We start from the raw sequence: 115,343 nt of genomic DNA on the forward strand, positions 1-115,343 counted from the left end.
CCTGCGGCACGAGACCCAGTATTCGCGGCTGTTCCGCTCCTGAGCCCGGCCCGCCCGGCTCGGCTTGGCACGGGACGTGGATGGCCGCGCCTCACAACCGCCGGGTCCCGGCCCGGCCCCACGCGTCCGGAGATGCAGATGACACCCACCTCCCATGGCCCCCTGCGCGTCGGCATCGGCGGGCCGGTCGGATCGGGCAAGACGGCGCTCATGGAGGCGCTCTGCAAGCGCTTTCGCGACGTCTACGATCTCTGCGCCATCACCAACGACATCTACACCAAGGAGGACGCCCGCCTCCTGATCGTGGCGGGAGCGCTCCCGGAGGAGCGCATCATGGGGGTCGAGACGGGAGGATGTCCGCACACCGCGATCCGGGAGGACTGCTCGCTGAACCTCGCCGCCATCGAACAGATGCGCCGGCGCTTTCCGAATCTGGACCTGATCCTCATCGAGTCGGGCGGCGACAACCTCGCCGCGACCTTCTCGCCCGAGCTCGCCGACATCACCGTCTACGTCATCGACGTGTCGGGCGGCGAGAAGATCCCCCGCAAGGGCGGCCCCGGCATCACGCGCTCGGACCTGCTGGTCATCAACAAGATCGACCTCGCTCCCTTCGTGGGCGCGGACCTCGCCGTCATGGACCGGGATTCCAAGCTGATGCGCCGGGATCGCCCCTATGCCTTCACCAATGTCCGTTCGGGCGAGGGCGTGGACGTCGTCGCCGAATTCATCGAGACCGCCGGCGGGCTGAAAGCCTAGCTCCGGCCCACCGCTTGCATCCCGCCCAGAAACGAATGCGCCCGCAGCCCTGCCTGGAGAACCTGATGTCGCCGATCCGTCTCGCCCCCCTCCTCGTCCTGGCCCTCGTCTCGCCGGCGCTGGCGCATACCGGCGCGCAGCCGCATGTCCACGGGCTGGCGGCGGGATTGTGGCACCCCGTCTCGGGGCTGGACCATCTCCTCGCCATGGCGGCGGTGGGCGTCTGGGCCGGCCTCGTCGGCGGCGCCGCGCGCTGGGCCTGGCCGCTGTCCTTCCTGGGCGCCATGGCGCTCGCGGCGGCGGCGTCCGCGTCAGGCCATGCGCCGCCCTGGACGGAGGCGGGCGTCGCCCTCTCGGTCGCGGTGCTGGGCGTCGCGGTCGCCTGGGGCGTCCGGGCGCCGGTCGCGGTCGGCGCTGCGCTCTGCGCGGCCCTGGCGGTGGCTCACGGCCAGGCGCATGGCGCCGAAACGCCTACGGATGCGGCAGGACTTGCCTTCGGTTTAGGCTTCATCGTCTCCACGGCCCTGCTGCACGCGGCGGGGATCGGCCTCGCGGCGTTGATGGTCCGGACGGCGCCCCTCGCGGGCCGCGCCATCGGCCTCGGGGTCGCCGCAGCCGGGGCGGCGCTGCTGGTCGGCTGAAGCAAGGCTTTCGTCCGTTTGGGGCCAGTCCGGGCCGCCGCGGCCGTTATGTTGCGTTGCAGGATGGCGCGCCTCGCGGTAGGTCGTGCCCGACCACGCGGCCGGAACCCTGAACGCCATGACCTCCGAGTCCCCCGTCCCCGCAGCCGCCGAGGCGCCCGACGCCTTCGTGCTGAAGCTCTCGTGCCCCAACCGGCCCGGCATCGTGGCCGCCGTCTCGACGCTGCTGTTCGAGGCGGGCTGCAACATCCTGGACGCGCAGCAATTCGACGACGTCGAGACCGGCCGCTTCTTCATGCGGGTCGTGTTCAACGCCGTCTCGGCCCGGCCCCAGGCGGCGGAGCTGCGGGCCGCGTTCCAGCCGGTAGGCGAGCGCTTCGGGATGGACTGGACGGTCCGGGCGCGCAATGAGCCCCGCAAGGTCATGCTGCTCGTCTCCAAGTTCGACCATTGCCTCGTCGACCTGCTCTACCGCTGGCGCAATGGCGAGTTGAACATGGACATCGCCGCGATCGTGTCCAACCATCCGCGCGAGACCTATGGGCGCCTCGATTTCGGCGACGCCCCGTTCCACTGCCTGCCCGTCACGCGGCAGACCAAGATGGAGCAGGAGGCGCAGCTCTGGGAGCTGGTGAAGAGCACCGGGACCGAGGTCGTCGTGCTCGCGCGCTACATGCAGGTCCTGTCGGACGGGCTGGCCGCCAAGCTGACGGGCCGCTGCATCAACATCCACCACTCGTTCCTGCCGGGCTTCAAGGGCGCGAAGCCCTATCACCAGGCGCATGAGCGCGGCGTGAAGCTGATCGGCGCGACGGCCCATTACGTCACGTCGGACCTCGACGAGGGTCCGATCATCGAGCAGGACGTGGAGCGCATCACCCATCGCGACACGCCGGAGGACCTGGTCCGCAAGGGCCGGGACATCGAGCGCCGCGTGCTGGCGCGGGCGCTGGCCGACCACCTCGACGACCGCGTGATCCTCAACGGCCGCAAGACGGTCGTGTTCACCGGCTGAGCGGGCTCACGGCGCCTTCTGGCACTCGACCGGCAGCACCGACGCCTTGGCGAAGGCGGCGATCCGCCCGGCCGTGAGCGGCTCCGCCGCCCCCGTGGGCGCGGCGGGAATCGCCTCGCCCAGGAAGCGCGCCACAGCGGCGGCGCTCACCATCGGCCAGCTCGTCTGGGGCGCCACGCCGGCGACGAGGCGCGGCTCGGGCGCGCTTCCGGCCACGAGGCCGACCACCTTGCCCTGGCGGTCGAACGCGGGGCTTCCCCCGGCGCCCTTTTGCAGCCCAGCGAACACTCTGAGCGTGGAGGCGTCGACCACCCGCGCCTGCGCCGGCATGACGAAGAGCTGCGGGTCGGGCGAGCCCGAATAGCCGAGGGCGACCAGCGAGGCGGCGTCCTCCGGCGGCGCGGCCGCGAGCGCCGCAGAGGCGGGCCGCAATCCCGGAACCTCGAGCAGCGCGAGGCCGGCGGCCTTGTCCTCCTTGACGACGCGGGCGGGCTTGCGGGCGACGCTCAGCGCCTGGCAGCCCTCCAGGCGCGCCGCGGTGACGAGGCGGCCAGTTCCCACCGCCACGGCGGATCCGGCCAGCGCAGGCGCGGCGACGGCCAGCGGACCCGCGGGCGCCGCAGCCTGCGGCGAGGCGGGCTGGGACGGAACGCCGGCCGTCGCCGGGGCGAGCGGCCTGGCGGGGGCCGCGGGGAAGGGCTCGAAGCTGTTGGCCACGGCGATGACGAGGCGGTCGAATTCGGGGCCGCCCGCGACCGGGTAGGTGAAGGTGAAGCCGCGCAGCCCCCCGGACCCGCTGGACACCCTTGTGTAGGTCTTGCGGCCGTCGAGATCCGCCGCGGTGACGAACCAGTCCGGCCGCAGCGCCTTGTAGGTCGTCCTGCGCCCAGGCCCGTCCGCCTTGTAGCGATCATAGAGGGCGGGGAGATCCGCCTCGCCGCCGGGCAGGCTGAAGGTCTCCAGCAGCATCGCGCCGTCGGCCGAGAGATAGCGCGTTCCGCCCTGGACCGGTTGCGACCTCTCGAGCCAGCGCTGCGGCACGCCGATGCGGACCCCGCTGCGGGGGTCGACGAGCCGGACGAAGCGCGCCGCTTGCCGCGCCCTGTCCGCGGCGGCCAGCAATTCGGCCCGGTCCCGGGCCTGCAGGACGCCGTCCGGCGCGGCCTTCTGGCGCTTCTGGAACGCGACGATGGCCCGGTAGGTCATCGGCCCGAACCCTCCCGCGCCCGCGCCGGAGAAATCGCCCGTCCAGATCAGGGCCTCCTGAATGGCCTTGCGATCCGCCTCGGGGAGCGGGTCGAAGGCGGCCTTCGCGGCCTCGTAGGCTGGATCCGGCCTGGCGGACGGCGCTGGCGCCGCCGGCGGGGTCTGGGCCGGCGCCGGCGTCCAGGGCGCGAGAACCGCGGCCAGAGCCAGGACCGCCGCGGGACCGGCGAAAAAGCGGGGACGATGCGGCATGCGACGAGGCTCCGGCGCGGCGGCTCCCGCCGCTACAATTCGTGATTGTATGTTGTTCCACATATTACGCACGCGTGGCGAGATGCTAGGCTGTAGCGCCACCGTCCGGAGAGAGCCCATGCGCGTCGTCATGCTTCACCTGGCCCGTGTGCTGGCCTTCTCCCTGGCGCTCTCGACCGTTGGGGCGGCCTGGGCCCAGAGCGCCAAGAGCTTCATCCGGGATGACCTGGCCAGCGAAGCGGTCCGGCTCGAGGAGCAGATCCGCAAGGACGGCGCCGCCGCCGCGCAAGGCAAGCAACCGGACCAGCTCCGGCGCGAGGCCGCAACCCTGCTGGGCCGGGGCGACGCCCGCCGCGCGCTCGGATTGCTCACGCAGGCGCTGGCGCTCGATCCGCGGGACGCGGCGTCGTGGCTGGCCTACGCCCGGGCGACGCTCGCGACCGACCCGAAGGACGCCAGCGAAAGGTGGCGCCTGACCGAGCGGGCGACCGCGTCGGCCTACATGGCCTATCAGCGCGCCGCCGCGCGGCCCGACGAAGCCGCGGCCCTCGCGGCGCTGGGCGAAGCCTATGGCGCGCGCGAGAGCTGGCGTTCCGCGCTCGACGCCTACCGGACCAGCCTGCAGATCGCCGACAACGCGAAGGTCCGGCCCGTCTATGAAGCCATGCGCGAGAAATACGGCTTCCGGATCCTGGACTACAAGGTGGACAGCGACTCGTCGGCGCCGCGCGTCTGCTTCCAGTTCTCCGAAGCGCTGGCGCGCGGGAAGGTCGACTTCACGCCCTTCGTGGCGGTGTCGGGCAGCGCCAACGCGGCCGTGACGGCGGACGGCCGGCAGCTTTGCGTCGACGGGCTGAAGCATGGCGAGCGCTACGCCGTCGTGCTGCGCCAGGGCCTGCCCTCCTCGGTGGAGGAGACGCTGCTGAAGTCGGCCGACTACGAGATCTATGTGCGGGACCGGTCGCCGCAGGTGCGCTTCACCGGCAAGAACTACGTCCTGCCGCGCGTCGGACAGGAAGGCGTGCCGGTCGTCTCGGTGAACACGTCCAAGGTGGCGGTCGCGATCTCCCGCATCGGAGACCGCAGCCTGCTGCCGACCGTCCGCTCCGAGGACTTTCTGTCGCAGATCGGCGGGACGCGGGCCAAACAGATCGCCGACGAGGAGGGCGTCAAGATCTGGAGCGGCACGCTCGACACCGCCATGGAGCTGAACCGCGACGTGGTCACGGCCTTCCCGGTCGCGGAGGCGGTCGGCAAGCTCGAGCCCGGCGTCTATGTGATGACGGCCAGGCCCGCAGGGGAGCGATCGGACTCCAACGACCAGGACGACTACGCGCTGCGCGCCACGCAGTGGTTCGTGGTGTCGGACCTCGGCCTGACCGCCTTCTCGGGCGAGGACGGGGTGCACGTGCTGGTGCGTTCGCTGGCCAGCGCCGAACCGCTCGGCGGGGTGGAGCTGCGCCTGGTGGCGCGCAACAACGAGATCCTGGCGACCCGGCCCACCGACGCATTCGGCCATGTCGCCTTCGACCCTGGCCTCGCGCGCGGCCAGGGCGGCCTGGCGCCGAGCCTGGTGGTCGCCACCGACTCCAAGGGCGACTACGGGTTCCTGGATCTCGGCCAGGCGGCCTTCGACCTCACCGACCGCGGCGTGAAGGGCCGCGTCGCCCCCAGGGCGCTCGACGCGATGCTGTACACCGAGCGCGGCGTCTACCGCTCGGGCGAGACCGTCAACGTCACCGCCCTGCTGCGCGACCTGAAGGGCGTCGCCATGCCGGGGCTGCCGCTCACGCTGGTGGCCAAGCGGCCGGACGGCGTCGAGTACAAGCGCGCCGTGGTCGAGGACCAGGGGCTGGGCGGGCGAGCCTTCTCGCTGCCCCTGCTCCCGGGCGCGGCGCGGGGATCCTGGCGGGTCCAGGCCTTTGCGGACCCCAAGGCGCCGGCGCTGGGCGAGGTCTCCTTCCTGGTGGAGGACTACGTCCCCGAGCGGATCGAGCTCGACCTGAAGCCGCGCCAGCCCAGCCTGCGCTCGGGCGAGCCGGCGCAGATCGACGTGGCGGCCCGCTATCTCTACGGCGCGCCCGGAGCCGAGCTGGACGTCACCGGCGAATACAGCATCCAGCCGCTGGAAGGGCCGGCGCTGCCGGGCCTCGACGGTTATGTGGTGGGCCTGCAGGACGAACCCTTCGAGAACGTCTCGGGCGAGATCGAGGACAAGGCCGTCACCGACGCGCGGGGGCGCGCCGCCGTGACGGTGGCGCTTCCCGACGTCGCCGCGCCGCGGCCCGTGCAGGCGCGGATCACCCTGCGGGTCGGCGAGACGGGCGGACGCGCGGTGGAGCGGTCCGTCACGCTGCCGATCCGCCCGAAGGGGCCGGTCCCGGCCGTCAAGAAGCTGTTCGGCGACCTCGCCGAGGGCGCGGCGGCGACCTTCGACGTCGTCATGGCCGGCCCGGACGGCCAGAGGCTGGCCCGCAAGGGCCTGCAATGGACCCTGCAGAAGGTCGAGCGCCGCTACCAGTGGTTCAACCAGGAGGGCCGCTGGAACTACGAGGCGGTCAAGTCCGCCCGCCGCATCGCGGACGGAGCCATCGACGTGGCGGCCGACCAGCCGGCGCGGCTCAGCATCCCGGTGCAGTGGGGCAGCTACCGGCTCGACCTGCGCGGCGGGGGCGAAGGCGGCGACACCAGCGTGACCTTCACGGTCGGGTGGTCGGGGGACGCCACCGCGGACACGCCCGACATGCTGGAGGTCTCGCTGGACAAGCCGGCCTACCGGGCGGGCGAGACCATGCGGCTCAAGCTGGCGCCGCGCTTCGCCGGCAAGGCCACGGTGGCGGTCGTCAGCGACAGCGTGCGCGAGCTGACCGTGGTCGACGTGAAGGCCGGCGAGAACGCCGTGGACGTCCCCGTGAAGGCGGACTGGGGCGCCGGGGCCTATGTGGTGGCCCTCGCGCACCGGCCGCTGGACGTCGCGGCCAAGCGCCTGCCCGGGCGCGCTCTGGGGGTGGCCTGGTTCGCCGTGGACCGGGACGCGCGCAGCATCGGGGTGTCGCTCGGCGCGCCCGAGAAGATGCGGCCCCGCCAGAAGCTGGAGCTGCCGATCAGGCTGGCAGGGCTGTCGGCCGGGGAGGAGGCCTATGTGACGGTCGCGGCCGTCGACGTCGGCATCCTCAACCTGACGCGCTACGAGGCGCCGCGGCCGTTCGACTTCTTCTTCGGCCAGCGCCAGATGGGGACCGAGATCCGGGACCTCTACGGGTTCCTGATCGACGGGATGCAGGGCGTCCGGGGCGCCATCCGGTCGGGCGGCGACAGCGCGGCCCTGTCGGGCGACGCCAGCCCGCCCACCCAGGAGCCGGTGTCGCGCTACTCGGGCGTGGTCAGGGTCGGGCCGGACGGCGAGGCGAAGGTGTCCTTCGACATCCCGGGGTTCAACGGGTCCGTCCGGGTGATGGCGGCGGCCTGGGCCAAGGGGCGGGTCGGGAGCGCCACCGCCGACGTGATCGTGCGCGATCCCGTGGTGGTCGCGGGCACGCTGCCGCGCTTCCTCAATCTCGGCGACCAGTCGCGCTTCTTCATGCAAATCGACAATGTGGAAGGGCCGGCCGGAGACTACACGATCGACCTCGACATCCGAGGTCCGCTGGCGATCCCGGCGGCGGCGACGCGCTCCGTGGTCAAGCTGGAGGCGAATGGCCGGACCAGCGTCGTGATCCCGGTCACGGCCACGGGCGTCGGCCCGGCGGGCGTCGACCTGCGGCTCACCGGGCCGGGGCTCGACGCCACGCAGAGCTTCGCCATCCGGGTTCAGCCCGGCGCCGGCGCGGTCTACAGGCGCATCGTCCGGCCGCTGCCCCCCGGAACGAGCCTCACGGTGTCGAACGACCTCGTGGCCGACTTCGTGCCCGGCACGGCGTCGGTCTCGCTGGCGGTCTCGCCGGCGGGGGCGATCGACGTCCCGGCGCTGCTGCAGGCCCTCGACCGCTATCCCTATGGCTGCTCCGAGCAGGTCGTCAGCCGGGCGATGCCGCTGCTCTATGTCAACAAGCTCGCCCGGGCCGAGGCCCTGGCCCTCGACGACAGGACCGACGACCGCATCCGCGACGCCATCGACCGCGTGCTGTCCCGCCAGGACGCCAACGGGGCGTTCGGCCTGTGGTCGGTCGGCGGATCCGAGGACGCCTGGCTCGACGCCTATGTGACGGACTTCCTCACCCGGGCGCGCGAGCGCGGATTCGCGGTGCCCCAGAAAGCCCTCGACATCGCGCTGGACCGGCTGCGCAACACGGTCGCCAACGCCTCCGAGGTGGAGCAGGGCAAGGGCCAGGAGCTCGCCTATGCGATCTATGTGCTGGCCCGCAACGGCCGGCCTGTGATGGGCGATCTTCGCTACCTCGCCGACACGAAGCTCAACGCCTTCGGGTCGCCGCTGGCGCGCGCCCAGGTGGCGGCCGCGCTGGCGCTGCTCGGCGACCGGGGACGCGCCCAGTCGGCCTTCACGTCGGCCGTCGACGCCATCCGGGGCCTCAGGGACGACCGGCTGTCGCGGCCGGACTACGGCACGCGGCTGCGCGACGGGGCCGGGATCCTGGCCCTCGCCGCCGAGGCGAGCCAGGGGCGCGACCTGCTGCAGCGCGCGAGCGCGGTGGTGGACGAGGCGCGCAGCGCCACGACCCATACGAGCACGCAGGAGAACGCCTGGATGGTGCTGGCGGCCGAGGGCCTCGCCAAGGACGCCGAAACGCTGCGCCTGACCGTGGACGGCGCGCCGCGCCCGGGCGCCCTGTTCCGCAATTGGAAAGGCGAGGCGCTCGAGGGGCGTCCCGTGACGGTGGCCAATGCGGGGCAGGTTCCGTCCCAGGCCGTGATCACGCTGTCGGGCGCGCCCTCCACGCCGGAGCCGGCCGCCAGCCAGGGCTACACGGTGGAGCGCAGCTACTACAAGCTCGACGGGACCAAGGTGGAGCCCGCCACGCTGCGGCAGAACGACAGGCTGGTGGTGGTGCTGAAGGTGACCGAGCCGGAGGCGAAATACGCCCGCCTCCTGCTGGTCGACATGCTGCCGGCCGGCCTGGAGATCGACAATCCGAAGCTCGTCGACGGCGACGCCCTGCAGGGCCTCTCCTGGCTGAAGCGGGACGTCGAGCCCGCAGCCTCCGAATACAGGGACGACCGCTTCGCGGCGGCGATCGACCGGTCGCCGGACCAGCTCGCGGTGTTCAGCCTCGCCTATATGGCACGGGCCGTCTCGCCCGGGCGCTTCGTGCATCCGCCCGCCACCGTCGAGGACATGTACCGCCCGGATCGTTTCGGCCGGACGGCCCATGGCTCCCTCGAGGTGACGGCGGCCCGGTGAGGAGCCGCGTGTGAGCGCGCCCGACGCGGCCGTGAGGAGAGGCCGGACGAGGCCGGGGCGGCTCCTCGTCCGGGGCGGGCTGGCGGCGCTCGCGGCGGCGGGTCTCGCCGCGCTGGCGCTCTGGGCCTATGTGGACCGCCTCGGGCCGCTGGACCTGTCCCATGTCGGGGATGGCTCCGTCACCGTGACGGACCGGGACGGGCGGCTTTTGCGCGCCTTCACGACCCCGGACGGCCGCTGGCGCCTGCCGACCCGGGTGGCGGAGGTCGATCCCCGCTTCATCACGCTCCTGACCGCCTACGAGGACCGGCGCTACCGCAGCCATGGCGGCCTCGACGGGCGCGCCTTCGCGAGGGCGGCGTGGCAGGCGGTCCGGCGCGGCCGCGTGGTGTCGGGCGGCTCCACGCTGACCATGCAGGTGGCGCGCCTGCTGGAGCCGCGGGAGGAGCGGACGCTTGCGGCCAAGCTGCGGCAGGCGGTGCGGGCCGTGCAGCTCGAGGCCCGCTTCAGCAAGGACCAGATCCTCGACCTCTACCTTTCGCTCGCCCCCTACGGGGGCAATCTGGAGGGCTTGCGGGCCGCCTCGCTCGGCTATTTCGGCAAGGAGCCGAAGCGGCTCACCACCGCGGAGGCGGCGCTGCTCGTCGCGCTGCCGCAGTCGCCCGAAACGCGGCGGCCGGACCGCTCGCCCGAGGCCGCCCGGGCGGCGCGCGACCGCGTCCTGGACCGCGCCGTGGCGCATGGGGCGCTGGGACGGGCGGAAGCCGCCCTGGCCCGCCAGGAGCCGTCCCCCACGGGCCGCCGAGCCGTTCCGCTGCTGGCCGCCCACGCCGCGGAAGCGGCCGTGCGGCTGGATCCGGCCAAGAGCATCCATCGCCTCACCCTCGACGCCCGGGCGCAGGCGGCTCTGGAGAGCCTCGCCAGGGAGCGCGCCGAGGCGCTCGGTCCGCGCCTGTCGGTGGCGATCCTGGCGGTCGACAACGCCACCGGCGAGGTCCGGGCCCATGTGGGAGCCGCCGACTACGGCTCCGCCGAGCGGGCGGGGGCGATCGACATGGCCAACGCCGTGCGGTCGCCGGGCTCGGCCCTCAAGCCCTTCATCTACGCGATGGCCTTCGAGGCCGGCCTCGCCCACCCGGAGACCATCCTGGACGACCGGCCGTCGCGCTTCGGGCTCTATGCGCCCGAGAATTTCGACCTCTCCTACCAGGGCTCGGTGACGGCCCGCCGGGCGTTGCAGCTGTCCCTCAACGTCCCGGCCGTGGAGCTCCTGTCCGATGTCGGGCCGGCCCGTTTCCTGGCGCGCCTGCGCGGGGCCGGGGCGGACCTGGTCGTGCCCAAGGAAGCGGCGCCGGGCCTCGCCGTGGGCCTCGGCGGACTCGGCGTCAGGCTCACCGACCTGGTGCGCCTCTATGTCGGGCTGGCGCGAGGCGGGCAGGCGCCCCCGCTCGCGTGGAACGCGGACCGGGCGCCGGCCTCGGACCCGGGGGGCCGCATCGCCGAGCCGGTCTCGTCCTGGTACGTGTACGACGTGCTGCGCGGGGCGCCGCCCCCGGCCAACGCCCCCGCCGGGCGGCTCGCCTTCAAGACGGGCACCTCCTATGGCTACCGCGACGCCTGGGCGGTCGGGTTCGACCGCCGCGTCACCATCGGGGTGTGGGTGGGCCGTCCCGACGGCGCAGCGGTGCCCGGCCTCATCGGCCGGCAGGTCGCGGCGCCGATCCTGTTCGACGCCTTTTCGCGGCTGGGCGGCGAACCCGAATCCATCCCGGCCCCGCGCGACGCCCTGATCACGACGAATCTGGGCCTGCCGCCGCCCCTGCGCCGGTTGCGCCGGGAGGCCTCTCGGCCGCTCCTCGCCGCCCAGGGCGCGCCGCTCAAGATCGCCTTCCCGCCGGATGGCGCGCGCGTCGATCTCGGCCTCGCGGCGGGCGCGGCGGCCGACGCGAGCCTCACCCTCAAGGCGATGGGCGGCACGCCGCCGCTGATCTGGCTGGTGAACGGCCGGCCCGTCGGGGAGCCCGACAGCCGACGGCAGGGCGCCTGGAAACCGGACGGCGCGGGGTTCGCCCGCGTCTCCGTCATGGACGCGGCGGGAGCCACCGACAGCGTCATGGTGCGGCTGGAATAGCCCGCTCAGGCCAGCCTGCGGACGACCTCGGCGGCGAGCGCCAGCGAAGCGGTCAGGCCGGGGCTTTCGATCCCGTACAGGTTGACCAGCCCGGGAACCCCGTGCTCGCCGGGTCCGTCGATGCGGAAATCCGGCGCGGGATCGTGCGGGCCGGCGATCTTGGGCCGGATGCCCGAATAGCCCGGCGCCAGCGCGTTCTCCGGCAGGCCGGGCCAGTATTTCCGGATGGCGGCGTCGAACCCTTCTCCCCGGGCGGGGTCGACCTCGTAGGAGATCTCGTCGATCCATTCGACGTCGGGCCCGAACCGCGCCTGCCCGCCGAGATCGATGGTGAGATGGACGCCGAGCCCGTGCGTGTGCGGCGCCGGATAGATGAGCCGGCTGAAGGGCGCGCGCCCGATCAGCACGAAATAGTTGCCCTTGGCGTAGAGGGTCTCGGGAACCTGGTCCGGCCGAAGCCCTTCGATCGCTCCGGCCACGCTGGACGCGTGCAGGCCGCCGCAATTGACCAGCGCTCCCGTCGTGATCCGCATCGGCTCGGCCCCGCCGGTCTCGACCACGATGGCGTTGCCGGTGGCGTCCGCGCGCAGGAACGGCGTGTGGAACGCGAAGGCGGCGCCCGCCTCCTCGGCGTCGCCCTGCAGGGCCAGCATATAGGCGTGGCTGTCGATGATGCCCGTGGAGGGCGACCAGAGCGCCCCGACGCAGGACAGCGCGGGCTCCATGGCGAGCGCCGCCCCGGCCGTGATCATCGTCAGGTCGTCGCAGCCATTCGCCTCGCCCTTGCGCCGGATGGCGTCGACGGCGGCGAGCTCCACCTCGTCGGTGGCGACGACCAGCTTGCCGCAGCGCCGGTGCGGAACGTGGTGGCTCTCGCAGAAGGCGTAGAGCAGCGCCTTGCCCTCGACGCAGAAGCGGGCCTTCAGGCTGCCGGTCGGGTAGTACAGCCCGGCGTGGATCACCTCGCTGTTGCGCGAGGACGTCTCGGTCCCGACGCCCTCGGCCTGCTCCAGCACGATCACCGAGCGGCCGGACAGCGCCAGCTCCCGCGCGACCGCGAGGCCGACCACGCCGGCTCCGACCACGATGGCGTCGACGTCGCTCATCGGGCGGGCGCGCTCAAGACAGCTTGCCGGCGCGTGGATCGCGCCGGGCGACCCGCGACAGCAGGTATTCGATTTCGCCCTTGGCGGTGGCGCTGATCCCGGCGCCCGGCTTGCGCTGCGCGTCGGAGGCCAGCACGCCGCGGCGCTTCAGGACGTATTTGCGGACCGCGAGGCCGATGCCCGGCTGCTGCTCGTAGCGCACCAGCGGCAGATGCGCGTCGAACATGTCGTGCGCCGCGTCGCGCTCGCCCGCCGCCGAGAGGCGGACCACGTCGACCAGCATCTCCGGGAAGGCGTAGCCGGTCATCGCGCCGTCGACGCCGCGCTCCATTTCGAAGTCGAGGAACAGGCCGCCATTGCCGGTGAGGATGGAGACCCGCCGCAGCGTCCCCTCCTGCTCGAACCGGCGCAGGGTGGAGATCTTCTCCAGGCCGGGCCAGTCCTCGTGCTTCAGCATCACGCAGGACGGGTTGTCCATGATGATCCGCTGGATGACCTTCGGCGTCATCACCACCGTCAGGGTGAGCGGATAGTCCTGGATGCAGAACGGGATGTCCGTCCCGATCGCCTCGACGGCCTGCGCGTAGTAGCCGACGATCTGGTCGTCCGTGCGCAGGGAGGGAGGCGGCGCGATCATGACGCCCCCGGCGCCCGCGTCCATGACGGCGCGCGCCAGCGACCGCATGGCGGCGAAGCCGGGGGCGGAGACGCCGACCAGCACCGGAAGGCCCTGGGCCCGCCGGATGCACCGGGTCGCGAAGGCCAGCGCCTCGGCCTGGTCGAGCTTGGGCGCCTCGCCCATGATGCCCAGGATCGTCATCCCGGTGGCCCCGATCTCCCGGTACCAGTCCACCATGCGGTCGGTCGACGCGAGGTCGATCTCGCCCGCGTCCGTGAAGGGGGTCGGGGCGATGGGGTAAACGCCCTTGGCGTGAATGCCGAACATGGAGCTCTCCGGGCCGCTCTTCGTCTTGCGCGCCCCAGCCTCTAAGCCGCACGGGGCGGCGCGGCAAGGCCGCCCGGCGCAGGGCGGCTCCTCGCGCGCCGCGTCAGGAGCGGCCCACCATGGTTTCGGGCCGGACGAGTTCGTCGAATTCGCGTTCGTCCACGAGCCCCAGCCGGAGCGCCTCCTCGCGGAGGGTGGTTCCGTTCTGGTGCGCCGTCTTGGCCACCTTGGCGGCGGCGTCGTAGCCGATCTTCGGCGCCAGGGCCGTCACCAGCATCAGGGAGCGGCGCATCAGGTCGTCGATGCGGGCGGTGTCAGCCGCGACGCCGTCCACGCAATGCTGGCGGAAGCTGTCACAGGCGTCGGCCAGCAGCCGCACGGATTGCAGCACGGCGTCGATGATCACCGGCTTATAGACGTTGAGTTCGAAATGCCCCTGGCTGCCCGCCACCGTGACGGTGGTCTGGTTGCCGAACACGCGGGCGCACACCATCGTCATCGCCTCGCACTGGGTCGGGTTGACCTTGCCGGGCATGATCGAGGAGCCGGGCTCGTTCTCCGGCAGGATCAGCTCCCCGAGGCCCGAGCGCGGGCCGGACCCCAGGAAGCGGATGTCGTTGGCGACCTTGAACAGCCCCGCCGCCAGCGCGTTCAGCGCGCCATGCACGTAGACCAGCGCATCATTGCTGGCGAGCGCCTCGAACTTGTTCGGCGCGCTGGTGAAGGGCAGGCCGGTCAGCTCCGCGATCTTCGCCGCGATGGCCTCGGCGAATTGCGGATGGGCGTTCAGCCCCGTCCCCACCGCGGTGCCGCCCTGGGCCAGCGGATAGAGATCGGGCAGGGCCCGCTCGATGCGCTCGCGGCCGAGCCGGACCTGCGCGGCGTAGCCGGAAAACTCCTGCCCGAGGGTCAGCGGCGTCGCGTCCTGGGTGTGGGTGCGGCCGATCTTGACGATCGAGGCGAACTCCAGGGTCTTGGCGTCGAGCGACGCCTGCAGCCGTTCCAGCGCGGGGAGGAGCCGGCCGTGGATCTCGCGCGCCGCCGCGACATGCATGGCGGTCGGGAAGGTGTCGTTGGAGGACTGCCCCCGATTGACGTGGTCGTTGGGATGGACGGGCGTCTTGCCGCCGCGCGTTCCGGCGAGCGCCTCGTTGGCGCGCCCGGCCAGGACCTCGTTGACGTTCATGTTGGTCTGCGTGCCCGAGCCGGTCTGCCAGACCGCCAGCGGAAACTCTCCCTCCATGCGCCCGGCCAGGGCCTCGTCGGCAGCGGCCGCGATGGCGTCCGCGATCCTCGGCTCGACTTCGCCGAGATCGCGATTGACCAGCGCCGCGGCCTTCTTGACCAACACGAGCGCGTCGATCAGGGGCGGCGGCATCTTCTCGACGCCGATGTCGAAATTCTGCCGGGAGCGCTGCGTCTGCGCGCCCCAATAATGGGCGGCGGGAACCTCGATGGGGCCGAAGCTGTCGGTTTCGATGCGGGTCTCGGCCATGTCATCCTCCTGGCGGGCGGCGCGCGGGCGCTCAGCTTCTGGCGCAAACGCGGCGGACGGAAGACGGTTTCGGCGCGCGCGGCCCGGCGGCCGGCCGGAGCGGCGCCCATCCGTTGTGCACGACAGCCCTCCACGACGGCACGGCCCTTGCCTCAGGTCCCCTTGAGACTAACGTGAGCCGCGACGGCGGCTCTCCACCGTCGCGAACCGGGAAGAGCCTCGTGTCCATCGTCGCCGCGCTCCATCACGTCACGCACTACGTCTATGATCGGGACGTGGCGATCGGCCCGCAGGTGATCCGCCTGCGCCCGGCCCCGCATTGCCGCACCCCCGTGAAGAGCTATTCCCTCAAGGTTTCGCCGGCCAACCACTTCGTCAACTGGCAGCAGGATCCGCACGGCAACTGGCTGGCCCGGTTCGTCTTCCCGGAGCCGGCGCGCGAGCTGAAGATCGAGGTCGACCTCGTGGCCGAGCTCGCCGTGGTCAACCCGTTCGACTTTTTCGTCGAGGACTTCGCGCAGACCTTCCCGTTCGCCTATCCGGCCGAGCTCGCGCATGAGCTGAAGCCCTATCTGGAGAGCGAGGAGGGCGGCCCCGCGCTCGACGCCTATGTGGCCGCCGTGCCGCGCCAGCCGACCGCGATCGTCGACTTCCTGGTGGGGCTGAACCAGCGCCTCCAGCAGGAGATCCAGTATCTGATCCGCATGGAGCCCGGCGTCCACACGCCGGACGAGACGCTGACGCTGCGCTCCGGCTCGTGCCGCGACACGAGCTGGCTGCTCGTCCAGGTGCTGCGGCGTCTCGGCCTCGCGGCGCGGTTCGTGTCGGGATACCTCATCCAGCTCAAGCATGACCTGAAGGCCCTGGACGGGCCGGCCGGCACCGACCACGACTTCACCGACCTTCACGCCTGGGCAGAGGTCTACATCCCCGGCGCGGGCTGGATCGGGCTCGACCCGACCTCGGGGCTGTTCTGCGGCGAGGGCCATCTGCCCCTGGCGGCGACCCCGCATTACCGCTCGGCCGCGCCGATCAGCGGCATGGTCGGCTTCGCCGAGGTCACCTTCGACTTCGCCATGGAGGTGACCCGCGTCGAGGAGGCGCCGCGCGTCACCCTGCCCTTCTCGGACGAGGCCTGGAAGGCGCTCGACGCCGTGGGCGAGCAGGTCGACCGCGACCTCGCCGCGCAGGACGTGCGCCTCACGATGGGCGGCGAGCCGACCTTCGTCTCCGTGGACGACTACGAGGCCGACGAGTGGAACACCGCCGCCGTCGGGCCCACCAAGCGCCAAAAGGCCGATGCGCTGGTGCGCCGGCTGCGCGAGCGCTTCGCCCCGGGCGGCTTCCTGCATCACGGGCAGGGCAAGTGGTATCCCGGAGAATCGCTGCCGCGCTGGACCTTCGCGCTCTACTGGCGCAAGGACGGCGAGCCGGTCTGGCGCGACCCGTCGCTGCTGGCGCTGGAGACGCCGGAGAAACCCCTCGTGGCCGAGGACGCCGAGCGCCTCGCGCGGGGCGTGGCGGACCGGCTGGGAGTCGGCGCCGAATTCGCCGTGCCGGCCTATGAGGACCCGGCGCACTGGATCCTGAAGGAGGCCGAACTCCCCGGCAACGTCGACCCGCTCGACTCCAAGCTCGACGACCCCGAGGCGCGGGCCCGGATCGCGCGCGTCTTCGAGCACGGCCTGGGCCGCGCCACCGGCTGGGCCCTGCCCATCCAGGCCTGGAACGCCCAGTCGGCCGACCGACGCTGGAAGACGGAACGCTGGAGGCTGCGCCGCGGCAAGCTGCTGCTGGTGCCGGGCGACTCGCCGGTGGGGTTCCGGCTTCCGCTCGGCGGGCTGCCGCACATCCCCAAGGCGTCCTACCCCTATGTGGTGCCGGCCGACCCGGGCGAGGACCGGCCGCCGCTGCCGCCGGCGGACGTCATCGCCGCGCATGTGCAGCCGCGGATCCACGCTCCGACCGCCGAGGGCGCGGCGACCCAGGAGGTCGTCGAGCAGGTCGCCGTCGAGGGCGCGGTCAGGACCGCCGTCGCCTTCGAGGTGCGCGACGGCATCCCGTATGTGTTCATGCCGCCCGTCGAGCGGCTGGAGGACTATCTCGAACTGATCGCCGCCGTGGAGGACACGGCCCGGGCGACCGGCCTGCAGGTCCGCATCGAGGGCTATGCGCCGCCCCAGGACCCCCGCATCAATGTGCTGAAGGTCACTCCCGACCCCGGCGTCATCGAGGTGAACGTGCAGCCCGCCGCCAGCTGGCGCGAGGCGGTCGACATCACCCAGGGCGTCTACGAGGAGGGCCGGCTCGCCCGGCTGGGAACCGACAAGTTCATGATCGACGGCCGCCACGCAGGCACCGGCGGCGGCAACCATGTGGTGATCGGCGGCGCGACGCCGCATGACAGCCCGTTCCTGCGTCGGCCGGACCTGCTCAAGAGCCTCGTCCTGTACTGGCAGCGCCACCCGGCGCTGTCCTACCTGTTTTCCGGCCTGTTCATCGGCCCGACCAGCCAGGCGCCGCGCGTCGACGAGGCGCGCCACGATTCGCTCTACGAACTCGAGATCGCGATGCGGATGGTCTCGGAGCCGGGCGGACCGCCGACGCCGCCCTGGCTCGTCGACCGCCTATTCCGCAACCTCCTGGTCGACGTCACCGGCAACACGCACCGCTCCGAGATCTGCATCGACAAGCTGTTCTCTCCGGACGGCCCCACGGGCCGGCTCGGACTGGTGGAGTTCCGCTCCTTCGAGATGCCGCCCGACGCCCGCATGAGCCTCGCGCAGCAGCTGCTGCTGCGGGCGCTCGTGGCCTGGTTCTGGCGCGAGCCGCAGCGCGGCGACCTCACCCGCTGGGGCACGGGCCTGCATGACCGGTTCATGCTGCCGCACGTGCTCTGGGGAGATTTCCTGGAGGTCGTGGCCGATCTCCGGCGGGCGGGCTACGACATCGACCCGGTCTGGTTCGAGGCGCAGCGCGAGTTCCGCTTCCCGTTCTGCGGGCGCATCGAGGCCGGCGGCGTCGACATGGAGATCCGCCAAGCGCTGGAGCCCTGGCACGTCATGGGCGAAACCGGCGCGATCGGCGGGACCGTGCGCTTCGTCGACTCGTCGGTCGAACGCCTGCAGGTGAAGGTGGAGGGCATGAACCCGGCCCGCCACGTCGTGTCGTGCAACGGCCGCCGCGTGCCGATGACCAGCACCGGAACGCCCGGCGAGGCGGTCGCGGGCGTCCGGTTCAAAGCCTGGAAGCCGGCCTCCGGCATGCATCCGACCATCCCGGTCCATGCGCCGCTCACCTTCGACCTCATCGACGCCTGGAACGGCCGCTCGCTGGGCGGCTGCGTCTACCACGTCGCCCATCCGGGCGGCCGCAGCTACGACACCTTCCCGGTCAACGCCTATGAGGCGGAGGCGCGCCGCCTCGCGCGGTTCGAGCCGTTCGGCCATACGCCGGGCCCGGTCGTCCCGCCGCGGGCCGAGCCGTCGACGGAGTTTCCGATGACGCTCGACCTTCGCCGCCCGCCGGGATGGGCCTGATGATCCAGGCGACCGGATCGGCCGGCGAGGACGACCGCGCCAGGGCCTCGGCCCTGGTGGGCGGCTACAAGCCGCTGCCGGGCATCCGCGACGAGTTCGTGGACGAGGCCGGCCGGCTCCGGCCGCATTGGGCGCCGGTGGTGGAGGGGCTGTCGGGGGATCCGGCCGAAGTGGACCGGGCCTTCGCGCTGGCGGACCGCCACCAGCGGGACTCCGGCGTCTATTACCGCGTCTATGACGCGGGCGAGAGCCGCGAGCGCTCCTGGCCGCTCAGCCATGTGCCGCTCGTCATCCCGGACGCCGAATGGTCGCAGATCGCGGCCGGGCTGGTGGAGCGGGCGGAGCTCCTCGACGCGGTGCTGGACGACGTCTACGGACCCGGCCGGCTCGCGGCCGACGGCGCCCTGCCGGCCGCGCTGGTGGCCGGAAGCCCCGATTTCCTGCGCCCGCTGGTGGGCTTGCCGACCCGCGGCCGGCGGCGCCTGCAGGTCTACGCCGCCGATCTCGGCCGCGGGCCGGACGGTCGCTGGTGGGTGCTGGGCGACCGCGCCCAGGCGCCCTCCGGCATGGGCTACGCGCTGGAGAACCGGATCGCGCTGTCGCGCGCCGCGCCGGACCTCTACGGCTCCATGAATGTCCGCCGGCTGGCGCCGTTCTTCCAGACCTGGCGCGGCGCGCTGGCCGAGCAGGCCGGACGCGAGGCGTCCCGCATCTGCCTGCTGACGCCCGGCGCGCTGAACGAGACCTATTTCGAGCACGCCTATCTGTCGCGCTATCTGGGCTTCCTGCTGGTGGAGGGGGGCGACCTCACCGTCCAGGACGGCTCCGTCTTCGTGCGCACCATCGCGGGCCTGAAGCGCGTCGACGTGCTGGTGCGGCGCCTGGACGCGGAGTTCGCCGACCCGATCGAGCTCGCCGGCTCCTCGCGGATCGGCCTTCCAGGCCTCGTCGAGGCCGTGCGCGCCGGCAAGGTCGTGCTCGCCAACCCGCTGGGCGCAGGCGTGCTGGAGACCCGGGCGCTGCTGGGCTTCCTGCCGTCGCTGGCCCGCACGATCCTTGGGCGCGATCTCAGCCTGCCGAACGTGGCGACCTGGTGGTGCGGCCAGCGGGCCGAGCGCGAGCATGTGCGGAGCCATCTCGAGGCGCTCGCCATCGCGCCGGCCTACGCCAGGGTCGCGGACTGGCCGTTCGGGGCCGAGCCCGTGCCGGGCGCCGACCTCGGCCGGGAGGACCGGGCGAGGTTGGAATCGATCCTGGAGCGCCGCGGCTTCGACGTGGTGGGGCAGGAGGTGGTTCGCCTCTCCACCATGCCGGTCTGGCGCGGCGGCAGGCTGGAGCCGCGCCCCTTCACGCTGCGCGCCTATGTGGTGTCCACCGCGAACGGGTGGGAGGTGATGCCCGGCGGGTTCTGTCGCGTCTCCGAGACGCAGGACGCCCGCGCCCTGTCGATGCAGCTCGGCGACCGATCGGCGGACGTCTGGATCACGTCGGAGGAGCCGGTCGAGCAGGTCACGCTCCTGCCCAGCCCCGACCGCGTCGCCATCAAGCGCGTGATCGGCTATCTGCCGAGCCGCGCCGCCGAGAACCTGTTCTGGCTGGGGCGCTATCTGGAGCGGGCCGAAGCGACGGTGCGCGTGGTGCGCTGCCTCGCGGGGCTGCTGGTGGAGAGCACGGAGAGCTCCGGCCCGGCCCGCGAGGCGGTGACGAGGCTGACCGAGCTGCTGGTCGCCTGGGGGGCGATGCGACCCCTCCCCGCGCACCAGAAAGGCGCCGCTCCGCTGGCTGTCGACGCCGCGCTGCGCAGCAAGGCGCGGTCCGGATCGGCGCTGAGCCTGCTGGGCGAGGCGCGGCGGACGGCCTCGGTGATCCGCGACCGCCTCTCGACCGACGCGGTGCGGGCCCTCGCCGACCTCGCCTCCCTGTTCGCGCATGGCGGCGAGGCCGTCAGCCAGGCGGAGGCGCTGGACCTCTGCGACCAGTCGCTGCGGATCATGGCGGCGTTTTCGGGCCTCGTTCAGGAGAACATGAACCGCCTCTCGGGCTGGCGCTTCCTGGAGATCGGCCGGCGCATCGAGCGCGGCGTGCTGACCGGGCGCTGCGTCCGCCGCCTGGCCGATGCGAGCGCCACCGCGCCCTGCCTGGACGCGCTGCTTGAGATCACCGACAGCCAGATCACCTATCGGGCCCGCTACCTCATGGGCGCCCTGCGGCTCCCGGTGGTCGATCTCGTGGCCCTGGACGACGGCAATCCGCGCGCGGTCGCGTTCCAGGTGGCGCGCATCCAGGATCATCTGGCGGCGCTGAGCAATCTGCCCACCCATGCGGCGCTGGACCTGCCGCAGAAGATCGTGCTCCAGATCGCGACCTCGCTGCGCGTCATCGACGTCGACGACCTCCAGATGGACGACGTGCTGGCGATCGAGAACCGCCTCATGGAGCTCTCGACCGAGATCTCCAGCCGTTTCTTCTCGCAAAGCCCGCTCGATCCCGAGGAGGAGGGGGCGTGATCTACGAAGTCACCCACACGACGACCTACGAATACGAGTCGCGGGTCTCCTTCGCCCGGTGCCAGCTGAACATCGAACCGGCCGACCGCCCCGGCCAGCGGGTGCTGTCGCACGCGCTGCACATCGTTCCGAAGCCGGTCGAGATGGACCGGCACCGCGACTTCTTCGGCAATTGGAGCACCAACGTCGCCTTCGCCGACCCGCATGACGAGCTCACCGTGCGGGCGGTGTCGCGCATCGAGGTCGACCCGCCGACCGCCCTCGCGCCGATGATGTCGGAGCCCTGGGAACAGGTTCGCGAGGCAGCGGCGGAGCACCCCGACCTCGGGCCGGACTCGCCGGTGCACGCGCTCTTCCCGTCCCGCTTCGCCCCGGTGTCGGCCGAGGTCACCGCCTACGGGGAGACGTCGTTCCCGCGGGGCCGCCCCGTCGTCGAGGCGGTCCGCGCCTTGATGGAGCGGATCTACGAGGACTTCGCCTACGACCCGAAGGCCACCGAGGTGTCCACGCCGGTCGCCGAGGTGCTCGTGGCCCGCCGGGGCGTGTGCCAGGACTTCGCCCATCTGATGATCGCCGCCCTGCGCGGGCTTGGCCTGCCGGCGCTCTATGTCAGCGGCTATCTGCGCACCATCCCTCCCCCCGGCGCAGAGAGGCTGGTGGGGGCGGACGCCACCCACGCCTGGGCCTCCGTCTGGTGCGGGTCCGGCGTCGGCTGGCTCGGCTTCGATCCGACCAACGCCGTGCTGGCCGGAGAGGACCATGTGGTGCTCGCCGTGGGCCGCGACTATGCGGACGTGGCGCCGGTCTCGGGCGTGGTGATGTCGGCGCAGGGCCACCGGCTGTCGGTGGAGGTCGACGTCGTGCCTCTGTGACGCGCTAAGCGTCCTGCACGGCCCGCGCGGGGGCCGCCGGGGCCGCCTGAGCCTGCACCAGCACGGGGCCGGCGTCGGCGAAACGGACGCCGGCCTCCCGCAGGGCCGATTCGATGCGGCGGTAGGCCTCCGAGCGCACCTCGAACTGGCGCCCCGGAGGGGTCTGCACCTTGCAGCGGAAGATCTTCACGCCGGGCTGGATGCGGTAGAGCTTCGCCTTGAGGGGCTCCACGATCACGCCGGCGAACTCGGGCTCCTCCAGCATCGCCTGGCCGATCTTCTTGACCATCTTGCGCACGAATTCGCTGTCGACGTCGATCGGCAGCGGAATCTCGAACTTGTCGATCACCCAGTCGCGCGAGTTGTTCTTGACCGAGCCGAGCACCCCGTAGGGAACGAAGTGCAGCGGCCCGTTCTGGTGGCGCAGCGCCACGGTGCGCAGCGTGATCCGCTCCACCGTGCCCTTCGCCGACCCGCCGCCCTCGATGTAGTCGCCGATGCGGAAGACGTCCTCCACGAGATAGAACACGCCGGAGAGGATGTCGCGCACGAGGGTCTGGGCCCCGAAGCCCACCGCGATGCCCACCACCCCGGCGCCGGCCAGCAGGGGCGTGATCTCGATCCCGAACACGGAGAGCGCCGACAGGACCAGCAGCGCCGCGATGGCGACGCCCGTCGCCTTGCGCAAGAGCGGCAGCAGCGTCACGAGGCGCGCCTGGGAGCCCGCCTCGGGGTCGCGCGAGACCGCCGCGATGCGGTCGAGCTTGCTGTCGATCGCCCCGCAGGTCGCAGCCCACGCCATGTCGGCCAGCAGCGCCAGGGCCAGCGCGCCCAGGATGCGGGAGGCCCAGACCCCGCCGACGCCGGTGGCCGCGTCCATGGAGAACAAGGGCGCGCCCCACACCCAGGCGCAGGCGCCCAGTCCGGCGACCGCGATGACGAAGCGGGCGAAGCGCAGCGTCAGGTCGCGCAGCACTGGCGATCGGGACGGCGGCGCCTCGTCCGGATCGGACGAGGTCCCGGCGTCGAGCGCGTCGAAGACGAACAGCACGCAGCGGCGCGCGACGGCTTCGGCCGCCGCCGTGAGGGTCAGGATCAGGAGCGTGGCCGCGGGCGCCTGGGCGTTGCCGGCCCAGAGCAGGCCGAAAAGACCGAGCCAGAGGACCGCCCAGAAGGTGCGCGGGACGGCGTGGAGCCGACGCCGCGCGCTGCCGGGCGGCGGAGCGGGCCGACGCTTTTCGGAAGCGCGGGCGGCCGCATAGACCAGCGCGGAGGCCAGGACCACGCCGGCGATCTGGATCGACGCCGCCAGGTGCACGGCGTCCGACAGTTCGACCAGGAGGTCAGGCGCGAAGAGCGCGGCCGACAACAGCGCTGCGATGATCGTGACGGCCAGCGTCGCCCGCCTGGCCCGGCGCGAGCCCATGCTGACGAGCCTCAGGCGCGGCGCGCCGGGCTGGAGGACGCCGAACGCCACGGCCCTGACCACCCGGACGGCGGTGACCATCACCGCCATGGTGACGACCGCGTCCTGCACGCCCGGGGGCCACGCGAAAGCCGCGGAGGCGGCCAGCAGCGCGAGCCCGAAGATGATCGCGCCCGCCAGCCTGAGCGCGGCGGTGCGCAGCGCCAGCTTTAGGGCGGCGGCGCGCGGGCCGGGCGCGGACGCCTCGGCGTCGCGCAGGGCCGGGACTGCGTAGGTCCAATACATCCACTCCAGCCCGCCCGCGATGATGAAGATCACCAGCCCGAAGGTGAAGGAGCGAACGCCGTCGCCGGTCTGCAGCGCGGCGCTCCACTCGGCCGCGAGTCGGCGCGCGTCGTCTCGCGCCAGCGCCGCATGGCGGACGCTCTCGGCGAGGCGGCCCTGGGCGGTTTCGAGCAGCGGGAACAGGATGGCGAGCAGGCCGCGATCCATCATGGCGGTGGACGGGCCCGCCCCGGCCCATGCGGGCGCGATCAGGCCCGCCGAGGCCGCCAGAACCGCAGGCGATCCGGCGCGCCTCATGCCGAGACCTCCGCCAGCGGCGGATGCGCCGGCCTGTGCGGGACGGCCACGTCGGCGTCCGGCCGGACGAGGCGCGTCACGGCGGCCTCCCCGGCCATGAGCCTCGCCCGGCAGGCGAGCCGGACGTCCGGTCCCGCGCCCTGCAGCACGCGCGCCTCGATGGCGTCCGCGGGGCTGAGATTCTCCGCCCCGGCGATCACCTGGACCCTGCAGGTCCCGCACCGTCCGCGCCCGGAGCACAGGCTCGCATGCGGGACGTCGCTCAGGCGGCTGATCTCCAGGATGGAGAGTCCGGCGCGGCCCACGCCGATCAGGTCGTCGTCATAGTCCACCCGCACGGTCGAGCCGCGGGCCCGCAGGATGCGGGCCAGCATCGTGGCGAGCGCGCCCAAGGCGAGGACCATGTAGACGCGCTGGATTGCGGCGTTCACGCCCATGAGCATGGGGAAGTTGGCGTTCAGCATGCTCCAGGCCTGCTCGACGCCGGTCCGAAAAGGGCCGTCCTGCGCCATGCGGGCGAGGATCTCCTTGCCGGCCTGCGCGAAGCCGAGCAGCGCCGCGATGGGCAGTCCGAAGAGGAGCGGGGTGACGAGCCGGTCCGCGCGGCTCCCCGAACGGGCCGCCAGCCACATGTGCAGGCCGATGGCGGCGTGGACCCAGACGACCAGCACGACAAAGAGCTGCTGGAAGGCGTTGACGGGGGTCAGCACCCAGAAGCCGGCCAGCATCACCGGGTAGCTGATCTCCAGATTCGGGATCACGGACCAGCTGACGCGGGCCACGACGACGTGCCCGGCCAGGAGCGGGACGACCGCCAGGCCCAGCGTCACCTGCACCCAGTCGGTCCGCCGGAAAGCGGCGCTGCGCCGCGCTGCGATCGAGGCGAGGCTCGTGGCGAGATGCACGATCCCCGCCGCCGCCAGCAGCAGCTCGCCCAGCCCGGTCTGCCACGGGGCGGCGAGCCAGGCTCGCCCGGCCTCCATGGCGTTGATGGAGACGAGGCCGAGCGCCAGATTGATCAGGTGCCCCGTCACGAACAGCATCAGCACGAGGCCGCTCACGAGGCGGCTGGTTCTGACCATCAGGGATGCCGGCATCAGGACTGTGGTTCCACGCGTGTCGGCGGAGCATGCGTGCAGCGTTCACGCTTGTCGAGCAGCGCGGCGACACATCCCGGTGAGCGCGTCGTGATCGGCCTATTGGCCGACCTTGCTCAGCACGTCCGCCTTGAGGAAGCGTTCGATGACCAGCATGAACAGCACGGAGGGGACGAGCAGGATCAGCGCCGTGATGGAGGCGATCTGGTAGTTGCCGCCCATGCTGGCGTTGTAGAGCAGCAGCGGAAGCGTGGTGACCTGCGGGACGCCGACGAAGAAGGTGCCGGTGAACTCGTCCAGCGATTCCAGGAAGACGAAGATGGCGCTGGCGATGATGCCGGGCGCGGCCAGGGGCAGCGTCACGGTGAGGAAGCTGCGCATCGGCCCGGCGCCCATGTTGCGCGCCGCCAGCTCCAGGTCGCGGTCCACGGCCGCGAAGGCCGCCGAGGCGATCCAGACGGAGTAGACGAGGGCGTGCGCGGCGTGGACGAGGACGACGCCCGTCACCGTGCCGGCGAGGCCGATCGAGTAGAAGATCCGGGCGACGTTGATGTAGATCGCCACCGAGGGGAAGGCCTGCGGCAGCAGGAAGGCGATCATGATCGCGGTGCGGAACGGCAGCCGCAGCCGCGCCAGCGCATAGCCGGCCGGCACGGAGATCGCCAGCGCGACCACCACCACGGCCAGCGCGATGCTGACGCTGGTCCCCAGCGACGCCATGGCGTCGCCGGTGGGGCGGAACACCACCTCCCAGTAGCGCGTCCCATAGGTGACGGGCAGCTTGAAGGGCGTGTACCAGCGCTCCGCCACGGACCACAGCGCCAGGTTCACGAGCGGGCCCGCGAGCCAGAACGCGAAGACGGCCAGCGCGGCGGCCTTCAGCAGGGCCCCGGCCGGGGCGCGCAGGCGCGCCAGGCCGGCTGTCGGGGCGTGGCCCGGAAGCGCCGGCTCGCGAAGGCCTCTCAGGTCCTGGGCCGTCATGCGGGCGCATCCTTGCGCACCGAGCGCCGCAGGTAGAACCAGGCCGCCAGCCCGGTGATGGCGTAGGAGATCACCCCCAGCGCGTTCGCCACCGGGTAGTCACCGTAGGCGTTGATCCTGAAGGCCATGTCGACCGTCACCATGGTGGGCTGGGAGCCAGACACCATCATCGGCACGGAAAGGACCGACATGGTGGTGACGAAGGAGAGCACCAGGGCCACCATCAGGGTGGGGAGCACCTGGGGCAGGATGATTTCGAAGAGCACCCGCAGGCGCGACGCGCCGAGGTTGCGGCCGGCCTCGATCGTGGCCCGGTCGAGGGACGCCATCGCGCCGGCGAGCAGCAGCGTGACGAAGGGCGCCTGCTTCCACACGAAGGTGATGACGATGCCGCGCCAGTCGAGCAGGCTCGCGGTCTGCGTCGCGTCGAGCAAGCCGAGCTCGACCAGCGTGTTGTTCATCAGCCCGTTCTTGGCCAGGAAGGTGCGCATGCACTGGCCCGCCACGATGAAGGGGATGAACAGCGGCCAGCGGTAGAGAGCCCGCAGGATCGACACCACCCAGGGCGTCTCGCCCAGGGTCAGAACGCCCGCGATCGCGATCGCGGCCAGCGCGGTGAGCGCGCCCGACAGGAGCACGATGAACACCGTGAACAGGATGTCGACCGAGTAGAGGTCGAACGCCTTGGCGAAGTGGGCGAGGCTCGGCTGGCCGTTCTGGCTGAAGGCCGCGACCAGCGAATAGCCGAGCGGATACAGGAACAGCGCCGCGACCAGCGCGAGCGCCGGCGCCACGAGCCCGAGGGCGAGAAGGCGGGATTCGGTCATGAGGCTCGCAGCGCGCGTCCCTTCTCCTCCCGGGAGAAGGCGGCCCGAAGGGCCGGATGAGGGGCTGAAGGGGGTCGGAAGGGGCTCGACGGCGCCGCCGACCGGGCCGGCGCCGGACCCTCGCCCGCCGGCATCGCCGACCCCTCCTCCCGGGGGGAGAAGGGGAGCGCCCATGTCGTCGCCGCGCTTTTCGCCATGACGGGCGAAGCCAGCCGATGGCTCAGTTCGCGACCTTCTTCTCGTAGCTTTCGAGGATGTCGTTGAAATAGGGCGCGATCGGGAAGGGCTTGCCCTTGCTGGCGAGGTCGGCCGGCGTGATGTCGGTGAAGAGCTTCTGCCAGTCCGCCTTGTCGAGCTTGCCCTCGAGATGCTGCGCGTCGATGCCCGGATACCAGTTGAACTTCTTCACGATGCCTTCGGCCTGCACCTCCGGGCTGGTCGCCAGCGCGATGAACTCCTCGGCGAGCTTCGCCTGCGCCGCCTTGGCGGGCACGGCGTAGTACATTGGCTGGCCGGGCATGCCGGGGGCGACGAGCTTCAGCTTCATGTTCGGCGGCAGCTTGCCGTCGTTCTGCCAGGTGTAGAACATGTCGACCCAGACAGGGCCCATGGCGATCTCGCCGCGGTTGAGCATGTCCAGCGTGCCGGCGTTGCCGGGCGTGATCACGACATTCTTGTTGAAGTCCTTCAGATCGGCGAGCGCCTTGTCCCATCCGGTCTTGGCGGCGGCGTCGTAGGGGCCCTTCATCAGCTTCTCGCTGTCCTGCCCGAAGGCGTAGACCCAGCCGGCCACGAAAGCGACGCCGGACATGCCGCCCTTGATGCCGTTGTAGCCGAACTGCTTGGGATGCTGCTTGGCCCAGGCGGCCAGCTCCGGGTAGCTGTTCGGCACGTCCTTGACCATGTCGGCGTTGTAGGCGATCGCGGTCTGCGAGTGGAACATCGGCATGACGTAGCCGGAGACGTCCGCTCCGAGCGAGTTCTCGGCCGTGTCGCGGGTGACCAGCGAGCCGGTCTTGATGTCGCCCCGGTACTTCATCAGCAGGGCGTCCTTGGCCATGTCGCCGGCCATCTTCTGGTGGATCACCACCACGTCGAAGTCCCAGGCCGGCGCGTTGGCGGCCTTCTGGGCGCTGAGCTTCTCGAAGATCTTCTGCGATCCGCTATCGCCCGGGCCGGTGCCGACCGCCACGACCTTCACGCCCGGGTGGGACTTCTCGAATTTCGGCCCCAGATAGTCCTTGATGTAGTCGACCATGTTCTGGTCGCCCGCGCTGGCCACGTTCAGGGTCTGCGCGGACGCTGGCGCGGCCAGCGCGGCCGAGACGGCGAAGGCCGACAGGGCTGGGATCAGGGCGTAGCGCATCGTGTGTCCTCCTGGGATGCCCGGGCTACGGCGTGGCCGCCGGGAAAATGTGAAGTCGGGAGAGCGGAAGGCAGACGCCCACGGGCGCGCCGAGTTCGTGGTATCCGGCGTCCTTGACGCTCAGGTGACGCCCGCCGGCGTCCACGCCGTAGCGGTAGTGGCCGCCCGGATAGGCGCGCGTCGCCACCACGCCCGGGAGCACGATGGCGGCCGCCGGGCAGTCCTGGCCGGGGGTCGCGTCCGCGGCCGTCAGGCTCGCGGCCTCCTCGCGGAAGAACGCCGTGACGGCGCCGGCCGCCGGGGCGGCGCCGTGCTCGCCCGACCACGGCGCGGGGCGGGCCATTCCGACCGCCTGCAGCCCCACGCCGCCGCCCGTCTGGGGCAGCACGTCGAACTCGATCCGGTTCTCGGCCCCCAGGAACGTCGCCACGAAGGGCGAGGCCGGGCGGTCATACACCTCCTCCGGCGTGCCCATCTGGGCGATGCGGCCCTGGTCCATGATGACGACGCGGTCCGCCATCGTCATGGCCTCCTCGCGGTCGTGGGTGACATGGATCGCCGCGAAGCCGAGGCGGTTCTGTAGCGCCTTGATCTCGTAGCGCAGCTGCAGGCGCACCTTGGCGTCCAGGTTGGAGAGCGGCTCGTCGAGCAGCAGCAGGGCCGGCTCGATCGCCAGCGCCCGGCCCAGCGCCACGCGCTGGCGCTGTCCGCCCGAAAGGTCGGTGACCTTGCGGTCCTCCAGTCCGGAGAGGTTCAGCATGGCGAGGAGGTCGCCCACGCGGCGGCGGATCTCGCCCCGCTCGACCCCGCGCAGGCGCAGTCCGTAGCCCATGTTGCCCAGCACCGTCATGTGCGGCCACAGCGCGTAGGACTGGAACACCATGGCGACGCCGCGCTTCTCGGGCGGCAGCCCCGCCACGTCCTTGCCGAACAGACGGATCGATCCCGAGAAGGCCTTCTGGAAGCCCGCGATGGTGCGCAGCAGGGTGGTCTTGCCACAGCCGGACGAGCCCAGGATGGCGATGAACTCGCCGGGCGCAGCCGTCAGGTCGACCCCATGAAGGATCTTCGTCGACCCATATCCCGCGGTCAGGCGCTCGACTTCGATCGCCGGCCGACCGTCTCCTCCCATGACGTTCTCCTTGGGCTGACGCCGGAGACGCTTATTGGTTGCAGACGACAGTGAAGCGACAAAACGAAGCGTTGGCTAGGGGGTGACGCCGCGGAAAGCGGGATTACAAATGAAAAGTCCCCTCCTCGGGAGAGGAGAGGACCAAACTGCGCGAGAAGAGCGTCGAAATTCAGCTCGGACGGGCGAGCTGCGCGCCCGGCCACACCTTGGTGGCCGCCCTGGCGTATTGCGGCGGCCGGGGAAGGTCGAATCCGAGCGCGTCGGCCGCGTGCCAGCCCCAGCGAGGATTGTCCAGGAAGGCGCGGGCGAGCGCGACCTGATCCGCCGCGCCGCTCTGGAGAATGTCCTCGGCCTGCTGCGGGGCCGCGATCATGCCCACCGCGCGGGTCACGATCCCGGTCCGCCGCCGGACCTCCTCGGCGAAATGGACCTGATAGCCGGGCCCGACCGGAATCCGCGCGGTCGAGACGTTGCCGCCCGACGACACGCAGGCGAAGACGAGGCCTTCGTCCTTCATCTCGGACGCCAGCGCCACTGCGTCGTCGATCGTGAGCCCGCCGTCGGTCCAGTCGGAGCCGGTGATGCGGGCGCCGAGCGCGACCGTGTCCGGGATGGCGGCCTTCACGGCGCGGGCGATGCGGTGGATGAAGGCGCGGCGCTTCTCGGGCGAGCCGCCCCACTCATCCGTCCGGGTGTTGGAGATCGGCGACTGGAACTCGTGCAGCAGGTAGCCATGGGCCCCGTGCAGTTCGATGGCGTCGAAGCCGAGCCGCACCGCCCGCCGGGCGGCCTGGACGAAGCCCGCCTCGATGCGGTCGAGGTCATGGGCGTCTGCGGCCTTCGGCACGTGCCAGCCCTCGGCGAACGGGATCGCGGACGGCCCCACGGTCTGCCAGGGGTCCTGGTCGGGCTTCAACGGCCCGCCGCCTTCCCACGGGCGCTGGACGGAGGCCTTGCGGCCCGCATGGGCGATCTGGATGCTGAACTTCGTCCCGGGCAGGGCCACGGCCCGCGCCGCCGCCAGGGCCCGCCCCATGGCGCGCTCGTTGGCGTCGGAGTAGAGGCCGAGATCGCCGTGGCTGATGCGGCCGTGCCGCTCGACGGCGGTCGCCTCGATGGTGACGAGGCCCGCGCCGGACATCGCGAGGTTCATCCAGTGCTGGATGTGCCAGTCGGTCGCCGATCCGTCGTCGGCGGTGTACTGGCACATCGGCGCGACGACGATGCGGTTCGGCGTTTCGACCGAGCCGAGGCGCAAGGGGGAAAAGAGCAGGGACATGCTTGGGAAACCCGGTTCAAGGACGGGGGAAGGGCGAAAGAATAGGTCGCCGGCGCGCTCCGGGAAGTCCCGGGAATTGCATGGCTGCAGCGCTCAAGGCCGCATGGCTCAAACCCAGACGCCGCGCTCCGTCCGGGAGCGCGCCTCATGGGCGATGTCGATGAGCGACAGGATCGTGAACAGCACCTGCGCGCCCGCATGGGCGGTGTTGCTGGTCGCGTCATATTGCGGCGCGACCTCGACGACGTCGCCGCCGACGATGTCCAAGCCCTTGAGGCCGCGCAGGACCTGGAGGGCCTCGCGCGGGGTGAGGCCGCCGACCTCGGGCGTGCCGGTGCCGGGCGCGAAAGCGGGGTCGAGGCTGTCGACGTCGAAGGACACGTAGGTCGGGCCGTCGCCCACCACCTCGCGGGCGCGGGCGATGGCGGCCTCCGCGCCCATGGCGGCGAACTCCTCGGCGTGGATCATGGTCATCCCCGACGCGGTGGAGAACTCCCACAGATATTCCGCCCCGCCGCGGATGCCGATCTGGATGACCCGATCGGGATCCAGCACCCCGTCCAGAACCGCCTGCCGGAACGGCCCGCCATGGTGGAACTTGGAGCCCTCATAGGGGCCGGACGTGTCCGCATGGGCGTCGATATGCACCATGCCGACCGGGCGCTTGCGCCCGACCGCCTTCAGGATCGACATGCTGATGGAGTGGTCGCCGCCCACCGAGAGCGGGATCACGCCGGCGTCGACGATGCGGGTGTAATAGGCCTCGATGTCCTCGTGGCAGCTTTCCAGGCTGTAGCGGCTGCGGAAGGGCACGTCGCCCACGTCCGCGACCCGCATCGTCGACAAGGGCGTGCGGCGCAGGACGTGCTCGAACGGCCCGATCCGCTCGATCGACCGCACCGCGCGCGGGCCCAAGCGGGCGCCGGCCCGGTTGGTGACGCCCAGATCCATCGGCACGCCCACGACGGCGACGTCGAGGTCGGCGAAGTTCTGCTCGGCGGCGTCCGGGCGAAAGGGCGCGCCCATGAAGGTCGCCGGGTCGGCGAAGGGCCATTTGCGCTTGTCGCCCTGGAACTGGCTGGCCGCCACCTTGGCGAATTCGGGATCGAAGATCTCCGATCCCCTCGCGGCGCCGAACCTGTCACGCAGCGCCTTCAGCTTCTCGTCATCCACGATGCAGTCCTCACACGGCGTCCCGCAGGCTGGACCCGGGGGGCGAAGCCTGTAGGAATGGCGGCGCGCGCGCAAGGCCGCGGCGAGGACGATGACGAATGGCTGCCCTGAATCCGAATCTGGTCGACACCGCCACTCCGCCGATCCCCGAGGCCCAGGGCTGGGCCCGGGCCTATGCGGGCGGACGCGGACCGCTGATCGACCTGTCGCAGGCGGTGCCGGGCTATCCGCCCCATCCGCAGATGCTGGCGCGGCTGTCGGAGGCCGCCGGCCGGGTCGCGGCGGCGGGCTACGGCTCCATTTTCGGCGACGCGGACCTGCGCGAGGCCTATGCGGCGCATGCGTCCTCGGTCTATGGCGCGACCATCCGGCCGGCCGAGACCGCCATCACGGCGGGCTGCAACCAGGCCTTCGTCATCGCCCTGATGGCGCTCGCCCGGGCCGGCGACGCGGTCCTGCTTCCCTCGCCCTGGTACTTCAACCACGAGATGACCTGCCGCATGCTGGGCGTGGAGGCGCGTCCCCTGCCCTGCGCGGCGGAGAACGGGTTCATCCCTGACCCGGATCTCGCCGAGAGCCTGATGGACGAGCGGGTGAAGGCGATCGTGCTGATCACCCCCAACAATCCGACCGGGGCGGTCTATCCGCCCGAGACGCTGGCGCGCTTCGCGGAGCTGTGCCGGCGCAAGGGGATCTGGCTCGTCGTCGACGAGACCTATCGCGACTTCCTGGACGCCGGCGGGCGGCCGCACGGCCTCTTCGGCGAAGCCGGCTGGGGCGACACGGTGATCGGCCTCTACAGCTTCTCCAAGTCCTACTGCATCCCCGGCCACCGGCTGGGCGCCGTGACGGCGGGCGAGGACGTGATCGCCCAGATCGGCAAGGTGCTGGATTGCGTGCAGATCTGCCCCGCCCGCGCCGGCCAGATGGCGCTCACCTGGGCGATCGGGGCGCTGGGCGACTGGCGCGAGCAGAACCGACGCGAGATCGGCGCGCGGGCGGCGGCCTTCCGCGCCGCCTTCGCGCAGGCGCCCGAATGGCGCATCGACTCGATTGGGGCCTATTTCGCCTATGTGGCGCATCCGTTCCGGGACGCGCCGGCCCCGGTCGTGGCTCGCAAGCTCGCCAGCGAACGCGGCGTGCTGGCGCTGCCGGGCGGCTATTTCGGCGCCGGCCAGGATGGGCACCTGCGCGTCGCCTTCGCCAACGCGGACCGGGACGCGATCGCCGGCCTTCCGGAGAGGCTGGCCGGCTTCGCGCTCTGACGGCCGTTGCAGCGCTCAGGCGGCCGACGCCGCCCGGGCCTGCTGGATCGCCTCCCACACCCGCTTGGGCGTGGCCGGCATGTTCATGTGCGGCACGCCGACCTCCGCGAGCGCGTCCGCGATGGCGTTCATCACCGACGGGAGCGCGCCGGCGCAGCCCGCCTCCCCGCAGCCCTTGGCGCCGAGCGGGTTGGTCTTGGCCAGCGTGGGCCGGCTTTCGAAGGAGAACTCCGGCATGTCGTCGGCCCGCGGCATGGCGTAGTCCATGAAGGACCCGGTCACGAGCTGGCCCTCGGCGTCATATTCGGTGAACTCCATCAGCGCCTGGCCGATGCCCTGCATGACGCCGCCATGGAGCTGGCCCTCGACCAGCAGCGGGTTCACCACCGTGCCGAAGTCGTTGACCATGCTGTAGCGCACGACCTTCGTGACGCCGGTGTCGGGGTCGATCTCGACCTCGGCGATGTGGCAGCCGTTCGGATAGGCCGACGGCGACAGCCTGTGCACGTGGTCGACGTCGAGCGTCGCCGGGACGTCGGGCGGCAGAGAAAGGCTCCCGTCCCGCAACTTGGCGGCCAGCTCCATGATCCCGACCCCGCGGTCGGTGCCCGCGATGGCGAAGCGGCCGTCGGCGAACTCGATGTCCTCGACCCCCGCCTCCAGCGCGTAGGACGCGATCAGGCGGCCCTTCTCGATGACCTTGTCGCCGGCTTCGGCGATCGCAGCGCCGGACGCCATGATGGACTTCGATCCGCCGGTGCCGCCGCCGGCGATCAGCCTGTCGCTATCGCCCTGCACCAGCCTGATCTTGTCGAAGGGCACGCCGAGCTTGTCGGTCAGCACCTGGGCGAAGGGGGTCCAGTGCCCCTGGCCGTAGTCCAGCGTTCCGGTCACGATCGTGACGGAGCCATCTGCCTCGAAATGGATCCCGCCCATCTCGTTCATGGGAGGCGCCGTCACCTCCAGGTAGCAGCCGATGCCGCGCCCGCGCAGCAGGCCCCTCTTGCGGCTCTCGCGCTTGCGCTGCGGGAAGCCCTTCCAGTCGGCGGCCTCGATGGCGCGGTCCAGCAGGGCGCTGAAGTCGCCCGAGTCGTAGACCGTGTCGACCGGGGTCTTGTAGGGCAGCTGGGACGGCTTGATCTGGTTGCGCTTGCGCAGGCTGATCGGGTCGATCCCCATCTCCCGGGCGGCCTGGTCGATCAGCCGCTCCATGAAATAGTTGCCCTCGGGCCGCCCCGCGCCGCGATAGGCGCTGATCGGAACCGTGTTGGTGAACATGCAGCGCGTGTCCACCTGGAACAGCGGCGTCGTGTAGGTCCCGATCCCGTTCTTGTGGATGTTCAGCGTCGACATTAGCGGCCCCACCGGCGACAGGTAGGCGCCCATGTTGCTGTGGCCGCTGATGCGCACGGCGAGGAACTTGCCCTTCTCGTCCAGCGCCAGTTCGGCGTGGACGTTCTGGTCACGCCCGTGGTGGTCCGAGACGAAGCTCTCGGAGCGCTGGTCGGTCCACTTCACCGGCTTCCCGAGCAGGCGCGCGGCGTGCAGCAGGCTCACATATTCGGGAAACACCGACGCCTTCATGCCGAAGGAGCCGCCGACATTGCCGGTGACGATGCGGACCTGCTTGGGGTCCACCTTCAGCACATTGGCGAGGTTGTTGCGAAAGCCGAACACGCCCTGGGTCGGAACGTGAAGGACGAAGCGCCCCTCGTCGAACTGCGCCACGGCGGCGCGGGGCTCGATGGGGTTCACCACCACGCGGTTGTTGGCGATGTCGAGCGTCGTCACGTGGGCGGCGGACGCGAAGGCGGCCGTTACCTTCTCGGCGTCGCCGAAATGGTAATCGAGGGCGCAGTTTCCGGGCGCCTCGTCGTAGAGCGTCGGCGCGCCGGGCTTGTCGGCCTCCTCGGGCGTCACGACCGCGGGCAGCACGTCGATGTCGAGCGCGACGGCTTCGGCCGCGTCCCGCGCCTGTTCGGCGGTCTCGGCGACCACGAAGGCCACCGGGTCGCCGACGAAGCGCACCTTGTCGACCGCCAGGGAGGGCCGGGCCGGCGTCACCATGGCCGAGCCGTCCCGCTGCTTCTGCGGCATGATGCATTTCAGCGTGTCGTAGCCGGCCGCCACCAGGTCTGCGCCGGTGTAGCCGGCGACCACGCCCGGCATGTCCAGGGCGGCGGAGAGGTCGATCCCGTTGATCACGCCATGCGCGTAGGGACTGCGCACGAAGGCCGCGTAGAGCTGGCCCGGCATGTTGACGTCGTCGGTGTAGCGGCCTTCGCCGCGCACCAGGACCGGATCCTCGTTGCGCGGCACGGGCTGGCCGATGCCGAATTTCATCAGGGAAAGGTCGCTCGGGTTCGTCGGCTTGTTCATGACGGTCGGGGGCTCGGGTGATGCGGGCTGGTCGGGAGTCTAGCGCGCAGCGCCGCGAAGGCGAGGGCCCGGCGGGCAGGGCTCCGCCGCGCACAGGTCATGGGGCGGCGCCGGCTACTCGGCCGCTTGGCCGGCGGCCTGCGCTTCGGCGGCCGTCTCGGCGGCGTCCACCGTCTTCAGGGCGTCGGGCGCCGGCATGGAGATGATGTTGTAGCCGGAGTCCACATAGTGGATTTCGCCGGTGACGCCCGCCGAGAGGTCGGACAGGAGATAGAGCGCCGATCCGCCGATCTCCTCGATCGACACCGTCCGCCGGAGCGGGGCGTGGCGCTTCTGGTAGTTGAACATCAGCCGCGCGTCGGTGATGCCGGCCCCGGCGAGCGTCCGCACCGGCCCGGGCGAGAGCGCGTTGACCCGGACGCCCTGCGGCCCGAAATCGCTCGCCAGATAGCGGACGCTGGCCTCGAGCGCCGCCTTGGCGACGCCCATGACGTTGTAGTTCGGCATGACCCGGGTGGAGCCCCCATAGGTCAGCGTGACGAGCGAGCCTCCGTTCGGCATCAGGGCCGCCGCCCGCTTGGCGATCTCCGTGAAGGAGAAGCAGGAGATCACCATGGTGCGCGAGAAGTTCTCGCGCGAGGTGTCGGCGTAGCGGCCCTTGAGCTCGTTCTTGTCGGAGAAGCCGATGGCGTGGACCACGAAGTCGATGGCGCCCCAGGCGTCCTTCAGGGCCGCGAAGGCGGCGTCCACCGAGGCGATGTCCTCCACGTCGCAGGGCAGCACCAGGGCCGGGCCGCGGCTCTTGTCCGGGTTCAGGCTCTCGGCCAGCGGGGCGACCCGCTTGCGCAGCGCCTCGCCCTGATAGGTGAAGGCCAGTTCCGCGCCGTGCTCGGCGAGCCTTTTGGCGATGCCCCACGCGATCGAGTGGTCGTTGGCGACGCCCATGATGAGGCCGCGCTTGCCGGACATGAACGAGGACATGCCGTTCTCCTGGTTCGGGGAAGGGCGCCTCAGGCGTCCGGATGCTTCATCACGATGGTGGCGTTGGTGCCGCCGAAACCGAAGGAGTTGGACAGGACCGTGCCGAGCTTGGCGTTGTCGATCCGCTTGCGGACGATGTTCATGTCCGCGAATTCGGGATCGAGCTCCTCGATGTTGGCGCTCTCGCAGATGAAGCCGTTGTTCATCATCAGGAGCGAGTAGATCGCCTCCTGCACGCCGGTAGCGCCCAGCGAGTGGCCGGTGAGCGACTTGGTGGCGGAGATCGGCGGGCACTTCTCGCCCGAGCCGAAGACCTGCCGGATGGCCTCGATCTCCTTCTGGTCGCCGACGGGCGTGGAGGTCGCGTGCGGGTTGATGTAGTCGATCGGGCCCTTCACGCCGGCCAGCGCCTGGCGCATGCAGCGGATCGCGCCCTCGCCCGACGGGGCGACCATGTCGTAGCCGTCCGAGGTGGCGCCGTAGCCGACGATCTCGGCGTAGATGCGCGCGCCGCGCGCCTTGGCGTGCTCCAGCTCCTCCAGCACCAGCACGCCCGCGCCGCCCGCGATGACGAAGCCGTCGCGGTTCTTGTCATAGGCGCGGGATGCGACCGCCGGGCGGTCGTTGTACTTGGTCGACATCGCCCCCATGGCGTCGAACAGCACCGAGAGCGTCCAGTCGAGCTCCTCGCAGCCGCCGGCGAACATGACGTCCTGCTTGCCGTACTGGATCATCTCATAGGCGTTGCCGATGCAGTGGTTCGACGTCGCGCAGGCCGACGAGATCGAATAGTTGACGCCCTTCAGCTTGAACCAGGTGGCGAGCGTGGCGGAGGCCGTCGACGACATCGCCTTGGGCACCGCGAAGGGGCCGATCCGCTTCGGGCCCTTGTCGCGGGCGATGTCGGCCGCCTCCACGATGGTGCGGGCGGACGGGCCGCCGGAGCCCATGATAATGCCGGTGCGCTCGTTGGAGACGTCGCTCTCCTCGAGGCCCGAGTCGCGGATCGCCTGGTCCATCGCGACGTGGTTCCAGGCCGTCCCGGTGGCGTGGAAGCGCATGGCGCGGCGGTCGACCAGCTCGGACGGGTCCAGCGTCGGCGCGCCGTGGACCTGGCAGCGGAAGCCGAGTTCGGCATATTTGTCGGCCCGGACGACGCCGGACTTGGCCTCGCGCAGCGATGCGAGGACCTCCTGGGTGGTGTTTCCGATCGATGAGACGATGCCCATGCCGGTCACGACGACGCGCTTCATGGTGTCGGCTCCTTCCCATGGCGCCCGGTGAGCTCGTCGAGCCCCGGGCGAAGATTCAAACGAGGATGAACGGGGCGGTATCCAGGGCGCCTCAGGCTCCGGCGGTCTTGAACAGCCCGACCCGCAGATCCTTGGCTTCATAGATGCGGCGGCCGTCGGCCTCCAGCCAGCCGTCGGCGACGCCCAGCACGAGCTTCGAGCGGAACACCCGCTTCAGGTCGACGCCGTAGACGACCTTCTTGACGCTCGGTAGGACCTGGTCGGAGAACTTCACCTCGCCGACCCCCAACGCGCGGCCGCGGCCTTCCGCGCCCAGCCATCCGAGAAAAAAGCCGGTGAGCTGCCACAGCGCGTCGAGGCCGAGGCAGCCCGGCATCACGGGATCGTCCTTGAAGTGGCACTGGAAGAACCAGAGATCGGGGCGAACCTCCAGCTCGGCGCGGATCAGGCCTTTTCCGTTCGGTCCGCCGGTTTCGCTGATCTCGGCGATCCGATCGAACATGAGCATCGGCGGAAGAGGAAGCTGGGCGTTGCCGGGCCCGAACATCTCGCCGCGTCCGCAGGCGAGAAGATCCTCGTATTCGTAGGTCGACCGCTGCTGCATGTCCCCGAGGGGCTCCGTTCCCGTCATGGAAGATGAGGCGTGGTCCTGCCGGACACGCCCGATTTCGCGGAAGTTGGTAGCACAGCGGATCGCGCATCGAAAGCCGCAAGAGGTCGAAGCGCCCCGGGCGGCGTCCCCGCATTTTCCCCGGGTTGCGGCGACGGTCCGCCGTTCTTATGATATGCAGGACCTTCACGATCACGGTTCGCGCGCACCTCATGACGGATTTCAGCCATTCCGCTCGTCGCCAGGGCATCCCTGCGCTCGGCTCCGCCGGCGCCAGGGCGGGCGCGCCCGCGGCTCAGGCGGGCGGGTGGTCGAACCAGAGCGGCTGCCCCTTCCACGACCTGCGCGGCAAGCTGAGGCAGGCGGGCCTGCGCCCGACGCGCCAGCGCGTGGGGCTGGGCTGGCTGCTCTTCGCCCGCGGCGACAGGCACGTCACCGCCGAGGTGCTGTTCGAGGAGGCCGCGAAGGCGCGCGTGCCGGTGTCGCTGGCCACCATCTACAACACGCTGCATCAGTTCACCCAGGCGGGGCTGCTGCGCGAGGTCGCGGTGGACGGAGCCAAGACCTATTTCGACACCAATGTCAGCAACCACCACCACTTCTTCGTCGAGGGCGAGAACACGCTGCACGACATCGAGGGGCACGAGGTGGAGGTCGCGTCCCTGCCGGAGCCGCCGCCCGGCATGGAGATCGCCCGCGTCGACGTGATCGTGCGGCTGCGCAAGAAGGGCTGAGCCCGCGGCCGGATCGCCGCGGCGGCTACTCCACCTTCTCGTTCGGATAGACGCCCCACAGCTTGTTTTGCGGCATCCAGCCGTCGAATCCCGGCCCGATGACCCGGCACCACTGGCCGTCGCAGGTCTTCAGCGTACCGAGCACGCCGGGCTGGAGCTGCGCGACGACGTCGCCCTTCAGGTTGGCCCGGTTGTAGAGCGCCAGCGGCCCCTGCTTCCACCAGGGCGCGACCAGGCCGGTGCGCCGGCCCGACAGCAGGCTGTGCAGCACCCATCCCTCCGCCCCGTCGGAGTCGCGGATGCGCCTCCAGGTCTCGAACTCGGCCGTGATCTCGACGGGCAGCCCGGCGCGCTGGAACACCCAGCTCGTGCGGTGGTCCTTGGACGGGCCCTCGCGCAGGTTCACCCGGTCCGACTTCAGGCTGACGAATCGCGGCACCGGGAGGCCGGACGCGGTTCCGGCGCTGGTGCCGTCCGCGGCCAGGATCGGCGACGGACCCCAGGCGCAGAAGAGGGCGGCGGCGACGGCCAGGGTGCGGGCGAGAAAGGGGGGCATCGGGCGCATGGAGACGGACCGCGGGTTCTAGATCTTTTGTCCCGGTGGACCGGGCGTTGTGTTTCCCCCGTCGCCTCGCTAGACAGGACTCGCCTGGACAAGACTTGGCCTGTGCGGCGCGCGGGGACCCTCCCGTTGTCCCCCGCGCATCGTTAACGCTTGGTGAATGCGCCCGCGCTTCGGGCCGAACCGCGGGGTGGGGGACCGCCGACAATGACCAAGAAGAAGCCGCTCGTCGTCGTGACCCGGAAGCTGCCCGACGTGGTCGAGACCCGGATGCGTGAGCTGTTCGACGCCAGGCTCAACGTCACGGACGCGCCCATGTCGGCGGCCGAGCTGGTCGAGGCGGTCAGGACCGCGGACGTCCTGGTTCCGACCGTCACCGACAAGATCGACGCGTCCCTGCTCGCGCAGGCAGGAGAAAACCTGCGGCTGATCGCCAATTTCGGCAACGGCGTCGACAATATTGACGTCCAGACGGCCCTGTCGCGCGGCATCACGGTCACCAACACGCCGGGCGTCCTCACCGAGGACACGGCGGACATGACCATGGCGCTGATCCTGGCCGTCGCGCGCCGCATCGCGGAGGGCGCCCGCGTCATCCCCGACGAGACCTGGAACGGCTGGTCGCCGACCTGGATGCTGGGCCACCGCATCACCGGCAAGCGCCTCGGCATCGTCGGGATGGGCCGCATCGGCCAGGCGCTGGCGCGGCGCGCCAAGGCGTTCGGCCTGCAGGTGCACTATCACAACCGTCGGCGCGTGGCCGCCGCGATCGAGGAAGCCCTGGAGGCGACCTACTGGGATTCGCTGGACCAGATGCTGGCCCGCATGGACGTGGTGTCGGTCAACTGCCCGCACACCCCCGCCACCTATCACCTCCTGTCGGCGCGCCGGCTGAAGCTGCTGAAGCGCGACGCCATCGTGGTCAATACGGCGCGCGGCGAGATCATCGACGAGAACGCCCTCACCCGGATGCTCGAGGCTGGCGAGATCGCCGGCGCGGGCCTGGACGTGTTCGAGCACGAACCCGCGATCTCGCCCAGGACCCTCAAGCTGGCGCGTCAGCACCGCGTCGTGGTGCTGCCCCATATGGGCTCGGCCACGATCGAGGGCCGCGTCGACATGGGCGAGAAGGTCATCGTCAACATCAAGACCTTCATGGACGGGCACCGCCCGCCGGACCGCGTCCTGCCCGCGATGCTCTGATCGGGCGCGGGCGGCGTCGCGCCGCCCGTCCCCTCGGTCCCGGGCTCAGAGACCCTCGAACAGCGCCGTCGACAGATACCGTTCCGCGAAGGACGGGATGATGATGACGATGTTCTTGCCCTTCGCCTCCGGCCGGGCCGCGATCTCGAGCGCCGCCGCCACGGCCGCGCCGGACGAGATGCCGACCGGGATCCCTTCGAGGCGGGCGAGATGCCGCGCGGTGTCGAAGGAGGTCTGGTTGCCGACCGTGATCACCTCGTCGATGATCGAGCGGTCCAGCACCTGCGGCACGAAACCGGCGCCGATGCCCTGGATCTTGTGCGGACCCGGCTGCCCGCCGGACAGGACCGGCGAGTCCTCAGGCTCCACCGCCACCACCTTGAGGGTGGGCCGGCGCGGCTTCAGCACCTGGCCGACGCCCGTGATGGTGCCGCCCGTGCCGACGCCCGAGACGAAGTAGTCCACCTCGCCATGGGTGTCGTTCCAGATCTCCTCCGCGGTCGTCCGGCGGTGGATCTCGGGATTGGCCGGGTTGGCGAATTGCTGGGGGATGACCGCGCCAGGCGTGGCCGCCTTCAGCTCCTCGGCCCGGGCGATCGCGCCCTTCATGCCGAGCGGCGCCGGCGTCAGCTCCAGCTGCGCGCCCAGGAGGGCCAGCATCTTGCGCCGCTCCACCGACATGGATTCCGGCATGACCAGAATGAGCTTGTAGCCCCGGGCCGCGGCCGTGAAGGCCAGGGCGATGCCGGTGTTGCCCGAGGTGGGTTCGATCAGGGTCGAACCGGGCTGGATCGCGCCGGACGCCTCCAGGGCGTCGATCATGCTGACGCCGATGCGGTCCTTCACGCTCGATATCGGGTTGAAGAACTCCAGCTTGGCCAGGAGATTGGCGCCGACGCCCTTTTCGCGCGCCAGCCGCTGCAGGCGGACGAGGGGCGTGTTGCCGATCGTGTCGGTGATCGAGTCATAGATCCGGCCGCGGCCGGGAGCGGCCTCGGACCCCTGCTGCGAGACATGCAGTGCTGCTGGATTGGCCATCATCGCTCTCCATCGAACCTGTAGTCACAGGATTAGACTTATCCACACGCTGCGTCGAGAATGAACTCTAATTCCAATCCTAGATCGTGAAATCGGCGGTCGCGGGCGTGTCCTTGAAGAGCCCGTCGGCGCGCCGGCACAGGTCGTCGACCGTGACGGCGTCCAGCTCCTTGAGGAACGCCTCGCCGGCGCGCTGCACCGTCGGGCCGATCACCTCGTCGACCAGGCGCGACTCCGGCGCGGGCGGCATGGAGTCCTCGCCCGTGGAGGCCATCGCGGCCCGGACGATGTCGCCCGCCGTGATGCGGCGGCGCTCGCGGGCGATCTCGTAGCCGCCGCGGGGGCCGCGCACCCCCTTCAGGATCCCCGCCCTGACGAGCGCCTGCAACATGGTCTCGAGATGGCGCGGCGGAAGATTGTGCCGAACGGCCAGCATCTTGGCCGCGACCGGAGAGGGCCGCGCATGCAGCGCGATGTCCACCACGGCCGCGATGGCCAACAGGCTTCGTCTCGACAACAGGATCATCCGTCAGCTCCTCCCTCGGGACGAGCGTCAGACACCCGTCGATCCGAATCCGCCCTGGCCGCGCCCGGTCTCGTCGAGCGCGCCCTCCTCCGCCAGCCGCACCCGCGTCACCGCGGCGACGACCAGCTGGGCGACGCGCATGCCCCGGGCGATCACGAACGGCGCAGGGCCGTGATTCACCAGGATGACGCCCACCTCGCCGCGATAGTCCGCGTCGATGGTGCCCGGCGCGTTCAGCACCGTCACGCCGTGCTTCAGGGCCAGCCCCGACCGGGGTCGGACCTGCCCTTCATGCCCATCAGGGAGGTGGAGCTTCAGGCCCGTCGGGACAAGAACCCATTTCCCGCTTTCCAACGTGATTTTTTCATTTTCGCCGATGGCGGCGAGCAAATCCAGCCCGGCGCTGTGCTCCGTCTCGTAGCGGGGCAGCGGCAGGCCCACGGCGTGCGGCAGCCGTTCGACGCCGACGCGCAGGCTTGCGGCGTCCGTTCCTACACCCATCCCCGGTCCTTCAGTTGCTCGGCGATGCGCTGCGCCAGGCGCTCGGCGACCGCCGTCTTGTCCAGGGTGGGCCAGGTCTCGACGCCCTCCCGGGTGATGATGGAGACCGTGTTGCGGTCGCCGCCCATCACGCCCGTCCCTCCCGCAGGCGTGCTGACGTCGTTGGCGACGATCCAGTCGCAGCCCTTGCGGGCCAGCTTGGCCTTGGCGTGATCGATCACCTTCTCGGTCTCCGCCGCAAAGCCGACGACCAGCACCGGCCGGCCCGATGTCCGCTTGGCGATCGTGGCCAGGATGTCGGGGTTCTCCACCAGCCCCAGGCTGGGCGGCCCGCCGGGCGTCTTCTTCAGCTTCTCGTCTCCGGCCCGCGCCACCCGCCAGTCCGCCACGGCGGCGCAGAACACGGCGGCGTCGACCGGCATCCGGGCCTCGACGGCGGCCAGCATCTCGGCCGCGGTCTCGACCTTCACCACGGCGACGCCGGGCGGATCGGCCAGCGCCACCGGGCCGGAGACCAGCGTCACCTCGGCGCCGAGTTCGGCCAGGGCGCGCGCGATGGCGTGGCCCTGCTTGCCGGACGACCGGTTGGCGATGTAGCGGACCGGGTCGATGGGCTCGTGCGTCGGGCCGGAGGTCACGAGCGCGCGGCGCCCGGCGAGGGGCTTGGGCTGGGAGGAGGCGGCTCCCTCCAGCAGGGCGGCGGCCGCGTCCGCGATCGCGTCGGGCTGCGCCATGCGGCCGAAGCCGAACTCCCCGCAGGCCATCTCGCCCTCGTCGGGGCCCACCACCGAGACGCCGTCCTCCCGCAGGATCGCCAGATTGCGCTTCGTGGCGGGATGCTCCCACATGCGGACATTCATGGCGGGCGCGATCAGCACCGCCTTGTCGGTCGCCAGCAGCGCCGTCGAGGCGAGGTCGGAGGCGAAGCCGTGCGCCATCTTGGCCATCAGGTCGGCCGTCGCCGGCGCGACCACCAGGAGGTCGGCGTCGCGCGACAGCTCGATATGGCCCATCTCGGCCTCGTCGGTGAGGGAGAACAGGTCCGTATAGGCCTTGTCGCCCGACAGGCTCGCCGCCGACAGCGGCGTCACGAATTCCTGGGCGGCCTTGGTCAGGATGCAGCGCACCGACGCGCCGCGCTTGCGCAGGACGCGGATCAGCTCGAGGGCCCTGTAGGCCGCGATGCCGCCGCCGACGATGATGAGGATGCGTTTGCCGCTGAGCGTCATGAGGGGCTCCGGGATCAGCGCTTCTCTACCATGACAGCATGCGCATCGTCGCCGCGAACACGCAGATCGCGATGATCCAGAGCGCCACCGTCGACCAGCGGTTGCGGTCGGCCTCGGCCCGGCCGATGCCTTCCAGGCTCTCCGGCGCCAGGCGGAAGCCGCGGCGCGTCGCGTCCTCCAGGTCCAGCACGAGGCGCTCAGCCCGGTTCACCAGGGTCGGCAGATGGCCGAACAGGCTGGCGTAGGACATCGCCCCGCGCCCGGCCTCCTCCATGCGGCCCAGCGGCCCGAGATTGCGCTCGATCCATTCCCGGACGACCGGCTCGGACGTCCGCCACATGTCCAGGCGCGGGTCGAGGTTTCGCGCCACGCCTTCCACCACCACCATCGTCTTCTGCAGCATCACCAGCTCGGTGCGGGTGGTCATGTCGAAGATCCCGGTGATCTCGAAGAGCAGCGTCAGCAGCTTGGCCATCGAGATCTGGTCGGCGGTGCGGTCGTGGATGGGCTCGCCGATGGCCCTGATCGCCTGGGCGAAGTCATCGACCGAATGGTGGCCCGGCACGTAGCCGGCCTCGAAATGGACTTCGGCCACGCGCCGATAGTTGCGGGTGATGAAGCCGAGCAGGATTTCGGCCAGGAAGCGCCGCTCCTTCGGCCCGAGCCGGCCCATGATCCCGAAATCCACCGCGCAGAGCTGGCCCCGCCTGTCCACGAACAGGTTTCCGGGATGCATGTCGGCATGGAAGAAGCCGTCGCGCAGCGCGTGCCGGAGGAAGGACTGGATGACGCTGCGCCCGAGGGCGACGCGGTCGTAGCCGGCGTCTTCGATCGCGGCGAGCGCGTTCAGCGGCAGCCCGTCGATCCACTCCATGGTGAGCACGTCGCGGGAGGTGCGCTCCCAGTCGGGCGCGGGCACGCGGAAGTCGGAGTCGTCGCGCGTGTTCTCCGCCATCTCGGACAGCGCCGCCGCCTCCAGCCGCAGATCCATCTCCATCGCGACGGAGCGCGCCAGCGTCTCCACGATGGCGATCGGCTTGAGGCGCTGCGTCTCGGGCAGCATGCGCTCGATCATGCGGGCCGCGAAGGCCATGGCGCGCAGGTCCTTGCGGAAGCGGATGCGCACGCCGGGGCGCAGCACCTTGACGGCGACCTCGCGGTCACCCGCCGCGGTGCGGACCGTCGCGCGGTGCACCTGCGCGATGGACGCCGCGGCGACCGGCTCGCCGAAGTCGGCGAAGACGGAGGACAAAGGCTGGCCGATCGAGGCCTCGATCACCTTGGCGGCCTCGGCGCGGCCGAAGGCGGGCATCCGGTCCTGCAGAGCCTCGAGGTCGCGCGCCACGCGGACGCCGACGACGTCGGGCCTCGTGGCCAGGAACTGCCCGAACTTCACATAGGACGGACCCAGCCGCGTCAGGGCCGCGGCCAGCCGTTCCGCGCCGTCTCCGGCGCCGGGGCGTTCGATGAGGCGCGCAGCCCACAGGGCCGGCTTGGCGGCGGGGGGCAGCTCGGCGGGATCGACGAGCGCGAAGGCGCCTTCGCGCGCCAGCACGAAGCCGACGCGCGCCAGCCTGATCAGGTGGACGATGGAGGTCAGCACGCGCGGCTCACAGCTTCCATGCCGAGTGCAGGCGCACGATGCCGCCGCTCATCGGGCGGTCCGTCACCCGGCCGAAGCCGGCCTCGCGGATCATGGCCGAGAACGCGGCCGGGCGCGGGAACTTGCGGATCGATTCCACCAAATACCGGTAGGGCTCGCCGTCGCCCGTCACGGCCTTGCCGAGCGCCGGGACGGCCGTGAACGAATAGGCGTCGTAGACGGCGTCCAGGATGGGCACGTCCACATGCGAGAACTCCAGGCACAGGAAGCGGCCGCCCCGCCGGAGCGTCCGGTAGGCCTCCGACAGCGCCAGGTCGATGCGCGGCACGTTGCGGATGCCGAAGGCGATCGTGTAGGCGTCGAAGGACCCGGCCGGGTAGGGAAGGCTCTCGGCGTTGCCCTCGACGAAGTCGAGCCGCCCGGCGAACCGCGCCGGAGCGCGCGCCTCGCCCACGGCCAGCATGTCGGGGTTGATGTCCAGCACGGTCACGTGCGCCTGCGGGCCGGCGGCCTCCAGCACCCGGAAGGCGATGTCGCCGGTGCCGCCCGCCACGTCGAGATGCCGCCAGGGCCGGAGCGAGGGCGGACGCAGGGTGGAGACCAGCGCCTCCTTCCAGGCCCGGTGCAGGCCGGCCGACATCAGGTCGTTCATCAGGTCGTAGCGGCCGGCGACCTTGTGGAAGACCTCGTCCACCCTCGACTGCTTCTCGCCGAGGGGCACGGTCGCATAGCCGAAATGCGTCTCGGCCGCCTCGTCGCCCCTGCTGGTCCTGCCCGCTTGCATGATCGAATTCCTGTTTGCGGCGCGGACCATAGCGCGCGGGCGTGCGGGACGCTATGTGGCGTAGGTTCATCACGCGCAGGTCGAAATGCCCGAGCTTCCCGAAGTCGAGACCGTCCGCCGGGGCCTCGAGCCCGCCATGGTGGGCGCGCGGATCCTCAGCGTGGAGCAGCGCCGGCCGGACCTGCGCTTCCCGTTTCCGGAGCGCTTCGCCGAGCGCCTGGCCGGACGCAGGATCGAGGCCCTGGGGCGGCGCGCGAAATACCTGCTGGCCGACCTGGACGACGGCGACGTGCTCGTGATGCATCTGGGCATGACGGGGCGCTTCACGGTGGCGGCGCCGGACGGGTCCGTGGCGCAGCCGGGCGAGTTCCACCACGAGGCCGGAGCGGCGCTGCCGCACGACCATGTGGTGTTCCGCCTCTCCAACGGGGCGACCGTCACTTATAATGACGCCCGGCGGTTCGGCTTCATGACCCTGGTCGCCAGGGCGGCGCTGCACGAGCACCCGCTGTTTCGCGGCATGGGGATCGAGCCGCTCGGCAACGCCCTCGACGGCGCCTCCCTGGCGGCGCTGTTCGCCGGCAAGAGCGCGCCCCTCAAGGCGGCGCTGCTGGACCAGCGGCTCGTGTCCGGGCTCGGCAACATCTATGTCTGCGAGGCGCTGAACCGGGCGCGTCTCTCGCCCCGGCGCGAGGCCGGAACGATCGCGCGCCGCGACGGCGGCCCGACGGCCAGGTCCGAGCGGCTGGCCCGCGTCATCCGCGAGACGCTGGAGGAGGCGGTGGCGGCGGGCGGATCGTCGCTGCGCGACTACGCCCACACGGACGGCTCGCTCGGCTATTTCCAGCATCGGTTCCGCGTCTATGACCGCGAGGGCGAGCCCTGCCCGACGCCGCGCTGCCGGGGCGTCGTGCGGCGCATCGTCCAGTCGGGGCGCTCGACCTTCTTCTGCGCCGTCTGCCAGAGGTGAGCGATTGCCCTCCCGGGCCGGCTCGGATAGCCCTTGTATCCTGTGCGCCAAGGAGCCCGGAGAAGAGCCCATGAGCCATGACACCATCATCGTCGAGACGCTGGGCCGGGTGGGCCTGGTGCGCCTCAACCGTCCGCAGGCGCTCAACGCGCTCAATGGCGCGCTGATCGGCGAACTCAACGAGGCTCTCGACGGCTTCGACCGGGACCCCGGGATCGGCGCCGTCGTGATCACCGGCTCCGAGAAGGCCTTCGCAGCCGGCGCGGACATCAAGGAGATGCAGGCGAAGTCCTACCCGGAGACCTATCTGGAGGACTTCATCACCGCCTGGGACCGGGTCGCCCAGCGGCGCAAGCCGATCATCGCCGCCGTGGCGGGCTTCGCGCTGGGCGGAGGCTGCGAGCTCGCCATGATGTGCGACTTCATCCTTGCGGCCGACACGGCGAAGTTCGGCCAGCCGGAGATCAAGCTGGGCGTCATGCCGGGCGCGGGCGGCACCCAGCGCCTGACCCGGCTGGTCGGCAAGTCCAAGGCCATGGAGATGTGCCTGACCGGGCGCATGATGGACGCCGCCGAGGCCGAGCGCGCGGGCCTCGTGTCGCGCATCGTGCCCGCCGCGGACCTCGTCGACGAGGCGCTCAGGGTGGCGGCGCAGATCGCCGAGCTGTCGATGCCCATCGTCATGATGACGAAGGAGAGCGTGAACCGGTCCTACGAGACGACGCTCGCCGAGGGCATCCGCTTCGAGCGGCGCGTGTTCCACGCCATGTTCGCCACCCAGGACCAGAAGGAAGGCATGTCGGCCTTCGTCGACAAGCGGAAGGCGAAGTTCGGCCACCGCTGAGCGAGCCCCCGCCCGGGAGAGGGCCGCCGACCGATGGAGATCGATCTCGTCACCCTGGTCCTGCTGGGGATCGTGGGGCTGGTGGCCGGGTTCTTCGACGCGATCGCGGGCGGCGGCGGCCTGATGACCGTGCCGGCGCTGCTGCTGGCCGGGCTCGACCCGGTGAGCGCGGTCGCCACCAACAAGCTCCAGGGCGTCTTCGGCACGGCGTCGGCGACGCTGTCCTTCGCCCGGGCGGGGAAGATCGCCTGGGCCGAGACGGCTCCGATGGCCGCCATGGCGGCGCTGGGCTCCATGGGCGGCGCCCTCGCCGTGCGCGTCCTCCCGGGCGACGTGCTCGCGGGCGTCATCCCGATCCTGATGATCGCTATCGCAGCCTATTTCGGGCTTGCGCCGAAGATCCGCGACGAGGACGCCGAGCGCAGGATCTCGCCCCTGGCCTACGGCCTCACGGTCGCGCCGATCGTCGGCTTCTATGACGGGTTCTTCGGGCCGGGGGCCGGCTCCTTCTATATGATGGGCATGGTGACGCTCCTGGGCGCCGGGATCGTGCGCGCCACCGGCGCGACCAAGCTCCTGAACGTGTCCAGCAACGCGGCCTCCCTGCTGCTGTTCATCCTGTCGGGGCTGGTGGTCTGGCCCGTCGGCCTCGTGATGGCGGCCGGGTCCTTCACGGGCGCGCAGCTCGGCTCGCGGCTGGCGATCCGCATGGGGGCGAAGCTCATCCGGCCCCTCCTCATCCTGGTCTGCGTGGCGGTGGCGGTGCGACTGCTGGCGGACCCGGCCAATCCGCTGCGCCGGGCGGCGCTCGGCTTCTGAGCCGAAGCCCGGCTTTCGCGTCGCTGCAGGCCGTTGACGCTGGGCGAGGCAGCGTGTAGAAGCCCACCACCATGAGCAGCCGGTCGTCTGTCCGCGCTGGCCCATCACTTTTCACACGGAACACAGCGCGGCTTGCGACCCGGCACACGATCGGTCGGCGCGCAATGAGGACGAACTGATGGCCAATACACCTTCTGCCAAGAAGGCCGCCCGCAAGATCGAGCGCCGCACCGCCGTGAACCGCAGCCGCCGCTCGCGCATGCGCACCTTCGTCAAGAAGGTCGAAGAGGCGATCCGCGCCGGCGACAAGTCGGCCGCCGCCGAGGCCTTCAAGGCCGCCGAGCCGGTCCTGGTCCGCGCCGCCCAGAAAGGCATCGTGCACCGGAATACTGCTTCCCGGAAGGTTTCGCGCCTGTCGCAGGCGATCAAGGCCCTCGGCGCCTGACCCAATACTCCGGACGGCAAACAAACCCGGCCTCTGGCCGGGTTTTTTGCGTTTTGAGGCCTGTCCGGTCGAACGTTGCACATCCGCCGCACCGGACCTGAAGGCGCCGAGACGGGTCTCCCAGACGGGTCTTTTAACTTGACAAGCGAGTCCGCCGGACAGCGTCGGTCAAGCTCCTCTCAAGGCCTTCATCGCGCAGAAAAGCGGCAGTCGTTTCAGCATCTTAGTCGCCAAAGGGTCTGCGCGGGCATGAATCCGGATCGTTGTCGCATCAGCGTCATGACGGTCGAAAAAAATCTGAGGACCGAAGTGCGCTCAGCCCGCGAAGCAACCGGCTTAAGGAATCGTGAACTGAGTCAACAATTTGGTGATGCGACGCCTGGGGCGGGCCAGCAGGCGGCCGCGCCGGCGGGCGCGAACTTGGCCCTATCCGCAAGCTCCCTGAGTTGCAGCCCCGGGGGGGCCTGTGTAAGGTCACTTCACGCCGGGACGAGCTCCCGGCTTTCCAAGAGTTGGCGGAGAGACGCGAGCCCGTAGCTGGGCTGTGGCATTTTTTTGTCTGGGCTCGAAGCTGTTTTGTTGATCAGGTCACGTAAACAGGGATGTCGGAACCAAGAAGACAACGGGACACTTTCCATCACTAAAGAGGAAAGGGATCTCTGGACATGCGGCGACTATCAAAGGCTTGGCTGTTTTTGCTGGGCGAGGGGGCGATCATGGCTAGCGGCAATCATTCTCTTCGGCGCTGCTTGACGGCGCTTGGATCCTGCGGCGGCGATCCGCCGAACCTGGGCCGGCCCATCGGCCCCTTCCGGCGCTAGGCGCCGACCGGCTCGTCGGAGCCCTTCCTTCGGTTTCAGACTGCATTCGCCAGGGACGCTGCCCGTTCGACGGGCCGGCGCATGGCCACACGCGAGATCACGATGTTTCAAGCATTCGAGCGCGATGCGAATTTCGAAACGACGCCGGGCGTAGAAAACCCCCAGGTGGAGCGGGAAGAGGCCTGGGATCGGGTTCGTCGGCGGCTTCGGGCGGAGCTGGGCGACGACGTCTTCTCCAGCTGGTTCGGGCGACTCGATCTGGTCGAGATCGTCGAAGGCGTGGCGCAGCTCTCGGTGCCCACCCGGTTCCTGAAGAGCTGGATCCAGGCCCACTATCTCGACCGGGTCCGGACGCTGGTCACCACCGAATGCGCCGGGGTGGCGCAGATCAACCTCTTCGTCCGCGGCGCGCAGCGCCCGCCGCTCCGCGTGGCCGCGCCGCAGCAGCAGGACAACGCGCCGGCCGCCAAGTCGTCTCCCGCTCCGGCCCGCCTCGCCGCCGCTCCCGCCTCGGCGTCGTCCCAGGCCGAGCGCCTGCAGCTCGCCGTCGCCGATGCGGACGGCCTGCAGGGATCGCCGCTCGACAAGCGCCTGACCTTCTCCAGCTTCCTGGTCGGCCGCTCCAACGCCCTGGCGCACGCCGCCGGCGAGCGGGTGGCGCGGATCGAGGCCGGAGCGGCGCCGCTCTACAACCCGCTCTACGTCCACGCCGCCGTCGGCCTGGGCAAGACGCATCTGCTGCAGGCCGTCGCCCATGAGGTGATCGGGTCCGGCAAGCGCGTCATCTACCTGACGGCGGACCGCTTCATGTACGGCTTCGTCGCGGCCCTGAAGGCCCAGACCGCCATCGCGTTCAAGGAGCGTCTGCGCGGCATCGACCTCCTGGTCATCGACGACGTGCAGTTCCTGCAGGGCAAGTCGATCCAGCAGGAGTTCTGCCACACCATCAACGCGCTCATCGACGCCGGGCGGCAGGTGGTCATCGCGGCCGACCGCCCGCCGGCCGAGCTGGAGAGCCTGGACGAGCGCGTGCGCTCGCGCCTCGCCGGCGGCCTCGTGGTCGAGATGAGCTCCCTCGACGAGCAGCTCAGGGTGAAGATCCTCGACACCCGCATCGCGGCCGCCCGCGTCCACCATCCGGGCTTCGAGGTCAGCCCGGCGGTGGTGGGCTATGTGGCCCGCATGATCACCACCAACGGGCGCGATCTCGACGGGGCGGTGAACCGCCTCCTCGCCCACACCACGTTGTCCGGCCAGCTTCCGACCGTGGAGTCGACCGAACTGGCGATCCGCGATCTGGTGCGGTCCCGCGAGCCCAAGAAGGTGCGCATCGAGGACATCCAGAAGCTCGTCGCCACCCACTACAATGTCAGCCGCGCCGACATCCTGTCCTCGCGCCGGTCCGCCGGCGTGGTGAAGCCGCGGCAGATCGCGATGTATCTCTCCAAGCAGCTCACGCTGCGGTCGCTGCCGGAGATCGGGCGGCGGTTCGGAGGCCGCGACCACACGACCGTGCTGCACGCCGTGCGCAAGATCGAGGGCGCGGTGCAGGCGGATCCGGGCCTGCGCGACGACGTCGAACTCCTCAAGCGCATGCTGCAGGAGTGATCGGGGCGCCGCCGCGCCGCACGGCCCGAATCGACCGGGGATAAGCGCGGCCGGCAAGCCGCCCCCGGGCTTGCGGTCGGCTGATCGTCGCGGCATGGTGCTCGGCCCACGGACGGGCTGACCCGGCCGCCGATACACGAGCAAGCGCAGGTTGGACCATGAAGGTCACAGTCGAACGGGCCGCCCTTTTCAGGTCCCTCGGGCATGTCCACCGGGTGGTGGAGCGTCGGACCACGATCCCGATCCTGTCCAACGTCCTGATCCGCGCGGAAGCGGGCGAGCTCAGCCTGCGGGCCACGGACCTCGACCTGGAGGTGACGGAGCGCCTGGGCGCCGACGTCAGCCAGCCCGGCGCGATCACGGTGCCGGCCTATGTGCTCTACGACATCGTGCGCAAGCTGCCGGACGGCGCGCAGGTCTCCCTCGAGACCACCGGCGACACCGGCCAGGTCACCATCAAGTCGGGCCGCTCGCGGTTCACCCTGCAGGCGCTGCCGGAGACCGATTTCCCGGACCTGGCGGCGGGCGAGATGGGCTTCCGCTTCAAGGTGGTCGCCGGAGAGCTGCGGCGGCTGATCGAGAAGACCCAGTTCGCGATCTCCACCGAGGAGACCCGTTACTACCTCAACGGCATCTATCTCCACACGCTGGAGTCCGGCGGCAAGCCGGTACTGCGCGCCGTGGCCACCGACGGCCACCGCCTCGCCCGCGTCGAGACCGCGGCGCCGGAGGGCTCGGCCGGGATGCCGGGCGTCATCGTGCCCCGCAAAGCGGTGTCGGAGATCATCAAGCTCGTAGACGAAGCCGGGGAGGCCGTCGAGGTCGAGCTCTCGCCGACCAAGATCCGCCTCACCATGGGGCCGGTCGTGCTGACCTCCAAGCTGATCGACGGCACCTTCCCGGACTACCAGCGCGTCATCCCGTCCGGCAACGACAAGGACCTCGTGGTCGACAAGGCGGAGTTCGCCGCGGCGGTGGACCGCGTGTCGACCATCTCGTCGGAGCGCGGCCGGGCCGTGAAGCTCGCCATCGGGGATCGCCGGCTGACGCTGTCGGTCACCAATCCGGACTCCGGCTCGGCGACCGAAGAGATCGAGGTCGACTACGACGCGGCCCCGCTCGACATCGGCTTCAACGCCCGCTACCTGCTCGACATCACGGCGCAGCTGGAAGGCGACACCGCGCTGTTCAAGCTCGCCGACCCGGGCTCGCCCACGCTGGTGCAGGACCGGGAGGGCGCGGCGGCGCTCTACGTCCTGATGCCGATGCGGGTCTGAGTCCCGCCCCTTCTCCCGGCCAGGCGGCTGCGCGCCGAGCGCCGCGCAGCCCCGTGTCGCACGACGCGGCGTCGCGCCAGGGTTGCGGCCCGGTCGGCGGCGGCGCATGTGATGGACCATGAGCGCGCCGCTTCACCCCGTTCCCGACATCGCCGCTCCCGGCGCGCCTGCGCCGGCCGGCGCCCATGTGGCGCGCCTGCTGCTGTCCGACTTCCGCAGCTATCGGACGCTGGACCTGCCGGTCGCGGGCGGCCTGGTGGCGCTGACGGGCGAGAACGGCGCCGGCAAGACGAACATCCTGGAGGCGCTGTCGCTGTTCACCCCCGGTCGGGGGCTGCGGCGCGCGGAGCTGTCCGACATGGTTCGCTCCGGCGCGTCCGCCGGCTTCGCGGTCTCGATCGAACTCGCGACGCCCCAGGGGGACGTGCAGATGGGCACGGGTGTGGAGCGGTCCGAGCCGGACGGCTCCCTCTCGCGGCGCTGCCGCATCGACCGCGCGCCGGCAGGTTCGCCCGCCGCCTTCTCCGAGCATCTGCGGGTGGTGTGGCTGACGCCCGCCTTCGACGGCCTCTTCGCGGGGGCCGCCGGCGACCGCCGCCGCTTCCTCGACCGGCTCGTGCTGGCGGTGGACAGCGAGCATGGCGGCCGCGTCAACGCGCTGGACCGGGCGTTGCGGTCGCGCAACCGCCTGCTGGCCGAGGACCGGCTCGACCACGCCTGGCTCGACGCCGTCGAACGCGAGGCGGCGGAGACCGCCGTCGCGGTGTCGGCGGCGCGGCGCGAGACCGTGGAGCGCCTCGCCGCCCTGATCGCGGCGACGCGCGACGACGCCTCCCCGTTCCCCTGGGCGGCGATCGCGCTGGAAGGTCCGCTCGAGGCCGATCTCGCCCGCCGCCCCGCGCTGGACGTGGAGGACGCCTATCGCGACCTGCTGCGCGAGTCCCGCCTGCGGGACCGCGCCGCAGGCCGCACCCTGGTCGGCCCCCAGGCGGCGGACCTCGTGGTCCGGCATGGCCCCAAGGACGTCGCCGCCGCCAGCGCGTCCACCGGCGAGCAGAAGGCCTTGCTGATCGGGCTGGTGATCGCGCATGCGCGGCTGGTCGCCGCCATGACGGGGCTCGCCCCGCTGGTGCTGCTCGACGAGATCGCCGCCCATCTCGACCCGCGCCGCCGTGTGGCCCTCTACGAGACCCTGGCCGGGCTGGGCTCGCAGGTCTGGATGACGGGCGCGGACGCCTCCGCCTTCGCCGGGCTGCCGAGCGGCGGCGAGACCTTCGAGGTGACGCCGGGGGCGGTCCGGCCCATGACGGCCGCGTCGTGAACGGGCGCGCCTGCCAACCTGGTCCGGGCGGCCATGAAATCGCCCCCACGAAGCCCCATATGGGATAAGAGATTTGCTGGGTTTCGGCGATGCTGCGCCGTGACGGGCCCCCGGGCCCGCCGCGGCGGGCCGAAGCCCGGCCGGAGCGTGCGGAGGCGGCCGCTCCAGACTATGATCCGACAGCCGAATCAGAGCGTTCGAGGACATCCACCCCCATGGCAGAAGCAGCCCGCCGCGAAGAGCCGGAAAACGTTTATGGCGCGGACTCGATCAAGGTCCTCAAGGGCCTCGACGCCGTCCGCAAGCGCCCCGGCATGTATATCGGCGACACCGACGACGGCTCGGGCCTGCATCACATGGTCTACGAGGTCGTGGACAACGCCATCGACGAGGCGCTCGGGGGCCATGCCGACCTGGTCACGGTGACGCTGAACCCGGACGGGTCCGTGACGGTCACCGACAATGGCCGCGGCATCCCGGTCGACATGCACGAGGAAGGCGTCTCGGCGGCCGAGGTCATCATGACCCAGCTGCATGCGGGCGGAAAGTTCGACCAGAACTCCTACAAGGTTTCGGGCGGCCTGCACGGCGTCGGCGTCTCCGTCGTGAACGCGCTGTCGCAGATGCTGAAGCTGCGCATCTGGCGCAACGGCTTCGAGCACGAGATGTCGTTCACGCATGGCGTGGCGGATTCGCCCCTGCGCGTGCTCGGCCCCTCCGACGGCAAGCGCGGCACGGAGGTCACCTTCCTGCCGTCCGAGCAGACCTTCACGATGGTGGAGTTCGACTACGCCACCCTGGAGCACCGGCTGCGCGAACTCGCCTTCCTGAATTCGGGCGTGCGGATCGTGCTCACCGACGCCCGCCACTCAGAGGTGGTGCGCGAGGAGATGCTCTACGAAGGCGGCCTCGAAGCCTTCGTGCGCTATCTCGACCGGGCCAAGTCGCCGATCATCTCGTCGCCCCTGATGGTGCGCGCCGAGCGCGACGGCATCACGGTCGAGGCCGCGCTGTGGTGGAACGACAGCTACCACGAGAACGTGCTCTGCTTCACCAACAACATCCCGCAGCGCGACGGCGGCACCCACCTGGCCGGCTTCCGCGGCGCGCTCACCCGCCAGGTGACCGGCTATGGCGAGAGCTCCGGAATCACCAAGAAGGAGAAGGTCGGCCTCACCGGCGACGACTGCCGCGAGGGCCTGACCGCCGTCCTCTCGGTGAAGGTGCCCGACCCGAAATTCTCGTCGCAGACCAAGGACAAGCTGGTTTCGTCCGAGGTGCGCCCCGTCGTCGAGAACTGCCTGAACGAGGCGCTTGCGACCTGGTTCGAGGAGCATCCCGCCGACGCCAAGGCCATCGTCAGCAAGGTCGTGGAGGCCGCCGCGGCCCGCGAAGCCGCCCGCAAGGCGCGCGAACTCACCCGCCGCAAGGGCGCGCTCGACATCGCGTCCCTGCCCGGCAAGCTCGCCGACTGCCAGGAGCGCGATCCGTCCAAGGCCGAGCTCTTCATCGTCGAGGGCGACTCGGCCGGCGGCTCCGCCAAGCAGGGCCGCAACCGCGAATACCAGGCCGTGCTGCCGCTGCGCGGCAAGATCCTCAATGTGGAGCGCGCCCGGTTCGACAAGATGCTGTCCAGCCAGGAGATCGGAACGCTGATCACCGCGCTGGGCACCGGCATCGGCAAGGAAGAGTTCAACGCCGACAAGCTGCGCTATCACAAGATCATCATCATGACGGACGCGGACGTGGACGGAAGCCACATCCGCACCCTGCTGCTGACGTTCTTCTTCCGGCAGATGCCGGAGCTGATCGAGCGCGGCCACATCTTCATCGCCCAGCCGCCGCTCTACAAGGTGACGCGCGGCAAGTCCCAGCAATACCTGAAGGACGAGCGCGCCCTGGAGGACTACCTCATCGAGCAGGGCGTCGACGGCGCGCTGCTGCGGACGTCCAGCGGCGAGGAGCGCACCGGCCGCGACCTCAAGGCGCTGGTCGAGGAGGCCCGCATCGTCCGCAACCTGCTGAACGGGCTGCATTCCCGCTACGACCGCTCGGTCGTCGAGCAGGCGGCGCTGGCCGGGGCGCTGCACGCCGTCACGGACGAGCCCGCCGCCGAGGCGAACGCGGTCGAGGTGGCGCGCCGCCTCGACCTGATCGCCGACGACATCGAGCGCGGCTGGACCGGCCGGGTCGAGAGTGGCGGCTACGTGTTCGAGCGCACCATCCGGGGCGTCAGGCACTCGGCCGTCCTCGACGCCCATCTGCTGGCCTCGGCCGACGCCCGCAAGCTGGACGAGCACGCCGCGCCGCTGCGCGAGGTGTTCGCCGCGCCCGCCCTGCTCAGCCGCAAGGGCGACGAGACGCAGGTCGCGGCCGCGGTCGGGCTGTTCGACGCCATGACGGCGGTCGGCCGCAAGGGCCTGACCCTGCAACGCTACAAGGGCCTCGGCGAGATGAATCCGGAGCAGCTGTGGGAGACCACGCTGGACCGCTCGATCCGCTCGCTGCTGCAGGTGCGGGTGAAGGAGGTCGCCGACGCCGACGACATCTTCACCAAGCTGATGGGCGACGTGGTCGAGCCGCGCCGCGACTTCATCCAGTCGAACGCGCTGTCCGTCGCCAACCTGGACGTCTGAGCGCGCCGCGCGGGGACGCCTGCCGCGCCGCGATCCGACGCGGAACCAAAGCCAAGCTTGAGCGTTGGAGCTCGATGCCCGAGGCCCGCCATCTGACGCGGGCTCGGGCGCTCAAGCGGGGCTCCCCATTCCCAATCGGCTGCCAATCCTGTCTCTGGACGTGCGAGGGCGCGCATGCGCGCTCCGGGCCTCCGCCGTGCGCGAGGTGCTGCCGCTGCCGCGCCTGCACAGGCCGCCGGAGGCGCCGGCGGCGCTGGCGGGCTTCATGGATGTGGGCGGCGCGGTCATTCCCGTCGTGCGGCTCGACGTCCTGCTCGGCCTTTCCGGCGAGGACGACGCGGACCTCTTCTACGGGCATGTGGTGCGCCTGCGGCAGGACGCGGCCGGCGGTCGCGTCGGAATGCTGGTCGACCGAGTCACGGCCATGCGGAGCGTCAGCCCCGACGATCTCCTTCCTGTGCGGGACGACCAGAGCCTGAACGGCCTGGTGGAGGCCGAGATCAGCGACGACGGCGCCCTCACCTCGCTGCTCGCCGCGGATCGGCTGCTGCTGGAGCATGAGCGAGCCGCCCTGGCGCAGTGGTCCCGCCGCGCGGCCGAGCGGGCCGCCCAGTGGTCGCCGGCCCCATGATGACGACCCGAAAGCCCGGCGACGGACTGCTGCGCGACGAGGCCGCCTTCCGCATCCTGAAGGACGCGGTCGTGGCCCGCACCGGCCACCATTACTATGACGACAAGGACGACCTCCTCTGGGAGAAGCTCGCCAAGCGCCTGCGCGCGGCGGGCGTCCGGACCGTGCAGGATTACCTCGCCCGGCTCGGCTCGCCGGTGGCGGGCGAGGCGGAATGGAACGCGCTCGAAGCCGAGATCACGATCGGGGAGACGTTCTTCTTCCGCTTCGCCGAGCAGTTCGAGGCGCTGCGGCGCAACATCCTGCCCGCCATCATCGAGCGCAACCGCGAGACGCGGCGGATCCGCATCTGGAGCGCCGGATGCTCGACGGGCGCGGAGGCCTATTCGGTCGCGATCGTCCTGCGCGAGTTGCTGGGCGACGCCATCCCCGAGTGGAGCGTCGGCGTGGTCGGGACGGACATCAACGACGACGTGCTGGCGGCGGCGCGGCAGGCCACCTACGGGAAATGGACGCTGCGCTCCATGCCGGCGGAGGACCGCGCGCGCTGGTTCACCGCGCCCGGCCCCGACGGGCCCTGGACGCTGAAGCCCGCCTTCCGGGGCCTGGCGCATTTCGAGCGGCACAACCTCGTCAGCCTGGCGGAGGGCGCATCGCCGCTGCAGTTCACCGGCTTCGACCTGATCCTGTGCCGGAACGTGCTGATCTATTTCCACGCCGACGCCGTCGCCCGCATCGTGACGGGGCTGGCCGACTGCCTCGCGCCGGAAGGCTGGCTCCTGGTGGGGCACGCCGAGTCCAGTCCGGCCTTCGTCGGCGCGCTGGACGCGGTGGAGTTGCCCGGAACGATGGCGTTCCGGCCCAAGGGGGCGCTCCGGCCGGACAGCGCCGCTCCGGCCGACGTCCCGACGGCCCCCGCCCCCGTCGTCGCGCCCGACCGGCGCATCCGCCCCGGCCCGTCGCGGGCCGGCTCCGCGGCGGAGCGGGCGAGGCGGTCGGCGCAGCCGCCGCTTCGGCCCGCGCCCCTGCCGCAGTCCCTGGATCCGGCCCCGGCGGCGTCCGCAAGCGGCGCGGAGGCGCTGGCCCGCCTGCGCGAGACGGCGGACCGGGGAGACCTGGAGGGCGGACTGGCGCTCGCCGCCCGGGCGCTCGCGGCGGAGCCCGCCAACCCGGCGCTCTTCTACTATCGCGGCCTGATCGGCCGGGCGCAGGACCAGGCCGCCGAGGCCGAGGCGGCCTTCCGGCGCGCCATCTATCTCGACCGGTCCTTCGTAATGGCGCATTACCAGCTGGGCCTGCTGCTGACCGGCCGCGGCGATCTTGGCGGAGGCCGCCGCGCGCTGCGCAACGCCGCGGCCCTGGCGGCCGCCCTGCCGGCCGACGCCGAACTGCCGGAAGGCGACGGCATGACGGCCGGCGCCCTGCGCACCCTGGCGCGGCTGACCATGAGCCCCGTCGCATGAGCCCGAGCCGGATCCAGGCCCCCGCCCCGGACGGGCTCGGCCAAGAGCGCCGCGAGCGCATTCTGGACGAGCGCACGCGCGAGCTCGCGCTCCGCCGCCGCGTCCGCAAGGCTGCCCCGGAAGGCGCGCTTTATCTCGTCTGCACGGTGGGCCGGAACGTCTTCGGCCTGCCGCTGGCCTGCGTCGCGAGGGCCCTGCCGGCGCAGGCCTGCACGCCGGCCCCGCGCGCCTCGCCGGAGCTGCTGGGCCTCTTCGCCCACGAAGGCCGCACCGTGGCGGCGGTGGATCTCGGCGTGGCGCTCGGCGTCTCGGACCCGCGGCCCGGGACCTCGGCCGCGGGCTGCTTCGTGCTGACCCGCCAGGAGGAGCCCCGCACGGCGCTGCGCGTCGACGCCGCCGACGCCGTCCTGCGCCTCGCCCCGGCGCAGCGGCCCGAAGCCCTCGGCCGGGAGGCCGGGGCCGGCTACGTCACCGCCTATGCGGACCTGCCCTCCTCCGCCGTCCCGACGGTCGTCGCCCTGCTGGACGTCGACAAGCTGCTGCGCACGCTGTCCCAGTCGTCCTCGCATCCCGGAGTTTGAAAACGTGTCGGTCTCGATCGCAAACCGCATCCTGCTCGGGTTCTTGGCCGTGCTCGGCCTCATGCTGGCCCTCGCCCTCTACTCGCTGGGCCAGATCTCCGAGGTGAAGGACGCCAACGAGACGATCGTGAGCCGCAATATCACGATGCTGCGGCAGCTCTCGTCCATCCGCGACGGCCACAACAGGGCGCAGGACGCCCGCGAGGCGATCGTGACCCGCTCGCTGCTGCGTGCGCTGGGGCGCGACGCCGCCGGCGATGACGCGCTGCAGGCCTGGCGCCGCGAGACGACGGCCACCGAATCCACGCTGGCCCAGGCCGCCTCCTCGGCCGAGACCTGGCGGGACCAGGCGCTCAATCCCGAGCGGGCCGACGCTTGGCGGCGCATCGCGCTCGTCCTCGCCGACGCCGGCGCGGAGTATCGCCAGCTCCAGGCGGCCAGCGAAAGGCAGATCGCCGCCGCCCAGGCCAACGACGTGGCGGCGATCGCCGGGGCCGACCAGGCGATCGCCACCAGCCGGGTCAATTTCGGCCGGCTGATGGGATCCGCCGAGGACGTCATGAACGCCGCCATCGGGGCCGGGCAGCGGCGCGTGGCCGGCGTCTATGAGGAGAGCCGCGTCTCCATCATGGCGGCGCTCGCCATCGCGGCGGCGCTCGGGCTGCTGATCGCCTTCGCGATCCGCCGATCGATCACCCAGCCGCTGCACGCCTTCATGGCCTTCGTAGAGCGCGTCGGCGAGGGCGACCTCAGCGGCCGGACCGCCACGACCGGGCCGCACGAGATCGCCCGGCTGGGGACCACCCTGAACGGGATGGTCGAAGGGCTGCGCCAGCTCTCGCGCCAGAGCCGGGACGCGACCGAGAACCTCAACGCCGCCGCCGCCGAGATCCGGGCGTCCACGCAGGAACAGGCCGCCAGCGTCGAGGAGCAGCTCGCCGCCGTGCAGGAGACCGCCGCGACCGTGGACGAGATCACCCATGCGGGCGCGCAGATCGGCAAGCGCGCCCAGGAGGTGATCGCCTCCGCGCAGGCCACCGCGGTGACCAGCAACGCCGGCCTCAGCGCCGTCGACGAGACCGCCCGGGCGATGGACTCCATCCGCGACCAGGCGGAGGCCGTGGCCGAGAACATCGTGGCGCTCAGCGAGAAGACGCAGGCCATCGAGGAGATCACCTCGACGGTGAACGACATCTCCGAGCGCTCGCATCTGCTGGCGCTCAACGCCGCCATCGAGGCGGCGGGCGCGGGCGAGAGCGGGCAGCGCTTCGCCGTCGTGGCGGCCGAGATGAAGATGCTGGCCGACCAGGCCAAGGAGGCGACCGCCCAGGTGCGCTCCATCCTGGGCGACATCCAGCGCGGCATCAATTCGTCCGTCATGCTCACCGAGGAGGCGGTGAAGCGCGTCGCCGCCGGCAAGGAGCGGACGGACACGACGCAACGCACCATCGAGGAGATCACGGCGCGGGTCCAGGAGAGCGTCCAGACCTTCCAGCAGATCGTCGCATCCACCAACCAGCAGCAGCTCGGCATCGAGCAGGTGATGGGCGCCCTGCAGAACATCCGGCAGGCCAGCCAGCAGACCGCGGCCGGGACGCGCCAGCTCGATTCCGCCGCGGCCAATCTCAGCAGCCTGTCCCAGCAGCTGCTCGGACTGGCCGAGCGCTACCGGTTCTGAGACGCAGCCGCAGTGTCAGACCTCCACGCCCAGCTCCTGGCGGCCTTCGACGCCGAATACCGCGACCACCTCGCGGCGATCCGGCGTGAGCTCGCCCGGTCGGAGCACGGGCAGGGCGGCGACATCCGCGACGCGTTCAGGCGCGCCCACAGCCTCAAGGGCGCGGCCCGGGCCGTCGACCTGCCGGCCATCGAGGAGCTCGCGCACCGGCTGGAGACCGCCTTCAGCCGCGCGCTCGATAGCGAATTGGCGCTCGACCGCGCCGGCGTCTCGGTGATCGAGCTCGGCCTCGATGCGGTGGAGGCCTATGCGTCGGACGTCGCCGCAGGCGGCTCGCCGCGCTACCCGGACGCGGCGCTCGCGGCGCTGGAGGACCTGCTGGCCGGGCGCGCCGCATCCCTGGCGGCTTCCGCCGGCTCGCCGGCCGCGGACGAACCGGAACCGGCGGACGCCTCGCCGCAGCCGCTCGGGCCGGAGGGCCCGGAGCCCGGCAATGTCGAATATCTGCGCGTCAGCGCCGTCCAGATCGACGAGCTGTCGGACGCCATGCACCGGCTCTCGGACCGGATCCGGGCCGGCGACAGGGCGCTCGAGGCCCTGCCGCGCATCGAGGCCGAGATCGCCGGCTTGCGCCGGGACCTGGCGGCGGACCGGGGCGCGAGCGGCCGCGGGCCGTCGGGCGCGGGCGAAGCCGGGCGGCGCGTGGAGGCGCTGTCGCGGTCGGTCCTCGGCGTCAGGACGCTGCACAGGAACGCCGCCGTGGCGGTGGACCAGCAGGCCCGCCGCGTGCGGGACCGCATCGACCAGCTGTCGCTGGTGACGGTGGACACGATCTTCGGCGGCTTCGGACGCATCCTGCGCGACCTCGCCCGGAGCGAGGGCCGGGACGTGGAGGTTCAGGTCTCGGGCCTCGACCTGCAGGCGGACCGGCGCGTGCTGCAGGCGCTCAAGGATCCGGTTATGCACGTGCTGCGCAACGCCCTGAGCCACGGGGCCGAAGCCGCGCAGGACCGCCTCGCCGCGGGCCGGCCGGCGCATCTCTCGGTGACGCTGGCGTTCCGATCCCAGGCCGGGCGGCTGATCGTCGCGGTCCGGGACGACGGCCGCGGGCCGGACCTGCGACGCATCGAGGAGGTGGCGATCGAGCGCGGCCTGCTGCCGCGCCGCGCCGCGGACCAGCCCGCGCCGCCCGCCGACCATCTCCTGTCGCTCGTCTTCGAGCCGCAATTCTCCACCGCGCCGCAGGTCGACCGCATGGCGGGCCGGGGCATGGGGCTCTCGGTCGTGGCCGAGGCGGCGCGGCGCCTGCACGGCCACGTGATGCTGCGGCCCGGCCGGCCGCGGGGCGCGGAGGTCACGATCTCGGCGCCGCTGCTGGCCACGCGCCAGACTCTGCTGCTGGCGCGCGTCGGAGCGCGCGACGTCGGCCTGCCCACGCATGCGGTCGAGACGCTGCTGCGCCTGCCCGTCGCCTCCCTCCAGAGCGTCGAAGGCCGGCCGGCCGCCCGGATCCGGACGGGGGGTCAGGACATTACCGTGCCGGTGGTCGCCCTCTCCGCCCTGATCGACGCCGCCGAGACCCCGCTGCCGGTCGAGGCCGGCCACATCAAGGCGATCCTGCTGCGGCGGGGCGACAGACGGTGCGCGGTGGCGGTGGACATGTTCCTTGACGTGCAGACGGTGGTGGTGGGCGCAGCCCCCATGCGGGGACGCGACGCCTCGTTCGTGTCCGGCGCGGTGCTGCTGGACGGCGACCGGCCGGCGCTGGCGCTCGACCCTGAAGCCATCGTCGACCAGTGGCTGCGCGACCAGGCCTCCGTCTCGGGCGGGCGCTTCGGCCTGGCGGACCTGCACGCGCCCGCCGAGCGCGCCCCGGCCACGATCCTGGTGGTGGACGACTCGATCACCACCCGCACGCTGGAGAAGAGCATCCTGGAGGCCCAGGGCTACCGCGTCCTGCTCAGCGTCGACGGCCTCGACGCGCTGTCCCGGCTGCGCTCGGGCGAGGCGCTGGTCGACCTCGTCGTCGCGGACGTCGAGATGCCGCGCATGGACGGCTTCGGCCTGCTGCAGGCGATCCGCAACGACCCGGGCCTGGCCGACATCCCGGTGATCCTGATGACGTCGCGGGCCAGCCAGGAGGACGTCCGCAAGGGATTGGAGCTGGGCGCGCGCGCCTACATCACCAAGCAGAATTTCGATCAGCGCGAGCTGCTCGCCACCATAGGACAGCTGTTGTGATCGGCGCGGCGAAGCTCCCCGTCCGGGTGATGATCGTCGAGGATTCGCCGGTGGTGAGCCGGCTCCTGGCCCACATCATCGCGCGGGACCCGCGTCTCGAGCTCGCCGCCGTCGTCGAGACCGCCGAGGACGCGCTGCGCGAGATCCACCGGGTCCGCCCGGACGTCATCTCGATGGACATCCGCCTGCCCGGCATGGACGGGATCGAGGCGACGCGCCGCATCATGAGCGAGACGCCGACCCCGATCGTCGTCATCGCGGCCAGCGTGGAGGACGCCGCCCTCAAGATCTCGATGAACGCGCTGCGGGCGGGCGCGCTGTCGGTGGTCGAGAAGCCCGTGGGAATCTCCAACGCCGGCTATGAGGCGGCGGCCGAGAACATCTGCACGCAGCTCTACATCATGAGCCAGGTGCCGGTGATCCGCCGCCGCCTGTCGGCCGGCGCCGCTCCCGCCCGCCCGGCCGCCGCCGGCGAGGAGCCGGCGCGGGAGCGCCCGTCCATCATGGCGATCGCGGCGTCGACCGGCGGTCCGCCGGCGCTGGCCCGGATCCTCGGCGCCCTGCCGGCGTCCTTCCCGGTCCCCATCCTGCTGGTCCAGCACATGGGCGCGCCCTTCATGGCCGGCTTCGCGTCCTGGCTCGACGGCCTCACGCCGCTCTCGGTGGCGGTGGCGCGGCCGGGCGAGACGCCCGCGCCGGGCTGCGTCCATGTCGCCCCGGGCGACCGCCATCTCGCGCTGGGCGGCGACGGCGCCCTGCGCATCGGCGCCGAGCCGCCCGTCGGCGGGCAGCGCCCGTCGGCGAACACCCTGTTTCAGTCGCTCGCCGCGGTGGGTCCCCGGGCCATCGGCGTGCTGCTGACCGGCATGGGCGAGGACGGCGCGCGCGGCCTGGTGGAGATGCGCAAGGCCGGGGCCTACACGATCACCGAAGATGAGAGCACCGCCGTCGTCTACGGCATGCCGGGGGTCGCCATGCGGCTCGGCGGCTCACGGGCCAGCCTGCCGCTGGACCTGATCGCGCCGCGGCTGCTGCGGCTGGTCGGGAGGGACGCGTAATGGCCGAGCCGGCGCGCCCCACCATCCTGCTGGTCGAGGACTCCAGGACGCAGGCCCTCAAATTCGGCCACAGCCTGGAGGCGCATGGCTATGCGGTCGACTGGGTGGCGACCGCCGAGGAGGCGCTCGACCGCCTCAACGGCCCGCTGCCGGACCTCGTCATCGCCGACTACCACCTGCCGGGCATGAACGGCGACGGGCTGGCGCGCCAGATCCGCCTGAACGTCCGCACCCGGACGATCCCGGTGATGATGCTCACGGAGGCGCGCGAGCACGGCATCGAGCGAAAGGGCCTGGAGAGCGGCGCCGACGCCTATGTTCCGAAATCCGTCGCCGACGACATCATGGCGCTGCGCATCAAGGCGCTGCTGCGCCGGTCGGAAGCGCCGCCCGCCGCGGCCGAGCCCGGCCCCGCCGGGGCGTCGCGCGACCATGGCGCGTATCGCCGTCCCACGCTGCTGGTCATCGACCCGAGCGGGCGCGAGCTCGCCTTCCTGCGCGACCTCCTCACGTCGGAAGGCTACACGGTGGAGATGGCGGCCGGCGCCGAGGGCGCGCGCGACCTCGCCGGGCGAAGCGTCCCGCTGGACGGCGTCATCCTTGGCCTGTTCCAGGGCGCGGCGGCCGACATCGCGCTCTGCAAGGCGGTGGACGCCGTCCGCACCGGCCTGGACGGCGCCGCGGACGGTCCGAGTTTCCCGATCTTCGCCGTGCAGCGTGCGACCGACCCCCGCCGGGAGGGCCTCGCCGACATCTTCGCCAGCGGCGCCGACGACGTGGTGGCCGTCGACGTGGACGCCGACGTGCTGGTGGTTCGCATCCGCGCCCTCGTGCGCCGCAAGCTCGTGCGCGACGAGAACCGCCGCATCGAGCGCGAGTGGCGCGAGCAGCAGCTCGACCTGCAGCGGGCCCGGGCCGAGACCCTGGCCGCTGAGGCGCGCGCCTCGATGGCGGAGGCGCTGTCGAACGCCAACGCCGAGCTCGAAGCCGCCAACGCCCAGCTCAAGGACGCGCAGGCCAAGCTGGTCCAGGCCGCCAAGATGGCGTCGCTGGGCGAGCTCGTGGCCGGCATCGCGCATGAGATCAACAACCCGCTCGCCTTCATCCTGGCGCACCAGTCGACCGTAGAGCGGCTGCTCGGGCAGGCTTCGGAGGAGCTCGGGCCGGAGCTTCGCGCCGCGCCGGCCATCGAAAAGGCCAAGCAGCGCGTCACCTCCATGCGGGTCGGCCTGAAGCGCATCGAGGACATCGTGGCCAACCTCCGCAAATTCTCGCGCCTGGACGAAGGCGAGTTCCAGACCGTGGACGTGCCGGCCTCGATCGAGACGGTGCTGGCCCTCCTGGCCCACAAGCTCGCGGGCGGCGTCGAGGTGATCCGCCGCTATGAGGGCGACCGGGAGCTCTACTGCTCCTCGGCCCTGCTCAATCAGGTCGTCATGAACATCGTCGGCAACGCCGCGGACGCGATGGGCGGCCGCGGGACCATCCAGATCCGCACCGCCAGCGACGCCGAGACCTACACGATCGAGATCCTCGACAGCGGGCCGGGCGTGCCCGAGGAGCTGCGCGAGCGCATCTTCGAGCCGTTCTTCACGACCAAGCCGGTCGGCGCGGGCACCGGCCTCGGACTGGCGATCTCGTTCAGCGTCGTCCAGGCGCACCAGGGCTCCCTCACGGTCGGCTCGGGGCCGGACGGGGGCGCGCTCTTCACCATCACGATACCCAGGCGGAACCGGTCATGAGCATGCACGAAGCCATCGCGGCCGGGCGCGGGACCATCCTGGTGGTGGACGACGAACCGGACATCCTCGTCGCCCTCGACGACCTGCTGGGGGGCGACTACGAGGTCCTGTCCAGCTCCTCCCCGGCCGATGCGCTCGAGCTCCTGAGGGCCCGGCCGGACGTGCTCGTCATCGTTTCGGACGAACGCATGCCCGGCATGATGGGGCACGTCTTCCTGCGCCAGGCCCGTTCGGTCAGCCAGGCCGAGGCCATCCTGCTCACGGGCTACGCCGATCTCCCGGCGGTTGTCGGCGCGGTGAACGAGGGCGGCATCAGCGGCTATGCGCCGAAGCCCTGGGACCCGAACGCGCTGCGCAGCATGGTGGCGGGCGCGGTGGAGCGTCGGCGCCTGAAGCTGGAGCTGCAGACCGAGCGGGCGCTGCTGCGCGGGCTCCTCGACAACATCCCGGACGCGATCGCCTTCAAGGACGCGGAGGGCCGCTTCGTGCGCCTGAACGACCGCAAGGCCGCGATGCTGGGGGCCAGCCCGACCGACTGCATCGGCCGGCGGGAGGACGACTTCGTCGACGCCGATCGCGCCGCCGCCGTCGCGGCGGCTGAACGCGAGGTGGCCGCCACGGCCGTCTCCGCCGAGGTCACCGAGGAAGTGGCCGCCGAGGGGGGCCCGCGCTGGCGCGTGGTGACCCGCACGCCCATCATCGGCCCGACCGGCTCGGTCGACTTCATCGCCGCCATCGAGCGCGACGTCACCGAGCAGCGCAGGCTCGACGCGCGCCTGCGCCAGGCGGAGAAGATGCAGGCGCTGGGGACGCTGGCCGGCGGCGTCGCGCACGACTTCAACAACCTGCTCACCGCCGTGCTGGGGAGCATCGACCTGGCGGCGCGCCGGATCGAGGACAATCCCCGGGTCTCGCGCCTGCTGGCCAACGCCGCCTACGCGGCGCGGCGGGGCGCCAGCCTGACGCATCGACTTCTCAGCTTCAGCCGCCAGCGTGAGCTGGAGCCCCGCGTCGTCAATCCCAACGTCGTTCTGGCCGAGATGAGCGACCTGCTGTCGCGCACGCTGGGCGGCATGGTGCAGATCGAGAAGGACTGCGCACCCGACCTGTGGTCGGTGATGATCGATCCCGCGCAGCTCGAACTGGCTGTGCTCAACCTGTGCATCAACGCCCGCGACGCCATGCCGGAGGGCGGCCTGCTGACGCTCTCCACCCGCAACGTGGTGGCGGTCGAAGGCGACGAGCTGTCGCTCACGCCCGGCGAATACGTGCTCTTGAGCGTGCGCGACACCGGCTCGGGCATTCCGCCCGAGGTGCTCGCCCGCATCTTCGAGCCGTTCTTCACCACCAAGGAGGTCGGCAAGGGCACCGGCCTCGGCCTCTCGATGGTGTATGGCCTGGTGCAGCAATCGGGCGGGCTGGTGGACGTCGAGACCGCCCCGGGCGCCGGGACGGTGATGAACCTCTACCTCCCGCGCAGCACGGAGGAGCCGCTGCCCGACCTCGCCGTGGAGGACGGTCCGGCCCAGGCGCGGGGCGGCGTCCGGATCCTCATCGTCGACGACGACCGGGAGGTGCGCTCGGTGACGGCGCAGTTCCTGCAGGAGCTCGGCTTCGAGGTGCGGGAGGCGGTGTCGGCCGCCGAGGCGCTGCGGATCCTCGCGCAGGCCGAGCCGCCGGGCCTGGTCATCGCGGACGTCGCCATGCCGGAGATGAACGGCATCGAGCTCGCCAACCAGATGCGGTCCGACTACCCCAGGATCCCGGTGCTGCTGGTCACCGGCTATGCGGACCTGTCCGGAGCCCAGGTGGACTTCGCCATGATCCACAAGCCCTTCCAGCTTGAAGGCCTGAACCAGGCGGTCAGCAAGCTCCTCCGGGGCCGCCCGGCCGCCGGGTGATCCACGCCCGGACGCAAAAAGCCCCGGACCGCGAGGCCGGGGCTTTGACGCTCGTCTCGGATCAGCCGGTCAGATGGCCGACTGGATCCACTTGGTCAGGCCGCCCTTGGAGTCGGCGCCGACCTTCTGGGACGCGATCTTGCCGTCCTTGAACAGAAGCAAGGTGGGGATCGACCGGATGCCGAACTGGCCGGCGACGTTCGGGTTCTCGTCCACGTTCAGCTTCACGATCTTGACCTTGCCGTCCATCTCCTTGGCGATCTCCTCGAGCGCCGGGGCGATCATGCGGCAGGGACCGCACCACTCGGCCCAGAAGTCGACGACGACCGGCTGGGATGCCTGGAGCACGTCGGCTCCGAAGCTGCTATCGGTGACTTTCTCGGTCATGAAGCCTCGCAGGATGATCGTGGGCGCGGAGGAGTCCGGCCCGGTTGTGGGGGAAGCTATGGAGCGAGACCCCCAGCGTCAAGGGACGCGTCACGCAGCTTTGATCCGCGCCAGCGCGGCGTCCAGCGCGCCGGGCGCGATCTCGTCCACTCTCGGCCCCGCCGTCCAGATCAGCAGGCAGCGGACCGGCCGGTCGGGATAGAGCCGCGCCAGGAGCGCCCGGTACACGGCGAGCTGCGCCACATAGGTCTCGGGCGGCGTCTCGGGCGGCGCGCCGGTCTTGAAATCCGCCACCATGACGGCCTCGGGCGTGACCGCCAGGCGGTCGATCTGTCCGGAGACGCTGGTCGCGGGCTCGCCCGGCCTCAGCTGGAGGGATCCGGCGATGGGCGCCTCGGCCCTGCTGAGGGGGCCGAACAGGGCGGCGAGCTCGGGACGGTCGAGCACCGCCAGCACGTCGCGCACCAGCGCGTCGCGGCGCTCGGCCTCCATCGACCCGGCGCGCGCCGCCACGAGCCGCTCGGCCGCAAGGCGGCGCAGGGGCGCAGGGACGCCCGGCAGGGTCTCCAGCAGCGTGTGGACGACCCGCCCGGCGACGCGCGCGTCGCGGCCCCGCGCGCCGGCGCCGGCCCTGGCCGGCGAGGCGTCGGCCGCCTCGACGGCGCTCGACGGGCGCAGCGGCGGCCGGGCCGCCGTCTCGGCCGGAGCGGGCGCGGCCAGCCATGCGGGCGGGGGCGGCTCGGCCGCGCGCGCGAGGCCGGCGGACGCCTCCTCCCGCGGAAACGGCCGCGACTGGCGCCGCAACACCTGGCCCGGCTCGCCCTCGGCCGGGCGGGCCTCCATCAGGGGCTCCAGCGTGGCGCGGATCATGTCGTACCAGCAGCGGTCGCCGCGGCCGTTGGCCCCCTCGAAGCCGCAGACATAGAGACGGTCGCGGGCGCGCGTCATCGCCACGTAGAGGAGCCGGTGATACTCGTCGCGGGCGGCGTCGCGGGCGCGCTGGCGGCTGGCGCGGATCACGCGCGAATCGCATTTCTGGCTGGGCGACCAGACCGGCAGGTCCAGCTCCTTCGCGCCGTCCCGGTAGGACAAGGCGAGGATGGGATGGTCGTGATGGCCGTTCGGGGCCGAGCAGGTGTCGGCCATGAACACGATCGGGGCCTCCAGGCCCTTGGCGCCGTGCACCGTCATGACGCGGACCTCGCCGCGGCCGGCCTCCATGTCGCGCTTCACCGTCAGGTCGGCGGCCGACATCACGCTGAGGAAGAGCCCGAGCGAAGGCGTCTCGCGATGCTCGTGGTCCAGCGCCAGCCGGAGGAACTCGTCCACGGCGTCGCCGGCCTCGGGACCGAGCCGGGACAGCATGGCCCGGCGCCCGCCGTCCGGCCCCAGCACGGCGGCGTAGAACCCGAACGGGCCCGTCGAGGCCGCCAGCCTGCGCCAGCGGTCCAGCCGCTCGCGCGCCGGCGCAAAGCGCGGATCGACCGCCCGGTCCAGCGCGGCGGACAGGCTCCCCGGGCGGTCCGCCGCGAGGTCGTAGAGGGCGTCCTCGTCGAGGCCGAACAGAGGCGATTTCAGCGCCGTCGCGAGCGTCAGGTCGTCGCCCGGCAGCAGGCAGGCCCGGCCCAGCGCCACGAGGTCCATGACGGCGATATGACTGGTGAGGGCCAGCCTGTCGGCGCCCGCCACAGGCACGCCGGCGTCCTTCAGGGCGCGGATCACGGCTTCGAAGAAGGCGTTGCGGCTGCGCACCAGGATCAGGACGTCGCCCGGCGAGATCAGCCGCCCCGCCTCGTCGCCGACGGTCGACCAGCGCCGGACGAGGCGGGCGATCCGCCGCGCCAGGCGCACGCTGGGCGACCCCGCGTCGGGCTCGTCCAGCGGCTTCGCCCAGGCGTCCGGCTCGACGGTGACGGTTGGCGTCTCGGGATCCCAGATCTCCAGCAGCCCGGGCGCCTGCGGCCGGGCGCTCTCGTGCACGGTCCTGACCGCGTCGCCCCGGTTCAGGCCGGCGAAATGCGGCTCGATGGAGAACACGTCGTCCACCGCCCGCAGCACGTCGGGGGTCGACCGGAAGGACAGCGTGAGCGGGCGCTCCCGCCACGTCCAGCGCGCCGGCGCCTCGGCCTCGAGGGCGCGGATATGGTCGGCGAAATGCTTGCGGGCGCGGTCGAAGGCCTCCGGCGACGCCCCCTGGAAGGAGAAGATCGACTGCTTGGGATCGCCCACCGCGAACATGGTGCGGATCCGGTCGGTCTGGCCGGCGCCGGAGAAGAAGTCCTCGGTGAGCTGGGTCAGGATCCGCCACTGCGGGTCGCTGGTGTCCTGCGCCTCGTCGACCAGGATGTGGTCGATCCCCTGGTCGAGCTTGTAGAGCACCCAGGCCGCCTCGCTGCGCTGGAACAGCGCCAGCGTGCGGGCGATCAGGTCGTCGAAGTCCAGCGCGCCGCGCTGGCTCTTCTGCGCCGCGTAGTGGGCCAGCACGCCGTCCGCGAGCACCAGCAAGGCGTGCGTGCGCGCGACGGCTTCGGCCGCACGCCTTCGGTCGAGCAGCGCGTGAACCCGGTCGCGCTCCGCCCGGAGCCGCTCCGCCAGAGCCGAATGGGCGGCGCAGAAGCCCCTGGTCAGGAACGTGGAGTCCGCGAACGGCTCCTGGTCGGTCTTCTTCAGGAACGCCGCCAGATAGGCCTCGACCCGCTCGGCGCCGCTCGCATCGCAGGCCCGCCGCAGCGCGTCGGCCCTCTTCTGCTCTGTCGTCCCGAAGGTCTCCAGCGTCGCGATGACGCCCGGCCACTCGGCCGGCGCGAAGCCGCCCTCGACGATGAGGCGCTCGACGTCGGAGACCGTCTCGCCCGGCGCCAGGCCCAGCGCCTCGGCCAGCCGGCCGGCCAGCGCCGCGAGGCCATCGCGCCCCCGCCCGAACCGCTCCAGCACCGGGCCGAGCTTCAGGGCATGATCCATCAGCTTGACGAAGCCGTCTTCGCCCGCGACTTCGTTGACCAGCGCGAGAGCCTGCGCCAGGTCGGGGTCGCCATCCCGGACCGCGTGCGTCAGCACATGCATGCGGGCGGCGGCCATCATCTCGGCGGCGGTGGCGTCGTCCAGCACCTCGAACCGGGCCGCCACATTGGCCTCGAACGGGAAGAGGTGCAGCACGCGCTCGCAGAAGGCGTGGATGGTCTGGATCTTCAGCCCGCCCGGCGTCTCCACCGCCCGGGCGAACAGCCGGCGCGCGCGCGACAGCCGCGCCGCATCCGGCCGCTGGCCGTCCAGCGTCTCGATGGCGCTGGACAGCTCGGCGTCGTCCAGCGTCACCCAGGAGGCCAGGATCTCGAAGACGCGGTTGGCCATGTTGGCGGCCGCCGCCTTGGTGAAGGTCAGGGCCAGGATCCGGCCGGGATCGATGTCCTCCAGCAGGAGGCGGATGATCCGCTGCGACAGCACATAGGTCTTGCCCGCCCCCGCATTGGCGGACACCCACGCCGAGACCTTCGGGTCGGACGCCTCCAGCTGCGACAGCCGGGTGAGCTCGGGGATGACGAGGCCCTGGCTCATGCGCCGCCCTCGTCGCCGTCGTCGCCCGCCAGCGACCATTCCTTCACCCGGGCCAGATGGTCATAGGGCGCGTAGGACTTGGCGAATTTGGGATAGGGCCGCGAGACATAGGCACGCTCCCCGGCGCGGTGCTCGGCGATGGCCTGCGTGAGCCGCGCCAGGTGGTCGAGCGCCAGCTCGTCGACGTCGATCGGGTTGCGGGCGTCGGGAATGCGCCGCTCGAAGCCGGGCTCCGCCGCCCCGGACAGCTTCACATAGGTCAGCTCCCGGGCGCTCAGCCCCGCCGGCGCGCCCTCGAAGGCGCCCAGCTTCGCCATGGCGGCCTCCAGCGTGAGCTGCGGGCTGAAGCCGACCCGCACTTCCTTGACGCCGGGGGTCGCGCCGGTCTTGAAATCCACCACGGCGAACCCGCCGTCGGGAAGCAGCTCGATCCGGTCGGCCCGGCAGGTCAGCACGAAATCCGCTCCGTCCGGCATCGGGATGGTCAGCTTCGCGCCGATCTCGGCCAGCACCGTCATGCCGGGCAGGCGGCGCTGCTTCTCCCACTCGGCCACATAGGCCGCCATGCGGACGAAACGCGGCCACCAGAAGGCCACGACGTCCGGCCGGTCGCGCAGCTCGGGGCTCTTCTGGAAGGCCTCGCGGCCGAGAGCCACGAGCTCGGCCGCCGGGTCGGCCGGCAACGCCGTCGGATGGGCCTTGCCGAAGCGTCCCACGACGTCGTGGACCAGCACGCCCTTGATGGCCGCGGAGGGCTCGCCGGCGATCTCCTCCAGCGGCTCGAGGCGCAGGACATGCTTGGCGTAGATGGCGTAGGGATCGCGCACCAGCGTCTCGATCTCGGTGACGCTGAGCCGGGCCGGGGTCCTGTCCGCGGGCGGGATGGGCTTGGGCCGCCGCGCCGGCGACACCGCAACGGGGTGGTCGAGCGAGCGGGCCAGGGCGAGCAGGCGCCGGCCGCCCTCCTCGCAGCGGCGCCAGGCGTCCTGGCCGGCCACGGCCTGCATGCGCTGGAGGAAGCGCGAGCGCACCGTCGGGTCGCCGCCGCGCTTCAGGGCGCGCGTGACCACGACCTTGCGGGCGCCGAGCGCCTGGACGAAGTCGTGCGTCGTCTGGCCCACCCGGCGCTCGGGCGAGGGCAGGCCGAGGTCGCGACGCATCGGCCGGTTGAGGAAGGCGTCGGTGCGGACCTCGGGGGGCCAGGTCTTCTCGTCGAGACCGCCCAGCACCACGAGGTCGGCGGAGAGCAGGCGCGCTTCGAGCAGGCCCCAGATCTTCAGCCTCGGGTGGCCGCCGTCGGGACGGCGGGCCACGCGCCCCGCCATCAGGCCGGAGAAGAAGGCCGGGTAGTCCGCCATGCGGCCCTCGACGCCGCTGGTCAGGGCGAGCGTGGCCTCGTCGAACACCGCGGCGAGCTCCTCGCCCGCCGGCCCCTCGAAGGCGTCGGCGTCCTCCTCCGGCCCGGCCGTCGCTATGGCGGCGACGGCCGCCGCGTGGTCGGCCGCGAGCGCGACGAGGTCAAGGCGGCCCGGATGCGGCCCGGCGAAGGGGCCGAAGGCGGCGACGAGCGCCGCGACCACCTCCCGCGCCGCCGCCCAGTCGGCGTCGCGCAGGCGCTTGCGCGGCCAGGCGTGCCGCTGGTCGGGATCGCGGGTCGCCGCCTCGGCGGCGTCGATGGCGGCGGCCAGTTCGGAGAGGCCGGGCCGCAGCGCGGGCGCGCGCAGCACGCCGATCTCCAGCGCGGCGCGTCCGCGCAGCACGGTGGCGCGGGCGAGGCCGAGGCGGCACAAGGGGTGGTCGAGGAGCGCCAGCAGGTTGACGGCCGCAAAGCCCTCCGCCGCGGCCTCGGCCGCCAGCCGCGCCAGCCCGCCCGGGCCGGTGCGGCCCAGCGGCATGCCGGCCGAATCGTCGAGGACGATGGACCAGCGCTTCAGCTCGGCGCAGACGCGCTCGGCCAGGGTGCGGTCGGGCGTGATCAGGGCCGCGGTCGCGTCCGGGTCCTCCAGCGCCTCGCGCAGGGCCACCGCGATGGCCTGCGCCTCCTCGCGGTCGTCGGCCGCCTCGATCACCCTCAGGTCGGCCAGGGCGGACCTGACGACGGTCTCGGAGAGGCGGCCCGTCTTGCGCGCCCACAGGTCCGTGGTCTCGGCCGGACGCAGCGCCTCGGAGAGCAGGCGCTCGCGCGCCTCCAGCGCCGGCGCGGGGCGGCCCAGCTCCTCCACCTCGTCCCGGCCGACGCCGAGATCCGCCAGCAAGCGGCACAGCAGGGCCTGCGGGTGGCCGGGATGGCCCGTCCCGAACAGGTCGTGGCGCTCCGGGATGGTCTTCCACGAGGCCTCGTCCAGGCGCTTGTCGAGCCCGGGCAGCACCACGGCTCCGCGCGGCAGCCGCGCCACCGCGCCGATGAGCGCCGCCGTCGCCGGCATGGAGCCCGTGGAGCCGGCCACGATCATGGGCGCGTCCGGCCGCTCGCGCAGCAGCCGCGCGGCCTCGCCGGTCAGGATCGTGTGGCGGCGGAGGGAGGCGTCCATGACGCCCAGTTCGGCGGCGCGCCGGGGCCAGAACTCCGCCGCGATGGCCAGGAAGTCGCGGGTGATCTTCCAGTAGGGGTCGAACCGGTCCGGCACCAGCCTGTGGATGTCGTCGACGGACTTGCCGTGGATCGCGAGGGTGTCGATGAGGGCGCCGAGGTCGCCCGCCAGCCCGAGCGCGTCGGCCGGGGACGAGGGCACGAGCAGCGGCTCGGAATCGCCGAGCTTCATCATGGCGGCGCCCACCCCGCGCGCCCAGGCGAGGATCAGGTTGGCGAGTTCGAGCCGCCGCTGCGCGTCGAGAGCCTCGGGCGGCAGCGCCGCCGCGTCATGGGCCGCCAGCGCGTCCTGGGCTAAGAGCGCGTCCGCGCCCGCGCCGCCGATCGCCTCGAACAGGCTGGCCTCCTCGGCGTCGTCCACGTCGCCGAGCGGCACGATCCGGGGCAGCAGGACCGCGCCCGCCTCCATGCGCTGCGCCAGCAGGGTCGCGAGCGCCCGCGCTGCGCGGCGGGTGGGCAGGAACAGCGTCGCCTGCGAGAGTTGCAGCGGGTCGGAGAGATCGGGCCAGCCGGGGATGATCCGCCCGCCCAGCAGCGCGTCCGCGAGCGTCGCCAGGAAGGGCGACCCCGGCGAGATCGTGAACAGGCGGGCGGCGGCCCCGTGCATTCAGCGGGCGCTTTCCAGGATCTGTTCCTCGGCCAGCGCGATCGCCTCCGGGGTCCCGACATGCAGCCACAGGCCGTCGAGGCGCAGGCCGTAGAGGCGCTCGCGCTCGGCGGCGCGGTCGAAGAGGCGGTTGAGCGAGAAGGGCCCGTCCGGCGTCCCCTCGAACAGCGCGGGCGAGAGCGCCAGCACGCCCGCATACACGAAGGGCGCGACCTGCCGCTCGGCCCGGCGGACCAGGCGTCCCTCGGGCGTCATCGCGAAGTCGCCGACGCCGTCATAGCCCGTCGAGGTCGCGGTGGCGGCGACCAGCATCAGGATGTCCATGCTGGCGGGGTCGAAGGCTTCGCCGAGCCGGGCGAGATTGGGGCGCGGGCCGTCGATCCAGAACGAATCGGCGTTGAGCACGTAAAAGGGCCGCCGGCCGAGATGCGGCAACGCCTTCTTCACGCCGCCGCCGGAATCCAAGAGCTCGGCCCGCTCGTCGGAGATCACGATCCTGGGCGCGCTGCGGCCGCTGAGGTGCTCCTCCATCTGGTCGGCCCGGTAATGCACGTTGACGACGGCGGTCGTCACCCCGGCCTCGGCCAGGGGATCGAGGATGTGGTCGATCAGCGTCTTGCCGGCCACCCGCACCAGGGGCTTGGGGATGCTGTCGGTGATCGGCCGCATGCGGGTGCCGAGCCCCGCGGCGAGCACCATGGCGTGGTCAGGACGGGACGGATGCGAAGCGGAGGGCATGAGCCGAGGGGTTCCGGTCTGGGGGAGCGGAGGGCGGCTCAGGCCGACGCCTCCTGCCCGTGCGCCGCGAAGAGCGACGGCAGATTCGTCTCATACCAGACCTTCAGGTCCGACAATACCGGGTGGGAGAGATCGCGCCGGATATAGCGCTCGATCCGCGGCAGGTGCCGCAGATACTGGGGCTTGCCGTCGCGCCGGTCGAGGCGGGCGAAGATGCCGAGGATCTTGGTCGCCCGCTGCGCGCCCAGCACCGCGTAGGCGCGGGCGAAGTCCCCCATGTCGAAGGCCGGGTCCGCCGACCGGCGCAGCCGGGCGTAGTGGCTGACGAGCTTCAGCTCGAGCTCCTCCGGCACGTCCACCCGCGCATCCTGCATGAGCGAGACGCAGTCATAGGCCGGATGCCCCAGGAGGGCGTCCTGGAAGTCCAGCAGCCCGACGCGCTGCACGCCCTCGCGGCGCGGCAGCCAGATCAGGTTGGGAGAGTGATAGTCGCGCAGCGTCCAGGTCGCGGGCGAGGCCACGATGGGTTCGAGCGCCTCGCGCCACAGGCGGACGAAATGGCTGCGCACGGAGCCCGAGACCTCGCTGCCCAGCACGTGCGGCACATACCAGTCGAGCACCAGCTCGGCCTCGATCAGATAGGCGTCGACGTCGAAGGGCGGAATGGCGTAGCGCGCGTCGTCGAGGATGGGCAGCGTCGTCGGCAGTTCGCGGCCATGCAGGGTCGCCAGCACCGCCGCGGCTTCGGCGTAGCGCTCCGGGATGGGGCCGTTGCGGTCGACGACAGGCTCGTCGCCGAAGTCCTCGATCAGCAGCAGTCCGACGTCGAGATTCGCGGCCAGGATCGCCGGCGCGCTCAGGCCTTCGTGGCGAAGCCCGTCCGCCATGGCGACGAAGGGGTGCACGCTCTCGGCCAGGCGGGCGATGGCGCTGTAGGGCTTGCCCATGCGCACCGGCGGGCCGTCCGGCCGGCGCGGCGAGATCATCAGGATGGCCCGCTGGTCGCCCAAGGTGAGCCGCTCATAGGCGCGGGTCGAGGCGTCGCCCTGCAGGTGCTCGCGACGGGCGCTGGCCCAGCCGGCCTGCGCCAGAAGGTCATGGGTGGCGTGCGCCCGCTCGATCCGGGCGGCCCAGGCGCCGAGCCCGGTCAGCACGGCGCGGCGCCGCGCGTCGCCCGCCGAGGCGTCGAGGCTGAGGGCGACGTCGAGCCGCTCGGTCGTCAGCAGGAAGCCGGCCCGCTCGGGCCATTCCACCAGCACCAGCGAATCCTCGGCGGCTTCCTCCCAGCCGAGCTCGGCCAGCTCGTCCGCGCCGCCGATGCGATAGAGGTCGGCGTGCACGATGGCGAAGCGTGGCCCCGCATAGCTCTGCATCAGCGTGAAGGTCGGGCTCGGCGCCTCCAGGCTGGGATCGCCGGTCAGCTCGCGGATCAGGGCGCGCGCAAAGGTCGTCTTGCCCGCGCCGAGGTCGCCCGACAGGGTGACCAGGTCGCCCGACTGCATGATGGGCGCAAGCTCCCGCGCGAGCCGCGCCGTGGCGGCCTCGTCCGGCAGGTCGATGATCCATCGCGCCTCGGGCAACGACGAGCGTCCAGGGTCGTCGACCATGACGCGGCCTCCTCACTCCGCCGCGGCGCGCGCGGGAACACCATTCAGGGGGAACACGCAGGTCACGACCGTCCCCCGGTCCGTCTTCGATGCGATGCTGACCTTGCCGCCATGCAGCTCCACGAAGGAGCGCACGATCGACAGGCCCAGGCCCACGCCGCGATGGCGCGATCCGCCTGAATGACTCTCGAATCGGTCGAAAACCCGGTCGAGCAGTTCGGGCGGGATGCCGCGTCCCTCGTCGCGCACGCGGAACACGATCTCGGCCTCCCGGCGCTCGGCCGTCAAGGTCACGGTCTGGCCCTCGCGTGAGAAGCCGACCGCGTTCGAGAGCAGGTTGAACAGCACCTGCCGGACGCGCTTGCCGTCCGCCACCATGCCGCCGATCGAGTTCGGCACGTCCAGCACGAGGTTCAGCTTCAGCTCGGCGATGCGGTCCTGCACGCCGGCGACCGCCGCGTCGATCGTTTCGCGGATGTCGACCTGGCCGAGCGTCAGCGCCATCTCGCCGGTGTCGACCGTGGCGAGATCGAGAATGTCGTCGATGATGGCCATCAGGGCCGCCGACGAGCGCATGATGTGCCCGGCATATTCCTTCTGGCGCTCGTTGAGGGGCCCCACCGTCCCGTCCGCGAGGAGCTGGGTGAACCCGATCACGTTGGTGAGCGGCGAGCGCAGCTCGTAGGAGACGTGGTGGACGAAGCTCTCGCGCAGCTGGCCGGCCTTCTCCAGGGCGTCGTTGCGCTCGGTCAGGGCCCGCTCGACGTTCACGGTCGCGGTGACGTCCACGAAGGTGATCAGCGTGGCGCCGTCCGGCAGCGGCGCGGCGGCGCAGTCCAGCACCGACCCGTCGCGGCGCTCCATGCGCATCGAGAAGCCCTGCCGCATCTCGCTGAGGCCGGCGACCGCGCCCCGGATGGCGTTCCAGGCGTCGTCGTCCGGGTGCTGCTCGCGCGCCTGCGCCACGATGGCGTCGATGTGGGGGCGATCGGCGATCAGGCTGTTGGACAGCCGCCACAGGCTGGCGAAAGCCGGATTGTGGAGCTTGAGGCGCCCGTCCGTCCCGAACACGGCGACGCCTTCCTTGAGGGTGTCGAGCGTCTCGCCCTGCACCCGCAGCAGGGCGTTGAACTGGGTCTTGAGCTGGAAGCGCTCGGTGACGTCGTCGAACAGATAGGTGACGCCGCCGTCCGGATTGGGGTTCGTGACCACCCGCAGCGTGCGCCCGTCCGGCAGGTACCAGGAGGTCTCGCGCGGCTCGACGGCCCGGTAGGCCTCCAGCAGGGCCTTCTTCCAGCCGCGGTAGTCGGCCTGCTCGGGCAGGCGCCGCTCGTTGCGCAGGCGGTCGAGGATCTCGCCGTCGGTGGGATGGCTGTCCAGATAGGCGGCGTCGAGCTGCCACAGGTCGCGATAGGCGGCGTTGCAGAATTTCAGCCGCTTGAGGTTGTCGAACACGGCCACGGCGGTCGGCAGCTGGTCGAGCGTCACCGCGTGGTTGTCGTTGAGGCGCGCCAGTTCGAGCCGCAGCGCCTCGCGGTCCGACACGTCCGTGGCCATGCCGACGGAGCCGTCGGCGGCGGTGACGTCGAGCACCTGGAAGATGCGGCGCTGTCCGGCCGACACCGCCGCGCATTGGCCGTCGAACTGGCCCGTGCGCATCCGCGCCCGGAGGGCCTCGTCCCGCGCCTGCTTGTCGAGGAGCTCGACCCCGGCCGAGATGGCCTCCGCCGCGTCGGGCGCCTCGACGGCGCGGGCGTAGGCCTGGTTGACCCAGGCGAGCCTGCCCTCCGCGTCGCGCCGCCACAGCGGCTGCGGCAGGGCGTCGAGCAGGGCCTGGAAGCTCTGCACGTCGGCGGTGGCCTGCTGGATCCGCTCGCGCAGATGCAGCAGCTCCAGCCTGTCGCCCGAGACCTCCCGGATGCGCAGGACGGCGCGGCCCATCACGGGCCTGCCCTCGGCCTCGAGGATGCGCCCGGCCGTGCTGCGCACCGTCATGCGGAAGCCTTCGCCGCGCTTCTTGAGGCGGTCCACGGCCGCCTCGATCGCCTGCGCCTGGGCGGAGGGCAGCCAGGAGCCGAAACCCAGAACCCGGCGGGCCGCGAGGGTCTCGCCGATCACCGCGAGGTCGCCCTCGATGACCGGCTCGCCCGAATGTCCGCCCCAGGCGATGACGAGCTGCGGCTCGGCCGCCAGCAGGATGTCGGCCCTGTCGTTGCGGGCGCGCAGTTCGGCGTTCTCGGCCGCGATGACGGCCTCCCGCTCGTGCCAGCGCCGCCATTGCGTGAGATGGATCAGGGCCGTCGTGGTGGCGAAGGCCACCAGCCCCATGAAGACCGCCAGGCCGACGGCGCCATGCGGGTCGACCCGCTGGGGAAGGTTCAGGAGCGTGTCCAGGAACGTCGCGGCCGGGGCCGCCCCGCCGGCGAGCGCCAGCGTGCCGCCCGCGAGCGCGGTCGAAGCCGTCAGCCTGCGGATGTGGACGAGCAGCGTGCGCGACGATCTTCGGCGGTCACGACGGATTCCGTGCTCCTGCCGTCCATCGGCCATCCTCGCCCATCCTCTGACATTCGCGCCGACAGGCCCACGAGCCGCTGCGCGCTGCGCACCGGATCGACGGGCCCGAAAGCCGCCCCACCCACCCAGGCACGCGCCGCTCGCGCCCTGGTCGATCGATTGCTCGGGCCGCCCCCAGCCCACGCGTCCGTCTTCGTCCGGTCCGCCGAATCAAGCTCACAATAGACTCGCCTCGACTCCGCCCGGAAGTGGTTAACGTCGCCTTGACGGTCACTTTCGGCGCCCCGAAACGAAACAACCCGGCCGTGTTGCGGCCGGGTCGCGGTTTCGGTGCGGAAAGCTTCAGCGCTGCGGCCGAAGAACCCCTCAGTAGCGATAATGGTCCGGCTTGAACGGTCCCTGCTGGGGCAGGCCGAGATAGCTGGCCTGCTTGTCGGAGAGCTTCGTCAGCCGCACGCCGATCTTGTCCAGATGAAGCGCCGCGACCTTCTCGTCGAGGTGCTTGGGCAGCGTGTAGACCTTGCGCTCATACTCGCCCTGCTTGGTCCAGAGCTCGATCTGGGCGAGCGTCTGGTTGGTGAAGGACGCCGACATCACGAAGGACGGGTGGCCCGTGGCGTTGCCGAGGTTCACCAGGCGGCCTTCCGACAGAACGATGATGCGCTTGCCGTCCGCGAACTCGACCTCGTCGACCTGCGGCTTGACGTTGTGCCACTTCTGGTTGCGCAGCGCGCCGATCTGGATCTCGCTGTCGAAGTGGCCGATGTTGCACACGATCGCGCGGTCCTTCATGGCCCGCATGTGGTCGATCGTGATCACGTCGACATTGCCGGTCGCGGTCACGAAGATGTCGGCGCGCGGCGCGGCGTCCTCCATGGTGACGACCTCGTAGCCCTCCATGGCGGCCTGCAGGGCGCAGATCGGGTCGACCTCCGACACCATCACGCGGCAGCCGGCGTTGCGCAGCGAGGCGGCCGAGCCCTTGCCGACGTCGCCGAAGCCCGCGACCATCGCGACCTTGCCGGCCATCATGACGTCGGTGCCGCGGCGGATGCCGTCGACCAGCGACTCGCGGCAGCCATAGAGATTGTCGAACTTGGACTTGGTGACGCTGTCATTGACGTTGATGGCCGGGAAGAGGAGCTTGCCCTCCTTCTGCATCTGGTAGAGGCGATGCACGCCCGTGGTGGTCTCCTCGGTCACGCCCTTGATGGCCTGGCCGTTGCGCGCGTACCAGCCCGGATGGCTCTTGAGGCGCTTCTTGATGGCCGCGAAGAGGACTTCCTCCTCCTCGTTGGTCGCGCCGTCCAGGAAGGCCGTGTCGCCGTTCTCGGCGCGGATGCCGAGATGGATCAGCAGCGTGGCGTCGCCGCCGTCGTCCAGGATCATGTTGGGCGTGCCGCCGTCCGACCAGTCGAAGATGTTGTGGGTGTAGTCCCAGTAGTCCTCGAGGCTCTCGCCCTTGATGGCGAAGACCGGCGTGCCCTTGGCGGCGATGGCGGCGGCGGCGTGGTCCTGGGTCGAGTAGATGTTGCACGACGCCCAGCGGACGTCGGCGCCGAGCGCCTGGAGGGTCTCGATCAGCACCGCGGTCTGGATCGTCATATGCAGCGAGCCGGCGATCCGGGCGCCCTTGAGCGGCTGCGACGGCCCGTATTCGGCGCGCGTCTTCATCAGGCCGGGCATTTCGGTCTCGGCGATCGCGATCTCCTTGCGGCCCCAGTCGGCGAGGCCGATATCGGCGATGCGGTAGTCGTTGAAGTGGTGAGTCATGGCTCGGCCCCGGTTGGTGGCGATGAAACTGTGGCGTGCTCTATAGCAGCGACGCGTCAAGGCGGCAATAAAGATATAAAGAAATCTTTATACGTCTGTGCGCGTCAGCACAGCGGCTCGACCGCGGCGTCCAGCGCCCGCACGAGGTCGCCCGGGGCGAGACGGACCTGCAGGCCGCGCTGTCCTCCATTGATGAAGACGCGGGAGTGGCCGAGCCCGCCGGCGTCGACGAAGGTCCGCACCGTCTTCCTCTGCCCGAACGGGCTGATGCCGCCGACTTTGTATCCGGTCGACCTCTCGGCGTCCGCCGGCTTCATCATCTGGGCGGACTTGCCGCCCGCCGCCGCCGCGAGCCGCTTCATGCTGACCTCCCGGTCGGAGGGAACCACCACGCAGACGGGCTTCATGTCGACCAGCGCCATCAGCGTCTTGAGCACGCAGCCGGGCTCCACGCCGAGGCTTTCGGCCGCGTGCAGGCCGATCTGCGGCGCCTCCGGGTCGTACTCGTAGCGGTGAAGGTCATAGGACACGCCGAGCCTGTCGAGGGCGGCGGTGGCGGGCGTTCGGTTGGACATGCGAGGGCCGTGCGGATCGGGACGGGACCCGACGTGTTTAGGCCCTGGCGCGTCCAGGCGTAAGCGGTACGGCGAAACCCGGATGCGGTTTGTACCGATTGTTTGCGCACCGGCCTGAACCTTATTCTGAGCATCGGCGTTCACTCGCCGCGTCCGTTCGCGGGCGCTTCCTCCCTGGACTTGGGCCGCCTCGTGCGGCCCTTTCTTTTTTCGCCAGCGCTCGCCGCCGGCGCGCGCGCCGCGCATGCCCGGCGCGCTTTCCTGATCATGACGTCGGGGCCGCGTCTGCGCTAACCCTGTGCGGGAGCGCGGGCCCGCGCTGCGCCGAGACGGAACCCGCATGCGACGCGACCACATCGACCGGAAGGCCATGGCGCTGCTGACGGCGCTCTGCGCCCTATGGGGCGTCCAGCAGGTCACCGCCAAGATCGCCCTGGAGGGCGTCAGCCCGGTGATGCAGGCGGGCCTTCGCTCCTGCGGGTCCGCCATCCTGCTCGGCGGCTGGGCCTGGAGCCGGGGGATCCGGATCATCGGCGACGACGGCGCCTGGAAGCCCGGCCTCGTCGTGGGCGCCCTCTTCGCGCTGGAGTTCCTGCTGCTCTACCAGGGCATCGCCTGGACGACCGCGTCGCGCGGCATCGTCTTTCTCTATACGGCGCCGTTCACGGTGGCGGCGGGCGCGCACTGGCTGTTCCCCAAGGAGCGGTTGGTCGGCTGGCAGCTCGTCGGCCTCTTCGCCGCCTTCGCGGGGGTGGTCCTGGCCTTCGGGGACGGGCTCGCCTCGCCGGACTGGCGCGCGCTGGCGGGCGACGCCCTGTGCTTCGGGGCGGCCGTGCTGTGGGGCGCGACCACCCTGGTGATCAAGACCACGCGGCTCGCCTCCATCAGCGCCACCCGCACGCTGTTCTTCCAGCTCTTCGTATCCGGCGTGGCGCTGACGCCGCTGTCGCCGCTGCTCGGCGAGCCGGGCGTGGTCAGCCTCACCCCGGCGGTGCTGGCCGCGCTGGCCTACCAGACCGTGGTGGTCGGCTTCGTCAGCTATCTGTGCTGGTTCTGGATGATCGCCACCTATCCGGCCGCGCAGCTCTCCGCCTTCACCTTCCTGACGCCGCTGCTGGGCGTGGCCGCCGGCTGGGCCTTCCTGGGCGACCCGCTGCGGCCGGGCTTCGCCGGCGCGATCGCGCTCGTCTGCCTGGGGATCTGGCTCGTCAACCGACGGCCCACGATCGCCGCGTGAGTGTCCCATCGGCCACACGGGTCCCTCAGCGGCCCGCCGCGGGTCGGTTCTTTCGCCCGGCAGGGTTGGCGGGCCCGGCCTCATTGGCTAGTCCTCGGATGATCGACGCATCGGCCCGCCTTGCGGCCGTTTAAACCCGCGACAACCGAAAGATTCCCGATCGATGATGTCACGCCGTTCCCTTCTCGCCCTGTTGGCGGGCGCAGCCGTGTCCGGCTGCAACACCGTCGCGATGAAGTCCGGCAGGAACCCGGACCTGATGAGCGATCCGGAGCTGGCCTCCTGGTATATCGGCTACGCGCCCGACCAGCCGCATGACATCCCGCTCGTCGACCGCAGCAAGATCGCGCCCGAGTTCAACCGGCAGACCGTGTCCTACAACGGGCCCGAGAAGCCCGGCACGATCGTGGTCGATATCGACCAGCGCTTCCTCTACCTGGTCCAGCCGGGCGGAACGGCCCTGCGCTACGGCGTGGGCGTCGGCAAGCTGGGCTTCTCGTGGCGCGGCGTCGCCAGCGTCGGGCGCAAGGGCGTCTGGCCGGCCTGGAGCCCGACCAAGACCATGGTCAGGATCCGCCCGAACCTGCCGAGCCACCGCGAGGGCGGCATCGACAACCCCCTCGGCGCGCGCGCGCTCTATCTCTACCAGGGCGGCCGGGACATCCTGTTCCGCATCCACGGCACGAACGAGCCCTGGAGCATCGGCGAGCAGGTGTCGAGCGGCTGCGTGCGCATGCTGAACGAGGACGTGGTGGACCTCTACAACCGCGTCCCGGTGGGCGCGACCGTGCTGGTCAAGCGCAACGGGCACTACCGGGTCTGACCGGAGCCGTCGGACAAACGAAAGGCCGTCCGGTCCCGCCGGGCGGCCTTTTTCATGGGCCGAGCGCTACTCGTCCTCGCCGAACCGCCCGGCGACCAGCTGCTGCAGGGCGTCCAGCGCATCCCCGGCGTCCTGGCCGACGGCCGTCACCGTGATGGTGGTGCCGATGCCGGCGCCGAGCGTCAGGATCCCCATGATCGAGGTGCCGCCGACCGTCTCGCCGCAGCGCGTGACCTGGATCGCCGATTCGAAGCGCTCCGCGCATTGCACGAATTTCGCCGTCGCCCGGGCGTGCAGGCCCTTGCGGTTCACGATCGAGAACTCCCGTACGAGCGCGCCCTCGGGTATCGGCGCGGGCGGACAATCGCAGTCGGGGTCGTCGATGCCGGTCATTTGCCTGCGAGGACCCGGCTGGCGACGTTGATGTATTTGCGCCCGGCCTCCTGGGCCTGGACGACGGCCTTGTCGAGGTCGCACTCGCCCCGGACGCTCGCCAGCTTGATGAGCATCGGGAGGTTGATGCCGGCCACGACTTCGGTCTTGCCGCCGTTCATGACCGAGATCGCCAGGTTGGAAGGGGTGCCGCCGAACATGTCGGTGAGGATCACCACGCCGTCTCCGGTGTCGACGGCTTCGACAGCCGACACGATGTCGCGTCGGCGCTGATCCATATCGTCGTCCGGCCCTATGGTGATCGTCTCAACCTGCTGCTGCGGGCCCACGACGTGCTCCATGGCGGCGCGAAACTCGATCGCCAGCCGCCCGTGCGTCACGAGCACCATACCGATCATGAAAACTGCTCTCCAGCGCGCTCGAAGCGCACGAAGCCCTCATTTTGTGCGATGCGGCAGGAAGTGCAACCCCCTACAATGCATCAACCGGGCTCGGGTTCCCCGGCTCATAGAGATATTGGCCGTATCCAAGAGCCAGCAACACGCGATCCGCGTCCTCAGGCCCCGCGACAATCCGCGGCAGGCATACGCCCGCCACTTCCGCCAGCAGATCAACACGTTCCGGAAATCTGTCCAGTGCTTTGACGCCACAGTCGACGACGAGACGAAGCACCGCCGCGCTTTCGTGCGGCCCGGTCAGGATCCCTTGTCCACGCATCTCCATCTTACCGGCGATCGAAGCCGGCGTCTTGGCGAGAACGCGCCCGCCCCTGACGCTCAGCCGCACCCGGTCGTCCGCGACCAGCGACCCGTAAAGCCCGGCGCGGGCCGCGCCCGCCAGGAGCTTGCGGGCGAGCGTCGACTTTCCCGCGCCGGACGCGCCGCGGATCAGCACGCCGGCCTCGCCCACCACCACGCAGGTGGCGTGAGCGGCGACGTCGGGGGCGTCCCCGCCCGGCGGCCCGGCCCGCCGCATCACGGCTGAGCGACCGGCAGCCGGACGTGGAAGCTCGCCCCCAGGCAGCGGGGCTCCTCGCCCTCGCCGGCCGGGGCGATGCGGTTCTCGGCCCAGATGCGCCCGCGATGGGCTTCGACGATCTGCCGCGAGATCGACAGGCCGAGCCCGGAGTTCTGGCCGAAGCCCTGCTCGGGCCGGTCGGTGTAGAACCGCTCGAAGATGCGCTCGAAAGCGTGGCTGGGCACGCCCGGGCCGTCGTCGTCGACCTCGATCTCCACATTGGGGCCGGCCCGCCTCACCGAGACGCGCACCACCCCGCCCGGCGGCGAGAAGGACCGGGCGTTCTCGATCAGGTTGCTGACCACCTGGCCCAGGCGCGAATCATGGCCCATCACCATGAAGGCGTCGCGCCCGCGCGGGTCCGGCGCCACGTCCAGCGTGATGGCGACGCCGTCGTCCCGGCGGACCCCGTTGGCCACCGAGATCACGGTCTGGAGCAGGCGCACCATGTCGACGGGCTCCGCCTCGGAGCGCGCCAGCTCGGCGTCGAGGCGCGAGGCGTCCGAGATGTCGCTGATCAGGCGATCGAGCCGGCGCACGTCGTGCTGGATGACGGCGAGGAGGCGTCCGCGGGACTCGTCCGAGCGCGCCAGCGGCAGGGTCTCGACCGCGCTGCGCAGCGACGTGAGCGGGTTCTTGAGTTCGTGCGCCACATCCGCCGCGAAGGCCTCGATCGCGTCGATGCGGTTGTAGAGCGCCTTGGTCATGTCGCGCAGCGAGCCGGACAGGTGGCCGATCTCGTCCGAGCGGTCGGTGAAATCCGGGATCTCCTCGCGTCCCTTGACGCCGCGCCGGACGCGCTCGGCGGCGGCCGAGAGCCGCCGGATCGGTCCCGCGATGGTGCCGGCGAAGAGCACCGACAGCACGATCATGACGCCGGCCGCCACGCCGAAGACCCGCAGGATGGCGAAGCGCTCGCCGGCGATGATGCCATCGATGTCGCCGCCCTGGGTGGACAGCAGCAGCGCGCCGCGCACCGCCCGGAAGCGCTGGATCGGCACCGCCACCGAGACGATCGTCTCGCCATTGGCGTTGACCCGCACCACGCTGGCCGGCGAGCCGGTGAGCGAGCGCGACACCTCGGGCAGGTTGCGCCCGTTCGCGGCGTTGATCTCCTCGCTGAGCGGGAGGTTGCTGCGCCCGAAGGTGCGCTTCACCTGGTTCCAGGTGCGCTCGACCAGCGTCGGCTCCTCGGCGGTGGGCGGCGGCAGCTCGAACCGCATGATGTCGCCGCGCGAATAGAGCGAGCGCGAATCCAGGATCAGGAAGCCGTCGCGGTCGTAGATGCGCGCGCGGGTGCGGGTCGGCGTCACCAGCCGGCGCAGCAGCGGCGCGACGCGCTCGGGGTTGATGGAGAACTCCAGGGCGCTGTCGTCGCCCACCCCGACGCTCTCGCCCGCCTGCAGCTGCAGCAGCTTGTCGGGATCGATGGTGACGGAGTCGTTGTCGGCCGTCGCCGAGGCCGCCACCGCGCCGGCGATGATCTCGCCCTGGGTGAGGAGGCTCTGCACCCGCGAATCGATCAGGCCTTCGCGGAACTGGTTGAGGTAGAGGAAGCCCAGCAGCAGGGCCACCAGCCCGGCGAGGTTCAGCACCACGATGCGCCGGACCAGGCTCGACGAGCCGCGCTGGACGGCCAGGCGCGTGAGGGCGCGAGCCCTCGCCACGATGGCGGCGCCCAGGGACGGGCGGCTCGCCGGGGGTGGGGCGGGGACGACGCGTGGGTCGGTGTGGACGGTCATGGCTCGGGCCCGGAGGCGGGCGGCGCCGGCGGGCTCAGGATTCCTTGAAACGGTAGCCGACGCCGTACAGCGTCTCGATCATCTCGAAGTCGTCGTCGACCGACTTGAACTTCTTGCGCAGGCGCTTGATGTGGCTGTCGATCGTGCGGTCGTCCACATAGACTTGGTCGTCATAGGCCGCGTCCATCAGGGCGTTGCGGCTCTTCACCACGCCCGGGCGCATCGCCAGCGCCTGGAGGATGAGGAACTCCGTCACCGTCAGGGTCACGGGCTCGCCCTTCCAGGTGCAGGTGTGCCGCTCGGGGTCCATCTTCAAGAGCCCGCGCTCGAGCACCTTGGCGTCGCCCTCCTTGGGGGACACCGCCTCCTTCGAGCCTGCCCGGCGCAGCACCGCCTTGACGCGCTCGACCAGCAGCCGCTGCGAGAACGGCTTCCGGATGAAGTCGTCCGCGCCCATTTTCAGGCCGAACAGCTCGTCGATCTCCTCGTCCTTGGAGGTGAGGAAGATGACCGGCATGTCGGATTTCTGCCGCAACCGCCGCAGAAGCTCCATGCCGTCCATCCGGGGCATCTTGATGTCGAAGATGGCGAGGTCGGGCGGGTTCTGCTTCAGCCCGTCGAGGGCCGCCGCCCCGTCCGTATAGGTGTTGATCCTGTAGCCTTCGGCCTCCAGCGCGATGGAGACGGAGGTGAGGATGTTGCGGTCGTCGTCGACGAGGGCGATGGTCGGCATGTGGAACTGTTCCCGGGCCTTTCTGACGTCAAGACGAGCAGGACGGCTTGCAAGCGCTTGACTTGCTTGGCTTGATGAGCGGCGGCGGACGCTCGCGGCCAAGCGCGGCGTAAATGTGACGCACGGCCGGAGGGTTCCCCGATTCACGGCTATGCGCTTGATCATTGTAGACTTATTTGCGCAGCGCCGCCACGTTTTCGCGCGCCCGCCCCCACGAGGCTCCGATGCCAGACACCTCGCCCGAGCCGGCCGAGCCGGCCAGATCCTTCGACGCCCGGACCGAAGCCCGCCGCCTGATGCGGACGTCGCGCTACGGTTCGCTGGCCACCCTCGATCCGGCGACCGGCGGGCCCTACGCGTCGCTCGTGTCCGTCGCGGCGGACGTCGACGGTGCGCCGCTGCTGCTGATCTCGCGTCTCGCCGTCCACACCCGCAACATCGAGGCGCAGCCCGCCTGCTCGCTGCTGCTCGCCGACGTGGGCGCGGGCGACCCGCTGGTCCACCCTCGCGTCAGCGTCACGGCGACCGCCGAGAAGACGCAGGACCCCGCCGCCCGCCGCCGCTTCCTGGCGCAGAACCCGGGCGCGGGCTTCTATGCGGACTTCGCCGACTTCGCCTTCTACCGTCTGGCCGTGCGCGGCGGCCACCTCGTCGCCGGCTTCGGACGGATCGTCGACCTCACGCCGGCCGACCTGCTGGTCGACCTCTCGGGCGCGGCCTCTCTGGTCGCCGCCGAGGAGGAGGCGATCGCCCACGTCAACGCCGATCATCCCGAGATCGCGGCGCTCTACGCGACCCGCCTCCTGGGCCTGCCGCCCGGCCCCTGGGCCATCACGGGGCTCGACCCGGAAGGCTGCGACCTGGCGGCCGAAGATCGCCGGGCGCGTCTTCCGTTCATGGAACGTGTGTCGACGCCTGCGGACTTGAGAAAAGCTTTCCAAAGGCTCGCTCAAAAAGCCCGCGCTCAAGATGAAGATGAGATCTAAATCGTTTGAATGCTGCGTTGCGGCGCCTGGCGCGCGCGCCAAAACGCTTTCAGTCCAAGGAACGACTTGTTCTCTCGGGCGTCTCGTGCAAGTTGAGGTCGAGGTCGCCGTCAGGACGCCGCTCGCTGACTGAGCCGCTCCGCCGGCGGCCGAGGCCGGCCCTGCCGGTCCTTCCGATCATCGGGCCGAACGGCCCGCGCACGGGTGGAGTGAGCGATCGTGGATAATGTCGGGACCTATAACGGCGCGCACGGCGCCGAGGCGTTCGGCTTTAAGGACCTGAAGAGGGTCCATTGGAATCTCCAGACGGCCAGCCTCTATGAGGAGTCGATCGCCCGTCGGGAGGCCAAGCTGGCCGCCGGCGGCCCGATCGTCGCCGAGACCGGCGCCCATACCGGTCGGTCCCCCAAGGACAAGTTCCTCGTCAAGGACGCCCTCACGGAGGGCAGCGTCTGGTGGGACAACAACGGCGCGATCACGCCCGAGCAGTTCGACGTCATCCTCGGCGACTTCATCGCGCATGCGCGCGGCAAGGAGCTCTTCGCGCAGGACCTTTATGGCGGCGCCGACCCGTCGTTTCGGGTCAAGGCGCGGGTCTTCACCGAATACGCCTGGCACTCGCTGTTCATCCGCACGCTGCTGATCCGTCCCGAGTGGCAGGACCTCGCCAGCTTCGTCCCCGACATGACGATCGTGGACCTGCCGTCCTTCAAGGCCGATCCGGCCCGGCACGGCTGCCGCAGCGAGACCATCATCGCCTGCGACTTCACCCGCAAGATCGTGCTGATCGGCAACTCGTCCTATGCGGGCGAGATGAAGAAGTCAGTCTTCTCCTACCTCAACTTCGTCCTGCCGCCGAAGGGCGTCATGCCGATGCACTGCTCGGCCAACACGGCCAAGGACTCCAAGAACGACGTCGCGCTGTTCTTCGGCCTGTCCGGCACCGGCAAGACCACCCTGTCGGCGGACCCGAACCGCACGCTCTTGGGCGACGACGAGCATGGCTGGGCGCCCGGCGGCGTCTTCAACTTCGAGGGCGGCTGCTACGCCAAGGCGATCAAGCTCTCGCGCGAGGCCGAGCCCGAGATCTACGCCACCACGGAGCGCTTCGGCACCGTGATGGAGAACGTGGTTCTCGACGAGGAGACCCGCCTGCCGGACTTCGACGACGGATCGAGGACCGAGAACACCCGCATCGCCTACCCGCTGGACTTCATCCCCAACGCCTCCCTGACGGGCCGGGCGGGCGTGCCCAAGAACATCATCATGCTGACCTGCGACGCCTTCGGGGTGATGCCGCCGATCGCCAAGCTGACGCCCGCGCAGGCCATGTATCACTTCCTGTCGGGCTACACCGCCAAGGTGGCCGGCACCGAGAAGGGCGTGACGGAGCCGCAGGCGACGTTCTCCACCTGCTTCGGCGCGCCCTTCATGCCGCGCCACCCGTCCGTCTACGGCAATCTGCTGCGCGACCTCATCGGCAAACATGGCGTCGACTGCTGGCTGGTGAACACCGGCTGGACCGGCGGCAAATACGGCGTCGGCCGGCGCATGCCGATCCGGGTCACCCGCCGCCTCCTGACGGCCGCGCTCGACGGCTCGCTCAACCGGGCCGACTTCCGCACGGATCCCTATTTCGGCTTCTCGGTGCCGACCTCGGTGCCCGGCGTCGAGCCGCACATCCTCTATCCGGTGAAGACCTGGGCCAACAAGGCGGACTTCGCCGAGATGGCGCAGCGGCTGGTGACCATGTTCACCGACAATTTCCGGAAGTTCGAAGCCCATGTGGACTCCGACGTGAAGGCGGCCGCGCCCAGCAACCAGATGGCGGCCGAGTAGGCCCTCCCGCAACGCGTCCAGAGAGGCCCCGGCGTGAGCGCGCCGGGGCCTCTTGCGTTTGACGACCGGGGAGAGCGAGCGAGACCGGGAAGCCATCCAGGGGGACCGTCATCCAGCGTGTGACCGTCTTGATGATTTGTCGGGGCGACCGCGACTGGCGGCGCATCGTCGAAACCCGGCTTCGCGCGCCGCCGCCAGAAGTTTGACCGCTCACCCTCTGAAAAACACCCACGTCACCAGCAGGAAGGTCGGGATCAGCACCGCGCCCGACCACAGCATGTAGCCGAAGAAGCTCGGCATCTTCACGCCCGCGCCGCGCGCGATGGCGTAGACCATGAAGTTCGGCGCATTGCCAATATAGCTGTTGGCGCCCATGAACACCGCGCCGCACGAGATCGCCGCCAGCGTCACCGCCCCCTGGGCCATCAGCGCCTGGGCGTCGCCGCCGGCGAGCTGGAAGAACACGAGGTAGGTCGGGGCGTTGTCGAGGAAGGACGAGAGCGCGCCCGTGAGCCAGAAATAGGCCGCGTTGCTGGGGCTGCCGTCCGGGTTGGTCACCATGGCCACCAGCGGCGCGAAGGCGCCGGACTTGCCGGCCTGCAGCATGGCCAGCACCGGGATCATGGTGACGAAGATGCCGGCGAACAGGATCGCGACCTCCTTGATCGGCCCCCACGAGAACCCGTTGGCCTCGCGCCAGGCCGGTTTGGTGAGCCGCAGCGACGCGATCGCGACCGCCACCATGGCGAGGTCGCGCACGAGGTTCTGGCCCTCCACGGGCACGTGCAGCACCGTGAAGGCGACGCCCGGCCGCCAGGCCGCGCTGAGCAGGATGGCGGCGACGATCACGCCGATGAGCGCCAGGTTGACCAGGCCGCGCACCCTCACCTTCCGGTCGGGCGTCGGGTCCGGGAGGGGGTCCTCCTTGCGGTAGATGACGCTGTCCAGCGCGAAGAAGACGGCGAGCACCAGGCCGCCCGCGAACAGCGTCTCGGCGGCGAGGTGCTTCGTCGTCCAGAAGAAGTCGACGCCGCGCAGGAAGCCGAGGAACAGCGGCGGGTCGCCCAGCGGCGTCAGCGCGCCGCCCAGGTTCGACACCAGGAAGATGAAGAAGACGAAGACGTGGACGTTGTGGCGCCGGTCGTCATTGGCGCGGATCACCGGGCGGATCATCACCATGGACGCGCCCGTGGTGCCGATCAGGCTGGCGAACAGCGCCCCGATCGCCAGGAGCGCGGTGTTCATGGCCGGCGAGCCATGGATGTTGCCGGCGATCAGGATGCCGCCGGCCGTGGTGAACAGCGCCAGCAGCAACAGGATGAAGGGGATGTAGTCGAGCAGCGCGGTGTGGACGAGCGCGGTCGCGGTCGCTCCGCCGCCCAGGAGCGCCGCCATTGGGAGGGCGACCACCGCCGCCCAGAGCGCCGTGATCTTGCCCTGGTGATGCTCCCACAGATGCGGGGCGAGAAGCGGGAAGAGCGCGATCGACAGCAGCATGCCGACGAAGGGGAGCGCCCAGCCGAGCCCCAGCGCGGCCCCGTTCAGGCCGTCCGCCGCGAAGGCGCCCGTCGGCCCGACGACCGCGGCCGCCAGGCCCGCCGCAGCGGCGGCCGTCACCCTCATTCCTTGGCGCATTCAGCGTGCTCCCTGCCCGTGGCGCTGCTTATCGCAAGGCGCGCGCAGCGGCAATCGAACCGGGCATGTGCGGGAGCGCACGAAGCGGATAGACTGAGGCTTCGCGGCTGGGGCGCAAGCGTCGCCGAAGGCGGCGCGCCGGATGGATGGAGAGCGACATGGGCGGTTGGATCGTGCTGGGCGTCGTGGCCGCCCTGCTGCTGTGGGCGGTGTCGGTCTATAACGGCCTGGTCGGACTGCGCCAGCGCGTGTCGCAGGCCTTCGCCGACATCGACGTCCAGCTGAAGCAGCGCCATGACCTGATCCCGAACCTGGTCGAGACCGTGAAGGGCTACGCCGCGCATGAGAGCGGCACGCTGGAAGCCGTGGTGCAGGCCCGCAACGCCGCGCTGGGCGCGCAGGGCCCGGCCCAGCAGGCCGCCGCCGAGCAGCAGCTCTCCGGCGCCCTCGGCAGGCTGATCGCGCTCGGCGAGGCCTATCCCGACCTCAAGGCCAGCGCCAATTTCCAGCAGCTCCAGGCCGATCTCTCGGACATCGAGAACAAGCTCGCGGCGGCGCGGCGCTTCTTCAACAACGCCGTGAGCGAATACAACGCCTCGATCCAGGCGTTCCCGGCGGTGCTGTTCGCCCCCGGCATGGGCTTTACGCCGCGCGAGTTCTTCGACGTCGGCGAAGAGAGCCGCAAGACGCTGGACCAGGCGCCGGTCGTGAAGTTCTGACCGCGCGGCGACGCGACGAGCCCGCCGCGGCCTCGAAGGGGCGTTCATGAACCCCGTCTTCGGCCTCTACACGCATATCAGGGCGAACCGGATCCGCTCGGCCTTCATGCTGGCCGGCCTCGTGGCGCTCGTCTATGTGCTGACCTTCGCGGCGGCGCTGCTGGGCGAGGCCATGGGCCCGGACGCCGGCCTTGCCGAGCTCGTCCGGCGGGCCGGGCGGGACCTCCTGGCCGCCGCGCCCTGGGTCACGGCCGGCGTGGCGCTCTGGACGTGGGTGGCGTACCTGTTCCACCAGCGGCTGATCGACGCCGTGAGCGGGGCACGCGGCGTGACCCGGGCCGAGGAGCCGCGGCTCTACAATCTGCTCGAGACGCTCTGCGTCTCGCGCGGCATGGCGGTCCCCCGGCTGGAGATCCTGGAGAGCGAGGCGCTGAACGCCTACGCGACCGGGATGAACGAGCGCCAATACGCCATCACGGTGACGACGGCCCTGCGCGCCGCCCTCACCGACGCCGAGATGGAGGCCGTGCTCGGCCACGAGCTCACGCATATCCGCAACGAGGACGTGCGCATGATGGTGATCGCAGTGGTGATCGCCGGGGTCGTGTCGTTCTTCGCCGAGCTGATCTTCCGCGTCCTGTCCAATTTCAGGGGCGGCCCTGTCTCGCCGCGGTCGAGCTCCTCATCGTCGTCGAGCTCCGACTCGCGCGAGAAGGGCTCGGGCGGGGCCTTCGCGGCGATCCTGATCGGCCTCGCGCTGATCGGGGTGGCGTGGCTGCTGTCGCAGGCGATCCGCTTCGGCCTGTCCCGCTCGCGCGAATTCCTGGCCGACGCGGGCTCGGTCGAGCTGACCAAGAACCCCGACGCCATGATCTCGGCGCTGCTGAAGATCTCCGGCCGGGGCGAGATCGAGGGCGTTCCGTCGGGGCTGATGGAGATGTGCGTCGACAATCCCCGCTCCGGCTTCGCCGACCTGTTCGCCACGCACCCGCCCATCGAGGAGCGGATCGAGGCGCTCGTGCGCTATGCGGGCGGGCATGTCCCGCCGCCGGGCCTCGCCGGTCCCGAGGCGGACGGCGCGTCCGGGTTCCTGCCGCGGACCGGCGGATCGGCGCTCGCCGCGCCCTCCGCGGAGGCGCCCGGCCCCTGGGGGCCGAGGCCGGGCTGACGGCCCGCCCGCCCTGGCCGGGACCCTGGCGCGGTTGACAGCGTCGGCGGGCGGCCCGATACCGCCCGCATGTCCGTGTTCAGCCGCATCGACGCCAAGAAGGCCCTGGTCGTCGCGCACGACTTCGCCGCGACCGTGCTGGCGTTGCTGGCCGTGTTCATTCTGAGGTTCGAAGGGCCCCTCCTGGCCGCGCGGCTGCCCTATCTGCCGGTGATCCTGCCGTCCTTCGCCCTCTACGCCAGCCTCGTCTACTGGTATTTCGGGCTCTACCAGTCGCGCTGGCGTTTCGCGTCGCTGCCGGACCTGTCGGGCATCGTCAAGGCCGCCTCGGTGCTGAGCCTGTCGCTGCTGGTGCTGGACTACGGGCTGGTGTCGCCCGACTTCTACGGCCGCTTCTTCTTCGGCAAGATCACGATCGCGCTCTACTGGGTGCTGCAGATCTTCTTCCTGGGCGGGCCGCGGGTCGCCTACCGCTATCTGCGCTTCGTGCGCTCGCGCGACCAGGCGGAGAAGCTCGCCACCACGCCGGCGCTCGTCCTGGGCCGCCCGGCCGACGTCGAGATCGTCCTTCGGGCGCTGGAGAGCGGCGGGCTGCGGCGCATCCATGCCGTCGGCGTCCTGTCGCCGCGCGCCTCCGACGCCGGCCAGAGCATCAGGGGCATCTCGGTCCGGGCGGATTTCCGCAATCTGGAGAAGACCGTCGGCGACTTCGCCGAGCGCGGCGTCGCGGTGAAGCGCCTCATCGCCACGCCGAGCGCGCTGGCGGCCGACGCCGAGCCCGAGAAGCTGTTCGCCGCCGCGCGGCGGCTCGGCGTGCCGCTGACGCGCTTCCAGACCCTGGACGAGAACCTGGGATCGGGCGCCAGCCTCGCCCCGGTGGAGATCGACGACCTCCTGCTGCGGCCCACGATCGCGATCGACCGCGCCCGCCTGAAGGGCCTCGTCGAGGGCCGGCGCGTGCTGGTGACCGGCGGCGGCGGCTCCATCGGCAGCGAGATGTCGCTCAGGGTGGCGGCGTTCGGGGCGGCCGAGCTGATGATCGTGGAGAACTCCGAGCCGGCGCTCCACGCCGTCGTCGAGGCGCTGGCGCTCCAGTCCAGCGTGACGCGCGTCACCGGGGCCATCGCCGACATCCGCGACCGCGGGCGGATCGAACGGCTCTTTCAAGACTTCCGGCCGGATCTCGTCTTTCACGCGGCCGCCCTCAAGCACGTCCCCTATCTGGAGGTGGACTGGGACGAGGCGATCAAGACCAACGTGTTCGGCTCCGTGAACGTGCTGGACGCCGCGCTCGCCTCCGGGGCCAGCGCCGCGGTGATGATCTCCACCGACAAGGCCATCGAGCCCGTCTCGATGCTGGGCGCGACCAAGCGCTTCGCCGAGATGTACGCGCAGGCGCTCGACGCGCTGGCCCGGGAGCCCGGCCGCTCCGCCGGCGACGGCAAGGCGAACGGGGCCGCCAGGACGCGCCTCATCGCCGTGCGCTTCGGCAACGTGCTGGGCTCGAACGGCTCCGTGGTGCCGAAGTTCAAGGCGCAGATCGCCCATGGCGGGCCGGTCACGGTGACCCATCCCGACATGGTGCGGTATTTCATGACCGTCCGCGAGGCCGCCGAGCTGGTGCTCACCGCCGCGTCCCACGCCGATTTCGATATGCGGGCCGACGGCGCCACGACGGGCGAGACCCCGTCCGTCTATGTGCTCAAGATGGGCCAGCCGGTGAAGATCATGGCGCTGGCCGAGCGCATGATCCGCCTCGCCGGATTCGAGCCCGGCGTCGACATCGAGATCGCCGTCACGGGCGCGCGGGCGGGCGAGAGGCTGAACGAGATCCTGTTCGACCAGGACGAACCCACGGTCGACACCGGCGTGGCCGGCGTGATGGCGGCCAAGCCGCTCTTCGCCGACATCGGCAGGATGCTGGACTGGCTCTCCGCCCTGAAGGTCGCGCTCGACGCCCATGACCGCGAAGGCGCAAGGCGCATCCTGGCGGACGCCGTCCCGGACTTCACCCGGGCGGTGATCCCGCCGCCAGCCACCGCCGAACTCCCTCCGGCGTCGACCCGACCGGCGGTCGCCAGCCCTCCGTGAGGAGCGCCTGCGGCGAGGCCGCCATCGGCCCGGAGATGCGCTCCCACGCGTCTGACCGGCCCAAGAGCCGCAGCAGCGTCCCGATCGCGCCCGGCGGGACGGATGCGAGCCCGGGCCCGCGGCCCAGCGCCGCGCGCATCGCGCCCACGAACTCGGCCACGGAGCTCGGCTGCGGGTCCGCGACGATCAGCGGGCCGTTCGCCCGCATGGGCCGCTCCAACGCGAAGACCACCGCATCCGAGACGTTCTCCACCGATGCGAAGGACCGCGGCGCGGTCAGGGACCCGAAGGGCAGCGGCGCCGGAAGCCGCGCCAACCGCAGCAGCGTCGCCAGGTTGCCGCCGACCCCCGGCCCGTAGACCACGACGGGGCGCAGCGCGGTCCAGGACAGGTCCGGGATCCCGGCCAGCCCCTCCTCGGCCTGCAGCTTGGAGCGTCCATAGGCGTCGGTCGGCGCGGGCGCGTCCGCCTCGGTCAGGAGATGCGCCGCCGTCGGCCCCGACTGGGCCCGCACGGAGGACAGGAACACGAAGCGGCCGACCCGGCCCCGCGCGGCGCGGGCCAGCGCCAGCGTGGCGTCCCGGTTGACGGCGTCGTAGAGCGCGTCCGGCAGCCCTGGCCCGGCATGCGCAAGCCCAGCGGCGTGCGCGACCGCGTCGACGCCGGCCAGCAGCGGAGCCCAGTCGACCGGCCCGGCGAGGTCGCCGATGGGCCGCCTCTCGACGCCCTCGGGCAGCGCCGCGCCGGGATCGCGGAGCGGCGCCCGCACGGCGTGGCCGCGCGCGAGCAGCGCGGCCGCAAGGCGGCGCCCGACGAAGCCCGACGCGCCCGTCAGCAGCACCCGCATCTCAGGCCTTGCTCCTGCGCTGGGAGAAGTCCGCCAGCAGCGCCGCCACGCACAGCGCCGCCAGCGCGGCGGCCAGCATGCCGCGCGCCGGCGTGAACGCGACCGCCACGATGACGGCGACGCCCGCGAGGCTGAGATTGACGATGAACACCCGCGTCACCACCCCCAACACGGTGAGGCCGTTGACGGTGGCCCGCTGGTAATAGTGGCTGCGATGCGCGTCCCAGAAGCGCTCGCCCTTCGCCATGCGGCGCAGCAGCGTGATGGTGGCGTCCGCCAGATAGTAGAGCGGCAGGATGAGGGCCGGCAGCACATGCCCGGCGCCGGCCAGCCGGTAGAGCCCGTAGCCGGTGAGCAAGCCGAGGGGCAGGCTGCCGACGTCGCCCAGGAACAGCCGCGCCACCGGCCGGTTGAAGGGCGCAAAGCCCAGCATGGCCCCGGCGACGCAGGCCGCCACCACCCCGCCGGCCGTCGGGAGGGCGCCCAGGACGGCGAGCCAGGCCAGCGCGGCGTTGACGGGCGTGAGTTCGGCGGCCGTGATCCAGTCGAGCCCGTCCATGAAATTGGTCAGGTTCACGAACCAGAGGCCGGCGAAGACCACCAAGGCGCGCTCGACGCCATACGGGAGCAGGTCCGGAAAGACCCTCGTCTCGGCCGGGACGGCGAACACCGCGGCGCCGACCGCGACCGCCTGGATGAGGAAGCGCGGCGCGGCCGGAAGCGGCTTCACGTCGTCGACGGCCCCCAGCACGGCCAGCACGGCCGCCGCGGCCATCAGGGCCAGCAGCGAGGTCCGCTCGGCGGCGGGGACGCCGGGCGCCAGCGCCAGGACGAGGCCGAGCATGACAAGCGCGACGCCCACCACCGCCGCGCCGCCGCCCTGCGGGGTCGGGCTGCTGTGGCTGGATCGGGCGTTCGGGCGCGCCAGCGCGTAGCGCCGCAGCAGCGGCGTCAAGGGCGGCAGGACGGCGAAAGTCGCCGCCGCCGCGCAGGCGGCGAGCAGGACCAGCATCGGGGCGGCGCGCAGGGCGTCGAAGGGCGGCATCGTGGCTCCGGGGCGCGAAGCCGCGCACATGCGGACCATACCGATCCGCGGCGGCGGAACAAGGCGCCGCCGGGGCCGGCCAAAGCGGGGCGCCTCCTCTCCCCCTGCGGGCTCGCCGCCCTAGATGACTGGGCATGAGCATGCGCACGCGTTCGGCCCGCGCCGGCCAAATTCCGCCCACCGGCGCCCATATCGACAAGGTCTTCACGCTGGTGATGCGGCTCGGCGAGCGCCGCCCCGCCGCGACCTTGCCGCGCCGCCTCACGACGCTGTTCCGCGAACTCGCGCAGCCGGAGCCCGAGCGCGACCCGGACGATCTGGAGGACCTGATCTGGGCGCACTGGATCGCCCACAAGGACCTGCACGCGTCCAACCAGATGGCGGCCGCCATCGAGGCGATCGGGGCGGGCGCGCTCGACCTCGCGCGCCCCATGCTGGACAGGCTGGTGGAGAAGGAGCCGCGCTGGGCCGAGGCCTGGAACAAGCGCGCCACCCTCGCCTTCATCCAGAAGCGCGACGCCGACGCGCTGGCCGACATAGAGCAGACGCTGCTGCTGGAGCCGCGCCATTTCGGGGCGGTCTCGGGCTTCGGCCAGATCTGCCTGCGGCACGACCGCTTCGCCGAGGCCCGCGCCGCCTTCCAGATCGCGCTGGGGATCAACCCGCATCTGCTCGGCCTGCGCGAGGCGATCGAGGAGATCGGCGGCACGCCGCTCTGCCAGCTGCATTAGGCGCACGACCGCCGGCCGGGCCTGCAGGCTCGCCGCTCATGTTCATTCAACCGAACGGTTGACAATCCGCCTCCTCGCCGGCATATTCAACCGTATGGTTGAGCAACAAGCCCCCGAACTCGACACGGTCTTCCACGCGCTCTCCGACGCCACCCGCAGGGCCATGCTCCAGCGGCTGGCGCGCGGCGAGGCGACGGTCGGCGACCTTGCGGCGCCTCATCCGATGTCGCTGGCCGCCGCCTCCAAGCACATTCGCGTGCTGGAGGAGGCCGGCCTGATTCGCCGGACGGTCCGGGGACGCAGCCATGTGTGCCGTCTGGAAGCGGCCCCGATGCATGCCGGGCAGGAATGGATCCGGCATTTCGAGCGCTTCTGGACCGAAAGGCTGGACGCCCTCGAGGCGCTCCTGGCCGAGGACGACGCCCCTACGGGAGATCACGATGGACAGACATGACTTCGCCCCCGACTCTCTTGCCCAGCCTGTCGGGACCGATGCGATCCGCATCGAGCGCCTGCTGCCCGGTCCCCGCGAGCGGGTCTGGCGCTACCTGACCGAGCCCGACCTGCGCCGTAAGTGGCTGGCGGCCGGGGCCTTCGACCTTTCGCCGGGCGGCGCGATCGAACTGGTCTTCCACAACAACGCGCTGACCCCGAACGACGAGCCTCCTCCGGCCGGGTCGGAAGCGCATGGCGAGGTGTCGCGCCTGCGCGGGACCGTCCTGGCCTGCGAGAAGCCCTCGCTGCTGGCCTTCACCTGGGGGGCGGAGCCGGATTCCTCGCAGGTGCGGTTCGAACTCGCCGAGGAGGGCGGCAAGGTCCGGCTCACGGTGACGCATAGCCGCGTGGTGAAGCCCGGCATGGCCGTCTCGGTGTCGGCCGGCTGGCACTGCCACCTCGACCTGCTCGCCTCCGAACTGGAGGAGCGCCCCCCGGCCGGGTTCTGGCGCAGCATCCGGGCCGTCCGGCCCATTTACGAGCGGCGCGCCGCGGGCGCCTGAACCCTATGCGGGAGGCGCCGGCTCAGCGGGCCAGCGCCTTCTCGCGGATCTGAGTGAGGGTCTGCGACGGCGTGATCGCCTCCGGGTCGATCAGGCAATGCAGGATCGCGGGCTTGCCTGAGGCGACGGCGCGCTCGAAGGCGGGCGCGAACTCCTCGGTGCTCTCCACCCGCTCGCCATGCCCGCCGAAGGCGCGGGCGTAGTCGGCGAAATTGGGGTTCTCCAGGGCCGTCGCCGAGACGCGGCCCGGATATTCGCGCTCCTGGTGCATCCGGATGGTGCCGTACATGCCGTTGTCGACGACCACGAAGATCACCGGCAGCCCGTATTGCACCGCCGTGGCGAACTCCTGCCCATGCATCAGGAAGCAGCCGTCACCGGCGAAGGCCACCACCATGCGCTCCGGATGGAGCCGCTTCGCCCCGATCGCGGCCGGGACCCCGTAACCCATCGAGCCCGACGTGGGGGCGAGCTGCGTGCCGTAGCGGCGGAAGCGCAGGAAGCGCGCCGGCCAGGTGGCGTAGTTGCCGGCGCCGTTGGTCACGATGGCGTCCTCGGGCAGGCGGTTGCGCAGCCACAGCATGGCCTCGCCCATCTGCAGGCGGCCCGGGATGCGCGGGGGCTGGTCCGTCCAGGCGAGGTAGTCCTCGCGCGCCTGCCGGGTCTCTCCTCTCCACGGGATGGATTGCGGCGGCTGCACGCTCTCCAGCGCCGCCGCGAAGGCGTTCGGCGAGGCGATGATCCCGAGCGCCGGGTGGTACACCCGCCCGATCTCCTCCGACCCGGCGTGCACATGCACCAGCGTCTGCTTCGGGCTGGGGATCTCCAGGATGGCGTAGGACTGCGACGGCATCTCCGACATCCTGCCGCCCGCGAGGATCACCAGATCGGCGCTTTCGATGCGGGCCCGCAGCTTCGGATTGGGGGCGATGCCGATCTCGCCGGCGTAGTTGGGGTGCTCGCCCGAAAACAGCATCTGGCGGCGCAGCGAGGCCGCGACCGGCATGTCGAAGCGCTCGGCGAAGCGCGCCACGCTGGCGCAGGCCTTCTCCGACCAGCCGGACCCGCCCAGGATCATGATGGGCTTTCGCGCCGCCCAGATCAGCTTCTGCAGCTCGGCCATCTGGGTCAGGCCGGGCCAGATCTCGACCGGCTCGACGCGCGGTCCCGCCTGCACGCTGGCGGCCTCCAGCAGCATGTCCTCCGGCAGGGCGATCACGACGGGGCCGGGCCGCCCCTGCATGGCGACGTGGAAGGCCCGCGACACGATCTCCGGGATGCGCTCCACCTGGTCGATCTCGACGGCCCACTTGGCCATGGTGCCGAACACGGCGCGGTAGTCCATTTCCTGGAAGGCGCCGCGGCCGCGCATGCTGCGGTCGATCTGGCCGACGAACATCACCAGCGGCACGGAATCCTGCTCGGCGATGTGGATGCCGGCGGAGGCGTTGGTGGCGCCCGGCGCGCGGGTCACCATGACGACGCCGGGGCGGCCCGTGAGCCTGCCTGCGGCGTCCGCCATCATGGCCGCTCCGCCCTCCTGGCGACAGACCGTGACGGCGATCCTGGCGTCATGCAGCGCGTCCAGCACCGCCAGATAGCTCTCGCCCGGCACGCAGAAGACATGCTCGACCCCCTGGGCCTGCAGGCAGTCGACGATGAGCTGGCCGCCGGTGCGGGCGGCTGCGCGGGAGGAGATTGCGTCGTCGCTCATGGGAGAAGCCCGGTCTTGCAGGAGGGATGCTGAGAGAAGGTCACGGCCGCAGGCCGGTCCAGGCGGGATCGGACAGCACCTCGTCGGTGTGCTGGCCCAACCGCGGCGAAGCGCGCCCCGCCACCATGGGCTCGCCGTCCAGGACCAGGGGCGAGCGGATCGTCGGGATGGAGCCGCCCGCCGCGTCCGGGCAGGGCAGGTCCACCCGCATGCCGCGGGCCTCGACCTGCGGGTCCTCGAACACGTCCGCGACGGTGTTGATGGGGCCGGCCGGAACGCCGACGCGCTCCAGCGCGGCCAGGAGATCGTCGCGCCGGACGCGGAGGGTCAGCTCGGAGAGGGCCGGGATCAGCCGCTCCCGGTTCGTCACCCGTAGCGCGTTGCTGGCGTAGGCGGGATCGTCCGCCATCCCGGGCGCGCCGAGGACGCCGCACAGCCGGCGGAACTGCCCGTCATTGCCGGAGGCGATGACGATGTGGCCGTCCGCCACCGGGAACACCTGGTAGGGCGCGAGGTTGGGGTGGGCGTTGCCCATGCGCTTGGGCGTCTTGCCGGAGACGAGGTAATTGAGCGCCTGGTTGGCCAGCACGGAAACCTGCGTGTCGAAGAGCGCCATGTCGAGGTGGCCGCCCTCTCCGGTGGCGTCGCGCCGGCGCAGCGCGGCCAGGACGCCGATGACCCCGTAGACGCCGGTGAAGATGTCCGCGAAGGCGACGCCCGGCTTCTGCGGCTCGCCGTCCGCATCGCCGGTCAGGTCCATGATGCCGCCCATGGCCTGGATCATGAAGTCGTAGCCGGCGCGCTCCCGGTAGGGGCCGTCCTGTCCGAAGCCCGTCACCGAGCAGGTGACGAGGCGCGGGTTCAGCGCCCGCAGGCTCTCATGGTCGAGGCCGTATTTCTTCAGGCCGCCGACCTTGAAGTTCTCGATCACCACGTCGGCATGCGCCGCCAGCCGCCTGACCGTCTCCTGGCCCTCGGCTGTCTCGAAGTCCACCGCGATGGAGCGCTTGCCCCGGTTGCAGGCGTGGTAGTAGCCCGAGGACAGGTCGCCCCCATCCGCGGCCGGCACGAAGGGCGGCCCCCAGGCGCGCGTGTCGTCCCCGGCGCCGGGCCGCTCCACCTTGACGACGTCGGCCCCCAGGTCGGCGAGGGTCTGGCCGATCCACGGCCCCGCCAGGATGCGGGCCAGCTCGAGCACCTTGACGCCCGCGAGAGGCTTGGGGCCTGTCATGTCCGTGTTTCCCGGATTTGTGGGCCCCACGGCTCAGAAGAAGGCCTGGATGCCGGTGATGGCGCGGCCCAGGATGAGGGCGTGGACGTCGTGCGCGCCCTCATAGGTGTTGACGGTCTCCAGGTTCTGCGCGTGGCGCATCACATGGTATTCTTCCTGGATGCCGTTGCCGCCATGCATGTCGCGGGCGACCCGGGCGATGTCGAGCGCCTTGCCGCAATTGTTGCGCTTGACGATGGAGATCATCTCCGGCGCGACCTTGCCCTCGTCGAAGAGGCGGCCGACGCGCAGGCTGGCCTGCAGGCCCAGCGCGATCTCGGTCTGCATGTCGGCCAGCTTCTTCTGCACCAGCTGGGTGGCGGCCAGCGGCCGGCCGAACTGCTTGCGGTCCAGCGTGTATTGCCGCGCGCGGCGCCAGCAGTCCTCGGCCGCTCCCATGGAGCCCCACGAGATGCCGTAGCGGGCGCGGTTGAGGCAGCCGAACGGCCCCTTCAGGCCGGAGACGTTGGGCAGCAGGTTCTCCTCGGGGACGATCACGCCGTCCATCACCACCTCGCCGGTGATCGAGGCGCGCAGCGAGAGCTTGCCGCCGATCTTGGGCGCGGAGAGGCCCTTCATGCCCTTCTCCAGCACGAAGCCGCGGATCTGGTCGCCATGGGCGGCCGATTTCGCCCACACCACGAAGACGTCCGCGATCGGCGCATTGGAGATCCAGGTCTTGCCGCCCGTGATGCGGTAGCCGTCCGCCACCTTCTCGGCGCGCGTCTTCATGCCGGCGGGGTCGGAGCCGGCGTCGGGCTCGGTCAGGCCGAAGCAGCCGACCCACTCGCCCGAGGCGAGCTTCGGCAGGTACTTCTTGCGCTGGTTCTCGTCCCCATAGGCGTAGATCGGGTACATCACCAGCGACGACTGCACGCTCATCATCGAGCGGTAGCCGGAATCGATGGCCTCGACCTCGCGGGCGACGAGCCCATAGGAGACGTAGTTGGCGCCCGCGCAGCCATAGTCCTCCGGCAGGGTGACGCCGAGCAGGCCGAGCTCGCCCATCTCGGTGAAGATCGACCGGTCCGTCTTCTCCTCGCGATAGGCCTCCACGACGCGCGGCAGCAGCTTCTCCTGCGCGTAGGCCCGGGCCGTGTCGCGGATCAGGCGCTCGTCCTCGGTGAGCTGGTCATCGAGCAGGAAGGGGTCGTCCCACTGGAACGAGGCGGCGGACGACGTCGTCTTGCTCTGCGGCTGCGCGCTCATCGGATGTCTCCTCGGTCTTCCACCGCCGTCATCCCCGGCGCGCCGAAGGCGCGGGAAGGGGATCCAGCCTTTGACTGAACCGCCGTCTGTATCCCCTTCCCGGCGCTGCGCGCCGCCGGGGATGACGGCGGGGTTACCCAATGATCTCGAAGGTCACGCCCTGCGCCAAGGGCAGGGTCGCGCCGTAATTGATGGTGTTGGTCGCCCGGCGCATATAGGCCTTCCAGGCGTCGGAGCCGGCCTCGCGGCCTCCGCCGGTCTCCTTCTCGCCGCCGAACGCCCCGCCGATCTCGGCCCCGGACGGCCCGATATTCACGTTGGCGATGCCGCAATCGGAGCCCTCGGCCGAGACGAAGCGCTCGGCCTCGCGCATGTCGAGGGTGAAGATCGACGAGGACAGGCCCGCCCCGACGGCGTTCTGAAGCGCGATCGCCTCCTCGAGCGTGCGATACTTCGTGACGTACAGGATGGGCGCGAAGGTCTCGCGCAGCATCGGGCCGGTCTGGGAGGGCATCTCCGCCAGAGCGGGCGAGGCGTAATAGGCCTCCGCGCCCAGCTCCTCGCGGACGCGCTGGCCGCCGGTCACCTCGGCGCCGAGGCCGCGCGCCTCGGCCAGGGCGCGCTGCATGCCGTCGAAGGCGCCCTTGTCGATCAGCGGGCCCACGAGCACGCCGGCCTCGCGCGGGTCGCCGATCCGCACGCTCTCATAGACGCGCTTCAGGCGCGGAACGAGGGCGTCGTAGACGCTCTCATGCACGAAGAGCCGCCGCAGCGTGGTGCAGCGCTGGCCGGCGGTGCCGATCGCCGCGAAGGCGATGCCGCGCAGCGCGATCTCGATGTCGGCCGAGGGCGCCACGATGGCGGCGTTGTTGCCGCCGAGCTCCAGGATCGACCGGCCGAAGCGCGCCGCGACCCTGGGTCCGACCTGCCGGCCCATCGCGGTGGAGCCCGTCGCCGAAACGAGCGCGACGCGGGGATCGTCCACCAGCGCCTCGCCGAGCGCCCGCCCGCCGATCAGCACTTGGCTGAGCCCGTCCGGCACGCCGCCGAAGCGGGCGGCGGCCTTCTCGACGACGGCCTGGACGGCGAGCGCGGTCAGCGGCGTCTTCTCGGAGGGCTTCCACACCACGGGGTCGCCGCACACGAAGGCCAGGGCGGCGTTCCACGACCACACGGCCACCGGGAAGTTGAAGGCCGTGATCACGCCCGTGACGCCCAGCGGGTGCCAGGTCTCCATCATGCGGTGCTCGGGCCGCTCGGTCGCGATGGTGAGGCCGAAGAGCTGGCGCGACAGGCCGACCGCGTAGTCGCAGATGTCGATCATCTCCTGGACCTCGCCGAGGCCTTCCGAGACGATCTTGCCGGCCTCCAGCGTCACCAGCATGCCGAGATCGGCCTTGTGGGCGCGCAGCTCCTCGCCGAGGAGGCGCACGAACTCGCCGCGCCGGGGCGCCGGAACCTTGCGCCAGGCCGCGAAGGCCTCGTGGGCCCGGGCGATGGCGGCGGCGGCCTCGGCCGGGCCGTCCTCCCGGATCTCGGCCGTCACGTCGCCCGTCACGGGCGAGCGGGCCGGCATGCCGCCCCGCAGGAAGGCCGAAGCCGGAACGCCGAGGCGGTCGAGAATGCCCAGAACGTCGTCGCGCGCCGAGGCGGCCATGGCGGATCTCCTGATCAAGTCGCCGGCCCGGCCCGCTGCCGGCGCCGGACGCAGCCCAGCGGGACCGCGCCGTGCGGCGCTCCCGCGCGTTCGCCGAACCGTCGCTCTTTCGCATGGCGGGCGCAACCGATATGTTCTCACCAGTTCATGAGGAGAACGCATGATCTTCGCGACCCAGCGCAGCCTTCTGCCGTCCCTCGGCGCGCTCCAGGCCTTCGAGGCCGCGGCCCGCCACGGCAGCTTCACGCGGGCCGCCGAGGAGCTGAACCTGACGCAGGGCGCGGTCAGCCGGCAGGTCGCCGCGCTGGAGCAGACGCTGGGCGTGCCGCTGTTCGAGCGGGTGCGCCAGCGCGTCACCCTGACGCCGGCCGGCCTCGCCTATGCGGCGGAGATCCGCGACGCGCTCTCGCGCATCGCCGCCGCGACCATGTCGGCCATGGCGTTCCGGGGCGCGGGCGGCACGCTGGCCCTCGCCATCCTGCCCACCTTCGGCACGCGCTGGCTGATCCCGCGCCTGCCGGACTTCTTCCAGAAGCACCCGGAGGTGACCATCGACTTCGCCACCCGCATCCGGCCCTTCGACTTCCGCCAGGAGCCGCTCGACGCCGCCATCCATTTTGGCGACCCCACCTGGCCGGGCGCGGCGATGCACCGCCTCATGGGCGAGGTCATCGTGCCGGTCGCCAGCCCGGACCTGATCGCCCGCGTCGGCCTGAAGGAGCCCGCCGACGTGCTGCGCGCGCCGCTGCTGCAGCAGTCCACCCGCCCGCGCGCCTGGGCCGAATGGCTGGAACGGCAGGGACTCGCCCCGGCCCAGGCCCTGCTGGGCCCGAGCTTCGAGCAGTTCGCCATGGTGGCCCAGGCGGCCGTCGCCGGGCTCGGCATGGCGATCGTGCCGCGCATGCTGGTGGAGGAGGAGCTGCGCAGCGGCGCGCTCGCGGTTCCGTTCGACCGGCCCATCGACAGCCGGCAGGGCTACTGGCTGGTCTATCCGGAGGAGAAGCGCGACCGGCCGCCCGTCGTGGCGTTCCGGGACTGGCTGCTCGCGCAATGCGGGCGCGACCTCGGCTGAAGCCGTCTCGACAGCCGCGCCCGAACCTGCCAATCATGCGGCCTGCTCATGACCGCGGGCCAGCGCGCGCGGCCGATCCCCATCCCTGCTCGCCGGCTTGCTCGCATGACCTCCCCGACCGCCTCCGCTCCGCAGCTTTCCGCCCCGCCGACCTCCGCAGACGTCGTGATCGTGGGCGGCGCCGCCATCGGATCCTCCATCGCGTGCCACATCGCGTCCGACCCCGCCTTCAAGGGCCGGGTGGTGGTGGTGGAGAAGGACCCCACCTACCAGTTCTCGGCCTCGGCGCTGTCGGCGGCCTCCATCCGGCAGCAGTATTCCAGCGCGGTGAACATCCGGATCTCGCTCTACGGCGTCCAGTTCCTGCGCCGCATCGGGGAGCTGCTCGCCGTCGGCGACGACCGGCCCGAGATCGGGCTCGTGGAGGGCGGCTATCTCTATCTCGCCAGCCCGGAGGGCGCGCCGGCGCTGCGCGCCAACAACGCCCTGCAGGCGGCCGAGGGCGCCGACATCGTCCTGTTCGAACGCGACGCCCTGGCCGCCCGTTTCCCCTGGCTGGCCACCGGCGACCTCGCCTGCGGGACATGGGGCCGCAGCGGCGAAGGCTGGTTCGACGGCTGGGGCCTCATGCAGGCCTTCCGCAAGAAGGCCCGCAGCCTCGGCGTCGCCTATGTGGACGGGACGGTGAGCGGGATCGACCGGGACGGCGCCCGCGTCACGGGCGTGCGCCTCGCCGACGGATCGCGCATCGCCTGCGGCGCCCTGGTCAACGCCGCCGGCGCGTCGGGCGGCCGCCAGGTCGCCGCCATGGCGGGCGTCGCCATCCCGGTCCATTCCAGGAAGCGCTTCGTCTTTTCCTTCACCTGCAAGGGCCCGGTCGAGAACGCGCCCCTGGTGATCGACACGACGGGCGCGTGGTTCCGCCCCGAGGGCCGGCGCGGGCCGGAGGGCCAGATGTTCATCGGCAGCGCCGGCCCGACGGCCGACATGCCGGACCCCGACTCCGACGAGTTCGAGGTGGACTGGGGCTTCTTCGAGGAGACGATCTGGCCCGCCCTGGCGACGCGGGTCCCGGCCTTCGAGGAGATCCGCCCCGGCCGGGCCTGGGCCGGCCACTACGACATGAACCTCTTCGACCACAACGCCATCCTGGGCCAGGCCGGCGGCCTCGACAATTTCTACCTCGCCAACGGCTTCTCCGGCCACGGCCTGCAGCAGTCCCCCGCCGTCGGCCGCGGCCTCGCCGAACTGATCCTGCACGGCCGCTACCTGACGCTCGACCTCTCCGACATGTCCTTCGACCGCATCGCCGCCAACCGGCCCGTCCTGGAGCGCAACGTCATCTGACCCCTCAACCCGCGGGCCCAGGCGGCTGGAAATGGTCCCGAAAGCTCCCTCTCCCGTCATCCCGGCGCGCCGAAGGCGCGGGAAGGCGATCCAGAGAAGCCGGGCGAAGGGCGCGTCGCCTCGACCGTCGTGGATCCCCTTCCCGGCGCTGCGCGCCGCCGGGGATGACGAGGCCTGGTTGGGCAAGGGGCGCCTGCCTAGGCCAGCACGCCGCGCAGGATGGTGCGGGCGAGCTGGCGGGTCGTTTCGGCGAACTCGTCGTCGCTGAGCGGGCGGCCCCCGTTCAGCACCTCGATCTGGGTGGCGAAGTCGGCGTAATGCTGCGTGGCCGCCCAGATGAGATAGAACAGCGCCTTCGGCTCGATCGGGGCGAGCTTGCCCTCGGCGATCCAGCGCCGGACGATGGCGCCGCGCGACTCGACCCAGTGGGCGAGGGTGCCCTCCAGGTGATCGGCGATGGCGGGCGCGCCCCGCATGATCTCGCTGGCGAAGATGCGCGAGCCCAGCGGCATGCTGCGCGACAGCTCCATCTTGGCCGTGATGTAGCGCGTCAGCGCATCCTCCGGATCGTCGCTGTCGTCGAGCGAGGAGGCCGCCGCGAGCCAGCGGTGCAGCACCCGCGCCATCACGGCCCGGTAGAGGTCGTCCTTGCTGGGGAAGTAATAATGCACGTTCGCCTTCGGCAGCCCGGCGCGGGCCGCGATCGCGCCCGTCGTCGCGCCCTTGAAGCCGAGCTCGGCGAAGACGCTCTCGCCCGCCTCCAGGATCAGGCGCTCGTTCTCCTCGCGGGCGTTCAGCCGCATGGCGGCCCGGGGCGCCGCGCCGGGGGATCCGGACGCCGACGGCGGGCGCGGCGCGGTCCGGTCGTGCGGCCTGGCTTTGGCCAAGATGTCCTCCAGCAGCGCGCTTCTGCTTCGCCTCGGACCGACGCGCGCGGGCTCGGGCGTGATTGTTGACCAAACGGTCAATGCCATACTAGCCTCGACTTCGCGGGTGCGGGAGACAAAAATCAGCCCACGCGCCACGCGGCCAGAGGCCGCCGCGGCCATCTTGGCCGCCGAGAGGGGATCAGACGGATGAGCGGAGCTGGCGCCGAACTCGGCAATGTGCGCATCGACGGCGCGCGCCTTTGGGACAGCCTCATGGAGATGGCGCAGATCGGCGCCACCCCCAAGGGCGGCTGCAAGCGCCTCACCCTCACCGACCTCGACAAGCAGGGCCGCGAGCTTTTCCGGCGCTGGTGCGAGGAGGCCGGGTGCGCCGTCTCGGTGGACCGCATGGGCAACATGTTCGCCCGCCGCCCCGGCGTGGACGACACGCTCCCGCCCGTGATGCTGGGCAGCCACCTCGACACCCAGCCCACCGGGGGCAAGTTCGACGGCGTGCTGGGCGTGCTCGGCGCGCTCGAGGTGGTGCGCACGCTGAAGGACCTCAACATCAGGACGAAACACCCCATCGAGGTCGCCAACTGGACCAACGAGGAGGGCTCCCGCTACGCCCCCGCGATGGTGTCGTCCGGCGTCTTCGCGGGCGTCTACACGGAGGAGTTCGCGTATTCGCGGGTGGACTCCGAGGGCAAGACGCTGGGCGACGAGCTGCAGCGCATCGGCTTCCAGGGCGACCTGCCGGTCGGCAGCCGGCCCATCCACGCCTTCTTCGAGCTCCATATCGAGCAGGGCCCCATCCTGGAGGACGAGAACCTCGACATCGGCGTGGTCACGCACGGCCAGGGCCAGCGCTGGTACGAGATCACGCTCACGGGCTTCGAGAGCCACGCCGGCTCCACCCCCATGCCGGTGCGCAAGGACGCGCTGCTGGGCGCCGCCCGGGTCGTCGAGCTGGTCAACCGCATCGGCCTCGCCAACGCGCCGAACGCGGTCGCCACGGTGGGCATGCTCAACCCCTATCCGAATTCCCGCAACGTCATCCCGGGCCAGGTCTGGATGACGGTGGATTTCCGCTGCCCCGACGATTCCGTGCTGGCCGGCATGGACGCGGCGCTGCGCGCGGGCGTGGACGAGATCTGCGCCGGCATCGGGCTCGAGCAGGAGACCAAGCAGATCTTCTACTACCCGCCCGTCGCCTTCGAGGAGAGCTGCGTGGCGGCCGTGCGCGGCGCGGCGCAAAAGCTCGGCTACACCCACCGCAACATCGTGTCCGGGGCCGGCCACGACGCCTGCTACATCGCGCGCGTGGCGCCCACCGCCATGATCTTCACGCCCTGCGTGGACGGCATCAGCCACAACGAAATCGAGGACATCAAGCCCGAATGGGCCACGGCCGGCGCCAACGTGCTGCTGCAGGCCGCGCTCAGCAAGGCCGAGATCGTGCCTTGAAGCGAATGGGGTGTGGCGAGTAGCGAGTAGGGGTGCTTTCCCAACTCACCCGTTCGCCTTCCCTACTCGCCACTCGCTATTCGCCATTCGCCCACCCACAGGAGCCGCCCATGTCGACGCTCATCAAGAACGGAACCGTGGTCAACGCCGACCGCACCTGGAAGGCGGACGTGCTGATCGAGGGCGAGCACATCAAGGCGGTGGGCGACGGCCTCTCGGGCGACACGACGGTGGACGCCGAGGGCTGCTTCGTGTTCCCGGGCGGCATCGACCCGCACACGCATCTGTCCATGCCGTTCATGGGCACGACCACGGCGGACGACTGGGAGAGCGGCACGCGCGCGGCGCTGTCGGGCGGCACCACCATGGTGGTGGACTTCTGCATCCCCGGAAACGGGCAGCCGCTGCTCGACGCCTGGGCCGAATGGGAGAAGAAGTCCGAGACCGCCTACGCGGACTACGCCTACCACATGTGCATCACCTACTGGAACGACCAGGTCCGCGCCGACATGGGCAAGGTGGTCGAGAAGGGCGTCACCACCTTCAAGCACTTCATGGCCTACAAGGGCGCGCTGATGGTGAACGACGAGGAGATGTTCGCCTCGTTCCAGCGCTGCGCCGAGCTCGGCGCCATGCCGCTCGTCCACGCCGAGAACGGCGACCTCGTGGCCGCGCTCCAGCAGAAGCTCCTGAAGGACGGCATCACGGGTCCGGAGGGCCACGCCTATTCGCGCCCGCCGAGCGTCGAGGGCGAGGCCGCCAACCGCGCCATCATGATCGCGGACGCGGCCGGCTGCCCGGTCTACATCGTCCATGTCTCGTCCATCGAGGCGCACGAGGCCGTGGCCCGCGCCCGCGCCAACGGCCAGCGCGTCTATGGCGAGCCGCTGGTGCAGCATCTCACGCTGGACGACAGCGAATACGCCCATCCGGACTGGGACCACGCGGCCCAGCGCGTCATGTCGCCGCCCTTCCGCAACAAGAAGCACCAGGACGACCTCTGGAACGGGCTGCGCGCCGGCTCCCTGCAGGTGGTGGCGACCGACCATTGCGCCTTCACGACCGAGCAGAAGCGCTTCGGCATGGGCGACTTCACGAAGATCCCGAACGGAACCGGCGGGCTGGAGGACCGGCTCTCGGTGCTCTGGACCAAGGGCGTCGAGACCGGCCGCCTGACCATGAACGAGTTCGTGGCCGTCACCTCGGCCAACATCGCCCGCATTCTCAACCTCTACCCCCGCAAGGGCGTCATCCAGCAGGGCGCGGAGGCGGACCTCGTGGTGTGGGACCCCAAGGCCGGCAAGACCATCTCGGCCAAGACCCAGCAGTCGGCGATCGACTACAACGTGTTCGAGGGCATGAAGGTCAGCGCCACGCCGCGCTACACCTTCTCGCGCGGCGAATGCGTGTGGCAGGACGGCAAGCTCACCGGCCAGCGCGGCCGCGGCCGCTTCGTCCCGCGCTCCCCCTTCCCGGCCGACGCCCAGGCCCTGCGCACCTTCAAGGCGCTCACGGCCGACCGGGCCGTCGCGCGGTGAGCCTGCGTCACTTGCAACGGCCCTCACCCCAGCCCTCTCCCCGTGCCGGGGAGAGGGGGCCCATCGCGGCCACGGCGCCGCGCGCGCCCTTCGCCCCGGCGCGGGGAGAAGGTGGCCGAGCGAAGCGAGGTCGGATGAGGGGTCCTTCGGCCCAGGCCCTGCGCTGATGCCCGACGCCGTCATCCAAGCCCGCGACCTCTCGCTCACCTACGATTCCGCCGACGGCGCCGTGCAGGCGCTGTCCGGCATCGACCTGACCATCGAGCGGGGCGAGTTCGTGTCGCTGATCGGGCCCTCAGGCTGCGGCAAGACCACGCTGCTGCGCGTCATCGCAGATCTCGAGACCGCCACCTCGGGCTCCATCCTGGTGAACGGCGTCAGCCCGCAGGAGGCGCGGCTGAAACGCTCCTATGGCTATGTGTTCCAGGCGCCGGCGCTTTATCCGTGGCGATCCATCGCCGGCAATGTCGGCCTGCCGCTCGAAATCATGGGCTATTCGCGCGAGGAGCGGCGCGAGCGCGTGGCCCGGAACCTGGCCCTGGTCAATCTCGAAGGCTTCGAGCGCAAGTTCCCGTGGCAGCTCTCCGGCGGCATGCAGCAGCGCGCCTCCATCGCGCGGGCGCTGTCGTTCGATCCCGACCTGCTGCTCATGGACGAACCCTTCGGCGCGCTGGACGAGATCGTCCGCGACAAGCTCAACGAACAGCTGCTGCGCCTGTGGGACCTGACCCGCAAGACCGTGGTCTTCGTCACGCACTCGATCCCGGAGGCCGTGTTCCTCTCCACCCGCATCGTCGTGATGTCGCCCCGTCCGGGCCGAATCCACGAGATCATCCCCTGCGACTTCCCGCGCGACCGCACCCTCGACATCCGCGAGACGCCCGAGTTCCTGGCCATCGCCAACCGCGTCCGCCACGGCCTGCGCGAGGGGCATTCCTATGACTGAGGGGATCGCTCCCGACCCGTCGGAGTGCTCGGCGCCCCTCCCTCCCCTGCAGGGGAGGGATCGAGGGTGGGGCCTATCCGTTGCGCCCGTGTCGGGCGTTGCGCTCTTCGCCCGGCGTTCTCCCCACCCTCAGTCCCTCCCCTGCAGGGGAGGGAGGCCCATTGCGCTTGGCCCCAGCAGGGGAGCCAGCCGATGAGCCGTCCCCTCGCCTCGCTCTGGGCTGGCCATCTCGGCCCCATTCTGGCGGTCTGCGTCGCCATCGTGGCGTTGTGGTACGCCGGCGCGGTGTGGATGAACGCCGACCTGCAGCGCTCGGCCTTCGACAATGCCGGGCAGAAGACCTGGACCACGGGCGAACTCGTCGCCGGCACGCTGGCGCAGGAGCGGCCGCGGCTTCCCGCCCCGCACCAGGTGGCGCAGGAATTGTGGAAGACGGTGGTGGACACCGCGCCCTCGTCCAAGCGCAGCCTCGTCTACCATGGCGGCGTCACGCTCTCGGCGACGCTGCTGGGCTTCCTGTTCGGCTCCGCGCTCGGGATCGGGCTTGCAGTGTTGATCGTGCATGTCAGGAGCCTCGACCGCTCGCTGATGCCCTGGATCATCGCATCCCAGACGATCCCGATCATCGCGCTGGCGCCGATGATCGTCATCATCCTGAACCAGCTCGACGTGACCGGCATCGTCCCGAAGGCCGCGATCGCGGCCTACCTGTCGTTCTTCCCGGTGACGGTCGGCATGGTGAAGGGCCTGCGCTCGCCCGATCCGCTGCAGCTCGACCTGATGCGCACCTATTCGGCCTCGCAGGCGCAGACCTTCTGGTCGCTGCGGCTGCCGGCCTCCGCGCCGTTCCTGTTCGCGAGCCTCAAGGTGGGCGTCGCCGCCAGCCTGGTCGGGACCGTGGTGGCGGAGCTCACCCAGTCGGCCGACGGCGGCTTCGGGGCGCGGCTGCTGGCGGGCTCCTATTACGGCCAGACCATCCAGATCTGGGCCGCGATCTTCGCGGCCGCCTTTTGCGCCTGCGCGCTGATCGCCGCGGTGGCGCTGGCGGACCGCGTCGTGGCGAAGCGCATGGGCTATGCGCGATGAGGCGGGGGGATTGGCTCGCGATCCTGTGCGCGCTGGCGAGCCTGCTCGCCCTGGGAGGTCCGCTGACGGCGGCCGGCGACGCGCCGACCTGGGCGCGGCCCTACCTGGCCGCCCTGTTCGCATCCGCGCTGCTCTGTGCGGGCGGCGCCGGCAACGAGGCGCGCTGGCGGCTCGGCTCCACCATGCTGGCCCTGATGGCCGCCGGCGGCGCCGTGGCGCTCGTCGCCCTGCTGGGGGCAGGGCTTCAGGCCAATGCGGGCTGGGGCTACGCGGCGGCGCTCGTCGCCGTGTGGCTCGCCGCCTGGCATACCGTGTCCTGGCTCGTCGGCCTGCGCCTCTCCGCCGGCTGGCCGGCGACGCTCGCCAACCTGGCCATCCCGCTCGTTTTCGGCCTGACGCTGCTGTTCCTCTGGGAGTGCGGCG

89 protein-coding genes (2 of these 89 running past the window's edge) are annotated in these 115,343 nt (G+C 71.3%); 45 read left to right on the forward strand and 44 right to left on the reverse strand.

Going from position 1 to position 115,343, the window contains the following annotated elements:
* The 4 genes from ACYVO7_RS02895 to purU all read left to right on the forward strand — a co-directional run.
* Window positions 1-43, forward strand: partial view of an urease accessory protein UreF gene (locus tag ACYVO7_RS02895; RefSeq protein ID WP_460448331.1) — the 3' end only. The gene continues 716 nt to the left of window position 1, outside the view; the window shows 43 of its 759 coding nt (coding positions 717-759); the start codon falls outside the window, past its left edge; the stop codon is at window positions 41-43.
* A gap of 95 nt (window positions 44-138) precedes the next feature.
* Entirely contained in the window at window positions 139-759 is a 621-nt protein-coding gene (gene ureG / locus ACYVO7_RS02900; protein WP_460448332.1) for an urease accessory protein UreG, read from the forward strand.
* A gap of 65 nt (window positions 760-824) precedes the next feature.
* Window positions 825-1,400 carry a HupE/UreJ family protein gene (locus tag ACYVO7_RS02905; protein WP_460448333.1) on the forward strand — a complete coding sequence of 192 codons (576 nt, stop codon included), beginning with the start codon at window positions 825-827 and terminating at the stop codon, window positions 1,398-1,400.
* Between the two features lie 118 nt (window positions 1,401-1,518).
* Window positions 1,519-2,415, forward strand: a complete 897-nt coding sequence (gene purU, locus ACYVO7_RS02910) for a formyltetrahydrofolate deformylase (protein ID WP_460448334.1) — start codon at window positions 1,519-1,521, stop codon at window positions 2,413-2,415.
* Window positions 2,416-2,421: 6 nt separating this feature from the next.
* Here purU and ACYVO7_RS02915 read toward each other — a convergent pair whose 3' ends face one another.
* On the reverse strand, window positions 2,422-3,873 hold the full coding sequence (locus tag ACYVO7_RS02915; RefSeq protein WP_460448335.1) for a trypsin-like peptidase domain-containing protein: 1,452 nt from the start codon (window positions 3,871-3,873) through the stop codon (window positions 2,422-2,424).
* A gap of 130 nt (window positions 3,874-4,003) precedes the next feature.
* On the opposite strand from ACYVO7_RS02915, the gene ACYVO7_RS02920 reads away from it, so the two are divergent.
* Window positions 4,004-9,232 carry an alpha-2-macroglobulin family protein gene (locus ACYVO7_RS02920; protein ID WP_460448547.1) on the forward strand — a complete coding sequence of 1,743 codons (5,229 nt, stop codon included), beginning with the start codon at window positions 4,004-4,006 and terminating at the stop codon, window positions 9,230-9,232.
* Between the two features lie 10 nt (window positions 9,233-9,242).
* Window positions 9,243-11,363 (forward strand): penicillin-binding protein 1C, encoded by a 2,121-nt coding sequence (gene pbpC / locus ACYVO7_RS02925; RefSeq protein WP_460448336.1) that lies wholly within the window; start codon window positions 9,243-9,245, stop codon window positions 11,361-11,363.
* 5 nt (window positions 11,364-11,368) lie between these two features.
* Here the strand turns inward: pbpC and ACYVO7_RS02930 are convergent, their stop codons facing one another.
* The 3 genes from ACYVO7_RS02930 to fumC form a co-directional block, all read right to left on the reverse strand.
* Window positions 11,369-12,469: an NAD(P)/FAD-dependent oxidoreductase gene (locus ACYVO7_RS02930; protein WP_460448337.1), complete on the reverse strand. Its 1,101-nt coding sequence runs from the start codon at window positions 12,467-12,469 to the stop codon at window positions 11,369-11,371.
* Between the two features lie 13 nt (window positions 12,470-12,482).
* Complete coding sequence (locus ACYVO7_RS02935) at window positions 12,483-13,415, reverse strand: dihydrodipicolinate synthase family protein (protein ID WP_460448338.1); 933 nt, start codon at window positions 13,413-13,415, stop codon at window positions 12,483-12,485.
* 103 nt (window positions 13,416-13,518) lie between these two features.
* Window positions 13,519-14,910: a class II fumarate hydratase gene (gene fumC, locus ACYVO7_RS02940; protein ID WP_460448339.1), complete on the reverse strand. Its 1,392-nt coding sequence runs from the start codon at window positions 14,908-14,910 to the stop codon at window positions 13,519-13,521.
* Window positions 14,911-15,131: 221 nt separating this feature from the next.
* Here fumC and ACYVO7_RS02945 point away from each other — a divergent pair, with 221 nt between their 5' ends.
* The 3 genes from ACYVO7_RS02945 to ACYVO7_RS02955 are packed head-to-tail and all read left to right on the forward strand — an operon-like array spanning window position 15,132 to window position 21,828.
* Window positions 15,132-18,449 (forward strand): transglutaminase family protein, encoded by a 3,318-nt coding sequence (locus tag ACYVO7_RS02945; RefSeq protein ID WP_460448340.1) that lies wholly within the window; start codon window positions 15,132-15,134, stop codon window positions 18,447-18,449.
* On the forward strand, window positions 18,449-20,956 hold the full coding sequence (locus ACYVO7_RS02950; RefSeq protein ID WP_460448341.1) for a circularly permuted type 2 ATP-grasp protein: 2,508 nt from the start codon (window positions 18,449-18,451) through the stop codon (window positions 20,954-20,956). Before ACYVO7_RS02945 ends, ACYVO7_RS02950 begins: the two co-directional genes overlap by 1 nt.
* Window positions 20,953-21,828, forward strand: coding sequence for a transglutaminase family protein (locus ACYVO7_RS02955; RefSeq protein ID WP_460448342.1), 876 nt, complete (start codon window positions 20,953-20,955; stop codon window positions 21,826-21,828). The genes ACYVO7_RS02950 and ACYVO7_RS02955 overlap by 4 nt, the downstream gene beginning before the upstream one ends.
* A gap of 4 nt (window positions 21,829-21,832) precedes the next feature.
* Here ACYVO7_RS02955 and ACYVO7_RS02960 read toward each other — a convergent pair whose 3' ends face one another.
* From ACYVO7_RS02960 to speB, 8 genes are all read right to left on the reverse strand, one after another.
* Window positions 21,833-23,836 carry a mechanosensitive ion channel family protein gene (locus ACYVO7_RS02960; RefSeq protein WP_460448343.1) on the reverse strand — a complete coding sequence of 668 codons (2,004 nt, stop codon included), beginning with the start codon at window positions 23,834-23,836 and terminating at the stop codon, window positions 21,833-21,835.
* On the reverse strand, window positions 23,833-24,933 hold the full coding sequence (locus tag ACYVO7_RS02965) for a 2Fe-2S iron-sulfur cluster-binding protein (RefSeq protein ID WP_460448344.1): 1,101 nt from the start codon (window positions 24,931-24,933) through the stop codon (window positions 23,833-23,835). Before ACYVO7_RS02965 ends, ACYVO7_RS02960 begins: the two co-directional genes overlap by 4 nt.
* A 99-nt stretch (window positions 24,934-25,032) precedes the next feature.
* Window positions 25,033-25,914: an ABC transporter permease gene (locus ACYVO7_RS02970; RefSeq protein WP_460448345.1), complete on the reverse strand. Its 882-nt coding sequence runs from the start codon at window positions 25,912-25,914 to the stop codon at window positions 25,033-25,035.
* Window positions 25,911-26,741 carry an ABC transporter permease gene (locus tag ACYVO7_RS02975; RefSeq protein ID WP_460448346.1) on the reverse strand — a complete coding sequence of 277 codons (831 nt, stop codon included), beginning with the start codon at window positions 26,739-26,741 and terminating at the stop codon, window positions 25,911-25,913. Before ACYVO7_RS02975 ends, ACYVO7_RS02970 begins: the two co-directional genes overlap by 4 nt.
* A gap of 220 nt (window positions 26,742-26,961) precedes the next feature.
* Window positions 26,962-28,107, reverse strand: a complete 1,146-nt coding sequence (locus tag ACYVO7_RS02980) for an ABC transporter substrate-binding protein (RefSeq protein ID WP_460448347.1) — start codon at window positions 28,105-28,107, stop codon at window positions 26,962-26,964.
* 25 nt (window positions 28,108-28,132) lie between these two features.
* Window positions 28,133-29,239, reverse strand: a complete 1,107-nt coding sequence (locus tag ACYVO7_RS02985) for an ABC transporter ATP-binding protein (RefSeq protein WP_460448348.1) — start codon at window positions 29,237-29,239, stop codon at window positions 28,133-28,135.
* A gap of 169 nt (window positions 29,240-29,408) precedes the next feature.
* Window positions 29,409-30,518: an NADH:flavin oxidoreductase/NADH oxidase gene (locus tag ACYVO7_RS02990; RefSeq protein WP_460448349.1), complete on the reverse strand. Its 1,110-nt coding sequence runs from the start codon at window positions 30,516-30,518 to the stop codon at window positions 29,409-29,411.
* Between the two features lie 108 nt (window positions 30,519-30,626).
* Complete coding sequence (speB, locus tag ACYVO7_RS02995; RefSeq protein ID WP_460448548.1) at window positions 30,627-31,694, reverse strand: agmatinase; 1,068 nt, start codon at window positions 31,692-31,694, stop codon at window positions 30,627-30,629.
* Between the two features lie 95 nt (window positions 31,695-31,789).
* Between speB and ACYVO7_RS03000 the strand changes: the two genes are divergently transcribed.
* Complete coding sequence (locus ACYVO7_RS03000) at window positions 31,790-32,956, forward strand: aminotransferase (protein ID WP_460448350.1); 1,167 nt, start codon at window positions 31,790-31,792, stop codon at window positions 32,954-32,956.
* Window positions 32,957-32,971: 15 nt separating this feature from the next.
* On the opposite strand, the gene ACYVO7_RS03005 is transcribed toward ACYVO7_RS03000, so the two are convergent.
* From ACYVO7_RS03005 to fabA, 4 genes are all read right to left on the reverse strand, one after another.
* Window positions 32,972-35,335, reverse strand: coding sequence for a xanthine dehydrogenase family protein molybdopterin-binding subunit (locus ACYVO7_RS03005; protein ID WP_460448351.1), 2,364 nt, complete (start codon window positions 35,333-35,335; stop codon window positions 32,972-32,974).
* A 114-nt stretch (window positions 35,336-35,449) separates the two neighbouring features.
* The gene (fabI, locus tag ACYVO7_RS03010; protein ID WP_460448352.1) at window positions 35,450-36,316 is read right to left on the reverse strand and encodes an enoyl-ACP reductase FabI; all 867 of its coding nucleotides are present in this window, start codon (window positions 36,314-36,316) and stop codon (window positions 35,450-35,452) included.
* A gap of 29 nt (window positions 36,317-36,345) precedes the next feature.
* The gene (gene fabB / locus ACYVO7_RS03015; protein WP_460448353.1) at window positions 36,346-37,569 is read right to left on the reverse strand and encodes a beta-ketoacyl-ACP synthase I; all 1,224 of its coding nucleotides are present in this window, start codon (window positions 37,567-37,569) and stop codon (window positions 36,346-36,348) included.
* Window positions 37,570-37,660: 91 nt separating this feature from the next.
* Window positions 37,661-38,173, reverse strand: a complete 513-nt coding sequence (fabA, locus tag ACYVO7_RS03020) for a 3-hydroxyacyl-[acyl-carrier-protein] dehydratase FabA (RefSeq protein WP_460448354.1) — start codon at window positions 38,171-38,173, stop codon at window positions 37,661-37,663.
* A 218-nt stretch (window positions 38,174-38,391) separates the two neighbouring features.
* On the opposite strand from fabA, the gene irrA reads away from it, so the two are divergent.
* Window positions 38,392-38,913 (forward strand): iron response transcriptional regulator IrrA, encoded by a 522-nt coding sequence (gene irrA, locus ACYVO7_RS03025; RefSeq protein WP_406855922.1) that lies wholly within the window; start codon window positions 38,392-38,394, stop codon window positions 38,911-38,913.
* Between the two features lie 25 nt (window positions 38,914-38,938).
* Here irrA and ACYVO7_RS03030 read toward each other — a convergent pair whose 3' ends face one another.
* A complete protein-coding gene (locus ACYVO7_RS03030; RefSeq protein WP_460448355.1) occupies window positions 38,939-39,478 on the reverse strand; it encodes an SH3 domain-containing protein in 540 nt (179 codons plus the stop codon).
* A 204-nt stretch (window positions 39,479-39,682) separates the two neighbouring features.
* Here ACYVO7_RS03030 and ACYVO7_RS03035 point away from each other — a divergent pair, with 204 nt between their 5' ends.
* The gene (locus ACYVO7_RS03035; protein WP_460448356.1) at window positions 39,683-40,678 is read left to right on the forward strand and encodes a 2-hydroxyacid dehydrogenase; all 996 of its coding nucleotides are present in this window, start codon (window positions 39,683-39,685) and stop codon (window positions 40,676-40,678) included.
* A gap of 45 nt (window positions 40,679-40,723) precedes the next feature.
* On the opposite strand, the gene cysK is transcribed toward ACYVO7_RS03035, so the two are convergent.
* From cysK to ubiE, 6 genes are all read right to left on the reverse strand, one after another.
* Window positions 40,724-41,716 carry a cysteine synthase A gene (gene cysK / locus ACYVO7_RS03040; RefSeq protein WP_460448357.1) on the reverse strand — a complete coding sequence of 331 codons (993 nt, stop codon included), beginning with the start codon at window positions 41,714-41,716 and terminating at the stop codon, window positions 40,724-40,726.
* A gap of 79 nt (window positions 41,717-41,795) precedes the next feature.
* Window positions 41,796-42,242 carry an RrF2 family transcriptional regulator gene (locus ACYVO7_RS03045; protein ID WP_460448358.1) on the reverse strand — a complete coding sequence of 149 codons (447 nt, stop codon included), beginning with the start codon at window positions 42,240-42,242 and terminating at the stop codon, window positions 41,796-41,798.
* A gap of 27 nt (window positions 42,243-42,269) precedes the next feature.
* Entirely contained in the window at window positions 42,270-42,743 is a 474-nt protein-coding gene (gene dut, locus ACYVO7_RS03050; protein WP_460448359.1) for a dUTP diphosphatase, read from the reverse strand.
* Window positions 42,734-43,972, reverse strand: a complete 1,239-nt coding sequence (gene coaBC / locus ACYVO7_RS03055; RefSeq protein ID WP_460448360.1) for a bifunctional phosphopantothenoylcysteine decarboxylase/phosphopantothenate--cysteine ligase CoaBC — start codon at window positions 43,970-43,972, stop codon at window positions 42,734-42,736. The genes dut and coaBC overlap by 10 nt, the downstream gene beginning before the upstream one ends.
* Before the next feature lie 25 nt (window positions 43,973-43,997).
* The gene (gene ubiB / locus ACYVO7_RS03060; protein ID WP_460448361.1) at window positions 43,998-45,575 is read right to left on the reverse strand and encodes a 2-polyprenylphenol 6-hydroxylase; all 1,578 of its coding nucleotides are present in this window, start codon (window positions 45,573-45,575) and stop codon (window positions 43,998-44,000) included.
* A 7-nt stretch (window positions 45,576-45,582) separates the two neighbouring features.
* On the reverse strand, window positions 45,583-46,359 hold the full coding sequence (ubiE, locus tag ACYVO7_RS03065; RefSeq protein WP_460448362.1) for a bifunctional demethylmenaquinone methyltransferase/2-methoxy-6-polyprenyl-1,4-benzoquinol methylase UbiE: 777 nt from the start codon (window positions 46,357-46,359) through the stop codon (window positions 45,583-45,585).
* An 85-nt stretch (window positions 46,360-46,444) separates the two neighbouring features.
* On the opposite strand from ubiE, the gene mutM reads away from it, so the two are divergent.
* The 16 genes from mutM to ACYVO7_RS03145 all read left to right on the forward strand — a co-directional run bounded on the left by mutM (window position 46,445) and on the right by ACYVO7_RS03145 (window position 68,395).
* Complete coding sequence (mutM, locus tag ACYVO7_RS03070; RefSeq protein WP_460448363.1) at window positions 46,445-47,329, forward strand: bifunctional DNA-formamidopyrimidine glycosylase/DNA-(apurinic or apyrimidinic site) lyase; 885 nt, start codon at window positions 46,445-46,447, stop codon at window positions 47,327-47,329.
* 70 nt (window positions 47,330-47,399) lie between these two features.
* Window positions 47,400-48,173, forward strand: a complete 774-nt coding sequence (locus ACYVO7_RS03075) for an enoyl-CoA hydratase (protein WP_460448364.1) — start codon at window positions 47,400-47,402, stop codon at window positions 48,171-48,173.
* Between the two features lie 33 nt (window positions 48,174-48,206).
* Window positions 48,207-48,992 carry a TSUP family transporter gene (locus ACYVO7_RS03080; RefSeq protein ID WP_460448365.1) on the forward strand — a complete coding sequence of 262 codons (786 nt, stop codon included), beginning with the start codon at window positions 48,207-48,209 and terminating at the stop codon, window positions 48,990-48,992.
* A gap of 178 nt (window positions 48,993-49,170) precedes the next feature.
* Window positions 49,171-49,437, forward strand: coding sequence for a 30S ribosomal protein S20 (gene rpsT / locus ACYVO7_RS03085; protein WP_406855910.1), 267 nt, complete (start codon window positions 49,171-49,173; stop codon window positions 49,435-49,437).
* A gap of 923 nt (window positions 49,438-50,360) precedes the next feature.
* Window positions 50,361-51,866: a chromosomal replication initiator protein DnaA gene (dnaA, locus tag ACYVO7_RS03090; RefSeq protein ID WP_460448366.1), complete on the forward strand. Its 1,506-nt coding sequence runs from the start codon at window positions 50,361-50,363 to the stop codon at window positions 51,864-51,866.
* Window positions 51,867-52,024: 158 nt separating this feature from the next.
* Window positions 52,025-53,143: a DNA polymerase III subunit beta gene (dnaN, locus tag ACYVO7_RS03095; RefSeq protein ID WP_460448367.1), complete on the forward strand. Its 1,119-nt coding sequence runs from the start codon at window positions 52,025-52,027 to the stop codon at window positions 53,141-53,143.
* A gap of 118 nt (window positions 53,144-53,261) precedes the next feature.
* On the forward strand, window positions 53,262-54,464 hold the full coding sequence (gene recF / locus ACYVO7_RS03100) for a DNA replication/repair protein RecF (RefSeq protein ID WP_460448368.1): 1,203 nt from the start codon (window positions 53,262-53,264) through the stop codon (window positions 54,462-54,464).
* Window positions 54,465-54,679: 215 nt separating this feature from the next.
* Window positions 54,680-57,100, forward strand: coding sequence for a DNA topoisomerase (ATP-hydrolyzing) subunit B (gene gyrB, locus ACYVO7_RS03105; protein WP_460448369.1), 2,421 nt, complete (start codon window positions 54,680-54,682; stop codon window positions 57,098-57,100).
* Between the two features lie 64 nt (window positions 57,101-57,164).
* Window positions 57,165-57,731, forward strand: coding sequence for a chemotaxis protein CheW (locus tag ACYVO7_RS03110; protein WP_460448370.1), 567 nt, complete (start codon window positions 57,165-57,167; stop codon window positions 57,729-57,731).
* Window positions 57,728-59,194, forward strand: a complete 1,467-nt coding sequence (locus ACYVO7_RS03115; protein ID WP_460448371.1) for a CheR family methyltransferase — start codon at window positions 57,728-57,730, stop codon at window positions 59,192-59,194. The genes ACYVO7_RS03110 and ACYVO7_RS03115 overlap by 4 nt, the downstream gene beginning before the upstream one ends.
* Window positions 59,191-59,775, forward strand: a complete 585-nt coding sequence (locus ACYVO7_RS03120; protein ID WP_460448372.1) for a chemotaxis protein CheW — start codon at window positions 59,191-59,193, stop codon at window positions 59,773-59,775. The genes ACYVO7_RS03115 and ACYVO7_RS03120 overlap by 4 nt, the downstream gene beginning before the upstream one ends.
* A gap of 4 nt (window positions 59,776-59,779) precedes the next feature.
* On the forward strand, window positions 59,780-61,453 hold the full coding sequence (locus tag ACYVO7_RS03125) for a methyl-accepting chemotaxis protein (protein ID WP_460448373.1): 1,674 nt from the start codon (window positions 59,780-59,782) through the stop codon (window positions 61,451-61,453).
* Between the two features lie 12 nt (window positions 61,454-61,465).
* Window positions 61,466-63,694: a hybrid sensor histidine kinase/response regulator gene (locus ACYVO7_RS03130; RefSeq protein WP_460448374.1), complete on the forward strand. Its 2,229-nt coding sequence runs from the start codon at window positions 61,466-61,468 to the stop codon at window positions 63,692-63,694.
* 29 nt (window positions 63,695-63,723) lie between these two features.
* Window positions 63,724-64,752 (forward strand): chemotaxis-specific protein-glutamate methyltransferase CheB, encoded by a 1,029-nt coding sequence (cheB, locus tag ACYVO7_RS03135; protein ID WP_460448549.1) that lies wholly within the window; start codon window positions 63,724-63,726, stop codon window positions 64,750-64,752.
* The gene (locus tag ACYVO7_RS03140; RefSeq protein ID WP_460448375.1) at window positions 64,752-66,494 is read left to right on the forward strand and encodes an ATP-binding protein; all 1,743 of its coding nucleotides are present in this window, start codon (window positions 64,752-64,754) and stop codon (window positions 66,492-66,494) included. Before cheB ends, ACYVO7_RS03140 begins: the two co-directional genes overlap by 1 nt.
* Entirely contained in the window at window positions 66,491-68,395 is a 1,905-nt protein-coding gene (locus ACYVO7_RS03145; protein WP_460448376.1) for a response regulator, read from the forward strand. Before ACYVO7_RS03140 ends, ACYVO7_RS03145 begins: the two co-directional genes overlap by 4 nt.
* A gap of 69 nt (window positions 68,396-68,464) precedes the next feature.
* Here the strand turns inward: ACYVO7_RS03145 and trxA are convergent, their stop codons facing one another.
* The 8 genes from trxA to ybaK all read right to left on the reverse strand — a co-directional run bounded on the left by trxA (window position 68,465) and on the right by ybaK (window position 82,741).
* The gene (trxA, locus tag ACYVO7_RS03150) at window positions 68,465-68,782 is read right to left on the reverse strand and encodes a thioredoxin (RefSeq protein ID WP_406855898.1); all 318 of its coding nucleotides are present in this window, start codon (window positions 68,780-68,782) and stop codon (window positions 68,465-68,467) included.
* Window positions 68,783-68,872: 90 nt separating this feature from the next.
* Window positions 68,873-72,337, reverse strand: a complete 3,465-nt coding sequence (gene addA, locus ACYVO7_RS03155; RefSeq protein WP_460448377.1) for a double-strand break repair helicase AddA — start codon at window positions 72,335-72,337, stop codon at window positions 68,873-68,875.
* On the reverse strand, window positions 72,334-75,534 hold the full coding sequence (gene addB, locus ACYVO7_RS03160) for a double-strand break repair protein AddB (RefSeq protein ID WP_460448378.1): 3,201 nt from the start codon (window positions 75,532-75,534) through the stop codon (window positions 72,334-72,336). The genes addA and addB overlap by 4 nt, the downstream gene beginning before the upstream one ends.
* The gene (locus ACYVO7_RS03165; protein ID WP_460448379.1) at window positions 75,535-76,272 is read right to left on the reverse strand and encodes a nucleotidyltransferase family protein; all 738 of its coding nucleotides are present in this window, start codon (window positions 76,270-76,272) and stop codon (window positions 75,535-75,537) included.
* 38 nt (window positions 76,273-76,310) lie between these two features.
* Entirely contained in the window at window positions 76,311-77,879 is a 1,569-nt protein-coding gene (gene tsaE / locus ACYVO7_RS03170) for a tRNA (adenosine(37)-N6)-threonylcarbamoyltransferase complex ATPase subunit type 1 TsaE (RefSeq protein WP_460448380.1), read from the reverse strand.
* A gap of 12 nt (window positions 77,880-77,891) precedes the next feature.
* The gene (locus tag ACYVO7_RS03175; RefSeq protein WP_460448381.1) at window positions 77,892-80,426 is read right to left on the reverse strand and encodes a PAS domain-containing sensor histidine kinase; all 2,535 of its coding nucleotides are present in this window, start codon (window positions 80,424-80,426) and stop codon (window positions 77,892-77,894) included.
* Between the two features lie 333 nt (window positions 80,427-80,759).
* Window positions 80,760-82,166 carry an adenosylhomocysteinase gene (gene ahcY, locus ACYVO7_RS03180; RefSeq protein WP_460448382.1) on the reverse strand — a complete coding sequence of 469 codons (1,407 nt, stop codon included), beginning with the start codon at window positions 82,164-82,166 and terminating at the stop codon, window positions 80,760-80,762.
* Window positions 82,167-82,270: 104 nt separating this feature from the next.
* A complete protein-coding gene (gene ybaK, locus ACYVO7_RS03185; protein WP_460448383.1) occupies window positions 82,271-82,741 on the reverse strand; it encodes a Cys-tRNA(Pro) deacylase in 471 nt (156 codons plus the stop codon).
* 340 nt (window positions 82,742-83,081) lie between these two features.
* Between ybaK and ACYVO7_RS03190 the strand changes: the two genes are divergently transcribed.
* The gene (locus tag ACYVO7_RS03190; RefSeq protein ID WP_460448384.1) at window positions 83,082-83,978 is read left to right on the forward strand and encodes a DMT family transporter; all 897 of its coding nucleotides are present in this window, start codon (window positions 83,082-83,084) and stop codon (window positions 83,976-83,978) included.
* Between the two features lie 232 nt (window positions 83,979-84,210).
* Window positions 84,211-84,801, forward strand: coding sequence for a L,D-transpeptidase (locus ACYVO7_RS03195; RefSeq protein ID WP_460448550.1), 591 nt, complete (start codon window positions 84,211-84,213; stop codon window positions 84,799-84,801).
* A gap of 66 nt (window positions 84,802-84,867) precedes the next feature.
* Here ACYVO7_RS03195 and ACYVO7_RS03200 read toward each other — a convergent pair whose 3' ends face one another.
* The 5 genes from ACYVO7_RS03200 to ACYVO7_RS03220 form a co-directional block, all read right to left on the reverse strand.
* The gene (locus ACYVO7_RS03200; RefSeq protein ID WP_460448385.1) at window positions 84,868-85,194 is read right to left on the reverse strand and encodes an HPr family phosphocarrier protein; all 327 of its coding nucleotides are present in this window, start codon (window positions 85,192-85,194) and stop codon (window positions 84,868-84,870) included.
* Window positions 85,191-85,592: a PTS sugar transporter subunit IIA gene (locus ACYVO7_RS03205; RefSeq protein WP_406855888.1), complete on the reverse strand. Its 402-nt coding sequence runs from the start codon at window positions 85,590-85,592 to the stop codon at window positions 85,191-85,193. Before ACYVO7_RS03205 ends, ACYVO7_RS03200 begins: the two co-directional genes overlap by 4 nt.
* Before the next feature lie 73 nt (window positions 85,593-85,665).
* Complete coding sequence (locus tag ACYVO7_RS03210; protein WP_460448551.1) at window positions 85,666-86,169, reverse strand: HPr kinase/phosphorylase; 504 nt, start codon at window positions 86,167-86,169, stop codon at window positions 85,666-85,668.
* Window positions 86,169-87,953 carry a stimulus-sensing domain-containing protein gene (locus ACYVO7_RS03215; protein WP_460448386.1) on the reverse strand — a complete coding sequence of 595 codons (1,785 nt, stop codon included), beginning with the start codon at window positions 87,951-87,953 and terminating at the stop codon, window positions 86,169-86,171. Before ACYVO7_RS03215 ends, ACYVO7_RS03210 begins: the two co-directional genes overlap by 1 nt.
* Window positions 87,954-87,987: 34 nt before the next feature.
* Entirely contained in the window at window positions 87,988-88,686 is a 699-nt protein-coding gene (locus ACYVO7_RS03220) for a response regulator (RefSeq protein ID WP_460448387.1), read from the reverse strand.
* 224 nt (window positions 88,687-88,910) lie between these two features.
* Between ACYVO7_RS03220 and ACYVO7_RS03225 the strand changes: the two genes are divergently transcribed.
* Together ACYVO7_RS03225 and ACYVO7_RS03230 are read left to right on the forward strand one after the other, a co-directional pair.
* Entirely contained in the window at window positions 88,911-89,672 is a 762-nt protein-coding gene (locus ACYVO7_RS03225) for a HugZ family pyridoxamine 5'-phosphate oxidase (RefSeq protein ID WP_460448388.1), read from the forward strand.
* A 219-nt stretch (window positions 89,673-89,891) separates the two neighbouring features.
* Window positions 89,892-91,511, forward strand: a complete 1,620-nt coding sequence (locus ACYVO7_RS03230; RefSeq protein ID WP_460448389.1) for a phosphoenolpyruvate carboxykinase — start codon at window positions 89,892-89,894, stop codon at window positions 91,509-91,511.
* 210 nt (window positions 91,512-91,721) lie between these two features.
* Here ACYVO7_RS03230 and ACYVO7_RS03235 read toward each other — a convergent pair whose 3' ends face one another.
* Window positions 91,722-93,146 (reverse strand): sodium:proton antiporter, encoded by a 1,425-nt coding sequence (locus ACYVO7_RS03235; RefSeq protein WP_460448390.1) that lies wholly within the window; start codon window positions 93,144-93,146, stop codon window positions 91,722-91,724.
* A gap of 158 nt (window positions 93,147-93,304) precedes the next feature.
* Here ACYVO7_RS03235 and ACYVO7_RS03240 point away from each other — a divergent pair, with 158 nt between their 5' ends.
* The 3 genes from ACYVO7_RS03240 (at window position 93,305) to ACYVO7_RS03250 (ending at window position 97,124) form a co-directional block, all read left to right on the forward strand.
* A complete protein-coding gene (locus ACYVO7_RS03240) occupies window positions 93,305-93,865 on the forward strand; it encodes a LemA family protein (RefSeq protein WP_460448391.1) in 561 nt (186 codons plus the stop codon).
* Window positions 93,866-93,911: 46 nt separating this feature from the next.
* Window positions 93,912-95,033 carry a M48 family metallopeptidase gene (locus ACYVO7_RS03245; protein WP_460448392.1) on the forward strand — a complete coding sequence of 374 codons (1,122 nt, stop codon included), beginning with the start codon at window positions 93,912-93,914 and terminating at the stop codon, window positions 95,031-95,033.
* A 69-nt stretch (window positions 95,034-95,102) separates the two neighbouring features.
* Entirely contained in the window at window positions 95,103-97,124 is a 2,022-nt protein-coding gene (locus ACYVO7_RS03250; RefSeq protein ID WP_460448393.1) for an SDR family NAD(P)-dependent oxidoreductase, read from the forward strand.
* On the opposite strand, the gene ACYVO7_RS03255 is transcribed toward ACYVO7_RS03250, so the two are convergent.
* Window positions 97,042-97,971, reverse strand: a complete 930-nt coding sequence (locus ACYVO7_RS03255; RefSeq protein ID WP_460448394.1) for an NAD-dependent epimerase/dehydratase family protein — start codon at window positions 97,969-97,971, stop codon at window positions 97,042-97,044. The two genes, ACYVO7_RS03250 and ACYVO7_RS03255, sit on opposite strands and share 83 nt — an antisense overlap.
* Before the next feature lies 1 nt (window position 97,972).
* Window positions 97,973-99,016 (reverse strand): MraY family glycosyltransferase, encoded by a 1,044-nt coding sequence (locus ACYVO7_RS03260; RefSeq protein ID WP_460448395.1) that lies wholly within the window; start codon window positions 99,014-99,016, stop codon window positions 97,973-97,975.
* Between the two features lie 134 nt (window positions 99,017-99,150).
* On the opposite strand from ACYVO7_RS03260, the gene ACYVO7_RS03265 reads away from it, so the two are divergent.
* From ACYVO7_RS03265 to ACYVO7_RS03275, 3 genes are all read left to right on the forward strand, one after another.
* Window positions 99,151-99,747: a tetratricopeptide repeat protein gene (locus ACYVO7_RS03265; protein WP_460448396.1), complete on the forward strand. Its 597-nt coding sequence runs from the start codon at window positions 99,151-99,153 to the stop codon at window positions 99,745-99,747.
* A gap of 94 nt (window positions 99,748-99,841) precedes the next feature.
* Entirely contained in the window at window positions 99,842-100,201 is a 360-nt protein-coding gene (locus ACYVO7_RS03270; protein WP_460448397.1) for an ArsR/SmtB family transcription factor, read from the forward strand.
* A complete protein-coding gene (locus ACYVO7_RS03275) occupies window positions 100,188-100,745 on the forward strand; it encodes an SRPBCC family protein (protein WP_460448398.1) in 558 nt (185 codons plus the stop codon). The genes ACYVO7_RS03270 and ACYVO7_RS03275 overlap by 14 nt, the downstream gene beginning before the upstream one ends.
* Before the next feature lie 22 nt (window positions 100,746-100,767).
* Here ACYVO7_RS03275 and ACYVO7_RS03280 read toward each other — a convergent pair whose 3' ends face one another.
* The 4 genes from ACYVO7_RS03280 to amaB form a co-directional block, all read right to left on the reverse strand.
* Complete coding sequence (locus tag ACYVO7_RS03280; RefSeq protein WP_460448399.1) at window positions 100,768-102,459, reverse strand: thiamine pyrophosphate-binding protein; 1,692 nt, start codon at window positions 102,457-102,459, stop codon at window positions 100,768-100,770.
* Window positions 102,460-102,499: 40 nt separating this feature from the next.
* Window positions 102,500-103,690, reverse strand: a complete 1,191-nt coding sequence (locus tag ACYVO7_RS03285) for a CaiB/BaiF CoA transferase family protein (RefSeq protein WP_460448400.1) — start codon at window positions 103,688-103,690, stop codon at window positions 102,500-102,502.
* Window positions 103,691-103,723: 33 nt separating this feature from the next.
* Window positions 103,724-104,938, reverse strand: coding sequence for an acyl-CoA dehydrogenase (locus ACYVO7_RS03290; RefSeq protein WP_460448401.1), 1,215 nt, complete (start codon window positions 104,936-104,938; stop codon window positions 103,724-103,726).
* Window positions 104,939-105,071: 133 nt separating this feature from the next.
* The gene (amaB, locus tag ACYVO7_RS03295; RefSeq protein WP_460448402.1) at window positions 105,072-106,595 is read right to left on the reverse strand and encodes an L-piperidine-6-carboxylate dehydrogenase; all 1,524 of its coding nucleotides are present in this window, start codon (window positions 106,593-106,595) and stop codon (window positions 105,072-105,074) included.
* Between the two features lie 160 nt (window positions 106,596-106,755).
* Here amaB and gcvA point away from each other — a divergent pair, with 160 nt between their 5' ends.
* Together gcvA and ACYVO7_RS03305 are read left to right on the forward strand one after the other, a co-directional pair.
* Entirely contained in the window at window positions 106,756-107,667 is a 912-nt protein-coding gene (gcvA, locus tag ACYVO7_RS03300; protein ID WP_460448403.1) for a transcriptional regulator GcvA, read from the forward strand.
* Between the two features lie 105 nt (window positions 107,668-107,772).
* Window positions 107,773-109,014, forward strand: coding sequence for an NAD(P)/FAD-dependent oxidoreductase (locus ACYVO7_RS03305; RefSeq protein ID WP_460448404.1), 1,242 nt, complete (start codon window positions 107,773-107,775; stop codon window positions 109,012-109,014).
* A 197-nt stretch (window positions 109,015-109,211) separates the two neighbouring features.
* On the opposite strand, the gene ACYVO7_RS03310 is transcribed toward ACYVO7_RS03305, so the two are convergent.
* Window positions 109,212-109,901 (reverse strand): TetR family transcriptional regulator C-terminal domain-containing protein, encoded by a 690-nt coding sequence (locus ACYVO7_RS03310; RefSeq protein WP_460448405.1) that lies wholly within the window; start codon window positions 109,899-109,901, stop codon window positions 109,212-109,214.
* A 189-nt stretch (window positions 109,902-110,090) separates the two neighbouring features.
* Here ACYVO7_RS03310 and ACYVO7_RS03315 point away from each other — a divergent pair, with 189 nt between their 5' ends.
* From ACYVO7_RS03315 to ACYVO7_RS03335, 5 genes are all read left to right on the forward strand, one after another.
* A complete protein-coding gene (locus ACYVO7_RS03315; RefSeq protein ID WP_460448406.1) occupies window positions 110,091-111,350 on the forward strand; it encodes a Zn-dependent hydrolase in 1,260 nt (419 codons plus the stop codon).
* A 110-nt stretch (window positions 111,351-111,460) separates the two neighbouring features.
* Window positions 111,461-112,888: a dihydropyrimidinase gene (hydA, locus tag ACYVO7_RS03320; protein WP_460448407.1), complete on the forward strand. Its 1,428-nt coding sequence runs from the start codon at window positions 111,461-111,463 to the stop codon at window positions 112,886-112,888.
* A gap of 166 nt (window positions 112,889-113,054) precedes the next feature.
* Entirely contained in the window at window positions 113,055-113,834 is a 780-nt protein-coding gene (locus tag ACYVO7_RS03325; RefSeq protein ID WP_460448408.1) for an ABC transporter ATP-binding protein, read from the forward strand.
* 192 nt (window positions 113,835-114,026) lie between these two features.
* The gene (locus ACYVO7_RS03330; RefSeq protein ID WP_460448409.1) at window positions 114,027-114,920 is read left to right on the forward strand and encodes an ABC transporter permease; all 894 of its coding nucleotides are present in this window, start codon (window positions 114,027-114,029) and stop codon (window positions 114,918-114,920) included.
* A 182-nt stretch (window positions 114,921-115,102) separates the two neighbouring features.
* On the forward strand, window positions 115,103-115,343 hold the start of the coding sequence (locus tag ACYVO7_RS03335; RefSeq protein ID WP_460448552.1) for an ABC transporter permease. Its footprint extends 704 nt past the window's final position; the window shows 241 of its 945 coding nt (coding positions 1-241); the start codon lies at window positions 115,103-115,105; its stop codon lies off the right edge, out of view.

The sequence above is a fragment of the Alsobacter sp. SYSU BS001988 genome, assembly GCF_054796215.1.

Bases quoted from the DNA above. Each gene is read 5' to 3' on its own strand.
- ACYVO7_RS03035 (WP_460448356.1), top strand. From the start codon at position 39,683: ATGACCAAGAAGAAGCCGCTCGTCGTCGTGACCCGGAAGCTGCCCGAC.
- cheB (WP_460448549.1), top strand. From the start codon at position 63,724: ATGATCGTCGAGGATTCGCCGGTGGTGAGCCGGCTCCTGGCCCACATC.
- ureG (WP_460448332.1), top strand. From the start codon at position 139: ATGACACCCACCTCCCATGGCCCCCTGCGCGTCGGCATCGGCGGGCCG.
- ACYVO7_RS03315 (WP_460448406.1), top strand. From the start codon at position 110,091: ATGAGCGGAGCTGGCGCCGAACTCGGCAATGTGCGCATCGACGGCGCG.
- dut (WP_460448359.1), bottom strand. From the start codon at position 42,743: ATGGGTGTAGGAACGGACGCCGCAAGCCTGCGCGTCGGCGTCGAACGG.
- purU (WP_460448334.1), top strand. From the start codon at position 1,519: ATGACCTCCGAGTCCCCCGTCCCCGCAGCCGCCGAGGCGCCCGACGCC.
- fabB (WP_460448353.1), bottom strand. From the start codon at position 37,569: ATGAAGCGCGTCGTCGTGACCGGCATGGGCATCGTCTCATCGATCGGA.
- ACYVO7_RS03115 (WP_460448371.1), top strand. From the start codon at position 57,728: ATGATGACGACCCGAAAGCCCGGCGACGGACTGCTGCGCGACGAGGCC.
- dnaN (WP_460448367.1), top strand. From the start codon at position 52,025: ATGAAGGTCACAGTCGAACGGGCCGCCCTTTTCAGGTCCCTCGGGCAT.
- ACYVO7_RS03075 (WP_460448364.1), top strand. From the start codon at position 47,400: ATGAGCCATGACACCATCATCGTCGAGACGCTGGGCCGGGTGGGCCTG.
- ACYVO7_RS03140 (WP_460448375.1), top strand. From the start codon at position 64,752: ATGGCCGAGCCGGCGCGCCCCACCATCCTGCTGGTCGAGGACTCCAGG.
- amaB (WP_460448402.1), bottom strand. From the start codon at position 106,595: ATGGCCGCCTCGGCGCGCGACGACGTTCTGGGCATTCTCGACCGCCTC.
- ACYVO7_RS03210 (WP_460448551.1), bottom strand. From the start codon at position 86,169: ATGCGGCGGGCCGGGCCGCCGGGCGGGGACGCCCCCGACGTCGCCGCT.
- ACYVO7_RS03045 (WP_460448358.1), bottom strand. From the start codon at position 42,242: ATGATCCTGTTGTCGAGACGAAGCCTGTTGGCCATCGCGGCCGTGGTG.
- ACYVO7_RS03305 (WP_460448404.1), top strand. From the start codon at position 107,773: ATGACCTCCCCGACCGCCTCCGCTCCGCAGCTTTCCGCCCCGCCGACC.
- ACYVO7_RS03240 (WP_460448391.1), top strand. From the start codon at position 93,305: ATGGGCGGTTGGATCGTGCTGGGCGTCGTGGCCGCCCTGCTGCTGTGG.
- ACYVO7_RS02920 (WP_460448547.1), top strand. From the start codon at position 4,004: ATGCTTCACCTGGCCCGTGTGCTGGCCTTCTCCCTGGCGCTCTCGACC.
- ACYVO7_RS02950 (WP_460448341.1), top strand. From the start codon at position 18,449: ATGATCCAGGCGACCGGATCGGCCGGCGAGGACGACCGCGCCAGGGCC.
- ACYVO7_RS03280 (WP_460448399.1), bottom strand. From the start codon at position 102,459: ATGAGCGACGACGCAATCTCCTCCCGCGCAGCCGCCCGCACCGGCGGC.
- fabA (WP_460448354.1), bottom strand. From the start codon at position 38,173: ATGCAGCAGCGGTCGACCTACGAATACGAGGATCTTCTCGCCTGCGGA.
- ACYVO7_RS03030 (WP_460448355.1), bottom strand. From the start codon at position 39,478: ATGCGCCCGATGCCCCCCTTTCTCGCCCGCACCCTGGCCGTCGCCGCC.
- addB (WP_460448378.1), bottom strand. From the start codon at position 75,534: ATGCACGGGGCCGCCGCCCGCCTGTTCACGATCTCGCCGGGGTCGCCC.
- ACYVO7_RS03245 (WP_460448392.1), top strand. From the start codon at position 93,912: ATGAACCCCGTCTTCGGCCTCTACACGCATATCAGGGCGAACCGGATC.
- ACYVO7_RS03175 (WP_460448381.1), bottom strand. From the start codon at position 80,426: ATGGCCGATGGACGGCAGGAGCACGGAATCCGTCGTGACCGCCGAAGA.
- coaBC (WP_460448360.1), bottom strand. From the start codon at position 43,972: ATGACGCTCAGCGGCAAACGCATCCTCATCATCGTCGGCGGCGGCATC.
- irrA (WP_406855922.1), top strand. From the start codon at position 38,392: ATGACGGATTTCAGCCATTCCGCTCGTCGCCAGGGCATCCCTGCGCTC.
- ACYVO7_RS03265 (WP_460448396.1), top strand. From the start codon at position 99,151: ATGAGCATGCGCACGCGTTCGGCCCGCGCCGGCCAAATTCCGCCCACC.
- ACYVO7_RS02965 (WP_460448344.1), bottom strand. From the start codon at position 24,933: ATGCCGGCATCCCTGATGGTCAGAACCAGCCGCCTCGTGAGCGGCCTC.
- dnaA (WP_460448366.1), top strand. From the start codon at position 50,361: ATGTTTCAAGCATTCGAGCGCGATGCGAATTTCGAAACGACGCCGGGC.
- mutM (WP_460448363.1), top strand. From the start codon at position 46,445: ATGCCCGAGCTTCCCGAAGTCGAGACCGTCCGCCGGGGCCTCGAGCCC.
- ACYVO7_RS03215 (WP_460448386.1), bottom strand. From the start codon at position 87,953: ATGACCGTCCACACCGACCCACGCGTCGTCCCCGCCCCACCCCCGGCG.
- ACYVO7_RS02960 (WP_460448343.1), bottom strand. From the start codon at position 23,836: ATGAGGCGCGCCGGATCGCCTGCGGTTCTGGCGGCCTCGGCGGGCCTG.
- ACYVO7_RS03275 (WP_460448398.1), top strand. From the start codon at position 100,188: ATGGACAGACATGACTTCGCCCCCGACTCTCTTGCCCAGCCTGTCGGG.
- ACYVO7_RS02990 (WP_460448349.1), bottom strand. From the start codon at position 30,518: ATGTCCCTGCTCTTTTCCCCCTTGCGCCTCGGCTCGGTCGAAACGCCG.
- ACYVO7_RS03260 (WP_460448395.1), bottom strand. From the start codon at position 99,016: ATGCCGCCCTTCGACGCCCTGCGCGCCGCCCCGATGCTGGTCCTGCTC.
- fabI (WP_460448352.1), bottom strand. From the start codon at position 36,316: ATGTCCTCGTTCATGTCCGGCAAGCGCGGCCTCATCATGGGCGTCGCC.
- ACYVO7_RS03250 (WP_460448393.1), top strand. From the start codon at position 95,103: ATGTCCGTGTTCAGCCGCATCGACGCCAAGAAGGCCCTGGTCGTCGCG.
- ACYVO7_RS03200 (WP_460448385.1), bottom strand. From the start codon at position 85,194: ATGACCGGCATCGACGACCCCGACTGCGATTGTCCGCCCGCGCCGATA.
- ACYVO7_RS03120 (WP_460448372.1), top strand. From the start codon at position 59,191: ATGAGCCCGAGCCGGATCCAGGCCCCCGCCCCGGACGGGCTCGGCCAA.
- trxA (WP_406855898.1), bottom strand. From the start codon at position 68,782: ATGACCGAGAAAGTCACCGATAGCAGCTTCGGAGCCGACGTGCTCCAG.
- ACYVO7_RS03270 (WP_460448397.1), top strand. From the start codon at position 99,842: ATGGTTGAGCAACAAGCCCCCGAACTCGACACGGTCTTCCACGCGCTC.
- ACYVO7_RS03000 (WP_460448350.1), top strand. From the start codon at position 31,790: ATGGCTGCCCTGAATCCGAATCTGGTCGACACCGCCACTCCGCCGATC.
- hydA (WP_460448407.1), top strand. From the start codon at position 111,461: ATGTCGACGCTCATCAAGAACGGAACCGTGGTCAACGCCGACCGCACC.
- ACYVO7_RS03325 (WP_460448408.1), top strand. From the start codon at position 113,055: ATGCCCGACGCCGTCATCCAAGCCCGCGACCTCTCGCTCACCTACGAT.
- ubiE (WP_460448362.1), bottom strand. From the start codon at position 46,359: ATGCAAGCGGGCAGGACCAGCAGGGGCGACGAGGCGGCCGAGACGCAT.
- ACYVO7_RS02915 (WP_460448335.1), bottom strand. From the start codon at position 3,873: ATGCCGCATCGTCCCCGCTTTTTCGCCGGTCCCGCGGCGGTCCTGGCT.
- ACYVO7_RS03225 (WP_460448388.1), top strand. From the start codon at position 88,911: ATGCCAGACACCTCGCCCGAGCCGGCCGAGCCGGCCAGATCCTTCGAC.
- tsaE (WP_460448380.1), bottom strand. From the start codon at position 77,879: ATGGTCGACGACCCTGGACGCTCGTCGTTGCCCGAGGCGCGATGGATC.
- cysK (WP_460448357.1), bottom strand. From the start codon at position 41,716: ATGGCCAATCCAGCAGCACTGCATGTCTCGCAGCAGGGGTCCGAGGCC.
- gcvA (WP_460448403.1), top strand. From the start codon at position 106,756: ATGATCTTCGCGACCCAGCGCAGCCTTCTGCCGTCCCTCGGCGCGCTC.
- ACYVO7_RS03190 (WP_460448384.1), top strand. From the start codon at position 83,082: ATGCGACGCGACCACATCGACCGGAAGGCCATGGCGCTGCTGACGGCG.
- ACYVO7_RS02930 (WP_460448337.1), bottom strand. From the start codon at position 12,469: ATGAGCGACGTCGACGCCATCGTGGTCGGAGCCGGCGTGGTCGGCCTC.
- ACYVO7_RS02985 (WP_460448348.1), bottom strand. From the start codon at position 29,239: ATGGGAGGAGACGGTCGGCCGGCGATCGAAGTCGAGCGCCTGACCGCG.
- ACYVO7_RS03145 (WP_460448376.1), top strand. From the start codon at position 66,491: ATGAGCATGCACGAAGCCATCGCGGCCGGGCGCGGGACCATCCTGGTG.
- ACYVO7_RS03285 (WP_460448400.1), bottom strand. From the start codon at position 103,690: ATGACAGGCCCCAAGCCTCTCGCGGGCGTCAAGGTGCTCGAGCTGGCC.
- ybaK (WP_460448383.1), bottom strand. From the start codon at position 82,741: ATGTCCAACCGAACGCCCGCCACCGCCGCCCTCGACAGGCTCGGCGTG.
- ACYVO7_RS03330 (WP_460448409.1), top strand. From the start codon at position 114,027: ATGAGCCGTCCCCTCGCCTCGCTCTGGGCTGGCCATCTCGGCCCCATT.
- addA (WP_460448377.1), bottom strand. From the start codon at position 72,337: ATGAGCCAGGGCCTCGTCATCCCCGAGCTCACCCGGCTGTCGCAGCTG.
- ACYVO7_RS03235 (WP_460448390.1), bottom strand. From the start codon at position 93,146: ATGCGCCAAGGAATGAGGGTGACGGCCGCCGCTGCGGCGGGCCTGGCG.
- ACYVO7_RS03220 (WP_460448387.1), bottom strand. From the start codon at position 88,686: ATGCCGACCATCGCCCTCGTCGACGACGACCGCAACATCCTCACCTCC.
- ACYVO7_RS03205 (WP_406855888.1), bottom strand. From the start codon at position 85,592: ATGATCGGTATGGTGCTCGTGACGCACGGGCGGCTGGCGATCGAGTTT.
- recF (WP_460448368.1), top strand. From the start codon at position 53,262: ATGAGCGCGCCGCTTCACCCCGTTCCCGACATCGCCGCTCCCGGCGCG.
- rpsT (WP_406855910.1), top strand. From the start codon at position 49,171: ATGGCCAATACACCTTCTGCCAAGAAGGCCGCCCGCAAGATCGAGCGC.
- fumC (WP_460448339.1), bottom strand. From the start codon at position 14,910: ATGGCCGAGACCCGCATCGAAACCGACAGCTTCGGCCCCATCGAGGTT.
- ACYVO7_RS03195 (WP_460448550.1), top strand. From the start codon at position 84,211: ATGAAGTCCGGCAGGAACCCGGACCTGATGAGCGATCCGGAGCTGGCC.
- ACYVO7_RS03255 (WP_460448394.1), bottom strand. From the start codon at position 97,971: ATGCGGGTGCTGCTGACGGGCGCGTCGGGCTTCGTCGGGCGCCGCCTT.
- ACYVO7_RS03290 (WP_460448401.1), bottom strand. From the start codon at position 104,938: ATGAGCGCGCAGCCGCAGAGCAAGACGACGTCGTCCGCCGCCTCGTTC.
- ahcY (WP_460448382.1), bottom strand. From the start codon at position 82,166: ATGACTCACCACTTCAACGACTACCGCATCGCCGATATCGGCCTCGCC.
- ACYVO7_RS03005 (WP_460448351.1), bottom strand. From the start codon at position 35,335: ATGAACAAGCCGACGAACCCGAGCGACCTTTCCCTGATGAAATTCGGC.
- ACYVO7_RS03080 (WP_460448365.1), top strand. From the start codon at position 48,207: ATGGAGATCGATCTCGTCACCCTGGTCCTGCTGGGGATCGTGGGGCTG.
- ACYVO7_RS02975 (WP_460448346.1), bottom strand. From the start codon at position 26,741: ATGACCGAATCCCGCCTTCTCGCCCTCGGGCTCGTGGCGCCGGCGCTC.
- ACYVO7_RS02980 (WP_460448347.1), bottom strand. From the start codon at position 28,107: ATGCGCTACGCCCTGATCCCAGCCCTGTCGGCCTTCGCCGTCTCGGCC.
- ACYVO7_RS02935 (WP_460448338.1), bottom strand. From the start codon at position 13,415: ATGTTCGGCATTCACGCCAAGGGCGTTTACCCCATCGCCCCGACCCCC.
- gyrB (WP_460448369.1), top strand. From the start codon at position 54,680: ATGGCAGAAGCAGCCCGCCGCGAAGAGCCGGAAAACGTTTATGGCGCG.
- ACYVO7_RS02970 (WP_460448345.1), bottom strand. From the start codon at position 25,914: ATGACGGCCCAGGACCTGAGAGGCCTTCGCGAGCCGGCGCTTCCGGGC.
- ACYVO7_RS02905 (WP_460448333.1), top strand. From the start codon at position 825: ATGTCGCCGATCCGTCTCGCCCCCCTCCTCGTCCTGGCCCTCGTCTCG.
- ACYVO7_RS03165 (WP_460448379.1), bottom strand. From the start codon at position 76,272: ATGCCCTCCGCTTCGCATCCGTCCCGTCCTGACCACGCCATGGTGCTC.